Origin of the sequence: Janthinobacterium sp. P210006, assembly GCF_036231885.1 — a bacterium.
Classification (GTDB): domain Bacteria; phylum Pseudomonadota; class Gammaproteobacteria; order Burkholderiales; family Burkholderiaceae_D; genus Janthinobacterium; species Janthinobacterium violaceinigrum.
The window spans coordinates 55,736-168,522 of the sequence record NZ_JAZARD010000006.1; the positions used below are offsets into that span (position 1 = coordinate 55,736).

At 63.2% G+C, this 112,787-nt stretch carries 107 protein-coding genes and 1 riboswitch (1 of these 108 cut by a window edge); of the genes, 63 read left to right on the forward strand and 44 right to left on the reverse strand.

Annotation, left to right across the window (positions count from 1 at the left end; genetic code table 11):
- Positions 1-147 precede the first annotated feature (147 nt).
- Positions 148-2,622 carry a hypothetical protein gene (locus VPH41_RS25675; protein ID WP_328571955.1) on the forward strand — a complete coding sequence of 825 codons (2,475 nt, stop codon included), beginning with the start codon at positions 148-150 and terminating at the stop codon, positions 2,620-2,622.
- Positions 2,623-2,737: 115 nt separating this feature from the next.
- Here the strand turns inward: VPH41_RS25675 and fmt are convergent, their stop codons facing one another.
- Positions 2,738-3,694 carry a methionyl-tRNA formyltransferase gene (fmt, locus tag VPH41_RS25680; RefSeq protein WP_152283898.1) on the reverse strand — a complete coding sequence of 319 codons (957 nt, stop codon included), beginning with the start codon at positions 3,692-3,694 and terminating at the stop codon, positions 2,738-2,740.
- A gap of 94 nt (positions 3,695-3,788) precedes the next feature.
- A complete protein-coding gene (gene def / locus VPH41_RS25685; protein WP_152283897.1) occupies positions 3,789-4,331 on the reverse strand; it encodes a peptide deformylase in 543 nt (180 codons plus the stop codon).
- Between the two features lie 312 nt (positions 4,332-4,643).
- On the opposite strand from def, the gene dprA reads away from it, so the two are divergent.
- The 3 genes from dprA (at position 4,644) to VPH41_RS25700 (ending at position 9,272) form a co-directional block, all read left to right on the forward strand.
- The gene (dprA, locus tag VPH41_RS25690) at positions 4,644-5,750 is read left to right on the forward strand and encodes a DNA-processing protein DprA (protein ID WP_328571956.1); all 1,107 of its coding nucleotides are present in this window, start codon (positions 4,644-4,646) and stop codon (positions 5,748-5,750) included.
- 94 nt (positions 5,751-5,844) lie between these two features.
- The gene (locus tag VPH41_RS25695) at positions 5,845-6,309 is read left to right on the forward strand and encodes a DUF494 family protein (protein ID WP_034749287.1); all 465 of its coding nucleotides are present in this window, start codon (positions 5,845-5,847) and stop codon (positions 6,307-6,309) included.
- 293 nt (positions 6,310-6,602) lie between these two features.
- Positions 6,603-9,272, forward strand: a complete 2,670-nt coding sequence (locus tag VPH41_RS25700) for a DNA topoisomerase III (RefSeq protein WP_328571957.1) — start codon at positions 6,603-6,605, stop codon at positions 9,270-9,272.
- 81 nt (positions 9,273-9,353) lie between these two features.
- Here VPH41_RS25700 and pcaC read toward each other — a convergent pair whose 3' ends face one another.
- The 5 genes from pcaC to VPH41_RS25725 all read right to left on the reverse strand — a co-directional run bounded on the left by pcaC (position 9,354) and on the right by VPH41_RS25725 (position 14,325).
- Positions 9,354-9,752 (reverse strand): 4-carboxymuconolactone decarboxylase, encoded by a 399-nt coding sequence (gene pcaC / locus VPH41_RS25705; RefSeq protein WP_152256175.1) that lies wholly within the window; start codon positions 9,750-9,752, stop codon positions 9,354-9,356.
- A 78-nt stretch (positions 9,753-9,830) separates the two neighbouring features.
- Positions 9,831-10,559, reverse strand: coding sequence for a hypothetical protein (locus tag VPH41_RS25710; protein ID WP_328571958.1), 729 nt, complete (start codon positions 10,557-10,559; stop codon positions 9,831-9,833).
- Positions 10,560-10,634: 75 nt separating this feature from the next.
- A complete protein-coding gene (locus VPH41_RS25715; RefSeq protein ID WP_405002829.1) occupies positions 10,635-12,020 on the reverse strand; it encodes an alkaline phosphatase in 1,386 nt (461 codons plus the stop codon).
- A gap of 68 nt (positions 12,021-12,088) precedes the next feature.
- Positions 12,089-13,489 (reverse strand): alkaline phosphatase, encoded by a 1,401-nt coding sequence (locus VPH41_RS25720; RefSeq protein WP_328572066.1) that lies wholly within the window; start codon positions 13,487-13,489, stop codon positions 12,089-12,091.
- Between the two features lie 164 nt (positions 13,490-13,653).
- Entirely contained in the window at positions 13,654-14,325 is a 672-nt protein-coding gene (locus VPH41_RS25725) for a hypothetical protein (RefSeq protein WP_328571959.1), read from the reverse strand.
- A 99-nt stretch (positions 14,326-14,424) separates the two neighbouring features.
- Here VPH41_RS25725 and VPH41_RS25730 point away from each other — a divergent pair, with 99 nt between their 5' ends.
- The 5 genes from VPH41_RS25730 (at position 14,425) to VPH41_RS25750 (ending at position 19,166) form a co-directional block, all read left to right on the forward strand.
- Positions 14,425-15,354: a LysR family transcriptional regulator gene (locus tag VPH41_RS25730; RefSeq protein WP_328571960.1), complete on the forward strand. Its 930-nt coding sequence runs from the start codon at positions 14,425-14,427 to the stop codon at positions 15,352-15,354.
- Positions 15,355-15,442: 88 nt separating this feature from the next.
- Positions 15,443-16,312 (forward strand): MBL fold metallo-hydrolase, encoded by an 870-nt coding sequence (locus VPH41_RS25735; protein WP_328571961.1) that lies wholly within the window; start codon positions 15,443-15,445, stop codon positions 16,310-16,312.
- Positions 16,313-16,394: 82 nt separating this feature from the next.
- Complete coding sequence (locus VPH41_RS25740) at positions 16,395-17,057, forward strand: DsbA family protein (RefSeq protein WP_328571962.1); 663 nt, start codon at positions 16,395-16,397, stop codon at positions 17,055-17,057.
- A 93-nt stretch (positions 17,058-17,150) separates the two neighbouring features.
- Entirely contained in the window at positions 17,151-18,614 is a 1,464-nt protein-coding gene (locus VPH41_RS25745; RefSeq protein WP_328571963.1) for a catalase, read from the forward strand.
- Positions 18,615-18,782: 168 nt separating this feature from the next.
- Positions 18,783-19,166, forward strand: coding sequence for a hypothetical protein (locus tag VPH41_RS25750; protein ID WP_152284299.1), 384 nt, complete (start codon positions 18,783-18,785; stop codon positions 19,164-19,166).
- 57 nt (positions 19,167-19,223) lie between these two features.
- Here VPH41_RS25750 and VPH41_RS25755 read toward each other — a convergent pair whose 3' ends face one another.
- The 4 genes from VPH41_RS25755 to VPH41_RS25770 all read right to left on the reverse strand — a co-directional run bounded on the left by VPH41_RS25755 (position 19,224) and on the right by VPH41_RS25770 (position 25,889).
- The gene (locus tag VPH41_RS25755; protein WP_328571964.1) at positions 19,224-22,802 is read right to left on the reverse strand and encodes an ABC transporter permease/M1 family aminopeptidase; all 3,579 of its coding nucleotides are present in this window, start codon (positions 22,800-22,802) and stop codon (positions 19,224-19,226) included.
- Positions 22,803-22,812: 10 nt separating this feature from the next.
- A complete protein-coding gene (locus VPH41_RS25760) occupies positions 22,813-23,706 on the reverse strand; it encodes an ABC transporter ATP-binding protein (RefSeq protein WP_152256184.1) in 894 nt (297 codons plus the stop codon).
- Between the two features lie 203 nt (positions 23,707-23,909).
- Positions 23,910-25,106, reverse strand: coding sequence for an ABC transporter permease (locus VPH41_RS25765; RefSeq protein ID WP_328571965.1), 1,197 nt, complete (start codon positions 25,104-25,106; stop codon positions 23,910-23,912).
- A gap of 3 nt (positions 25,107-25,109) precedes the next feature.
- Positions 25,110-25,889, reverse strand: coding sequence for an ABC transporter ATP-binding protein (locus VPH41_RS25770; protein WP_152284302.1), 780 nt, complete (start codon positions 25,887-25,889; stop codon positions 25,110-25,112).
- A 147-nt stretch (positions 25,890-26,036) separates the two neighbouring features.
- On the opposite strand from VPH41_RS25770, the gene VPH41_RS25775 reads away from it, so the two are divergent.
- On the forward strand, positions 26,037-26,468 hold the full coding sequence (locus tag VPH41_RS25775) for a hypothetical protein (protein ID WP_287776815.1): 432 nt from the start codon (positions 26,037-26,039) through the stop codon (positions 26,466-26,468).
- Positions 26,469-26,553: 85 nt separating this feature from the next.
- On the forward strand, positions 26,554-27,198 hold the full coding sequence (gene coq7, locus VPH41_RS25780) for a 2-polyprenyl-3-methyl-6-methoxy-1,4-benzoquinone monooxygenase (RefSeq protein ID WP_328571967.1): 645 nt from the start codon (positions 26,554-26,556) through the stop codon (positions 27,196-27,198).
- Positions 27,199-27,358: 160 nt separating this feature from the next.
- Here the strand turns inward: coq7 and VPH41_RS25785 are convergent, their stop codons facing one another.
- Positions 27,359-27,787 (reverse strand): OsmC family protein, encoded by a 429-nt coding sequence (locus tag VPH41_RS25785; RefSeq protein ID WP_328571968.1) that lies wholly within the window; start codon positions 27,785-27,787, stop codon positions 27,359-27,361.
- 225 nt (positions 27,788-28,012) lie between these two features.
- On the opposite strand from VPH41_RS25785, the gene rplM reads away from it, so the two are divergent.
- From rplM to erpA, 5 genes are all read left to right on the forward strand, one after another.
- Positions 28,013-28,441, forward strand: a complete 429-nt coding sequence (gene rplM / locus VPH41_RS25790) for a 50S ribosomal protein L13 (RefSeq protein WP_010393282.1) — start codon at positions 28,013-28,015, stop codon at positions 28,439-28,441.
- A gap of 9 nt (positions 28,442-28,450) precedes the next feature.
- Positions 28,451-28,843: a 30S ribosomal protein S9 gene (gene rpsI / locus VPH41_RS25795; protein ID WP_010393285.1), complete on the forward strand. Its 393-nt coding sequence runs from the start codon at positions 28,451-28,453 to the stop codon at positions 28,841-28,843.
- Positions 28,844-29,011: 168 nt separating this feature from the next.
- Positions 29,012-30,049 (forward strand): N-acetyl-gamma-glutamyl-phosphate reductase, encoded by a 1,038-nt coding sequence (argC, locus tag VPH41_RS25800; protein WP_328571969.1) that lies wholly within the window; start codon positions 29,012-29,014, stop codon positions 30,047-30,049.
- A gap of 90 nt (positions 30,050-30,139) precedes the next feature.
- On the forward strand, positions 30,140-30,529 hold the full coding sequence (locus tag VPH41_RS25805) for a bactofilin family protein (RefSeq protein WP_131376556.1): 390 nt from the start codon (positions 30,140-30,142) through the stop codon (positions 30,527-30,529).
- A 94-nt stretch (positions 30,530-30,623) separates the two neighbouring features.
- Positions 30,624-30,986 (forward strand): iron-sulfur cluster insertion protein ErpA, encoded by a 363-nt coding sequence (erpA, locus tag VPH41_RS25810; RefSeq protein WP_029496047.1) that lies wholly within the window; start codon positions 30,624-30,626, stop codon positions 30,984-30,986.
- 65 nt (positions 30,987-31,051) lie between these two features.
- On the opposite strand, the gene VPH41_RS25815 is transcribed toward erpA, so the two are convergent.
- Both VPH41_RS25815 and VPH41_RS25820 read right to left on the reverse strand, forming a co-directional pair.
- The gene (locus tag VPH41_RS25815; protein ID WP_328571970.1) at positions 31,052-32,143 is read right to left on the reverse strand and encodes an anhydro-N-acetylmuramic acid kinase; all 1,092 of its coding nucleotides are present in this window, start codon (positions 32,141-32,143) and stop codon (positions 31,052-31,054) included.
- Positions 32,144-32,300: 157 nt separating this feature from the next.
- The gene (locus VPH41_RS25820; RefSeq protein ID WP_152284307.1) at positions 32,301-33,668 is read right to left on the reverse strand and encodes a M23 family metallopeptidase; all 1,368 of its coding nucleotides are present in this window, start codon (positions 33,666-33,668) and stop codon (positions 32,301-32,303) included.
- 154 nt (positions 33,669-33,822) lie between these two features.
- On the opposite strand from VPH41_RS25820, the gene tyrS reads away from it, so the two are divergent.
- The 11 genes from tyrS (at position 33,823) to VPH41_RS25875 (ending at position 43,062) form a co-directional block, all read left to right on the forward strand.
- The gene (gene tyrS, locus VPH41_RS25825) at positions 33,823-35,088 is read left to right on the forward strand and encodes a tyrosine--tRNA ligase (RefSeq protein ID WP_152284308.1); all 1,266 of its coding nucleotides are present in this window, start codon (positions 33,823-33,825) and stop codon (positions 35,086-35,088) included.
- Positions 35,085-35,531: a D-aminoacyl-tRNA deacylase gene (gene dtd, locus VPH41_RS25830; RefSeq protein ID WP_152256193.1), complete on the forward strand. Its 447-nt coding sequence runs from the start codon at positions 35,085-35,087 to the stop codon at positions 35,529-35,531. Before tyrS ends, dtd begins: the two co-directional genes overlap by 4 nt.
- 44 nt (positions 35,532-35,575) lie before the next feature.
- Positions 35,576-36,238 (forward strand): YbhB/YbcL family Raf kinase inhibitor-like protein, encoded by a 663-nt coding sequence (locus tag VPH41_RS25835; RefSeq protein WP_328571971.1) that lies wholly within the window; start codon positions 35,576-35,578, stop codon positions 36,236-36,238.
- Between the two features lie 3 nt (positions 36,239-36,241).
- Positions 36,242-36,886 carry a histidine phosphatase family protein gene (locus VPH41_RS25840; protein ID WP_328571972.1) on the forward strand — a complete coding sequence of 215 codons (645 nt, stop codon included), beginning with the start codon at positions 36,242-36,244 and terminating at the stop codon, positions 36,884-36,886.
- 162 nt (positions 36,887-37,048) lie between these two features.
- Entirely contained in the window at positions 37,049-38,101 is a 1,053-nt protein-coding gene (gene dusB / locus VPH41_RS25845; protein WP_152284312.1) for a tRNA dihydrouridine synthase DusB, read from the forward strand.
- 179 nt (positions 38,102-38,280) lie between these two features.
- A complete protein-coding gene (locus tag VPH41_RS25850) occupies positions 38,281-38,514 on the forward strand; it encodes a helix-turn-helix domain-containing protein (protein ID WP_008445162.1) in 234 nt (77 codons plus the stop codon).
- A 95-nt stretch (positions 38,515-38,609) separates the two neighbouring features.
- Positions 38,610-40,196 (forward strand): bifunctional phosphoribosylaminoimidazolecarboxamide formyltransferase/IMP cyclohydrolase, encoded by a 1,587-nt coding sequence (gene purH / locus VPH41_RS25855; RefSeq protein ID WP_328571973.1) that lies wholly within the window; start codon positions 38,610-38,612, stop codon positions 40,194-40,196.
- A gap of 133 nt (positions 40,197-40,329) precedes the next feature.
- Positions 40,330-40,869 carry a crossover junction endodeoxyribonuclease RuvC gene (ruvC, locus tag VPH41_RS25860; protein ID WP_152256198.1) on the forward strand — a complete coding sequence of 180 codons (540 nt, stop codon included), beginning with the start codon at positions 40,330-40,332 and terminating at the stop codon, positions 40,867-40,869.
- 61 nt (positions 40,870-40,930) lie between these two features.
- On the forward strand, positions 40,931-41,509 hold the full coding sequence (gene ruvA / locus VPH41_RS25865; RefSeq protein ID WP_070222695.1) for a Holliday junction branch migration protein RuvA: 579 nt from the start codon (positions 40,931-40,933) through the stop codon (positions 41,507-41,509).
- A gap of 6 nt (positions 41,510-41,515) precedes the next feature.
- Positions 41,516-42,571, forward strand: coding sequence for a Holliday junction branch migration DNA helicase RuvB (gene ruvB, locus VPH41_RS25870; protein ID WP_071325394.1), 1,056 nt, complete (start codon positions 41,516-41,518; stop codon positions 42,569-42,571).
- Between the two features lie 32 nt (positions 42,572-42,603).
- Positions 42,604-43,062, forward strand: coding sequence for a YaiI/YqxD family protein (locus VPH41_RS25875; protein ID WP_152284342.1), 459 nt, complete (start codon positions 42,604-42,606; stop codon positions 43,060-43,062).
- A 55-nt stretch (positions 43,063-43,117) separates the two neighbouring features.
- Here VPH41_RS25875 and VPH41_RS25880 read toward each other — a convergent pair whose 3' ends face one another.
- The 4 genes from VPH41_RS25880 to VPH41_RS25895 all read right to left on the reverse strand — a co-directional run bounded on the left by VPH41_RS25880 (position 43,118) and on the right by VPH41_RS25895 (position 49,695).
- On the reverse strand, positions 43,118-44,257 hold the full coding sequence (locus VPH41_RS25880; RefSeq protein ID WP_328571974.1) for an OmpA family protein: 1,140 nt from the start codon (positions 44,255-44,257) through the stop codon (positions 43,118-43,120).
- Positions 44,258-44,269: 12 nt separating this feature from the next.
- A complete protein-coding gene (locus VPH41_RS25885; protein WP_328571975.1) occupies positions 44,270-46,042 on the reverse strand; it encodes an ice-binding family protein in 1,773 nt (590 codons plus the stop codon).
- 274 nt (positions 46,043-46,316) lie between these two features.
- Positions 46,317-46,772 (reverse strand): DUF2147 domain-containing protein, encoded by a 456-nt coding sequence (locus VPH41_RS25890; protein ID WP_152256200.1) that lies wholly within the window; start codon positions 46,770-46,772, stop codon positions 46,317-46,319.
- A gap of 115 nt (positions 46,773-46,887) precedes the next feature.
- Positions 46,888-49,695 (reverse strand): valine--tRNA ligase, encoded by a 2,808-nt coding sequence (locus tag VPH41_RS25895; protein ID WP_328571976.1) that lies wholly within the window; start codon positions 49,693-49,695, stop codon positions 46,888-46,890.
- A gap of 493 nt (positions 49,696-50,188) precedes the next feature.
- On the opposite strand from VPH41_RS25895, the gene VPH41_RS25900 reads away from it, so the two are divergent.
- A complete protein-coding gene (locus tag VPH41_RS25900; protein WP_328571977.1) occupies positions 50,189-51,220 on the forward strand; it encodes a porin in 1,032 nt (343 codons plus the stop codon).
- Here the strand turns inward: VPH41_RS25900 and VPH41_RS25905 are convergent.
- The gene (locus VPH41_RS25905; RefSeq protein ID WP_328571978.1) at positions 51,217-53,298 is read right to left on the reverse strand and encodes a putative bifunctional diguanylate cyclase/phosphodiesterase; all 2,082 of its coding nucleotides are present in this window, start codon (positions 53,296-53,298) and stop codon (positions 51,217-51,219) included. The genes VPH41_RS25900 and VPH41_RS25905 overlap by 4 nt on opposite strands.
- Before the next feature lie 243 nt (positions 53,299-53,541).
- Between VPH41_RS25905 and VPH41_RS25910 the strand changes: the two genes are divergently transcribed.
- From VPH41_RS25910 to VPH41_RS25965, 12 genes are all read left to right on the forward strand, one after another.
- Positions 53,542-54,282: a Crp/Fnr family transcriptional regulator gene (locus VPH41_RS25910; protein WP_328571979.1), complete on the forward strand. Its 741-nt coding sequence runs from the start codon at positions 53,542-53,544 to the stop codon at positions 54,280-54,282.
- 45 nt (positions 54,283-54,327) lie between these two features.
- Positions 54,328-56,232, forward strand: a complete 1,905-nt coding sequence (locus tag VPH41_RS25915; RefSeq protein ID WP_328571980.1) for a PAS domain-containing hybrid sensor histidine kinase/response regulator — start codon at positions 54,328-54,330, stop codon at positions 56,230-56,232.
- A gap of 28 nt (positions 56,233-56,260) precedes the next feature.
- Positions 56,261-57,067: a response regulator gene (locus tag VPH41_RS25920; protein WP_152284321.1), complete on the forward strand. Its 807-nt coding sequence runs from the start codon at positions 56,261-56,263 to the stop codon at positions 57,065-57,067.
- Between the two features lie 47 nt (positions 57,068-57,114).
- Positions 57,115-57,369 (forward strand): hypothetical protein, encoded by a 255-nt coding sequence (locus tag VPH41_RS25925; RefSeq protein ID WP_077399591.1) that lies wholly within the window; start codon positions 57,115-57,117, stop codon positions 57,367-57,369.
- A gap of 108 nt (positions 57,370-57,477) precedes the next feature.
- A riboswitch (TPP riboswitch) is annotated at positions 57,478-57,593 on the forward strand.
- 79 nt (positions 57,594-57,672) lie between these two features.
- Positions 57,673-59,586 (forward strand): phosphomethylpyrimidine synthase ThiC, encoded by a 1,914-nt coding sequence (gene thiC / locus VPH41_RS25930; protein WP_152256204.1) that lies wholly within the window; start codon positions 57,673-57,675, stop codon positions 59,584-59,586.
- Positions 59,587-59,606: 20 nt separating this feature from the next.
- Positions 59,607-59,810, forward strand: coding sequence for a sulfur carrier protein ThiS (gene thiS / locus VPH41_RS25935; protein WP_152284344.1), 204 nt, complete (start codon positions 59,607-59,609; stop codon positions 59,808-59,810).
- Between the two features lie 25 nt (positions 59,811-59,835).
- Entirely contained in the window at positions 59,836-60,630 is a 795-nt protein-coding gene (locus VPH41_RS25940; protein ID WP_287775654.1) for a thiazole synthase, read from the forward strand.
- Positions 60,630-61,394 (forward strand): bifunctional hydroxymethylpyrimidine kinase/phosphomethylpyrimidine kinase, encoded by a 765-nt coding sequence (gene thiD / locus VPH41_RS25945; RefSeq protein ID WP_328571981.1) that lies wholly within the window; start codon positions 60,630-60,632, stop codon positions 61,392-61,394. Before VPH41_RS25940 ends, thiD begins: the two co-directional genes overlap by 1 nt.
- Before the next feature lie 10 nt (positions 61,395-61,404).
- Entirely contained in the window at positions 61,405-62,073 is a 669-nt protein-coding gene (gene thiE / locus VPH41_RS25950) for a thiamine phosphate synthase (RefSeq protein ID WP_328571982.1), read from the forward strand.
- Between the two features lie 35 nt (positions 62,074-62,108).
- Positions 62,109-62,741, forward strand: coding sequence for an ANTAR domain-containing response regulator (locus VPH41_RS25955; RefSeq protein ID WP_152256208.1), 633 nt, complete (start codon positions 62,109-62,111; stop codon positions 62,739-62,741).
- A gap of 111 nt (positions 62,742-62,852) precedes the next feature.
- Positions 62,853-63,959: an S-(hydroxymethyl)glutathione dehydrogenase/class III alcohol dehydrogenase gene (locus tag VPH41_RS25960; RefSeq protein WP_328571983.1), complete on the forward strand. Its 1,107-nt coding sequence runs from the start codon at positions 62,853-62,855 to the stop codon at positions 63,957-63,959.
- A 198-nt stretch (positions 63,960-64,157) separates the two neighbouring features.
- On the forward strand, positions 64,158-65,003 hold the full coding sequence (locus VPH41_RS25965) for a hypothetical protein (RefSeq protein ID WP_152284326.1): 846 nt from the start codon (positions 64,158-64,160) through the stop codon (positions 65,001-65,003).
- A gap of 4 nt (positions 65,004-65,007) precedes the next feature.
- Here VPH41_RS25965 and VPH41_RS25970 read toward each other — a convergent pair whose 3' ends face one another.
- Positions 65,008-65,529 (reverse strand): GNAT family N-acetyltransferase, encoded by a 522-nt coding sequence (locus VPH41_RS25970; RefSeq protein WP_328571984.1) that lies wholly within the window; start codon positions 65,527-65,529, stop codon positions 65,008-65,010.
- On the reverse strand, positions 65,526-65,801 hold the full coding sequence (locus tag VPH41_RS25975; protein WP_328571985.1) for a hypothetical protein: 276 nt from the start codon (positions 65,799-65,801) through the stop codon (positions 65,526-65,528). Before VPH41_RS25975 ends, VPH41_RS25970 begins: the two co-directional genes overlap by 4 nt.
- Before the next feature lie 112 nt (positions 65,802-65,913).
- Here VPH41_RS25975 and VPH41_RS25980 point away from each other — a divergent pair, with 112 nt between their 5' ends.
- Positions 65,914-68,223: a UvrD-helicase domain-containing protein gene (locus VPH41_RS25980; protein WP_287775647.1), complete on the forward strand. Its 2,310-nt coding sequence runs from the start codon at positions 65,914-65,916 to the stop codon at positions 68,221-68,223.
- 64 nt (positions 68,224-68,287) lie between these two features.
- Here the strand turns inward: VPH41_RS25980 and VPH41_RS25985 are convergent, their stop codons facing one another.
- The 3 genes from VPH41_RS25985 to VPH41_RS25995 all read right to left on the reverse strand — a co-directional run bounded on the left by VPH41_RS25985 (position 68,288) and on the right by VPH41_RS25995 (position 70,517).
- A complete protein-coding gene (locus VPH41_RS25985) occupies positions 68,288-69,043 on the reverse strand; it encodes a BPSS1780 family membrane protein (RefSeq protein WP_442906326.1) in 756 nt (251 codons plus the stop codon).
- Positions 69,044-69,081: 38 nt separating this feature from the next.
- Positions 69,082-70,038 (reverse strand): homoserine kinase, encoded by a 957-nt coding sequence (locus tag VPH41_RS25990; RefSeq protein WP_152284331.1) that lies wholly within the window; start codon positions 70,036-70,038, stop codon positions 69,082-69,084.
- Positions 70,039-70,121: 83 nt separating this feature from the next.
- Positions 70,122-70,517: a hypothetical protein gene (locus VPH41_RS25995; protein ID WP_328571987.1), complete on the reverse strand. Its 396-nt coding sequence runs from the start codon at positions 70,515-70,517 to the stop codon at positions 70,122-70,124.
- 302 nt (positions 70,518-70,819) lie between these two features.
- Here VPH41_RS25995 and polA point away from each other — a divergent pair, with 302 nt between their 5' ends.
- On the forward strand, positions 70,820-73,585 hold the full coding sequence (gene polA / locus VPH41_RS26000) for a DNA polymerase I (protein ID WP_328571988.1): 2,766 nt from the start codon (positions 70,820-70,822) through the stop codon (positions 73,583-73,585).
- A 125-nt stretch (positions 73,586-73,710) separates the two neighbouring features.
- Positions 73,711-74,595, forward strand: coding sequence for a dienelactone hydrolase family protein (locus VPH41_RS26005; RefSeq protein ID WP_328571989.1), 885 nt, complete (start codon positions 73,711-73,713; stop codon positions 74,593-74,595).
- Between the two features lie 77 nt (positions 74,596-74,672).
- On the opposite strand, the gene VPH41_RS26010 is transcribed toward VPH41_RS26005, so the two are convergent.
- Positions 74,673-74,930 carry a hypothetical protein gene (locus tag VPH41_RS26010; RefSeq protein WP_193317011.1) on the reverse strand — a complete coding sequence of 86 codons (258 nt, stop codon included), beginning with the start codon at positions 74,928-74,930 and terminating at the stop codon, positions 74,673-74,675.
- Between VPH41_RS26010 and VPH41_RS26015 the strand changes: the two genes are divergently transcribed.
- Both VPH41_RS26015 and VPH41_RS26020 read left to right on the forward strand, forming a co-directional pair.
- Complete coding sequence (locus VPH41_RS26015) at positions 74,842-75,600, forward strand: ZIP family metal transporter (RefSeq protein WP_052140365.1); 759 nt, start codon at positions 74,842-74,844, stop codon at positions 75,598-75,600. The two genes, VPH41_RS26010 and VPH41_RS26015, sit on opposite strands and share 89 nt — an antisense overlap.
- A 273-nt stretch (positions 75,601-75,873) precedes the next feature.
- Positions 75,874-77,616 carry an ABC-F family ATP-binding cassette domain-containing protein gene (locus VPH41_RS26020; RefSeq protein WP_328571990.1) on the forward strand — a complete coding sequence of 581 codons (1,743 nt, stop codon included), beginning with the start codon at positions 75,874-75,876 and terminating at the stop codon, positions 77,614-77,616.
- Here the strand turns inward: VPH41_RS26020 and VPH41_RS26025 are convergent.
- Genes VPH41_RS26025 through VPH41_RS26045 form a run of 5 tightly spaced genes read right to left on the reverse strand, consistent with a single transcriptional unit; the run spans position 77,613 to position 82,283 of the window.
- On the reverse strand, positions 77,613-77,747 hold the full coding sequence (locus VPH41_RS26025) for a hypothetical protein (protein ID WP_328571991.1): 135 nt from the start codon (positions 77,745-77,747) through the stop codon (positions 77,613-77,615). The two genes, VPH41_RS26020 and VPH41_RS26025, sit on opposite strands and share 4 nt — an antisense overlap.
- A gap of 12 nt (positions 77,748-77,759) precedes the next feature.
- Positions 77,760-79,280, reverse strand: a complete 1,521-nt coding sequence (locus VPH41_RS26030) for a hypothetical protein (protein WP_328571992.1) — start codon at positions 79,278-79,280, stop codon at positions 77,760-77,762.
- Positions 79,281-79,332: 52 nt separating this feature from the next.
- Positions 79,333-80,187: a sulfurtransferase gene (locus VPH41_RS26035; protein ID WP_328572067.1), complete on the reverse strand. Its 855-nt coding sequence runs from the start codon at positions 80,185-80,187 to the stop codon at positions 79,333-79,335.
- A gap of 12 nt (positions 80,188-80,199) precedes the next feature.
- Complete coding sequence (locus tag VPH41_RS26040; protein WP_287775641.1) at positions 80,200-81,123, reverse strand: DMT family transporter; 924 nt, start codon at positions 81,121-81,123, stop codon at positions 80,200-80,202.
- Positions 81,124-81,182: 59 nt separating this feature from the next.
- Positions 81,183-82,283 (reverse strand): aromatic ring-hydroxylating oxygenase subunit alpha, encoded by a 1,101-nt coding sequence (locus VPH41_RS26045; protein WP_152284338.1) that lies wholly within the window; start codon positions 82,281-82,283, stop codon positions 81,183-81,185.
- 406 nt (positions 82,284-82,689) lie between these two features.
- Here VPH41_RS26045 and VPH41_RS26050 point away from each other — a divergent pair, with 406 nt between their 5' ends.
- From VPH41_RS26050 to VPH41_RS26090, 9 genes are all read left to right on the forward strand, one after another.
- Positions 82,690-82,941, forward strand: a complete 252-nt coding sequence (locus tag VPH41_RS26050) for an exodeoxyribonuclease VII small subunit (protein WP_046683420.1) — start codon at positions 82,690-82,692, stop codon at positions 82,939-82,941.
- A gap of 41 nt (positions 82,942-82,982) precedes the next feature.
- Positions 82,983-83,849 (forward strand): polyprenyl synthetase family protein, encoded by an 867-nt coding sequence (locus tag VPH41_RS26055; protein WP_328572068.1) that lies wholly within the window; start codon positions 82,983-82,985, stop codon positions 83,847-83,849.
- Complete coding sequence (gene dxs / locus VPH41_RS26060; protein ID WP_152284340.1) at positions 83,850-85,721, forward strand: 1-deoxy-D-xylulose-5-phosphate synthase; 1,872 nt, start codon at positions 83,850-83,852, stop codon at positions 85,719-85,721.
- A gap of 158 nt (positions 85,722-85,879) precedes the next feature.
- The gene (locus VPH41_RS26065; RefSeq protein ID WP_328571993.1) at positions 85,880-87,982 is read left to right on the forward strand and encodes an FUSC family protein; all 2,103 of its coding nucleotides are present in this window, start codon (positions 85,880-85,882) and stop codon (positions 87,980-87,982) included.
- Positions 87,983-88,190: 208 nt separating this feature from the next.
- Positions 88,191-90,743: a hypothetical protein gene (locus tag VPH41_RS26070; protein ID WP_328571994.1), complete on the forward strand. Its 2,553-nt coding sequence runs from the start codon at positions 88,191-88,193 to the stop codon at positions 90,741-90,743.
- Positions 90,744-90,768: 25 nt separating this feature from the next.
- Positions 90,769-91,917, forward strand: coding sequence for a cytochrome-c peroxidase (locus tag VPH41_RS26075; protein WP_328571995.1), 1,149 nt, complete (start codon positions 90,769-90,771; stop codon positions 91,915-91,917).
- A gap of 277 nt (positions 91,918-92,194) precedes the next feature.
- Positions 92,195-92,392, forward strand: coding sequence for a hypothetical protein (locus tag VPH41_RS26080; protein ID WP_152285130.1), 198 nt, complete (start codon positions 92,195-92,197; stop codon positions 92,390-92,392).
- A gap of 81 nt (positions 92,393-92,473) precedes the next feature.
- Positions 92,474-92,839, forward strand: coding sequence for a glutaredoxin family protein (locus VPH41_RS26085; RefSeq protein WP_226941597.1), 366 nt, complete (start codon positions 92,474-92,476; stop codon positions 92,837-92,839).
- A gap of 30 nt (positions 92,840-92,869) precedes the next feature.
- The gene (locus VPH41_RS26090) at positions 92,870-93,049 is read left to right on the forward strand and encodes a hypothetical protein (protein WP_152256226.1); all 180 of its coding nucleotides are present in this window, start codon (positions 92,870-92,872) and stop codon (positions 93,047-93,049) included.
- Here VPH41_RS26090 and VPH41_RS26095 read toward each other — a convergent pair.
- Together VPH41_RS26095 and VPH41_RS26100 are read right to left on the reverse strand one after the other, a co-directional pair.
- A complete protein-coding gene (locus tag VPH41_RS26095) occupies positions 93,046-93,468 on the reverse strand; it encodes a hypothetical protein (RefSeq protein ID WP_328571996.1) in 423 nt (140 codons plus the stop codon). The two genes, VPH41_RS26090 and VPH41_RS26095, sit on opposite strands and share 4 nt — an antisense overlap.
- A gap of 169 nt (positions 93,469-93,637) precedes the next feature.
- On the reverse strand, positions 93,638-94,192 hold the full coding sequence (locus tag VPH41_RS26100; RefSeq protein ID WP_287775634.1) for a cob(I)yrinic acid a,c-diamide adenosyltransferase: 555 nt from the start codon (positions 94,190-94,192) through the stop codon (positions 93,638-93,640).
- A 150-nt stretch (positions 94,193-94,342) separates the two neighbouring features.
- On the opposite strand from VPH41_RS26100, the gene VPH41_RS26105 reads away from it, so the two are divergent.
- Genes VPH41_RS26105 through glcF form a run of 3 tightly spaced genes read left to right on the forward strand, consistent with a single transcriptional unit; the run spans position 94,343 to position 98,156 of the window.
- Positions 94,343-95,833, forward strand: coding sequence for an FAD-linked oxidase C-terminal domain-containing protein (locus VPH41_RS26105; RefSeq protein WP_328571997.1), 1,491 nt, complete (start codon positions 94,343-94,345; stop codon positions 95,831-95,833).
- Positions 95,834-95,849: 16 nt separating this feature from the next.
- Positions 95,850-96,920 carry a glycolate oxidase subunit GlcE gene (gene glcE / locus VPH41_RS26110; RefSeq protein WP_328571998.1) on the forward strand — a complete coding sequence of 357 codons (1,071 nt, stop codon included), beginning with the start codon at positions 95,850-95,852 and terminating at the stop codon, positions 96,918-96,920.
- A 6-nt stretch (positions 96,921-96,926) separates the two neighbouring features.
- On the forward strand, positions 96,927-98,156 hold the full coding sequence (gene glcF, locus VPH41_RS26115; protein ID WP_328571999.1) for a glycolate oxidase subunit GlcF: 1,230 nt from the start codon (positions 96,927-96,929) through the stop codon (positions 98,154-98,156).
- Here the strand turns inward: glcF and VPH41_RS26120 are convergent.
- The 4 genes from VPH41_RS26120 to VPH41_RS26135 all read right to left on the reverse strand — a co-directional run bounded on the left by VPH41_RS26120 (position 98,149) and on the right by VPH41_RS26135 (position 103,120).
- Complete coding sequence (locus VPH41_RS26120) at positions 98,149-100,260, reverse strand: putative bifunctional diguanylate cyclase/phosphodiesterase (protein WP_328572000.1); 2,112 nt, start codon at positions 100,258-100,260, stop codon at positions 98,149-98,151. The genes glcF and VPH41_RS26120 overlap by 8 nt on opposite strands.
- 185 nt (positions 100,261-100,445) lie before the next feature.
- Positions 100,446-100,931: a glutathione peroxidase gene (locus VPH41_RS26125; RefSeq protein WP_152285123.1), complete on the reverse strand. Its 486-nt coding sequence runs from the start codon at positions 100,929-100,931 to the stop codon at positions 100,446-100,448.
- Between the two features lies 1 nt (position 100,932).
- Complete coding sequence (locus VPH41_RS26130; protein ID WP_328572001.1) at positions 100,933-102,072, reverse strand: PilT/PilU family type 4a pilus ATPase; 1,140 nt, start codon at positions 102,070-102,072, stop codon at positions 100,933-100,935.
- A 4-nt stretch (positions 102,073-102,076) separates the two neighbouring features.
- Positions 102,077-103,120, reverse strand: a complete 1,044-nt coding sequence (locus VPH41_RS26135) for a type IV pilus twitching motility protein PilT (RefSeq protein ID WP_035824693.1) — start codon at positions 103,118-103,120, stop codon at positions 102,077-102,079.
- A 70-nt stretch (positions 103,121-103,190) separates the two neighbouring features.
- Between VPH41_RS26135 and VPH41_RS26140 the strand changes: the two genes are divergently transcribed.
- Both VPH41_RS26140 and proC read left to right on the forward strand, forming a co-directional pair.
- On the forward strand, positions 103,191-103,892 hold the full coding sequence (locus tag VPH41_RS26140) for a YggS family pyridoxal phosphate-dependent enzyme (protein WP_328572002.1): 702 nt from the start codon (positions 103,191-103,193) through the stop codon (positions 103,890-103,892).
- 22 nt (positions 103,893-103,914) lie between these two features.
- Positions 103,915-104,745 (forward strand): pyrroline-5-carboxylate reductase, encoded by an 831-nt coding sequence (gene proC, locus VPH41_RS26145; protein WP_328572003.1) that lies wholly within the window; start codon positions 103,915-103,917, stop codon positions 104,743-104,745.
- 7 nt (positions 104,746-104,752) lie between these two features.
- Here the strand turns inward: proC and VPH41_RS26150 are convergent, their stop codons facing one another.
- From VPH41_RS26150 to VPH41_RS26185, 8 genes are all read right to left on the reverse strand, one after another.
- Entirely contained in the window at positions 104,753-105,472 is a 720-nt protein-coding gene (locus tag VPH41_RS26150) for an anti-sigma factor (protein ID WP_328572004.1), read from the reverse strand.
- A complete protein-coding gene (locus tag VPH41_RS26155; protein ID WP_328572005.1) occupies positions 105,469-106,026 on the reverse strand; it encodes a sigma-70 family RNA polymerase sigma factor in 558 nt (185 codons plus the stop codon). The genes VPH41_RS26150 and VPH41_RS26155 overlap by 4 nt, the downstream gene beginning before the upstream one ends.
- A gap of 92 nt (positions 106,027-106,118) precedes the next feature.
- A complete protein-coding gene (locus VPH41_RS26160) occupies positions 106,119-106,676 on the reverse strand; it encodes a DUF3455 domain-containing protein (protein ID WP_328572006.1) in 558 nt (185 codons plus the stop codon).
- Positions 106,677-106,766: 90 nt separating this feature from the next.
- Positions 106,767-107,114: a hypothetical protein gene (locus VPH41_RS26165; RefSeq protein WP_328572007.1), complete on the reverse strand. Its 348-nt coding sequence runs from the start codon at positions 107,112-107,114 to the stop codon at positions 106,767-106,769.
- Positions 107,111-107,497 (reverse strand): phage holin family protein, encoded by a 387-nt coding sequence (locus tag VPH41_RS26170; RefSeq protein WP_328572008.1) that lies wholly within the window; start codon positions 107,495-107,497, stop codon positions 107,111-107,113. Before VPH41_RS26170 ends, VPH41_RS26165 begins: the two co-directional genes overlap by 4 nt.
- Positions 107,498-107,542: 45 nt before the next feature.
- Positions 107,543-107,896, reverse strand: a complete 354-nt coding sequence (locus VPH41_RS26175) for a DUF883 family protein (RefSeq protein WP_152256243.1) — start codon at positions 107,894-107,896, stop codon at positions 107,543-107,545.
- A 108-nt stretch (positions 107,897-108,004) separates the two neighbouring features.
- Positions 108,005-108,859 carry a 4-hydroxybenzoate octaprenyltransferase gene (ubiA, locus tag VPH41_RS26180; protein WP_328572009.1) on the reverse strand — a complete coding sequence of 285 codons (855 nt, stop codon included), beginning with the start codon at positions 108,857-108,859 and terminating at the stop codon, positions 108,005-108,007.
- A gap of 77 nt (positions 108,860-108,936) precedes the next feature.
- Positions 108,937-109,875, reverse strand: a complete 939-nt coding sequence (locus tag VPH41_RS26185) for a hydrogen peroxide-inducible genes activator (protein ID WP_152256245.1) — start codon at positions 109,873-109,875, stop codon at positions 108,937-108,939.
- A 134-nt stretch (positions 109,876-110,009) separates the two neighbouring features.
- On the opposite strand from VPH41_RS26185, the gene VPH41_RS26190 reads away from it, so the two are divergent.
- The 4 genes from VPH41_RS26190 to VPH41_RS26205 all read left to right on the forward strand — a co-directional run.
- Complete coding sequence (locus tag VPH41_RS26190) at positions 110,010-110,264, forward strand: DUF3717 domain-containing protein (protein WP_328572010.1); 255 nt, start codon at positions 110,010-110,012, stop codon at positions 110,262-110,264.
- 40 nt (positions 110,265-110,304) lie between these two features.
- The gene (gene rfaE2, locus VPH41_RS26195; RefSeq protein WP_152285113.1) at positions 110,305-110,781 is read left to right on the forward strand and encodes a D-glycero-beta-D-manno-heptose 1-phosphate adenylyltransferase; all 477 of its coding nucleotides are present in this window, start codon (positions 110,305-110,307) and stop codon (positions 110,779-110,781) included.
- 160 nt (positions 110,782-110,941) lie between these two features.
- Entirely contained in the window at positions 110,942-112,408 is a 1,467-nt protein-coding gene (locus tag VPH41_RS26200; RefSeq protein WP_328572011.1) for a hypothetical protein, read from the forward strand.
- A protein-coding gene (locus VPH41_RS26205; RefSeq protein WP_328572012.1) for a hypothetical protein crosses the window boundary here: on the forward strand, positions 112,405-112,787 show its start. Its footprint extends 1,087 nt past the window's final position; the window shows 383 of its 1,470 coding nt (coding positions 1-383); it begins with the start codon at positions 112,405-112,407; its stop codon lies off the right edge, out of view. Before VPH41_RS26200 ends, VPH41_RS26205 begins: the two co-directional genes overlap by 4 nt.

Consider the following 112,787-nt stretch of genomic DNA (forward strand, 5'->3'; position numbering starts at 1 on the left):
ATCAAAAGCATTAATAGTTGTCTTCGGGAATCGAATTAACCGATAATATTGGTTCCTTGAAATTAAATTCTCACCAAAAGTCACCGATATGTCACATTTCTCTCGTGTCCTCCCCGGCATCGCGCTGCATCAACATGGTTGCCAGCCATGAAAAACCATCTGCTTGTTGCATTGTTTGTCGTGCTGGGCCTGTCTGCGTGCGGTGGTGGCGGAGGCGGTGGCGATACGGTGGTAGCGGCCACCTCCGGTGATACGGTCCTGACGCCTTCCGTATCGGCCGTCTCGGCGGCGAATGTCGCCGTTGGCGGCAGCCTGGTGCTCACGGGCAAGAATCTGAGCCGCGCCACCGCCTTCCAGGTGGGCGGCGTGACGGTGGCCACCAGCGCTACCAGCGACAGCAGCGTTACCCTGGTCATGCCGGGCGTGCCCGTCCAGGGCGCCTTGAGCCTGGTCAGCGCCGGCGGCACGGCGGCCACCAGCTATAACGTGAATGTGTACCTGCCCTTGAGCGTCAGCAGTGTCGCGGCCTTGACGGGCGGCGTCGGTTCCAGCGTCACGCTCGCGGGCGGCGGCATGGGTGCCGTGACGACCGTGCAGTTTGGCAATGGCGCAGCGGCGACGCCGCAAAGCCAGACGGCCAGCAGCGTGACCGTGGTGGTGCCCTTGGGCGCGGCAACGGGGCCGCTGACGGTGCGCGGTCCATATAACGATGTGATCAGCAGCGATACGTACACGGTCCTGGCCAGCGTGGCGGTGACGTCGATCACCTCGGCCGTCAATGGCGCGACCTTGTCGGTGACGGTGCAGGGCAGCAATCTCGACCAGGTCAGCTCGGCGTCGGTCGGCAGTACGCCAGCCACCATCGTCAGCGCCAGCGGCAGCCAGCTGCTGCTGTCGGCGCCAGCCTCGGCAACGGGCAACGTGATGCTGTCGGCCGCTGCGCGCGTCGCCGTCAATGCCGGCACGGTATCGGCCTTTACCCTGGGCAGCATCGATTTCGCGCAAGTACTGAACTTGAACGCCAGCGATACGGCCTTGCGCTTGACGCGCGGCAAGCCGGCCGCCGTGCGCGTGGCCGTGCTGGCCGCGCAGGCGGGTCAGGCCAGTCCGGCCGTCATCCTGAACGCGACCGCCGCCAATGGCAGCAACCTGGGCAGCATCACCATGACGGGGCCGGCACTCTTGCCGACGACGAAGAGCAATGACAGTTTCAGCGGCAATTTCAGTGCCGTCCTGCCGTCCGGCTGGATCTTGCCCGGCGTGCGCGTGCGCGTGACGGCCGTGGGCAATGATGGCGTGCAAGTGAGCCAGGAAGCGGCGCCCACGGTGGCCAGCCTGGCCAAGATTCGCCTGGTGCTGGTACCGCTGAGCACCGATGATGGCGTGGCGCAACTGCCTGACGCCGAGCTGATCCGTGCTGCGCTGCTGCGCGTGTATCCGTATGCGACGGAAAACATCAGCATCACCACGCGCGCTGCGCTGAGCATGCCTGGCAGCAGCACGGCCGACAGCTGGTGGAGCGATAGTCTGGGCAAGCTGGAAAGCAAGCGCGCGCTGGAAGACAGCGGCGCCTACTATTATGGTTTCGTGCCGAAAATGTCTTCCACGCGCGCCGCCGGCCTGGCCTACATCAACGGGCGCAGCAGCGGCAGCGATTTCACGTCGGCCATCGGCCTGGACGCCCGGTTCAACAGCATTGCCTCCGTCGATCCGTTCGGCAATAGCTGGCCTGAATGGCTGACCACGCTCGTGCATGAGCTGGGCCACAACCACTCGCTGCAGCACGTCGCCTGCGGCGGCCCGGCTGGCGCAGCCACCGACTATCCGTATGCGAATGGCGACCTGGGTCCGCAACCGCTGTACAACAGCAGCTATGCGGGTAGCATCGGCCAGCTGAGCAAGGCTGTGTATGGCAGCACGCCGATGAAGGACGTGATGAGCTATTGCAGCGGCGCGTGGTTTTCCGACTACAGCTATGCGCGGGTGCAGCAATTCCTGGAAAAACGCAGCACGCAGCCTGCGGGCAGCAATGTGCTGGCCGCCAGCATGTCCGTGGCCGAGAATGGCTACCTGACCATTTCCGGCCGCATCACGCCGGGCGGCGTGGCCTTGCGCCCGGCCGTTGCCTCGTCGGCGCGCATCGGCACCGCTGCCAGCGGCAGCGGCCATGCGTACACCCTGCGGATTCTGACGGCGTCCGGAGCGACTATCGACTTGCCCTTCGATGGCGTCTCCGTGGCCGACCATGGCGGCAACGCCATGAGCCACTTCCGCGTCAGCTTCGCCAACCCGGGCGAAATCAGCGATGTGCAAGTATTGTCAAATGGCAAGGCTTTAGCCAAGCTGGAGCGCCTTGCGCGCCGCAGCAAGGCCGCCGCCAACGATGCCACGTTTGATGCGACGCAAAGCGGCGGCAAGCTGGCGCTGGTCTGGAATGCCGAGGCGGAACCGTATGCGGCCGTGCTGCACGTGGCGGCCGATGGCCGCAAGACGGTGGTCGCCAGCGATTTGACGGGTGGCAAAGCCAATGTCGACGTGAGCGCCGTGCCGGCCGGCGGGCGTTTCGAAGTCAGCCTGTCGTCGTCCGTGGGCGGACGCCTGATGAAGGTGCAGCGCCGCTAAGCGCTGCGGCTGGATGTAAAAAGGCTTGCCGCGGCAAGCCTTTTTTTATGTGCGCAATATGCACAGATGCTGTGTGCGCCAGGTACTGCCCTTGCCGCGGGCAGCGATGGGCAGCTTAAACGAAGCGCTTGCCTTCGAGGGGGAAACCCTTGATGAATTCGGCTGCGGGCAGGCGCTTGCCGCCCGGTTTTTGCAGTTCCGTCAGGCGCAGGGAGCCGTTGCCGCAAGCGACGACGATGCCGTGCTGGGCGTCGGCCGCCAGTACCTGGCCCGGCGCTTCCTTGCTGTCCGCCTCGAGCACGTCGGCGGCCCAGATCTTGATGGTGATGCCATCGACCTGGCCGCAGGCGCCGGGAAACGGATTGAAGGCGCGGATTTTCAAGCCCAGCTCCAGCGCCGGCAGGCTGAAATCGAGCGCTGCCTCTTCCTTGGCGATTTTGGCCGCGTAGGTCACGCCCGCTTCCGGCTGGGGCACGGCTTCCAGCGGCTGCTGCTGCATCTTGCGCAGGGTCTCGACGATCATCTTGCCGCCCAGTCTGGCCAGCTTGTCGTGCAGGCTGGCCGTGGAATCGCCCGCCTCGATGGGCGTGCGCTCGATGGCCAGCATGGGGCCCGTATCGAGACCTTCTTCCATCTGCATGATGGTCACGCCCGTTTCATCGTCACCGGCCTCGATGGCGCGGTGGATGGGCGCGGCGCCGCGCCAGCGCGGCAGCAAGGAACCGTGGATATTGATGCAGGGTTTGATGTCGAGCGTGCTGCGCGGCAAGATCAAGCCGTAGGCGGCCACGACCATCACGTCGTAGTCGGTGGCCAGCAGGCGCTCGTGGGCTGCCTTTGCTTCCGCGGCGCGCTGGGGATCCTTGCTGTCCATGCGCAAGGACAGCGGCTGCAGCACTTCGATGCCATGCTGCTGCGCGTATTGCTTGACGGCCGAGGCGTGCATCTGCATGCCCCGTCCGGCAGGGCGGTCGGGCTGGGTCAGCACCAGCGGAATCTCGAAGCCCGCTTCGTGCAAGTCTTTCAGGGCCGTGGCGGCAAATTCAGGCGTGCCTGCGAAGATCACTTTCATATGGTTCCTTGACGTGAGGTGCGCAGGCCCGCGCCGGAGGCGCCAGGCTGGCAGGGTGTTACGGTCAGTCTATCAGCACAGCGGAAAAAGCGGATTAGAAGCGGCGATTCTGCGCGCGCAGGCTCGCTTCGCGTTCGAGACCACGGATTTCCTTGATCATCTTGGTCTTGATGCGGTTGCGCTTGAGCGGCGACAGGTATTCGACGAATACCTTGCCCAGCAAATGATCCATCTCATGCTGGATGCAGACGGCCAGCAAGCCATCGGCTTCCAGTTCGAACTGCTTGCCGTGGCGGTCCAGCGCGCGCACCTTGATGCGGGCCGGGCGCTCGACGCCATCGTAGACGCCGGGCACGGACAAACAGCCTTCGTCGTAGACCTGCTTTTCTTCGCTGGCCCAGGTGATTTCCGGGTTGATGAACACTTGCAGCTGGTTTTTCTCTTCGGTGATGTCGATCACCATCATCTGGATATGCTCGTCCACCTGCGACGCGGCCAGGCCGACGCCAGGGGCGTCGTACATGGTTTCGGCCATGTCGTCGATCAGGGTTTGCAGGCGCTCGTCAAATTCCGCGACGGGCTTGGCGACCGTGTGCAGGCGAGGATCGGGGTAACGCAGGATATTTAATATGGACATACGGATTCGACTGGTTAAGGTGGGCGCCGGTGCGCCGGATAATTCATGCCTGGGCCATGCGCGCGATGGCATGGCGGATTGTTATTGAGTGTGCGTACGCTACGGTTGGGTGCGTGTGGCGCAACGGCGCGGCAGATGCGTTTGCCAGTGCGTCGATTTGTCTGCTGCAAAGGGAAATTTTATCACAGACGCCCATGGCCCTGTGGATGCGGGGCCGTTTTGCCCCGCCATGGCACGCATCCTTGCGCGCGTCGGCATCGCGCGCGCGCCATGGCGCTAGCATGGGGGAGCACAGTACATAGCGAGGTTGTCATGCATGCAATTGCAACGCCGGCAGACACGGCCACGGAGCTGGCGGGCTGGCTGCGCCTGCAGCATGTGCCCGGCGTGGGGCCCGTGGCGGCGCGCGCCTTGCTGGCCCGCTTCGGCTTGCCGCCGCACATCTTCTCCGCCCCGTTCGACGCCTTGCGCGAGGTGGTGCCGGCCAGCGTGGCGCGCCTGATCGCGCAGCCGCCCAGGCCCGTCGCCAACAGCCAGCTGGAACTCACCCTGCAGTGGCTGCAGCGGCCCGGCAATGCCGTGCTGACCCTGGCCGATGCCGCCTATCCGCCCCTGCTGCTGGAAATTGCCGATCCGCCGCTCTTGTTATATGTGCGGGGGCGGGCCGAACTGCTGTCGCGGCCCGGCGTGGCCATCGTCGGCAGCCGCAATGCCAGCGTGCAAGGCATGCAGAATGCGGCCGCGTTCGCGCACGCCCTCAGCGGGGCAGGCGTGACCATCATTTCCGGGCTGGCGCTGGGCATCGACACGCACGCGCACGAGGGCGGCTTGCGGGGCGCGGGCGGCACCGTGGCCGTGATCGGCACGGGCGCCGACTTGGTGTATCCACGACGAAATCTTGATCTGGCGCAAAGAATTGCCGAACAAGGCTGCATCGTCAGCGAGTACGCGCTGGGCTTGCCCGCCATGCCCGCTAACTTTCCGCGTCGCAACCGCCTGATCAGCGGCCTGGCGCGCGGCGTGCTGGTGATCGAGGCGGCCGCGCAATCGGGCTCGCTGATCACGGCGCGCCTGGCAGGCGAGCAGGGCCGCGACGTGTACGCCTTGCCCGGTTCCATCCATGCCACCCTGGCCAAGGGTTGCCATGCGCTCATCAAGCAGGGCGCCAAGCTGGTCGAGTCGGCCGACGACGTGCTGCAGGAATTGTCCTGGCTGGGCATGCCGGCGGCACGGCCCGACGACGCGGCGCCCGTGGACACGCCGCTGCTGGCCTTGCTGGGCCACGATCCCCACGATGCCGATACGCTGGCCGCGCGCAGCGGCCTGGCCATGGGTGTGCTGATGGGCGAATTGCTGGCGCTGGAGCTGGCGGGCCGGGTGGAACGCTTGCCGGGAGGACTGTTTCAACGCTGCAAATGACAGCTTGTCACTTGTGTGGCGGCCTTGCCGCACGGGGCCGCTTTGTCGGCGCACACCCTTGTGCCGCAGCGAACTTAGCTGATAGAGTAGAGCCATGTTCGATATCCTGGTGTACCTCTACGAGACTTACTATCGCCCCGATGCCTGCCCCGAGCCGGCAGTGCTGGCGCGCAAACTGTCGGCCGTCGGTTTCGACGACGTGGAGATTTCCGAAGCCCTCGTGTGGCTGACGGACTTGAACGCCATGGCCGGCGTCGAACAGACCCTGACAGCCAGTTCCACGGGCACGCGCTTTTACGTGCAGCAGGAAAGCGACGTGCTGGGCACGGCCGCCATCGGTTTCATCCAGTTCCTGGAAAGCGCCAAGGTGCTGTCGCCGCTGCAGCGCGAAATCGTCATCGAGCGGGCGCTGGCCCTCGACGAGGCGCCCGTTTCGCTGGGCAAGCTGAAAGTCATCGTGCTGATGCTGCTGTGGAGCCAGGGCAAGGAACCGGATGCCCTGATGTTCGACGACCTGTTTGTCGACGATGAAGACCTCCCGCCGCGCTTATTGCACTAATATATAGACGTCGCTGGCGGCCGCTGCCGCTGCCTGCCCGACCCTGGCGCCGCCGCCTAGCCATCCCCTTTACTATGTGCTGTACCGGCGCGCCCGCCCGGCCATTGGGTTTGCGCCTGCGCATTCTTGCTTGCAGATAACTTGCCGAATTCTTCAATAGGCGCTTATCATTGGCCGCTTGACAAGACCACAAGTCACAAGGCCTTGCGCAGACAAAAGCGTCGGCGCTTGGCAATGCACTGTATGATGCGCATGCTGAAACTATCCTAGAGCATTTTTCGAGACTAAAAAATATGACAAAAACCCTCATCATCGCCGAGAAGCCTTCTGTCGCGAACGATATCGCGAAGACGCTTGGCGGCTTTACCAAGCACGATGAGTACTTTGAATCGGATGAATACGTCCTGTCGTCGGCGGTCGGCCACTTGCTGGAGATCGCCGTGCCGGAAGAATTCGACGTGAAGCGCGGCAAATGGAGTTTCGCGCACTTGCCGATGATTCCACCGTATTTCGCGCTGAACCCGATCGCCAAGACGGAAGCGCGCCTCAAAGTATTAAACAAGCTGATCAAACGTAAAGACGTTACCACCCTCATCAACGCATGCGATGCGGGGCGCGAAGGCGAGCTGATTTTCCGCCTGATCGCGCAAAACGCCAAGGCCAAGCAGCCGGTCAAGCGCCTGTGGCTTCAGTCGATGACGCCGGGCGCCATCCGCGACGGTTTCTCGCACCTGCGCAGCGACGAAGAAATGCTGCCACTGGCCGATGCGGCCCGCTGCCGTTCGGAAGCCGATTGGTTGATCGGTATCAATGGCACGCGCGCCATGACGGCGTTTAATTCGAAAGAAGGCGGCTTCTATCTGACCACCGTGGGCCGCGTGCAGACGCCGACCCTGTCCATCGTGGTCGAACGCGAAGACAAGATCAAGAAATTCGTGCCGCGCGACTTCTGGGAAGTGCGCGCCGAATTCGTCTGCGCAGCCGGCATCTATGAAGGCCGCTGGCTGGACACGAAGTTCAAGAAGGACGAGAACGATCCCGAGAAGCGTGCCGAGCGCCTGTGGAGCAAGACGGCTGCCGACTCGATCGCCACCGCCTGCCGCGGCCGCCAAGGCATCGTCACGGAAGAGTCGAAGCCGACCACCTCGATGGCGCCGGGCCTGTTCGACCTGACCAGCCTGCAGCGCGAAGCGAACTCGCGTTTCGGTTTCTCGGCCAAGAACACGCTGGGCCTGGCCCAGGCGCTGTATGAAAAGCACAAGGTCTTGACGTATCCGCGTACCGATTCGCGCCACCTGCCGGAAGACTACATGCCGACCGTGCTGCAGGCGCTGGAAACGGTCAAGGAAAACAGCAACTACCACCAGTTCGCCAAGCAGATCATCGACAAGGGCTGGGTCAAGCCGAACAAACGCATCTTCGACAACACGAAGATCTCGGATCACTTCGCCATCATCCCGACGACGATTGCACCGAAAAACCTGTCCGAGCCGGAACAGAAGCTGTACGACCTGGTCACGCGCCGCTTCATGGCCGTGTTCTTCCCGCCTGCGGAATTCCAGGTCACCACGCGCTACACGGAAGTGTCCGGCCATCAGTTCAAGACTGAAGGCAAGGTCATGACCAATCCGGGCTGGCTGGCCATCTACGGCAAGGAAGCATCGACGGATGCGGACAAGGAAAGCAATGGCAACGGCAACCTGGTGCCCGTGGCCAAGGGCGAGAAAGTGCAGACGGAAAGCGTCAGCGCCAACGGCCTGGTGACGAAACCGCCCGCGCGCTTCACGGAGGCGACCTTGCTGTCGGCCATGGAAGGCGCCGGCAAGCTGATCGACGACGACGAGCTGCGCGATGCGATGGCCGGCAAGGGCCTGGGCACGCCAGCCACGCGCGCGGCCACCATCGAGGGCTTGCTGACGGAGCGTTACCTGATCCGCGAAGGCCGTGAACTGATTCCGACGGCCAAGGCATCGCAGCTGATGACCTTGCTCAAAGGCCTGGGCGTCAATGAATTGACGGCGCCGGAGCTGACGGGCGAGTGGGAATACAAGCTGTCGCAGATGGAAAAAGGCAAGATTTCGCGCGAAGAATTCATGCGTGAAATCGCGCAGATGACGCAAATCATCGTCAAGCGGGCCAAGGAATACGACAACGACACGATTCCCGGTGATTACGCGACCCTGGAAACGCCATGCCCGAATTGCGGCGGCGTGGTGAAGGAAAACTACCGCCGTTTCGCCTGCACCAAGTGCGAATTCTCGATGAGCAAGACGCCGGGTTCGCGCCAGTTCGAAATCGCGGAAGTGGAGCAATTGCTGAAGGACCGCACCATCGGCCCGCTGCAAGGCTTCCGCTCGAAGATGGGCCGTCCGTTCGCCGCCATCCTGCGCATCGTGCGCGATGAAGAGATCAAGAACTTCAAGCTGGAATTCGATTTCGGCCAGAACGACGAGAGCGAAGATGGCGAAGGCGTCGATTTCACGGGCCAGACGCCCGTGGGTCCTTGCCCCAAGTGCAACGCCGGCGTGTACGAAATGGGCCTGGCCTATGTGTGCGAACACAGCGTAGCCAAGCCGAAGACGTGCGATTTCCGCAGCGGCCGCATTATCTTGCAGCAGGAAATCTTGCCGGAACAAATGGCAAAACTGCTCAACGATGGCAAGACGGACCTGTTGCCGGGCTTTGTTTCGCAGCGTACGCGCCGTCCGTTCAAGGCCTTCCTCGTGCGCGGCAAGGATGGCAAGGTGAGCTTCGAGTTTGAAGAGCGCAAGGCCAAGCCGGGCGCGAAGACGAAAGCGGCAGCGGCCGAGGCGGAAGGCGAAGAAGGCGCGGCGCCAGCGAAGAAGACGGCCGTCAAGAAAGCGGCAGCCGTCAAGAAAGCGCCGGCCAAGAAGGCTGCGGCCGTGAAAAAAACGGCGGCCAAGAAGGCGCCGGCGAAGAAGGCGGCAGCAGCGGCGGAGTAATCGGCTGCGGCATCAGCCAGCGTCAAAAAGCCAGGGATCGCTCCCTGGCTTTTTTTACGTCCCGATTTGATGGATGAATAGTCAGCCTGGCGGCGGGGCCGGCTCCACCAGCCCCATTTCCCGCAGCACTTCATGCGCGGAACGGAAGGCGTCGATGGCCAGCGGCATGCCGCAATACACGGCCGCGTGCAGCAGCACTTCCTGGATTTCCTGCATCGATGCGCCATTGTTGACCGCGCCGCGCACATGGCCGCGCAGCTCCTGGGCGCGGCCCAGGGCCGTCAGCATGGCGATCGTCGCCAGGCTGCGCGTTTTCAGGTCCAGGCCATCGCGGCACCAGGTCGTGCCCCAGGCGTTGCGCGTGACGAAGTCCTGCAAGGGCGCCGTGAAGGCGTCGACCTGGGCAAACGCGCGTTCGACAAAGGCGTCGCCCATCACCTGTTTGCGCATGCGCAAACCGTTCTCGAATTGTTCATCCATGCCGCGCTCCCTTTGCTGTACGCTTTCGATACTAGCGAGCGGGCAAAGTGCGGTCAAGCGCGGCGTGGCGCCTTGCGCTCAGTCCAGGTAGTCCGAGTATTCGCGCTGCGCGTAGTTCTGCAGGTTTGCCCATGGCTGCGCCTTGCTCACGCCTGGCTGCAGCTTGACGTCGACCCGGCGGTAGAACGTGTTCGCGCGGTCGCCGCTTTCGATGATCAAGGGAATCTGCTTTTGCTCATCCCACAGGATGCGCTGGAACACGCCATTTTTTTCCACTTCGCGCCAGCGCGCGCCCGTCACGTTCGATGCCTGTTTCGACAGCGGCATGGCGGCCACCAGTTTCGGGTCCAGCAGATAAAAACTGTTTTCCCAGGAACCGTCGAAATTGACGTTCTCGTACTCGGCTTTCGGGATGGAGACGACGATCTTGTCGTGCGCATCGATGTATTCCACGCGCACCGTGTTCTTTTCCAGCATCACGTGGCGGGGAATCAGCACGGGATTGAAGTGCTTGTGCTCATGCTGCGTGGCCGCGGTCGACGTTTTCAGCGCCATTTTCCTGTTCTCGCCATGGCTGTGCCCGGCATGCGCGTCGGTGGCCGGCGCCAGTACGCGCTCGACCCACACGTGGCCGGGGCGGCGGAGCATTTTTTCTTCGTAGCGGCTTTCGCGCGTCACGCCTTCCGGCGTCAGTACGCGGCTGTAATAGGTGATGCCCAGGTCCAGGTCGGCAGGGGCGGCGGGCGCGGCCTGGGCGCTGGCGGCAAAGCCGGCGGCCAGGAGGACGGCGATCAGGGTCGGTTTCATGGTGTTGCCTTTACGTGCAAAGGGGGCGGAGGGCATACGCCATCCGCCCCGGTGGGGTTACCGTGTTGATGCAGATCAGAAGCCGAAGGCTGCCTTCAGCAAGTCAAACACCTTGGTGTTGTCCAGCGTGCCCTTGAAGGTCTTGGCGCCGGCACCCGTGGCCAGCAGCTTGACGTCGCCGCCGCCGTGGGTTTCGCTGGCCAGGCGCACGCCTGTTTCTTGCAGGTAGTTGTCTTTCAGGGCCGTGGCGCTGTCGACATTGCTGCGCAGATCAGGGCGGTTCGGGCCATTGCCGAACACCAGGGTGGTGTAGGTATTGCCGTCCGCATCCTTGCTTGGCTGGTTATCCTTGTAGCCGCGGTTGATGTCGAGGATAGGGTTGCCGCGCTTGCCGTAGCCGTTGAACGCCAGGGTGTGGTCATGGTCGGCCGTGACGACGATCAGGGTGTTGGCCAGCGTCGGATCGGTTTCCTTGACCTTGGCGATGGCTGCCTTGATGGCGTCGTCGAAAGCGATGGTGTCCGTCAGCGCGCGCTTGGCGTTGATGCCGTGCAAGGCGTGGTCGATGCGGCCGCCTTCGACCATCAGGAAGTAGCCGTTGCTGTTTTTCGACAGCAAGTCCATGGCTTTCAGCGTCATTTCCGACAGGCTAGGCTGGGTCGCGCCTTCGCCCAGCGGCGGCGTGGCGGTGCGGTCCAGCTCATATTCCAGGTGGCTGCGGGTGCTGTACAGGCCGATGAATTTCTTGCCGCTTGGTGCTGCCGCCATTTCCGCTTTCGTCGCGGCCACGGTGTAGCCCTTGGCGGCAAATTCCGTCAGCAGGTTGCGGCCGTCGGCGCGGCCATACTTGTTGCTGGCCGACCAAGGCGTGAAGTGGTTGCGGCCACCGCCCATCAGCACATCGACGCCGTCGCCCAGGGCGGCGTTGTAGCCTGCGCCGCCCGGCACCGTTTGCGCGGCAATCGCGTATTGCGCATTGCGGTTGCAGATGTGCGAGAAGGTCGTTGCCGGCGTGGCGTGCGTCAGTTCCGTGGTGGTGATGGCGCCCACGGCCTTGCCCTTGGCTTTTGCCAGTTCCAGGATGGTCGGCACGGTCTTGCCGCCGGCCGGGCAGTTGTCCACGCCCAGGTTGCCGTTGGCATCGCGGCTGGGCTCTTTGGCGATCGTGTCCTGCGCCATCGAGATGACTTCATTGTTCATCTTGACGCCGGTCATGTAGGCGGCCATCGATGGCGCGCTGTCCGTCGTTTGCGCATCGTTCGAGAACGTCTTGATGCGCGCCGTGCGTTCCAGCGTGTCCATCGTCAGGCTGCCGTCTTCCTTGTACTGGTAGATGCGCGCGGCCGTCACGACGGACGGGCCCATGCCGTCGCCGAGGAAGAAGATGACGTTCTTGGCGTCGGCGGCGTAGGCGCTGGCGACGCTGGCGGCCACGAGCGTGGTCAGCAAGGAGAGTTTCAGGGCCGATTTCAGTGCGGCGGGTTTCAATGCGCTTTTCATGTGCTTGTCCAATTCTTGTCTCTTGGGGATTACAGACCGCCGGCGGTCTTGACCAGGCCGAATACTTTGGTGTTGTCGATGGTGCCCAGGAAGGTTTCCGAACCCTTGCCGATGGCACCCAGGAAGACGTCCGTGCCGCCGTGGGTTTCATTGCCGGCCGTGGTGCGGATTACCGCTTCCTGGTGGTAGGTGTTGGCGCTGGTGACGGTTTCATCGAGGCTGGCCATGGCGGCGCGGCTCGATTGCGTGCGGTTTTCGCCATTGCCGAAGCCGATGATCGAATACGGTGCGCCGTCCAGGTCTTTCTCGATGGCGCCCGTCACGTAGTTCTTCACCACGCCCAGGACGCCAGGGTTGCCGGCAGCCGTCTTGCCCGTGCGCTTGGCGTAGCCGTTCAGCACCAGGGTGTGGTCATGGTCGGCCGTGACGACGATCAGGGTATTGGCCAGGGTAGGGTCGCTGACCTTGGCTTTTTCGATGGCGGCCTTGATGGCGTTGTCGAATGCGACGGTGTCTTGCAGCGCTTTCTTGGCGGTGGTTTCGTGCAGCGCATGGTCGATGCGGCCGCCTTCGACCATCAGGAAATAACCTTTCTTGTTCTTGGCCAGCACGTCCATGGCCTTGGTGGTCATTTCCGCCAGGCTAGGTTCTTTCGCTGCATCGCGGTCAAGGTCGTAGCTCATGTGGCTGGACGTGAACACGCCGAACAAACGGTCCGTCTTGGCCGCATCGACGGCCTTGAAGTCGGTGGCGTTGTTGGCGATGGTGTAGTTCTTCGCTTTCAGTTCGGCAACCAGGTCGCGGCCGTCGGAACGCTTGCCGCCATCCTTGAACGGCTTGAAGAATTGCGCGCCGCCGCCGAGAACCACTTCCAGGCCGGAAGCGCCCAGCGCGTAGTTGTAGCCCGTGCCGCTAGGCACCAGGGCTGCGGCGATATCGTTTTCCAGGTCGCGGTGGCAGATGTGCGAGTACGTCGCGGCCGGCGTGGCGTGCGTCACGCGCGCCGTGCTGACGACGCCGGCGGCAAAGCCCTTGGCCTTGGCCAGTTCCAGCAGGGTGGTGGCAGGCGTGCCGTTGCTGGTGCCGCAGTTGTTGACCAGCTTGTTGCCGTTCGCATCCGTGCCCGGATCGATGGCGACCGTGTTGGCGGACATGGAGATGACTTCATTGTTCATCTTGACGCCGGTCATGTAGGCAGCCATCGATGGCGCGCTGTCCGTCACTTGCGCATCGTTCGAGAAGGTCTTGACGAAGGCCGTTTCCGGCAGGGTGTCCATGGTCAGCGAACCGTCTTCGCCCACCGAATAGATGCGCGCGGCCGTCATGGTGGTCAGGCCCATGCCATCGCCGAGGAAGAAGATGACGTTTTTCGGTGGCGTATCTGGCGCCACGTCGTCTTTTTTGGCGTCGCTGCCGCAGGCGGCCAGCATCAGGGTGATGGCGACGCTGCAGCCAGCGACGGAAATTTTTCTGCGTGTCATGTGGTTCATCCGGCTAGGTTTGAAAGAGCTAGCAAGATAACAATCCAATGTGACACCATCATGACGGTGTGACACGTTTTGTGACGGCGCCACGCCATCGCCGGTGTGCTGCTTTAGCGTACGTCCTCTGTAGAAAAATACACCGTACCGCGCAGGCGGGCCGCTTGTCCCAGCTGCGTGCGCAGGGCGCCGGCGGGGGTTTCCCGCACGCCCGACCTGGCCACCACGATGTCGGCGTGCGGCGCCCCGGCAGGGCTGGTCCAGGCCACGATATGCTCGAAATCGGGCCGGCTGTCGATGCGCTTGACGAGGAAGCGCTGCGTGCCGTCGCCCACCTGCAGGTAGCGCGCGCTGGCATTGACGGCAGGCGCGGGCGACAGCTGGCGCATCAGCAGCACGCGCTCGACGACGATGGCGGCCGCGCCGTAGCCGGGCTCGGCTTTGCCATCCTTCTCGAAATGCCCGCGCACCACCGCCGCCCGGAACTGGCGCAGCGGCTGCGGCGCGGCGGGCAGCAAGCGCGCCAGCTCGAAGCGTTCCGGCGCCAGGGTCCACAGGGCCGTCCTGCCGTCGAGCTGCCGGCGCAGCCGCGCATCGAGGGCGGGGTCGGCCAGCCGCAGCTGCAGCACCACCTGGTAGTCGTGCGGGGCATGGAACATGGGCAGGTGCGAAGCATAGAGCCCCTGCTTGCCGCCAAACAGCACCATGCCGTGCACGCCCCAGGTCGGCGGCGTGGCGTGGGCGAGGCTGGACGTGAGGAGGAAGAGGGCGAGGAAACGCAGCATGGGGAAAATGGCAGAGTGACGATGCCACGATGATAGAGCCGGTATCATGGCCGGTACAGCAACCATTTTTCATATTATGTGTCCCATTGGGAAACTATCATGCCCCTGAACCTTGCCGACCTGCGCGTGTTCTGCAGCGCCGCGCGCCAGCCCACCCTGGGCGCGGCGGCGCTGGAATTGCATTTGACGCCATCGGCCGTCTCGAAAGCCTTGCGCCGCCTGGAGGGCGACATGGGCGCGCCCCTGTTCGACCGTAGCGGCAAGCAATTGCTGCTCAACGATAGCGGCCGCCTGCTGCTGGCGCGGGCGCGCGCCCTGCTGGCGCTGGCCGAACAGGCGCGCCTGGACGTGATGGGCGAGCGGGGCGCCATCGCCTGCCGCATCGCCGGTCCGGCCCTGCTGCTGTGGCGCCATGCGGACGCGCTGGCGGCGGCGCTCGATGCGTATCCGCAGGCCAGCGTGCACCTGCAGCCCGCTTTCGAGGATGCGGCGCTGGCGGCCCTGGCGCGCGGCGACTGCCACGCGGCGCTGGTGACGCAGGAAGCCGTCGCCCAGCGCGGCGCCGACTGGCCGGCTTCCTGGCAATGCACGGCGCTGGGCAGCATGCGCATGTTGCTGGCGGCCGGGCGTGCGCATGCGCTGGCGCGCGGCGTGCCGGCCGCGTCCGCATCCGTGCCTTGCCGCCTGCAGGACGTTTTGCCGCATGCGTTTGCCAGTCCCACGCATTCGCTGCTGTGCGGCGAAGAGCGGGGCCGCCATGCCGATGGCTGGCGCGGCGCGGCCGGGCGGACCATCCGTTACTGGAGCGACGATGCGCAGTTGCTGCTCGGCTATGTGCAATCGGGACGGGCACTGGCCTACCTGCCCGACTTCGCCGTGCGCGCGCACGGTCTGCTGCAGCTCGAACTGGCCGGCAGCGTCGATTGCAGCGAGCAGGTGCTGCTCGTGTGGGATGGCGCGCTGGCGGGGCAATGGCTGCGCGAAATGGCGCGGCAGTTGCCGCTTGCTTCGACGATTGCATCGAATTAAGAAACAAACTATTGCGGTTTATCGGGTTTTTCTGCCGGATTAAGCAACGTAAGATGCATGCATCCCAATCATCTTGTGAAGGCACATCATGTTCTCCAAATCCATTGCCAGCATTCTTGTTTCCACCGTGTTTGCCGCCGGCGCCGCCTCGGCTGCCGCCAGCGCTCCCCTGACCCTGGAAGTCTTCAACCCGGGTGAAGCGGCCATCTTCCCCGTCGCTTCCGTGCTGGTCGCGGGCAAGCATGACGCCGTGCTGATCGATGCGCAATTCTCGCGCGCCGAAGCGCAGAAACTGGTGGAAAAGATCCGCGCCAGCGGCAAGAAGCTGACGACCGTGTACATCAGCCACAGCGATCCCGATTTTTACTTTGGCCTCGACGTGATCAAGGCAGCGTTCCCACAGGCAAAAATCGTCGCCACGCCGGAAACCGTGGCCGAGATCCGCCGCAAGGCCGACGCCAAGGTCGCCTACTGGGGCCCCATCCTGAAAGACAATGCGCCGCACGGCATCGTCATTCCGGACGCGTTGAAGGGCAAGCGCATCAGCCTGGAAGGCCAGTCGCTGGACATCGCCGGCCCGACGCCATCGCGCACCTATGTGTGGATTCCGTCGATCAAGGCCGTCGTCGGTGGCGTGGTGCTGTTTGGTAACTTGCACGTGTGGACGGCCGATACGCAAAGCCTGCAATCGCGTCAGGACTGGCTCAAGACGCTGGACGGCATCGCCGCCCTGAAGCCTGTCACCGTCGTGCCCGGCCACTTCAAGGTGGGTTCCAGCATGACGCCCGACAGCATCGGCTTTACCCGCGACTACCTGGTGACGTTCGAAGGGGAAACGGCGAAGGCGGCCAATTCCGCCGCCCTGATCGAGGCCATGAAGCAGCACTACCCGAACCTGGGCCTCGATGGCGCGCTGGAAACGAGCGCGAAAGTGGCCAAGGGCGAGATGAAGTGGTAAATCCGTAGTAAAGACTGCGGCGCGGCGCCTGCACGGGCCGCGCCGCCTGGACTGAAACGCATTCAAGCATCAAGGAGCCAGCATGGCGTATCCTACACTGCATTACATTTTCGATCCCCTGTGCGGCTGGTGCTACGGCGCCGCGCCGCTGGTCGAGGCGGCGCGCGCCGTGCCCGGACTGACGGTGGCCTTCCACGGCGGCGGCATGATGACGGGCAGCAATCGCCGCCAGATCACGCCCGCCTGGCGCGGCTATGTGCTGCCGCATGACCGGCGCATCGAGCAATTGTCCGGCCAGCCGTTCGGCGACGCCTATGTCAACGGCTTGCTCAACGACACCACGGCCATGATGGATTCGGAACCGCCGATCACGGCCATCCTGGCGGCGGAAGTGCTGTCCGGCAAGGGCCTGGACATGCTGCAGCGCGTGCAGCGCGCCCATTACGTGGATGGCTTGCGCATTGCCGACCTGCCCGTGCTGGTGACCTTGGCGCAAGAACTGGGCATGGACGGCGCCGCATTCGAGGCCGCGTATGCGCGGCAGGCGGGCGCCGCCACGCAACGGCACATCGATGCCAGCCGCGCCTTGCTGGCGCGCGTGGGCGGCCAGGGCTTTCCCACCTTCGTGCTCGACGATGGCAGCGGCAAGCTGTCCGTAATCGATATCGGGGAATTCCTGGGCCAGCCGGCGAAGCTGCAGGCGCAGCTGGGCGGTGTGTGCGACGCCCATGGCTGTGCATTGTAAATATCTATCGATCCGATAAAATCAATTAGCTTTTCCTTTGTTGTTGCACTCGTTACACTGTTTGCATCAGTCAACAACGAAGGAAAAGCAGCCATGAGCCAACAGCCGCCATTCAGCACCGCGTCGGGCATCCCCGTCGCCGACAACCAGAATTCCATCAGCGCCGGTCCCCGCGGCCCCCTGCTGCTGCAAGACTTCCACCTGATCGAAAAGCTCCAGCATTTCAACCGCGAGCGCATTCCCGAGCGCGTGGTGCACGCCAAGGGTTCGGGGGCCTACGGCACCTTTACCGTCACGCACGATATCTCGCGCCATACCAAGGCCAAGCTGTTCAGTGAAGTGGGCAAGCAGACGGCCACTTTTGCCCGCTTTTCCACCGTCGGTGGCGAGCGCGGCAGTGCCGACACGGAACGCGACCCGCGCGGCTTTGCCGTGCGCTTCTATACGGAAGAGGGCAATTGGGATTTGGTGGGCAACAACACGCCCATGTTCTTCATCAAGGACCCGATCAAGTTCCCCGACTTTGTCCACACGCAAAAGCGTGATCCGCACAGCAATTTGAAATCGGCGGAAATGATGTTCGACTTCTGGAGCCATGCACCGGAAAGCCTGCACCAGGTCACCATGCTGTTTTCGGACCGCGGCACGCCGGACGGCTACCGCCACATGGATGGCTTCGGCAGCCACACGTATAGCCTGATCAACGCGGACGGCCAGCGCGTGTACGTGAAGTGGCACTTCAAGACGCGCCAGGGCATCAAGAACCTGTCCGCGGCGGAAGCGGGCCGCCTGGCCGGCGCCGACCCCGACTACGCCCAGCGCGACCTGTTCGGCGCCATCGAACGCGGCGATTTTCCCCAGTGGGAAGTCAAGCTGCAGGTGGCGACCGAAGAGCAACTGGCGCAGTGGGAACAGCGCACGGGCTGGAACCCGTTCGACCTGACGAAAGTGTGGCCGCACGCAGACTTCCCGCTGCTGCCCGTGGGGATTTTCGAGCTGAACCGCAACCCGGACAATTACCACGCGGAAGTCGAGCAGGCGGCCTTTTCGCCCGCCAACGCCGTGCCCGGCATGGGGTACTCGCCGGACAAGATGCTGCAAGGCCGGCTGTTCGCCTACCACGATGCCCAGCTGTACCGCGTCGGCACGAACCACCAGCACTTGCCCGTGAACGCGGCCCGCTGCCCTTTCCATAACCAGCAGCGCGACGGCAGCATGGCCATTAATAATGGCGGCGCGGCACAGAACTATGCGAACGTGGCGGCAGCAGGCACGCAGCCGCAAGGGCTCGGTCATGGCGAAGGGGCGCTGGCGCTGGCGGGCGGCGCGGCGCGCTACGATGGCCGCGGCACGGAAGACGACTACACGCAGGCCGGCAATCTGTTCCGTCTGATGTCCGCCCAGGCAAAGCAGAACCTGTTCGACAACCTGGCAGGACCGTTGAGCCAGGTGCGGCCGGAAACCTTGCAGCGTCAGCTGGGCCACTTCGACCGGGCCGATGCCGCGTATGGCGCCGGCGTGCGGGCCGCCCTGCAGGCGCGTGGCGTGGCACTGTAATGGAGTGTTGCAGGCGGAACAGTCCTGTTCCGCCTGTTTGATACAGCACAAATTAGAAGGGGATACCAAATATTGCCGTATGGACATATTTGCCTTCCATGCGTAGACTTGTCGATCTGATGATCGCGCCGTCTTCCTGGCGGCGTCCTGACTAGAAAGTCTTGCAATATGAATATGGCGAAGCTGTCGGTGCATGGGGACGACCCCACGCTCAAATCCATCCTCGAAGTCTTGCCCACCGATCCGGAGCGGCAATGGCGCAAGGGCGAGGCGAAGGGCGCGGGCCGCGTGCATCTCGATTCCGGCTTCGACGTGCTGATCGCGCAGGCCTCCAAATCGCAGGTGTTGCCTTCGCGCATACGCAGCTACCTGGCCGAATGCCGCTCGCGCGGCGTCACGTTCACCATGCCGCGCATCGTGGCCGAACTGCAGCTGGAATTGAATGGCGACGACACCGTCGATGCGCCGCTGGACCTGAGCCTGGCCGACATGCAGCACCTGACGGAAATGGGCATCAGCCTGAGCCTGGTGACGCGCAGCGCCGCAGCCTGATTCCCGTGTGACATTGAAAAATGGCCGTCCAACAATGCGTTGGGCGGCCATTTTGCGTTACGGCTCTTCGAGCTCGACGGTGACCATATTGTCGTCCGGCTTGCGGTCGATCAGCTTGTTGTCGGGATCGATGCCCGCCTTGCCGGGCCGGCTGCCGACGATGACGGTATAGCTCGCTTCGCGCGCCGTCATGCGCAGGCGTTCGCGTAGCAGCGGATGGCCGTTCGCGTCGTCGACGCCGATCTCTATCCAGTCGTGCAAGGGCGCGTCGTGCTCCTCTCCCTGTTCGCCGGCCGTCAACTTGCTCGCCTGCACCTTGAGGGTGACGGCGTACTTGCCATCGCTGCGCTTGACGGCCGTGGCCGACAGGGCGCGGTTATCGAACAGCACGATTTTCTCGAACAAATCGTCGATCAGGTAAGCCTGCTCGGGCGGCGTGACCTGGCGCAAGCCGGTAATCAGGGCCGTCACGCTGGCATACGGCGGGCCTTTCTGGCCATAGGTCTTGAGCAAGTCGTGCAGCACGCCGTTGACCTTGTCTTCGCCGATCACGTCTTGCAGCAAGTACATGGCCAGGCTGCCCTTGTGGTAGTGGATGTAGGGCTGGTTTTCATTGTCGGCCAGCGGCAATTCCTTCTTGCGCTCTTCGCTGCGGCCCATCAGGTATTGATTCAGGTCATAGCGCAGGAAGCGGCGCATCTTGGCCGGCCCCACGGTTTTCTTCATCACCATCAGGGCCGAGTATTCGGCCAGGGTTTCGCTGAGCACGGTGGCACCCCGCGTGTTGCCACCGACCAATTGATGCGCCCACCACTGGTGTGCCACTTCGTGCGCCGTGATGTAGAACGGATAGTCGAGGTCTTTCGGATTCTTGTCGTCCACCTTGGCGATGAAGCCCAGGCCTTCCGAATACGGAATGGTGTTCGGGAACGATTGCGCATACGTGGCGTAGCGGGGGAACTCGACGATGCGCAGCACCTTGTGCTGGTAGGGGCCGAAGTTTTTCGTGTAGTACTCGAGCGCTTCCTTGCTGCCGCGCACGAAGCGTTCGAGATTGTATTCATGCCCGGGCTGGTAATACACGTCGATGGACACGTCTTGCCAGCGCTCGTGCTTGACGGCGTAGCGGGCCGACTGGAACGAGTAGAAGTTCAGGATCGGCTGTTCCATCGTGTAATGGAAGTAGTGGCGGCCCTTGGCGATCCAGTCGTTGTCCAGCATGCCTGGCGCGATGGCCGTCTGGCCGTCGACGGTGCTGACGGTGGCGTCGAAGTTGATGCGGTCGGCATCAATGCTGACGTAATTGTCGGCCAGCCCCCGCGCATCGTCGCGCGGCAAGGCCCGCTCGCGCGCGGGCAAGCCGTGTTTCTTGCGGTCGCGCGGGTCCGTCAACTCCATCTGCGGCTGGTAACCGATGTGCGGCAGCACGGCATTCGTGAAGAAGGTGCCGTTGGCCACCACGGGCGTGTCCTGGCCCAGGCCGAAGATGCCGCGGGGGGCGTAGGAAATGTCGAAATCGAGGCCCAGGCTGGCGCCCGGCGCCAGCGGCGCGGCCAGGCGGTAGCTGTAAAAGCCCAGCTTGCCGTCATCGAGGCCCGGATGCACGCGCGCATCGAAGCGCAGGCGCATGGTGGCGGTGGGATCTTGCTGCACAAAAATGTGGCTGATCGGAAGGCTGGTCTTGTTTTGCAGCACATAGCGGCCCGTGACGGCCAGGGTGCGCTGCGCCGGATAGATGGCCACGTCGAGTTTTACGTCGGTGATTTTCGGCTGCGGCGTGGCGGCAAACTTGCGGTACTGGCGCTCGGCACTGGCGCGATCCGCATCGCGGGCGAATTCGGACTTGTAATCGTTGGCCACGTGGAAGACGTAGAACAGCACGGCGCCCGCGCCCACGAAGACCACGGCGCCGCCGGCAAAGCTGGCCAGCACGCCTTGCGTCAGGCCGTGGCGCGCCAGGCGCAGGCGGATGCGCCAGCTGTCCTGCGCGCCGCGGGGCCAGAACAGCAGCGACAGCACGGTCAGCATGACGGCCGCGCCGCTCCAGTACAGCAAGTACCAGCGCTCGCGCAGCAGGTAGTGGCCGGCGCCGTTCATGGCCGAATACACGAAGTCCGGCGTGTTGCCATACAGCAGCAGCGGGTCGCCCAGGCCCAGCGAGGAAAAGCTGATGCTGGCGATGTGGTACAGAATCATGGCGAAATACGCCAGGTATTTGTGATTGATCACTACCTGCAGGAAGATGGCCAGCACGGCGATCAGCGCGTAGGACGGCAGGTGCGACAGGAACAGCGATTCCAGGTACAAGCCGGGGTCGAGGCGGTAATAGCCCTTGAAGACCTGGATCGACATGCCGCACAGCATGATGACCAGGCTCAGCAGTGCTTGCAGGCCGATCAGCGCAAACAGCTTCGACAGCAGGGGCAGCCAGTTCGGCACGGGCAGGGCGTCGAGCATCAGGTGCGTGCCCGCCTCGCGTTCGCGCCACACCAGCTCGCCCGCATAGAAGGTGGTAATGATCAGCATGAACAGGGCGAACGAGGCGCTGACCATTTCCAGCACCTTTTCCGTGACCGGATAGGTATTCGTGCCGTAGATGGAGCCCATGTCGAGCGCGCCGCCATACATGGTCAGCACGCCGGCCAGCACGATGACGACAAAATAGATGTTCTTGATGGTTTCGCGCAGGTTCAGCCAGCTCATCTTGAGAAGCAGGGCGGCCAGGCTGCGCTGCGCGAAGTCGGGCGCTTCCTGCGTGGACAGCGAGGCGTTCGACAGGCGCAGCGGCACGTCGCCGTCGCTGCGGCGCTTGCTGGCGCCCGCGTCCGTTGTGGCGTGGAACTGGAAGCGCCAGTAGCCGAGCAGCAAGGCCACGAGGGCGAAGCCCGACCAGATGGCGCGGTTCAGCAGGTACACGCCTTCCAGGCTCACCAGACGGGTGTTGCGCTCCGCATTCGGCCAGTATTCCGTCAGGCGTATCAGCGCCGTGGTGCCGAAGGGGTCGATCAGGGCGGCCAGGGTCTTGTAGTCGAGGTCGCGCGCCAGCGACGGGGCCACCAGGTAGCCGATCAGCATCACCACGGAACTGATGTAGACGGGCAGCATGCGCCGCGTCAGGGCCGCGATGACGAAGAAGATGGCGCCGAAGATGAACAGATTGGGCAGCAGGGTGAACACATACGGCATCAGGTAGGCCAGCGCGCGTTGCGGCCCCAGCCGTTCCGGATCGATGCCGGGCAGCCAGGCCCCCAGCCAGGCGCCCAGCACGATGCTGGAAAACACCACCGCCAGCACCAGGTAGGCGCCCAGGAAGCGGCCGAAAACATACTGGTATTTCCGGATCGGCGCACTGAAGAAGAAATGCTGCATGCCGTATTCGAAATCCTGCTGCACCGAGCGGCCCATCATGGCGGCCACCACGACGGCGCCGAAGCAGCCCAGCAGGCTGCAGGTAAACGCCAGCGAGCGGGGTGCGTTGATCAGGAACTTGCCGCCGAAACTGATGCTCGCTTCCTTGAAGACGCCGCCGGCAGCGGCCATCCACAGCATGGCCAGCGCCAGGAACATGACGAAATACACCCAGGTGGACAGCAGCTTGAGCCGCTGTCGCGCTTCAAAGCGGGCGATGGCAAACATGGCGCGCCCCTCAGTCGCACTGCGGGGCGACGCGGTGGCGCCCGGCAATGGTGGCGAAATACAGGTCTTCCAGGTCGCCGATGGCTTCCTCGAAGCCGTCGCCCGGGTCCGTGTCGCTGTAGACGTGGATCAGGGTGCGGCCCGACAGCAAACGCGTGGAAATGACGGCGTGGCGCTGCTGGAAGCTGGCCAGCTCCTTCTTCTCGACAAAGCGCGCCCAGATCTTGCAGCTGACTTCGTCGATCAGTTCCTGGGTCTTGCCGCACAGCAGTAAATGGCCCTTGTTGATGATGGCCATGTTGGCGCACAGGTCGGCCACGTCGGACACGATGTGGGTCGACAGGATCACCGTCTTGTCTTCGCCGATGTCGGACAGCAGGTTGTGGAAGCGCACGCGCTCCTGCGGGTCCAGGCCGGCCGTCGGTTCGTCGACGATGATCAGTTTCGGGTCGCCCAGCAGGGCTTGCGCGATGCCGAAGCGCTGGCGCATGCCGCCGGAAAAGCTGCCCAGGCGCTGGTGGCGCACGTCGAACAGATTGGTTTGCTGCAGCAGACCGTCGACGACTTCGCGCCGGCGCGCCCGCTGCGACAGGCCTTTCAAGGTGGCAAAGTGGTCGAGCAGCTCGTAGGCCGTCACTTTCGGGTACAGGCCGAAGTCTTGCGGCAGGTAGCCCAGCATGCGGCGGATCTCGTCCTTGTCGTCGAGCACGTCATAGTCGCCGAAGAAGATGGAGCCGGAATCGCACTCCTGCAAGGTGGCCAGGGTGCGCATCAGGGTCGACTTGCCGGCGCCATTCGGGCCCAGCAAGCCAAACATCCCGGGCGGTATCGTCAGCGACACGTTATCCAGCGCCACCACGCCATTCGCGTAGGTCTTCGACAATTTGCGAATCTGCAATTCCATACAACTCCTAACTCATGCGTTGCAGCCCGATGGTGCAGGGCTTCTCTATGCTGGCATTGTATTGAATTTAAGACGTACTGGGCAGTTGCATGCGATACACGGCATTTTCGCGTGCCCAGAGTGCAATTGGACGGGGTGGGCGGCGCGCCCGTCCGGGCCGTGCATGGGGACCTGTTTCGCCCCGCCGGCGCGCCGCGTGACCATCAGTTACGAAACAGCACCGATTCCCGGTTGAACCACCAGCGGCACAGCATCAGCAGCGCGCCCGCGATCACCGTGGTCGACGCCAGAATCACGCCAAACATGCGGTAATCCATGGTGCCCTTGACCAATTCCTTCATGGCCAGCGACACGTTCGTCAGCGGCACCATGGCCCACATCCAGTTCAGCTCGACGCCGGGCAGCATGGCCGCCACGGTGGGCAGGATGACGAACAGCATCAGCGGCGTGATCATGCCGGCCGCTTCCTTGTAGCTTTTCGCGTAGATCGAGATCGACAGCAGCAGCGAGGCGAAGATGGCCGCCGTCGGCACCAGCATCAGGGTCACCATGGCCAGGTCGGGCAAGCCGATGCTGCGCACCATGACGGCCATATGGCCTTCCAGCGAACTGCCGAAGATGGCCAGCAGGGCGCCCATGCTGCCCACCATCAGCACGGCCGAGGTCATGCCGACGGTAAACAGCACGAGGAACTTGGCCAGCACGATGGCGCTGCGCGGCACGGGCGCCAGCAGCAGGGTTTCCAGGGTGCCCCGCTCCTTTTCGCCCGCGCCCAGGTCGATGGCCGGATACATGGCCGCCGTCAGGCACACCATCAGCAGCAGATAGGGCAGCATGCCGCCGACGATGGCGCCCATCTGCTCGCGCTCGTTGGCCGTCGATTGCTTGTCGAGCACGATGGGATGCAGGGCAAAGGCCAGCTGGGCCGGACTCAGGTTCAGGGCCGACAGCGCCCCTTCGCGCAGGCTGGCGTTGTAGGCGTCGACGATTTCGCGCACCCGCTGCTGGGTCACATCGACCGTGCTGGCGCTGTTGTAGTGCAAGGTCACCTTGGCTTGTTGATGTTGCTGCAATGCATCTTCAAAATGGGGCGGAATGACGACGGCAAACTTGATGGTGTCGTCGCCGATGGCGCGGCGGATCTCCGCCTCGCTGGCCAGCGGCACTTCGCGCAAGTTGTGCTGCTGCGCAAAACGCGCGCTCAAGCCCGGCGAATGGTCCTTGCCGAACAAGGTGTAGCGCATTTCCGCCGTCTTGGCGTTCTTGAACATATTGCTCGATACATAAGCGAAGCCGCCAAAGATCAGCGGCATGGCAAAGATGGGGATCAGGATGGTGAAAATCAGCGTCTTGCGGTCGCGCGTGAGTTCCAGCAACTCTTTCAGATAAATGGTCCACATGGCTCAGGCTCCCTGGTTGATGACGCTGACAAAGGCGTCGTACAAGTCCGCGCTGCCGCCCAGGTGGCGCAGTTCGTTGACCGTGCCGTTGAAGGCGGTGGTGCCGCGGTTGATGATGCAGACGCGGTCGCACAGCTTTTCCACCTCGTGCAGGTGGTGCGTGGAAAAGATCAGCGGCACGCGCAGCGCCTTGTAGCTGGCGATGAAGTCGAGCAGGATCTTGGCCGACATCACGTCGAGGCCCGTCGTCGGTTCGTCGAGGATCACCACCTGCGGCTCATGCACGACGGTGCGGGCGATCGCGCACTTTTGCTTCATGCCCGTCGACAACTGGTCGGCCCGCTTGCCGCCATATTCCTCCATTTGCAGCAGGGCAAACAGCTCGTCGCAGCGGCGCTTCAGCTTGTCGGCCGGCATGCCGTGCAGGCGGCCGAAGTATTCCACGTTTTCGCGCGCCGTCAGACGGCCATACAGCCCCGTCGAGCCGGACAGGAAGCCGATGCTCTGGCGCGCCACCAATGGCTGCTGCAGCACGTCGACGCCGTTGACGAGGGCGCTGCCCGCGTCCGCCTGCAGGGCCGTCGACAGCAGGCGCAGGGTGGTGGTCTTGCCGGCGCCGTTCGGCCCCAGCAGGCCCAGCACTTCGCCGGGGGCGCAGCTGAAACTGACGTCGCGCACGGCGTGAAACCAGCCGTCGTGTTCGCGCGGATCGCTGACGTGCACGGCCTTGCCCTTGTGGGGCGGCATGCGGAATCGTTTTGCCAGATGCTTGACTTCAATCATGTGTTTGATCCAATCGTAAGGAAGAATCAGAGTAGCATGTAAAAAATGTAACTTGCAAGATGGAAATATCGTTTGGTCTATTGAAAAAAACAGCATCTTCATGCAAGCTGGCCCGGTGGGCGCCGGCGGACGGCGCGGGAGAGCGCAATGCAAACGATCGATCAGGCAATGCAGGACAAGGTACTGGCCGTGGCGCGTGCCGGCATGACCAGCGCCGAAGCCATCGGTTTCTTCCGCGTCAGCCTGGGTCTGTACTACCTGGCGGGCCTGATGACGGAAGAAACGCTCGATTTCAAGGAGATCGACGCCCGCTATAACCGCTTCATCTACCATTCGCTAGGCGGCGGGCACAGCATCGCCAGCGTGCTGCAATTTATGAGCGGGGAAAAAGTCTTGCGCGTGCTGCAATCGCCGCGTTTTCTCGCCGCGTTTGCCGAACACTGCCCGGACATTCCCGTCGACAGCATTTCCTTCCTGATTTCACTGAACCTGGGCGTGGCGAAAAGCCTGTCCGGCCTGGACGCCGTCGGCCCCGTGGTGGACTGGATCGAGCAGGAAAAAGCGCGCACAAGTCAATAAAGCCCCGTTCACCCTGCGCGCGGCGTGGGTACGGCTGGCCCCGATCGTCCTATAATTCATGTTTTCCCCTACATGAATAGCCACGATGACCGCGCACCGCTACTTTGATCCCCTGGACCGTTTGATTGTTGTCGCCGACAAGGCCCTGCGCGTCATGGCGGGCGTGGCTTCCGCTTCGCGCCCGTCGCCGGCCGCGCACGCACCCGATGCGGAGCTGAGCGCGGCCGAGCAGCGCCATAGCGCCGGCTTGATGCGCGTCAACCATGTGGGCGAAGTGTGCGCGCAAGCCCTGTACAACTCGCAGGCGCGTTATGCGCACAGCCCCGCCATCCGCGCCCAGTTCGATGAAGCGGGACGCGAAGAGGAAGACCACCTGGCCTGGACGGCCCAGCGCCTGACGGAGCTGGGCTCGCGTCTGAGCCTGCTCAATCCCCTGTGGTATGCGGGTTCGTTTGCGTTGGGCACCATCGCCGCGCGCATGGGCGACGGCCGCAGCCTGGGGTTTGTGGTGGAAACGGAGCGCCAGGTGGAAGCGCATCTGGCCAGCCACCTGGAAGAATTGCCGCCGCAGGACGCGAAATCGCGCGCCATCGTCAAGCAGATGGCCATCGACGAAGTGGAACACGGCGCCGCCGCCCAGCGACTGGGCGCCATCGATACCCCGGCGCCCGTGAAGGCGCTGATGGGCATCATGGGGAAAGTGATGACGAAAACGGCGTATTACATTTAAAACAAAGGCGCTCTGAAGAGCGCCTTTTTTATGCATGCCTGAGCCGTGAAACGCCTGACAAAACCGTAGCGAGCGGAAGGGAGAGGTGGTCGAGAAGCGCAACCGTGCTGGAGCACGGTGAGCATCGCAGGCCGCCTATACCGACGCGCAGTAGGTTTGGTCAGGCGATTTCTTCGATGATCTCGAAGGAATGGGTAATCTCCGCTGTCTTGGCCAGCATGATGGACGCCGAGCAATATTTGTCATGCGACAAGGCCACGGCCCGTTCCACGGCCGTCGGTTTCAGGGCCTTGCCCCGCACGGTGAAGTGGAAGTGGATCTTGGTGAACACTTTCGGGTCGGTCTCGGCGCGGTCGGCCTTCAGGGTCACTTCGCAGCCGCTCACGGCTTCGCGGCCCCGTTTCAGGATCAGTACCACGTCATAGGCGGTGCAGCCGCCCGTGCCCAGCAAGACCATTTCCATGGGGCGTGGCGCCAGGTTGTGGCCGCCGCCATCGGGCGCGCCATCCATGGTCACCAGGTGGCCGGAACCCGTTTCTGCCCGAAAACTCATGCCCGACGGGCCATTCCAGCTGACTTTGCATTCCATCGTACTCTCCGAAAATTGTAAGCGTTTTGTATTGTAATAGAGGAATGCCTGTCCATGTGCCGCCCGCGGGGCCGCAGCCGGCCTGCATTGCGGCTTGACGCGGCACGGCAAAGCCGCTTATACTTGTCGGCTTTCCGTTCGCTCAGGAAAAGTAAATAAGGCAGAGTCCGCACAGCAACATCGGCGGAACCACCATTTGAGCGTGTAATCTATTAGGAAGTCAACATGAAAACATTTTCCGCTAAAGGACATGAAGTCCAGCGCGATTGGTTCGTGGTTGACGCGACGGACAAAGTCCTCGGACGTGTTGCCAGCGAAGTGGCACTCCGACTGCGCGGCAAACACAAACCAGAATTTACTCCTCACGTCGATACCGGCGACTTCATCGTCGTCATCAACGCAGGCAAACTGCGTGTGACCGGTACCAAAGCTACTGAGAAAATTTACTACCGTCACTCTGGCTATCCAGGCGGCATCTACGAAACCAACTTCCAGAAAATGCAACAGCGTTTTCCAGGTCGCGCGCTTGAGAAAGCGGTCAAAGGCATGCTGCCTAAAGGCCCACTCGGCTACGCAATGATCAAGAAGCTGAAAGTGTACGCGGAAGGTTCCCATCCGCACGCTGCTCAGCAACCTAAAGCACTTGTTCTCTAAGGAACTGACATGATCGGTAATTACAATTATGGAACCGGCCGTCGCAAAAGTGCAGTGGCTCGGGTTTTTATCAAAGTTGGCACAGGCTTGATCGTTGTTAACGGCAAACCAGCAAACGAATACTTTTCGCGCGAAACGGGTCTGATGGTCATCCGTCAACCACTGGAACTGACCGGCAATGTCGAGCGTTTCGACATCAAAGTCAACGTCCATGGCGGCGGTGAGTCGGGCCAGGCTGGTGCAGTTCGTCACGGCATCACCCGCGCTCTGATCGACTACGATGCAGCGTTGAAACCGGAACTGGCGAAAGCCGGCTTCGTGACCCGCGATGCACGTGAAGTCGAGCGTAAAAAAGTTGGTCTGCGCAAAGCACGTCGCGCAAAGCAATTCTCGAAGCGTTAATTCTTACGCTGCAGCACCTTCCGGGTGCTGGTCGAAAAGCCGCTGGACTTCGGTCCCGCGGCTTTTTTGCATTTCAGCGGCTTGCGCCGTTGCGCTGTAAAATACGCGGAAAACCCCCATGGGGGCGTTTCCCTTCATCTTTATGCAATCTATATACAAGGAAAGAACATGATCAAAGTTGGCATCGTCGGCGGTACTGGATACACGGGCGTGGAATTGCTGCGCTTGCTTGCTACCCATCCAGATGTCGAATTGACGGCGATTACCTCGCGCAAGGAAGATGGCTTGCCCGTTGCTGACATGTATCCTTCCCTGCGTGGTCATGTGAAACTGGCGTTTTCCTCGCCGGACAAGGCGAATCTGGAACAGTGCGACGTGGTCTTCTTTGCCACCCCGCATGGTGTTGCGATGGCGCAAGCCCCAGCCTTGCTGGCCGCCGGCGTAAAAGTCATCGACCTGGCCGCCGACTTCCGCCTGAAAGATCAGGCCAAGTTCGAACAATGGTACAAGATTCCCCACACGGCGCCCGAGCTGATAGCCCAGGCCGTGTATGGCTTGCCGGAACTGAACCGCGAAGATATCAAGCAGGCCAAGCTGATCGCCAATCCCGGCTGCTACCCGACTACCATGCAGCTGGGCTTTTACCCGCTGCTCAAGGCGGGCCTCGTCAATGCGGGCGGCTTGATCGCCGACTGCAAGTCGGGCGTGTCTGGCGCCGGCCGCAAGGCGGAGATCGGCATCCTGTTCTCGGAGGCAAGCGACAGCTTCAAGGCCTACGGCGTGGCCGGTCACCGCCACCTGCCGGAAACGACGGCGCAATTGCAGCGTTTCACGGACGAGAAAGTGGCGCTGACCTTCACGCCGCACCTGGTGCCGATGATCCGCGGCATGCATTCGACCCTGTACGCGCAACTGAACAAGGATGTCAGCAATGAAGAATTGCAATCCTTGTTTGAAGAGCAATACAAGGATGAGCCTTTCGTCGACGTGATGCCATTCGGCTCGCATCCGGAAACGCGCTCCACGCGCGGCTCGAACATGCTGCGCCTGGCCTTGCACCGTCCCGAAGGCAGCAACACCGTCATCGTGCTGGTGGTGCAGGACAACCTGGTCAAGGGCGCATCGGGCCAGGCCGTGCAGTGCATGAACTTGATGTTTGGCTTGAAAGAAACGGCCGGTTTGCAACACATCGCCCTGCTGCCGTAAATTTAGGCACGGGGGCTTGCGCAGGTCCGGCGCCTTTTTGCCGGACCTGTGATAAATTGGACTGCCACGTACACCGACAGGATGACGTTCATGTTCGAGCGCAATGCGAAAAACCCCATCGACACCTTGATCGGCGCTTCCACGCGGATCGAAGGCGACTTGCTGTTTTGCGGCGGCTTGCGCATCGATGGCCATGTGCGCGGCAACGTCACGGGCGAGCCGGGCGACCCCACCTATGTGGTGCTGGGCGAGGCAGGGCGCATCGATGGCGAAGTGCGCTGCTCGAGCCTGGTTGTCAGCGGCGAGATCAATGGCCCCGTGTATGTGTCCGAAATGCTTGAAATCCAGCCGAAAGCCCGCATTGTAGGAGAGGTCTACTACAAGGTGCTGGAAATGCACAGCGGCGCCCTGGTGCAAGGCAAGCTCAGCCGGCACGACAGCGCCGACCCCGTGCTGCATCTGGCCGTCTCGGAAATGTGAGCAGGAACAACACCAGCCAGCCGCGCCAGCGGCCGCCGCAGCGAGAGTTGTGCCAACAGTCTATAATGAGGCTATGTTTTCTGAGGAGTCTGAAATGAATGCAGTCGCTGAAATGCAAGATGTGATCCCATCGCCTATCATCTTTACCGATAGCGCCGCCGAAAAAGTCGCGCAGCTGATCGAGGAAGAAGGTAATCCCGACCTGAAATTGCGCGTGTTCGTGCAGGGTGGCGGCTGTTCCGGCTTCCAGTATGGCTTCACCTTCGATGAAATCGTCAACGAAGATGACACCACCATGGTCAAGAACGGCGTCCAGCTGTTGATCGATTCCATGAGCTACCAGTACCTGGTCGGCGCGGAAATCGACTACAAGGATGACCTGGAAGGCGCGCAGTTCGTCATTAAAAACCCTACCGCGACGTCTACCTGCGGTTGCGGTTCGTCTTTCTCCGTTTAAGCACTAAACTGGGCAAGCAAGAAAATAGCGGATCGATGATCCGCTATTTGTGTTTCTACGCCGGCTCAGCGCGGGTACAGCGCGCCCAGCACCCGTAATCCCTGCGCACCCGTCACGGCCGGCAAGTTGCCCGGCTTGCGCTGCGTAAAGCGCCAGGCCAGCCAGGCAAACGCCAGCGCCTCGACCTGGCTGGGCGCCACGCCCAGCGCTTGCGTGGATTCCACCGTCATGCCCGGCAATTCAGCGGCCAGCGCCGCCATCAGGCTGGCGTTCTGCGCGCCGCCGCCGCATACATATACCGTCTCCGCCTGCGCCCCGTCGCGCACGATGGCTTGCGCCAGGCTGGCGGCCGTCAGCCGGGTCAATGTCGCCTGCACGTCGGCCGGCCTGGCATGGGGATGGCTGGCCAGCTTGCTGTTCAGCCAGTCGGCGTGGAACAGGTCGCGGCCCGTGCTTTTCGGCGCCGGCAAGGCAAAGTAGGGTTCGTTCAGCAGCTCGGCCAGCAGGGCAGGGATGAGCTGGCCCGTGGCGGCCCAGGCGCCGTTGGCGTCGTAGGGCTGGCCCAGGTGCTGCAAGGCCCAGCCGTCCATCAGCGCGTTGCCGGGCCCCGTATCGTAGCCCGTCACCGTGCCATCCGCATGCAGCACGCTGATGTTGCCGATGCCGCCGATATTGGCCAGCACGCGCGTGTGGCCGGGCAGGTTGAAAATGGCCTGGTGGAAGGCGGGCACCAGCGGTGCACCCTGGCCACCGGCCGCCACGTCGCGGCTGCGCAGGTCGGCGATGACGTCGATGCCCGTCAGCTCGGCCAGCAGGGCCGGGTTGTTCAGCTGGCGCGTAAAGCCCAGTTCCGGGCGGTGGCGGATGGTCTGGCCATGGGCGCCGATGGCGGCGATGGCGTCCGGGCCGATGCCTGCATTGCTGAGGAGCATGGCAACGCAATCGGCGTAATGGCGCACGAGCTGGTTTGCCGCCAGCGCTTCGCGTTCGATTTCATTCTGGCCGGCACTTTGCAAGGCCATCAGGTCGGCGCGCAAGCTGGCGGGAAAGGCAATATACGCGTCGCCCAGGCTGCGCGTGCCCTCGTCGGAAAAGTCGACCAGCGCGCCGTCGACGCCATCGAGGCTGGTGCCCGACATTAAACCGATATACAGCATGGTGTTTCCTTGAATGCGTCAGTGATGATATGCATTGTGCCGCATTTGTGCCGGGCGCAAAAGCGCGCAGGAAAAAACAAAAGCGCGCTGGAAAAAACAAAGGCACCGGCCATCTGCATGGGCGGTGCCTTTGTTTGTTGCCCGAAGGCAGTGTCGATTAACGCGCAGCCAGTGCCGTGTCGTTCGGACGCAGCAGGGTGAAGCGGTGCATCATGTCGGCCGACACCATGCGGAAGCGGCTCAGCTCGGCAGCCGTCAATGGCGCCTGGGCTTGTACGTTCAGCTTGCTTGGGTCCTGTGCCACGCCAGCGACGCGGAATTCATAGTGCAAGTGGGCGCCCGTGGACCAGCCCGTGGTGCCGACGTAGCCGATCACATCGCCCTGGCTCACTTTTTGACCTTTTTTCAGGCCGGAAGCAAAGCGGCTCATGTGTGCATAGGCGGTCGTGTAGTTGGCCCAGTGTTTCAGGACAACAACATTGCCGTAGCCATTTTGCATGCCGACGGAATCGACCACGCCGTCGCCCGACGCGCGGATAGGCGTACCGGTGGCTGCAGCGAAATCGATGCCCTTGTGCGCTTTCCAGTTGCCGGAAATCGGGTGCACGCGCATGGAGAAGCCGGACGAGATGCGGGAAAATTCGAGGGGGGATTTCAGGAAGGCTTTTTTGAGGGACTTGCCGTCGAAACTGTAGTAACCGCCGCCTTGCTTGCTGGCTGGGTCTTCGAACCAAACGGACTGGTAAGTCGTGCCGCGGTTGGTGAATTCACCGGCCAGGATGCGGCCCGCTCGGACGAATTCGCCATCTTGCCAGAACGTTTCGTAGACCACGTTGAACGAGTCGCCGCGTTTCAGGTCGGAGCGGAAGTCGATATTGGTGGAAAACATTTCCACGATTTGCGCGGAAATCGAGTCTGGCAGGCGGGTGCCGTCCAGGCTGGAGTCGGTGGCGGCGAACAGGGTGGAAGTAATCTTGCGCGCGTGCATTTCAACGCGGCGTTCCAGCTGGGCTGCCACTTCCGTGGCCACGAACTTGTCGCCCTTGCGGGTGATCAGGATGTTCTTGACCGATTTGTCCGTACCGTCGACGAGCGTGGCGCGCATCCAGTTGAGGTCGCCGTTTTCGGTCGTTTGCGCTTGTACGCGCTTGCCCGATTTCAGCAACATCACGCCGCGCGCGATCTTGTCGGTTTTAATGAAATTGGCGGCCGCCGCATCATCCACGCCGAGACGGGTCAGCAAGGTGGCGAGGGTATCGCCGGCGCGGACTTTTTCTTCGTGGGTGAAGTTCTGGTCTACCTGTTCCATCGCGGAAATTTGCGAGGCGAGATCCGGCATTTCCAGGTTCTGGGCGATGGACGTGACCGGCAAGTCGGAAGCGTCGGGCGCCATGGGCGACACAGCGACCGCGCCGAAGGCGGCCACGGCGAGCAGCACTGCGGAGGCACCGATAATGCGCGCCTTGCGTGTCGTCGTCAGCTGTGTGTACAAGCGTGAGCCTGTGATTTTATGTATAGGGTTCATGCAATCAGTTAAAATTTGCCCTTGAACGATTCGTGAACTAGTGCTCTTTGTTATTGTTATTTTGGTTCGTTTTCATACGGCAAGATTGATGGGATCGAGCATTATAGCAAACTCCGCAAACCTACTACCATTTTGAGATCTACAGTCAAATTTTATGGAAATCAACACCACCGCATCGCCTACAAAGGCTAACGCCGCTCAGACCGCGCTTCCGCTGTCGGACAGAGTACAAGAAGCCCTCGCGATTACCAAGCGTGGCGTCGACGAACTCTTGATCGAAAGCGAATTTGCGCAAAAATTAGCACGCTCCGAGAAAACCGGTGTTCCACTGCGCATCAAACTGGGCCTGGACCCGACTGCACCCGACTTGCATCTGGGCCATACTGTCGTGCTGAACAAGATGCGCCAGCTGCAAAACCTGGGCCATCAAGTCATTTTCCTCATCGGCGACTTCACGTCCATGATCGGCGACCCTTCGGGCCGCAACGTCACGCGTCCGCCCCTGACCAAGGAACAGATCGAGATTAACGCGATGACGTATTTCGCGCAAGCATCTTTAGTGTTGGATGCCAGCAAGACCGAAATCCGCTATAACTCCGAGTGGTGCGATCCGCTGGGCGCGCGCGGCATCATCCAGCTCGCTTCCCACTACACGGTGGCGCGCATGATCGAGCGCGACGATTTCACCAAGCGCTTCCAGGGCGGCATTCCTATTTCCGTACATGAATTCCTGTACCCGCTGATGCAGGGCTACGACTCGGTGGCCCTGAAATCGGACCTGGAACTGGGCGGCACGGACCAGAAGTTCAACCTGCTGGTGGGCCGCGAACTGCAAAAGCAGTACGGACAGGAGCAGCAGTGTATTTTGACCATGCCTCTGCTGGAAGGTTTGGACGGCGTGGAAAAAATGTCCAAGTCGAAGAATAACTACATCGGCATCACCGAGCCGGGCAACACCATGTTCGCCAAGCTGATGAGCATTTCCGACGTCATGATGTGGCGCTACTACGAGCTGCTGTCGTGGCGCTCGATCGCCGAACTGGCGCAGCTGAAGCGCGAAGTCGAGGAAGGCCGCAATCCGCGCGATGCCAAGGTTGCGCTGGCGCAAGAAATCGTCGCCCGTTTCCACTCGCAGCAGGCGGCGGAAGAGGCGCTGGCCGACTTCGTCAACCGCTCGAAGGGCGGCATCCCCGACGATATCCCGGAAGTGGCCTTGGCCGGCGCGCCGCTGGGCATCCCGCAATTGCTCAAGCAGGCGGGCCTGTGCCCATCGACGTCGGAAGCCATGCGCAAGATCGACCAGGGCGGCGTGCGCATCGACGGCACCGTCATCAGCGACAAGGCTCTGCAAGTGGCGGCCGGCCAGTTCGTGTTGCAAGTTGGCAAGCGCAGTTTCGCGCGCGTCACCTTGACGGCATGATCGCGCTGCTGCAGCGCGTCACGCAGGCGAAAGTCGATGTGGCGGGCGCCACCATCGGCGCCATCGACGCGGGACTGATGGTGCTCGTGTGCGCCGAACGGGGCGATACGGAGAAGGAAGCGGACGCCTTGCTGGCCAAGCTGCTCGGCTATCGCGTGTTTGCCGACGAGGCGGGCAAGATGAACCGCAGCGTGACGGACGTGGCCGGCGGCTTGCTGCTGGTGCCCCAGTTCACCCTGGCAGCGGACACCAAATCCGGCACGCGCCCGTCGTTTACGCCGGCGGCCGCGCCGCAGGATGGCTTGCGCCTGTTCACGCATTTCGTGGAGCAGGCGCGCAGCCGTCACGCATGCGTGCAGACGGGGCAGTTCGGCGCCGACATGCAAGTGTCGCTGACGAATGACGGCCCTGTCACTTTCTGGCTGCAAGTGAATGCCAAATAAGCGCCAAGTGAGCGCAAAGCAAAAATTATAAAGAGGAGCAAGCGATGAGATTGTGGAGCGAGACGTTTCGTGATGGCGGCCTGATGCCGGCCGACCATGCCTTTGCCGAGATCGATCCGGCCAGCCGCGTGCGCCTCGCCGGCAACCGCAATCCCCATCTGGCCTGGGACGAGGTGCCGAACGGCACCGAGTCGCTGGCCCTGTTCTGCATCGACCCCGATGCGCCGCAAGACGCCAGCCTGGCCAATGTTGAAGACCAGGCACTGCCGCTGACGGCGCCGCGCGGCGATTTTTATCACTGGAGCTTGCTCGATTTGCCGACTGCCATGCGCTCGATTGCCGCAGGGCAGTTTTCCAGCGGCATCACGGCGCGTGGCAAGCAAGCTCCCACCGTGTCCTGGCCGGACAGCAGCGGCGCGTATGCGTTGCGCCAAGGCATTAACGATTACACGGCCTGGTTTGCCGGCGATGCGGGCATGGGCGGCGATTACTATGGTTACGACGGCCCGTGCCCGCCATGGAATGACGAGCGCATCCATCACTACATTTTCCGCCTGTATGCGCTCGACGTGCCGCACCTGGCATTACCCGAGCGGTTTACAGGGCAGCAAGCCCACGCCGCCCTCTATGGACACATCCTCGACGAAGCCCAGCTCGTCGTCGCCTACTCGCTCAACCCCGAGCTGGCACTTACCCTGAAGAAATAACGCATGAGCACCACGATTTTACTGATACGCCATGGCGAGACGGCCTGGAATGCGGGCCGCCGCCTGCAGGGCCATATCGACATCGCCCTGAACGAGGCGGGCCTGGCGCAAGCGGGGGCGCTGGGGCAGGCGCTGGCGGACGAACCGCTGGCCGCCATCATCGCCAGCGATCTGCAGCGCGCGCAGCAGACGGCGCAAGCCGTGGCCGACGTGAAAGGCTTGCCCGTGCAGACGGACCCCTTGCTGCGCGAGCGCTGCTATGGCGCCTTCGAAGGCTTGCTGTACGCGGACATCGCCGCACGCTATCCGCACGAGTATGCGCAATGGCAATCGCGCCAGATCGACGCCGTGATGCCGTCGGGCGAGCGCCAGGCCGAAAGTTTCCGCCAGTTCTATGCGCGGGCAAATGGCGCCATCGCCCGCTGGGCCGGGCAATATGACGGCCAGACGATCGCCATCGTGGCGCACGGCGGCGTGCTCGAGTGCGCTTACCGCGAGGCGGTCGGCATGACGCTCGACAGTCCACGCGACTTCCAGGTGAAAAATGCCAGCGTCAACCGCTTTTCGTATGCGGATGGCAAGCTGCATTTAGTGCACTGGGGAAATATCGAACACCTGAGCGCGCCCGCGATGGACGAGCTGGGCTAAGAGCCGGGCGAGCCGCCGGACGGGCTCGCCGATCCCCTGTTTTGCTGTGCTGCACAAGCGGGACGGGTTTCCAGGCGCACTGAAGTACAAAAAATAGTGCTTATTAAATAGGCAGGGAATCGGTTAAAATAGCAGGTTCCTCCGTCCATTCCAGGTTCCTCAGTGCAAATCGGCCCTCACATTCTGCGCAACAACGTTTTCGTCGCTCCCATGGCGGGCGTGACGGATCGGCCTTTCCGCCAGTTGTGCAAGCAGCTGGGTGCCGGCTATGCCGTGTCGGAGATGGCGGCGTCGAATCCGCGCCTGTGGGCCACGGAAAAAAGCTCGCGCCGCACGGACCACGAAGGCGAAATGGAGCCGAAGGCCGTGCAGATCGCCGGTGCCGATCCGCAGGACCTGGCCGACTGCGCCAAGTTCAACGTGGACCGGGGCGCGCAGATCATCGACATCAACATGGGTTGCCCCGTGAAGAAGGTGTGCAACAGCTGGTGCGGTTCGGCCCTGTTGCAAGATGAAAGCCTGGTCGAGAAGATCTTGCACGCCGTCGTCAATGCCGTCGACGTGCCCGTCACCCTGAAATTCCGCACGGGCTGGAACCGTTCCAACAAGAATGCCCTGACCATTGCCCGCATCGCGGAACAAGCGGGCATCCAGATGCTGACCTTGCACGGCCGTACGCGTGCCGACGGCTACAAGGGTGATGCCGAATATGAAACCATTGCCGCTGTGAAAGCATCGGTGGGTATCCCCGTGGTAGCCAATGGCGACATTACCAGCCCGGAAAAAGCCCGCTTTGTGCTGGATCAAACAGGCGCCGATGCCGTCATGATCGGCCGCGCGGCGCAGGGCCGGCCGTGGATTTGCCGCGAGATCGATCATTTCCTGCGCACGGGCACCTTGCTGCCGGCGCCGTACGTGGATGAAGTGCGTACCCTGATGGATGAGCATTTGCGCGCCCATTACGCGTTTTATGGCGAATTCCTCGGCGTGCGCACGGCGCGCAAGCACATCGGCTGGTACGTGAAAGACCTGGAAGGCGGCGAAGCGTTCCGTCAGCAAATGAACTTGCTGGAGTCGACGGATGCGCAATTGCTGGCCGTCGATCAATTTTTTGAGTCGCAATGGAAATTTGGCGAACGGTTACAATACCGCCTCGCCGAATCCAGTGAAAGTGGCCTGATCGATGTGATCAAACCGATGGCCACGGCAGCATGAGCAGATAGCAAGAAAGTTACGTATAAGTTACGCAGTAAGTGAAAAGCAATACAAGGGCGAGCGCCTATACAGAGCGTCATGCAATATTAATTACAACACCGAGACAAGACGGCAGCAGGCGGCCCGCATGAGCGACGCGGCAGCGGATTGTCAGGTGTTCAGCCGGTTGAAGCATACAAATGAGCAAAGAAAGCATTCAGGAAGTCGTACAGAAAAGTCTAGAAGATTACTTCAATGACCTGGGCGAACAGCAAGCATCGAATATCTATGACATGGTCGTGCTGACCGTGGAAAAGCCCATCCTGGAAGTCGTGATGACACGCGCCGATGGCAACCAGTCGCACGCCGCGCAGATGCTGGGCATCAACCGCAATACCCTGCGCAAGAAATTGCAGGAGCACGGTTTGCTGTAATGCCGGCATGCAAGTGACGCCAAGATTTGAATCCGCCGCAGCCCCGCACGGGCCTGCGCCATTCGCCAAGAACACTTAACCACCTAGCCACAGCCATGATCAAACAAGCTCTCCTCTCCGTTTCCGACAAGACCGGCGTTCTCGAATTCGCCCGCGCCCTGTCCGCCCTCGGCGTCAACCTCCTGTCCACGGGCGGCACTGCCAAATTGCTGGCAGACAACGGTGTTCCCGTGACGGAAGTTGCCGATTACACGGGTTTCCCGGAGATGCTCGATGGCCGTGTGAAGACCCTGCACCCGAAAGTGCATGGCGGTATCCTGGCGCGTCGCGATTTCCCTGAGCATATGTCGAAACTGGTCGAGCACGACATGCCGACCATCGACATGGTGGTGGTCAACCTGTACCCGTTCCAGGGCACGGTGGCCAAGGCCGATTGCACCCTGGAAGACGCGATTGAAAACATCGATATCGGCGGCCCGACCATGCTGCGCTCGGCGGCCAAGAACCACAAGGACGTGGTCGTCATCTGCGACCCGACCGACTACGACGCCGTGCTGGCGGAAATGCGCTCGGCCGACGGCAAGGCCGGCGACGTGAGCTACGACACCAAATTCATGCTGGCGAAAAAAGTCTTTGCGCACACGGCGCAATACGATGGCGCCATCACCAACTACCTGACCAGCCTGGGCCCGACGAAAGTGCACGCCGAGCGCGGCGCCTATCCGCAAATCCTGAACGTGGCATTTGAGAAAGTGCAAGACATGCGTTACGGTGAAAACCCGCACCAGAGCGCCGCTTTCTACCGCGACCTGGTCACCACCGATGGCGCGCTGGCCAACTACCGCCAGCTGCAAGGCAAGGAATTGTCGTACAACAACATCGCCGACGCCGATGCGGCCTGGGAATGCGTGAAGAGCCTGGGCGGCTTCGAGCAAAGCGCTGCCTGCGTGATCGTCAAGCACGCGAACCCGTGCGGCGTTGCCCTGGGCAAGAATGCGGCCGAAGCGTACGCGCGCGCCCTGCAGACGGACCCGACCTCGGCATTCGGCGGCATCATCGCTTTCAATACGGAACTCGATGGCGCCACCGCTGGCGAAATCGCCAAGCTGTTCGTGGAAGTGCTGATCGCGCCGTCGTTCTCCGCCGAAGCAAAACAAATTCTGTCGAGCAAGCAAAACGTGCGCATGCTGGAAATCCCGCTGGGTGCAGGCGTCAACGCCATGGACTTCAAGCGCGTCGGTGGCGGCTTGCTGGTGCAATCGCCGGACGCGAAAAACGTGGGCATCGGCGACTTGCGCGTGGTTAGCAAGCTGCAGCCAACGCCGCAGCAATTGTCGGACCTGATGTTCGCCTGGAAAGTGGCGAAATTCGTCAAGTCGAACGCCATCGTCTTCTGCGGCAATAACATGACCCTGGGCGTGGGCGCTGGCCAGATGAGCCGTATCGACTCGGCCCGCATCGCTTCGATCAAGGCACAGAACGCAGGCCTGAGCCTGACAGGTTCCGTGGTGGCGTCGGACGCCTTCTTCCCGTTCCGCGACGGCCTCGACGTCGTCGTCGACGCGGGCGCGACCTGCGTGATCCACCCGGGCGGCTCCATGCGCGACCAGGAAGTGATCGATGCGGCGGACGAGCGCGGCGTCGTGATGCTCTATACAGGCACGCGTCACTTCCGTCACTAATTTAGCCCAACGGCAAATGCCGGGGTCAGACCCGCCGGGTCTGACCCCAGATGTTGCTTGTGGGGTGAAGATGTACAAACGGCAGGCACCGGTTATTCACCGGTGCCTGCCGTATTCATTATAGAATCTGGCGATGATTATTCTTGGCATCGATCCTGGCCTGCGCACGACCGGCTTTGGGGTCATTGAAAAACACGGCAACAAGCTGCGCTATATCGCGTCGGGTACCGTCAAGACGGGTTCCGAAGGGGAATTGCCGCCGCGCCTGAAGATCATCCTGCAGGGCGTGAGCGAAATCGTGGGCACTTACCGGCCCGACTGCGCAGCCATCGAAAAAGTGTTTGTCAACGTCAACCCCCAATCGACCCTGCTGCTGGGCCAGGCGCGCGGCGCTGCCATTTGCGCGCTGGTCAATTCCGACCTGTCGGTGGCCGAGTACACGGCGCTGCAGGTGAAGCAGGCCGTCACGGGCCATGGCAAGGCGGCCAAGGAACAGGTGCAGGAAATGGTGTCGCGCCTGCTGTCCTTGCCCGGCTTGCCCGGCACGGATGCGGCCGATGCCCTGGGCGTGGCCATTTGCCACGCCAACAGCGTCGATGCGCTGGCCATGCTCGGCGCACTGGCGCCCCAGCTGCAGGGCTTGCGCATGAAGCGCGGCCGCCTGGTGGGCTAGGTTGCCAACTTGGCCCTCACATATCAATAGAAACAACGATACACAACATTAGGAACACGCGATGATAGGCCGTCTCTCCGGTATTTTGCTTGAAAAGAATCCGCCACAATTGCTGGTCGATTGCCAGGGCGTCGGCTATGAAGTCGACGTGCCGATGAGCACCTTTTACAACCTGCCCCACGTGGGCGAAAAAGTCGTGCTGTTTACGCACCAGGCCATCCGCGAAGATGCGCATCTGCTGTTTGGCTTCGGCAATGCGGCCGAGCGGGCCGTGTTCCGCCAGTTGATCAAGATCACGGGCGTGGGCGCGCGCATGGCGCTGTCGATTCTCTCGGGCATGACGATTGCCGACCTGGCGCAAGCGATCACCCTGCAGGATTCGGGCCGCCTGGTGAAAGTACCGGGCATCGGCAAGAAGACGGCGGAACGCCTGCTGCTGGAATTGAAGGGCAAGCTGGGCGCCGATATCGGTGCCGGCGGCGCGCACGCGGCGCCCGATGCGCAATCGGATATCCTCAACGCGCTGGTCGCGCTCGGCTATTCGGACAAGGAAGCGCTGGCGGCCGTAAAAAACGTGCCGGCCGGCAGCGGCGTGTCCGATGGCATCAAACTGGCGCTGAAAGCGCTGTCGAAAGGCTGATAAGGCATGAGCATCCAGACCGACAGCTTCACGGAACAGCGCATCATCGACGCGGCGCCCATCTCGCACAACGAAGAGGCGATCGAACGGGCACTGCGCCCCAAGCAGCTCGACGAGTATGTGGGCCAGGAAAAGATCCGCGACCAGCTCGAGATCTTCATCACGGCTGCGCGCCAGCGCAAGGAAGCGCTCGACCACACCTTGCTGTTCGGCCCGCCTGGCCTGGGCAAGACGACCCTGGCGCACATCATTGCGCGCGAAATGGGCGTCAATTTGCGCCAGACGTCCGGTCCCGTGCTCGAGCGTCCGGGCGACCTGGCGGCGATCCTGACGAACCTGGAAGCGAACGACGTCCTGTTCATCGATGAAATCCACCGCCTGTCGCCCGTCGTCGAAGAGATCCTGTATCCGGCGCTTGAGGATTATCAAATCGATATCATGATCGGCGAAGGCCCGGCCGCCCGTTCCGTGAAACTCGACCTGCAGCCGTTTACATTGGTGGGCGCCACCACGCGCGCCGGCATGCTGACCAATCCGCTGCGCGACCGCTTCGGCATCGTGGCCCGCCTCGAGTTCTACAACACGGGCGAGCTGACGAAGATCGTCACGCGCAGCGCCGCCTTGCTGAAGGCGCCGATCGACCCGGAAGGCGCGCATGAGATCGCCCAGCGCGCGCGCGGCACGCCCCGCATCGCCAACCGCCTGCTGCGCCGCGTGCGCGACTTCGCGGAAGTCAAAAGCAATGGCGAGATCACCAAGGTGGTGGCCGACCGCGCGCTGGCCATGCTCGACGTCGATTCCGTGGGCTTCGACGTGATGGACCGCAAGTTGCTCGAAGCCGTGCTGTTCAAGTTCGGCGGCGGCCCCGTGGGTATCGGCAACCTGGCGGCGGCCATCGGCGAAGCGGCCGATACCATCGAAGACGTGCTGGAACCGTATCTGATCCAGCAAGGCTTCTTGCAGCGCACGCCGCGCGGCAGGGTCGCCACGCCGGCCGCGTATCTGCACTTCGGCGTCAGCGCGCCGCGCATGGGCCCCAGCGGCGAAGCGTGGGAATTGTGATGGCGGAAGGAAGCCAGCAGACCGCGCCGGGGATGCAGATCTGGATCGACGCCGATGCCTGTCCCGTCGTCATCAAGGAAATCCTGTACCGCGTGGCAGACCGCCTGGAGCTGCCGCTCACGCTGGTGGCCAACCAGGGCTTGCGCGTGCCGCCCTCGCGTTTCATCCGCACCGTGCAAGTGCCGTCCGGCGCCGACGTGGCGGACCAGGAAATCGTGCGCCTGCTTAATCCGGGCGACCTGGTCATCACGGGCGACATCCCGCTGGCTTCCGACGTGTTGAAGAAGGGCGGCTTTGCCCTGAACCCGCGCGGCGAGTTCTATACGCAGGACAATATCGCCCAGCAACTGACGATGCGCGCCTTCATGGAAGAATTGCGCAGCGGCGGCGTGGATACGGGCGGCCCGGCCGCCTTCAGCCAGTCGGACCGGCAACAGTTTGCCAACAGCCTGGACCGGCATTTGAGCAAGCATCACCGCAAGCCGGCGTAAAGCGGCAGGCGAAAAAAAACCGGCGCAAGCCGGTTTTTTTACAGGTGCGTACAAGTTAGCGTGAGACTTTTCTCGTGCCCACCACTTCCACCGTCACGCGGCGGTTCTTGGCGCGGCCGGCGGCGCTCGCGTTGTCGGCCACGGGCTGCGTTTCTCCCTTGCCTTCCGTGTAGACGCGGTTCGTTTCCACGCCTTGCGCCACCAGGTAAGCCTTGACGGCTTCGGCGCGGCGCTGCGACAGTTTCTGGTTGTAGGCGTCGGAGCCGATGGCATCCGTATGGCCGACCGTGACGATCACTTCCAGGTCCATGCCGTTCAACTGGCCCAGCAGCTGGTCCAGCGCCGCCTTGCCTTGCGGCTTCAGCGTCGATTGATCGAAATCAAACAATGCTTCCGAGGCAAACGACACTTTTTCCGCGACAGGCACTGGCGCCGGTGCGGCGACGGTGACGGGAGCCGGCATGGCGACGACGGGAGCGGCTTCGGGCGCCGGCTGGTAGGCGGGCGTGGCGCTGGCGGGACGGCCCAGTTTATACACGAGGCTGACGGAATACAGGTCCGCATCGCCGCGGTTGCCCACGGCGTCGTTCAGGCGGTAGCGCTCCACTTCGCCGCGCAAGGCCAGCGCTTCGCTGAACTTGTATTCGAGGCCCAGGCCCAGCTTGGCGTTGAGCTTGCGCTCGCTGGCATGCGTGTTGGCCGAACCCAGCAGGCGGTTGCCGCTGAACTCCGTATTTGTCTTGGTGTAGTGCATGCCGACCCGGCCCAGCAAGGACAGCCGTTGCGACAGCGGCAGCTGGCCCAGCAAGTCCAGGTTCACGCCGCGAAAGGCCGCTTGTCCGTTCAGCACGCCATTGCCGCTGGTGGTCGAGCGGAAGTCGAACTTGCCCAGGTCAAAGTAGCCTGCTTCCACGGCGAAATACTGGTTCAGTTGTCGGCCGACAAACAATTTGTAGCCCGTGTCGCGCTGGTCCTTGTTGAACGCGGTGACGGTTTCGCCATTCGCGGCCAGGCTGGCGCGCAGGCGCGGTTCGTCGATGGTGGCGCGCGACTGGCCTACGCCCGCGCCGAGGTACCAGGCGCTGTTGGCCCAGTCCGGGTTGATGAAGCTGTTGTCCTGCGCCTGCGCCGCCTGGCTTGCCAGCAAGGCGCCGGCCATCACGCTCAGGGCGCCCAGTGTGTGTGCGATAGTCATGGTCATGTCCTGTTATTTGGTGATCTGGTTGTTGCGCAGGGTAACGGCAGCTGCCGTCAGCACGCGGCCGTTGAGCAGGGTCGTGTTGTCGCCCACCGTGATGGCGGCCGACTGGCCCAGGATGTTGCCCTTGAAGACGCTGTTGGCGCCCAGGGTGGTGGGGCCGACGGGCAGCCAGCTGACGTTGTCGGCCGTGGCGCCATTGTTCAGGGCCACCACCGAATTGACGGTCGAATCGAGCGTCAATGCCGTGCGGAAGATGTACACGCCGGGACCGTTCAGGGTCAGGGTGCCCGTGATGCTGATGGCGCCCGCATAGCAATACACGCCGGGGCCGAAGGTCTGGCCGCCCAGGTCGATGCCGCCGGCAAAGCTGACGTCGCAGGTCCGGCTATTGCCATCCGTGATCGCCGCTTGCAAATCCGTCATGGCGCCGGCCAGGATGGCGCCTGATTTGTAATTGCTAAAGCCGGCCGCCTGGGTCGGATCGACCGTTTGCGATGGCGCGCCCACGTCGCCCGTGATCAGGGTGGTGCCGCCCGAATTGTTCGTGATGGACGTGCCGGCCAGCACGCCGAATGGCGCCGCGCGGCCCAGAATGATCGGGTTCAGGACGGGCGGGATGAGCACTGCCGTGACGGTCAGCAGCGCGCTGCCCGACTGGCCGCCAGCCGTGGCGGTGATGTTGCTGGTGCCGGCGATCCCCGTGGCGACGCCCGTGTTCAGCACCGTGGCATTGGCGACCGTAGCCGACGTCCAGGCGGCGCTGTTGGTGACGATGGCGTTCGAGCTGTCCGAGTACGTTGCCGTGGCAATGAATTGCTGCTGTGCACCGACAGCGACGCTGGCCGTGGCGGGCGTGACGGCGATGCTGACCAGGGTGAGGGCAGGCACGGTGACGGTGGTGCTGGCCGTCTTGCCGTTGAAGCTGGCATTCATGACGCTGCTGCCAAAGGCAACGCCGGTGACCAGGCCGCCGCTGGCGACGGTGGCGAAAGCGGGCGTGGCGGCAACAAAGCTGCTGCCGGTCGTGACGTCGACGGTGCTGCCATCCGAATACGTGGCCAGGACGGCCAGCTGGCGCGTGGCGGCGACGGCAATGACGGGGTTTTGCGGCGTGACGGCGATGGACAGCAAGGTTGCCGGCGTGACGGTCAATACCGTGCTGGCCGTGAGCGTGCCCGTGGTGGCCGTGACCTGCGTGTTGCCGGCAACCTTGCCCAGGGCCAGGCCGGTGGCGGCGATGCTGGCCGTGGCGGGGCTGGCGGAGGCAAAGGCCGACATGGCCGTGACGTCGCGCGTGGCGCCGTCGCTGAAGCTGCCGCTGACCGTGAATTGCTGCGTTGCGCCGATGGCGATGGATGGCGTGAGCGGCGTGATGGCAATCGCCGTCAGCGTGGCGGGCGAGACGGTCAACTGGACCGCCGCGCTCTTGCCGCCGAACGCGGCAGCGATGGTCGAGGTGCCGGCAGCAATGCCGGTGCTCAGGCCGGTGGCGGCATTGACGGTCGCGCTGGCCGGCGTGGCCGACGTCCAGGCCGCCTTGGCGCTGACGTCTTGCGCGGAGCCGTCGCTATACGTGGCGATGGCCGTGAATTGCTGGCCGGCACCGATGGCGACCGTTGCCGTGGCGGGCGTGACGGCCAGGCTGGACAAGGTGGCAGCCGGCACGCCGAGGATGGGATCGCGTCCCTGGTCGCCGCCGCCGCAACCGGCCAGGGCGGCCATGGCCAGCAAACCTGCCGAGACGAGCAGCGGGTTCAGATATCGCTTGAAGAGATTCATATGGTTCCTTTGTGCATGGCAATCATTGCCGGGCATCCGCGGATGAGGTCATCCGGCAGAGCCATGCCGCCCTTCGCTACAGGGCGATGGCGTCACAGGCATGCACTATTTCATTTAGGAAACTTCAAGTATGTTCGGTGGCGCGCATAGCTTGCCTTGGCGTGGAAATAGGCGGAAAGGAGAGGCGTTCGGCCTCGATAACAACAGGTTTGCCGCTTGGGAGACGTAAAAAAGCCGGCGCAGGGCCGGCTTCGGTGGGCAGGGCGTGTGCTGCCTATTCTTCGCGCACCCACGTCTGCGAGCGGCCGAACATCGGCACGCCCACATAGCCGCGCACTTGCAGCTTGGTGCCGCCTTCGATCAGTTCGGCCTTGCTCTTGTAGACCTTGCCGCTGGCCGGGTCCGTGATTTCGCCGCCCGTCCATTCCTTGCCGTCATATTTCAGGCCGGACAGGATCACCAAGCCGATGATGGGCTGGTCCTTGTTGGCGCCCGTGCACTTGTCGCACTTGGGATTCTGGTCTTCAGTAGGGCCGCGGAACAGCTTTTCGATCTTGCCTTGCAAGACGCCGTTGTTTTCCGTGATGACGACGAGGGATTTTGGCTTGCCGCTGGCATCGTCGATGGTTTTCCACGTGCCGACAGGGGTGTAGTTGCCGTCGCGCGCGGCGGCGCTGCCGGCGATGGCCAGGGCGGCCACCAATACGCTTGCTTTGAATATTGTATGCATCGCTAGTCTCCAATGGTTTTTTTTGATCGGGGCACGAACAGTGTATATACCAAGGCAAGACCAGCAGTGCTGCGCGGCGTCACGGATGACGCCGCGCAATTCTTCCAAACTTGCCTTATGCGCTGGCTAGTTTAGCAAACTGTTCGCGCAGTTTTTCAATTGTCGCCGAAAAACTGAGCAAACGCTCGTTTTCTTGCGCAACGATGGCGGCCGGGGCGCGCGCGACGAAGCTTTCATTGCCCAATTTGCTGTTGACCTTGGCAATTTCCGCTTCGATGCGGGCGATTTCCTTGCCCAGGCGCTCGCGTTCGGCAGCCACGTCGATTTCCACTTTCAGCATCAGCTTGGTGGTGCCGACGATGGCGACGGCCGCTGGCGAGTCCGGCAACGCATCGACGATCTGCACCTCGGCCAGCTTGCCCAGCGACTGGATGTACGGTGCGTACGAGGCCAGCGCTGCTTTCTCGCTGGCATTGCCCGCTTCGACGATCAGCGGCACGCGCACGGATGGCGAGATCTGCATTTCGCCACGCAGGTTGCGCGTGGCGTCCGTCAAGGCTTTCAGCTGCTGCATCCACGCTTCGGCCGACTCGTCGATCTTGTCGGTGTTGGCGATCGGATACGGCTGCATCATGATCGAATCACCCTCGGCCTTGAGTGTCTTGCCGGCCAATGGCGCCACCGTCTGCCACAGCGCTTCCGTGACGAACGGGATGATCGGGTGGGCCAGGCGCAGCACCACTTCCAGCACGCGCAGCAGGGTGTGGCGGGTGGCGCGCTGCTGGCCTTCCGTGCCCTGTTGCACTTGCACCTTGGCTACTTCCAGGTACCAGTCGCAATACTCGTCCCACACGAATTTGTAGATGGTGGCGGCGATATTGTCGAAACGGAAGTCTTCAAAGCCCTTGGCCACGTCCAGTTCCGCTTTTTGCAACAAGGAAATGATCCACTTGTCGGCCTGCGACAGGTCGGCGTCGTTTGGCGTGCAATCCTTGCCTTCCGTATTCATCATGACGAAACGGGTGGCGTTCCACATCTTGTTGCAGAAGTTGCGGTAGCCTTCGCAGCGGCCCAGGTCGAAATTGATGTTGCGGCCCAGCGACGCATAGCTGGCCATGGTGAAGCGCACGGCGTCCGTGCCGTAGGCGGAAATGCCTTCCGGGAATTCCTTGCGCGTCGCCTTGGTGATCTTTTCCGCGTCGCGCGGGTTCATCAGGCCCGTCGTGCGCTTGACGATCAAGCCTTCCAGGTCGATGCCATCGATCAGGTCGATCGGGTCCAGGGTGTTGCCTTTGGACTTGGACATCTTCTGTCCCGTCGAATCGCGCACGAGGCCGTGCACGTAGACGGTTTCAAACGGTACCTTGCCCGTGAAGTGCGCCGTCATCATGACCATGCGCGCGACCCAGAAGAAGATGATGTCGAAACCCGTCACCAGCACGGACGAGGGCAGGAAGGCCTTCATGTCCGGCGTTTCTTCAGGCCAACCCATGGTCGAGAACGGCACCAGCGCCGACGAGAACCACGTGTCGAGCACGTCGTCGTCGCGCTTCAGCGGACCCGTGCTGCCGGCAGCCAGGGCTTTCGCTTCCGCTTCGGCTTGCGTCTTAGCAACAAAGATATTGCCCTTGTCGTCGTACCAGGCGGGGATTTGATGGCCCCACCACAGCTGGCGCGAGATGCACCAGTCCTGGATGTTGTTGAGCCACTGGTTGTAGGTGGTGCTCCAGTTTTCCGGCACGAACTTGATTTCGCCGCTGGCGACCTTGTCCAGCGCCGTTTCGGCGATCGACTTGCCTGGGAAGAAAGTGCCTTCCGGGGCCGGCTTGCTCATGGCGACAAACCATTGGTCCGTCAGCATCGGCTCGATGACGACGCCCGTGCGGTCGCCGCGCGGCACCATCAGTTTGTGGGGCTTGACTTGCTCGAGCAAGCCTTGCGCGTCCAGGTCGGCCACGATCTGCTTGCGCGCGGCGAAGCGGTCCATGCCGCGGTAGGCCTCGGGCGCATCGTCCGTGATCTTCGCGTCCAGGGTCAGGATGACGATCTGCGCCAGTTTGTGGCGCTGGCCCACGGCGTAATCGTTCATGTCATGCGCTGGGGTGATCTTGACGCAGCCCGTGCCGAATTCCTTGTCGACGTATTCGTCGGCGATGATGGGGATTTCGCGGTCCGTCAGCGGCAGTTTCAGCATCTTGCCCACCAGCGGCAGGTAGCGTTCGTCCGTCGGATCGACGGCCACGGCCACGTCGCCCAGCATGGTTTCAGGACGGGTGGTGGCCACCGTCAGGAAGCCGCTGCCGTCGGCCAGCGGGTACTTGATGTACCACATGGAACCGTCTTCTTCCTCGGACACCACTTCCAGGTCGGACACGGCCGTGCCCAGCACGGGGTCCCAGTTGACGAGGCGCTTGCCGCGGTAGATCAAGCCCTGTTCGAACAGGCGCACGAAGACGTCGGTGACGACTTTCGAGCGTGGCTCGTCCATCGTGAAGTATTCGCGCTGCCAGTCGGCCGAGGCGCCCAGGCGGCGCATCTGGCCGGTGATGATGGAACCGGATTTTTCTTTCCATTCCCACACTTTTTCCACGAATTTCTCGCGGCCCAGGTCATGGCGCGAAATCTTTTGCGCGTCCAGTTGGCGTTGCACGACGATTTGCGTGGCGATGCCCGCGTGGTCGGTGCCGGGAATCCAGGCCGTGTTGTGGCCCAGCATGCGATGGTAGCGGGTCAGGCCATCCATGATGGTCTGGTTGAACGCATGGCCCATGTGCAGGGTGCCGGTGACGTTCGGCGGCGGCAACTGGATGCTGAAGGAAGGTTTTCCCGCATCGAGGGTGGCGGTAAAGTAACCGCGCTGTTCCCACTCGGTGCGCCAGAATTGTTCAATGTCGGCGGGCTCGAAAGACTTGGCTAATTCCATGATTTGGCGTGTGATTGGCAAAAGGAACCATTATAGATGACGCGGCATCGCCTGCACCGTGGCAACAGCCATTTTTCAGTGTTTTGGCGGCTTGCAGGGCCATCGCCGGGCAAGGGAACGGGGGTAAAACAGCTGACGATGTTATAATGTCGGCCTCGGCGCCTCCTGCCTCATCTTCGCGGACGGCGCCAGCGGACGCAGTTTTATCCAACTCCCGTCTGCGTCACAAGGCCAGCGCATCTGCGATGCCAGCCATTTCAGTGCGTCCCCTGCGGGCCGGGCGCCTGAGCCACGCGCACCGCCAGCGGTGCACCATTCACGGCGGACTCGCGCGCGCCATCGTTCACCGGCCGCGCCGCCACAGCTTAGCCAGGAATGTTGTTATCTGGCCAGTCGTCTTTCGATACGGCATTGATCCACGGCGCGCCCTGCCGCCTGTGGCTATGCCATGGCCGCACGCTTTCCCGGTTTTGCCTGCATAAGGAAAACCATCATGAAAAAAATCTGTCTCGCATTCGCCACCCTGGGCGCCTTGCCCGCCGTCCACGCCCAGTCGTCCGTCGATATGTATGGTTTGATGGACGCGGCCCTGGTGCAGGAACGCGGCATCAGCAAGCTCACCAGTGGCGTATCGGCCGGCTCGCGCCTGGGCTTGCGCGGCACGGAGTCGCTGGGCGATGGCTGGCAAGCCGTGTTCACCCTGGAAGCGGGCGTGCAGGGCGATACGGGCCGCTCGGACCAGGCCGGCCAATTGTTCGGCCGCCAGGCCTTTGTCGGCCTCAATAGCCCGCTGGGCATGCTGACCGTGGGCCGCCAGTACAATCTGCAAAGCCAGGCGCTGACGGACGTGGCCGACCCCTTCGAGGGCGGCATGGCGGGCGCCTCGACCAACCTGGCTGGCTATTCGGCCACGCGCATCGACAATACCGTGCGCTACACGTCGCCCGAGCTGCGCGGCGTCACGGCCACCGTCATGTACGGTTTTGGCGAACACACGGGCGTTGCGGCAGATCAGCGTTCGCTGGGCCTGGCCCTCGGCTATGTCAACGGTCCGCTGACCCTGCGCCTGGCGCGCCAGAGCCGTGGCGGCGACGTCGGCAAGGCCGACGTCAACAACACCATTCTGGCCGGTAACTACAACTTCGGCGTGGCCACGGCGTTTGCCGGCTATGGCCGCAACACGGGCGACGGCAGTACCATGTTCTTTGCCGAAAATCCGTATGGCGCGGCGCAGGCGCCGGCCCAGTCCACCGACAGCCGCGACGCCATCGTTGGCGTGTCCGTGCCGCTGGGCGCGACGACCTTGCTGGCTTCGTTCATCCACAAGGATGACCGCAATGCGGCCAACCGCGACGCGCAGCAGCTGGCCATCGGCGCCACGTATGCCTTGTCCAAGCGCAGCAAGCTGTATGTTGCCTACGCGCATATCCGCAACCGCAACGACGCCGCCTACATGGTGGGCAACGCCACGGAAGTGGGCACGGGCAACCGCGCGCTGAACATCGGCTTGCGCCACGCCTTCTAAGCCGGCAGCAGTTTTCTCTCCAGCAGCAGTTCTTCGAAGGCGGCGGCGGTCAGGGGGCGGCTGAACAGGTAGCCCTGCATCTGGTCGCAGCCGTGCTCGCGCAGGAAGGCCAGCTGCTGCGCCGTTTCCACGCCTTCCGCAATCACTTTCAGGCGCAGGCTGTGCGCCAGCGAAATGATGGCGCGCACGATGGCTGCGTCGTCGCCGTGCGCGATGTCGCTGACGAAAGACTTGTCGATTTTCAGCACGTCGATGGGGAAATGCCGCAGGTAGGCCAGGCTGGAATAGCCGGTGCCGAAGTCGTCGATCGACAGTTGCACGCCCAGCGCCTTGAGGTTGGCCATGATGGATGTGGCTTGCTCCACGTCATGCATGACCATGCTTTCAGTCAATTCCAATTCCAGATGGACGGCAGCGAGCCCCGTTGCGGCCAGCGCCTGCGCCACCGCGTGCAGCAGGTTCTTTTGCTTGAATTGCCGCGCCGACAGATTGACAGCCAGGCGCAGCGGGCCATGGCCCGCCAGTTGCCAGGCGCGCGCCTGGCCGCATGCCGTGTGCAGGGCCCAGTCGCCGATGGGGATGATCAAGCCCATTTCCTCGGCCAGGCCGATGAAGCTGGCCGGCGGAATCCGTCCCAGCTGCGGGTGGGTCCAGCGCAGCAGCGCTTCCATGCCCACCACTGCGCCGCTGGCCAGATCCAGCTGGGGCTGGTATTCGAGGTGGAACTGCCCCCGTTCCAGGGCGTGGCGCAGCTCGCTTTCCAGTCCCAGCCGCTCCAGGGTGCCCGCATTCATGCTTGCGGCATAGAATTGCCAGTGGCCCCGTCCCTGTTCCTTGGCGCGGTACATGGCGATGTCGGCATGCTTGATCAAGGTGTCGGCATCCTGGCCATCGTCGGGATACACGGCCACGCCCATGCAGCAACTGAGGATGAATTCGTACTCGCCCAGCTGCAGCGGCTGGGCCACGGCGTCGAGGATGCGCTGCAGGGTGGCCGCGCCCGGTTCGCCGCCGCCATGCTGGGGCAGCAGCAGCACGAATTCGTCGCCGCCCAGGCGCGCCACCGTGTCGACTTCGCGCGTGGCGTCGCGCAGCCGTTCGGCCACGTTTTTCAGCACGCTGTCGCCCGCATCGTGTCCCAGGGTATCGTTGACGAATTTAAAGCGGTCGAGGTCGATGAAGACCACCCACAGGGGCAGGCCGCTGCGCCGCGTCACGGCCATCGCCTGGTCCAGCCGTTCGCGCAGCAGGGCCCGGTTAGCCAGGCCTGTGAGGATATCGTGCCTGGCCTGGAATTCCATCTCCTGTTCGAAGCGCATGACGGTGCTGATGTCGTATTGCGCCACGACAAAGTGGCTGACGGGGCCATTGCCATCGTCGCGCACGGGCGCGACGAACAGCTCGCTCCAGTAGCAGCTGCCATCCTTGCGGAAATTGCGCACGATGGCCTTGCCTTCGCGCTGCTCGCGCAGGGCCGCCGCAATGGCGTGCATGTCTTGCCGGCCTTGCTCCGGTCCCTGCAAGTCTTCCAGGCGCTGGCCGATCACTTCGCCGGCCGCATAGCCGGTGATGCGCTCGAAGGCGGGATTGACGTACTCGATCAGGTAGCCGGGCGCATCGGCGCTGCACAGGATGATGGCATTGGCCGACACTTCGATGATGCGTTCGCGCAAGCGCAGCGATTTTTCATTGTGCATGCGCGCGGCGATGTCTTCGGACAGGCGCAGATTGGCAAATTGCAGCGCCGCCGTGCGTTCGCCCGTGATGCGGGCAATTACGCTGTTGCGTGACACCAGCTGATACACATACGCGGCCGCCAGCAGGCTAGACAGGATTCCGCCCAGCAGCACGTACAGCGAGCCGCGGCGGTTGGCATCCAGGCCCATGCCGTTGGCGGGCAGCAGGGCGGCGCCCAAGGTGTGCCCGCTGGCGTGGTATTGCAGCAGCAGCCGCGTGCTTTCCGCTTCGATCTGGCGTGCCGAGGCGTAGCACAGGGCCGTCAGGCACAGCCCGAACGCCAGGGTGAGCAGGGCCGAGGTGGAAACGGAAATGGAGATGCGTTTGAAGAATGATTGCATGATGGCGTCCGGTGGCAGCGCCCGCGCCGATCCGTGATCCGTGATCCGGCAGCCCTGGCAGTGATGGACTGTAGGGCGCGGGGCAAAGCAGCGTCCGTTCGCTACCGAACGGACGGCCATGCCAGCAGGAAATATAGTCGCGGCATTGTACAGCGCTGTGTTACGCTGCTGCACATGGCGGCCCTCGTTCGGACGTCTCCCATCTATCCCCTAGCTGACGACTGGAAACCAGGAATCCTGCCCATGTCGAGTCCGCATGCCCAGCTGCACAACCCGAATCAAAACCATTTGCTCGCCGCCATGCTCGACGCCGATTTCGCGCGCCTGGCCCCGTACCTGGAGCAAGTCTCCATGCTGCTCGGCGACGTGATCTACGATTCGGGCGACAAGCTGCAGCATGTGTATTTCCCCACCACGGCCATCGTTTCCCTGCATTACCTGCTGGAAAACGGCGGCTCGTCCGAGATCGCCGGCGTGGGCAATGAAGGCGTGGTGGGCGTGTCGCTGTTTATGGGCGGCAATTCGACTCCCAGCCGCGCCGTCGTGCAGACGGGCGGCGTCGGCTACCGCCTGAAGGCCCACCTGCTGATGGAGGAATTCGACCGCGCCGGTCCCGTCATGCGTTTGCTGCTGCGCTATACGCAAGCGCTGATCACGCAAATGTCGCAGACGGCCGTGTGCAACCGCCACCATACGGTAGAGCAGCAGCTGTGCCGCTGGCTGCTGCTGACCATGGACCGTTTGCCGAACCGCGAACTGACCATGACGCAGGAACTGATCGCCAATATGCTGGGCGTGCGCCGCGAAGGCGTGACGGAAGCGGCCGGGCGCTTGCAGCAGCGGGGCTTCATCAGCTACCGGCGCGGCCATATCTCCGTGCTGGACCGCGCGGGCCTCGAAGGCCATGTGTGCGAATGCTATGGCGTGGTCAAGAAGGAATTCGCGCGCCTGCTGTCGGACGTGCGCCAGCGCCAAACGTCCTGAACACCGCACCTTCCCCTATTCCGTCCTTACCGCCCAGGCTAGCTCATGCAATCTGTCGAAAAAAATCCCTCCCGCGCCCCGTCGCGCTGGCCCATGGCGCTGGCGTTTTCGTTCAGCGCCATCGTGCTGCTGGCCGTGGGCTTGCTGGCCTGGCGCGCGCCGTTCGAAACGGCGTGCGTCATCGACACGCTGGTATTCTTGCTGCTGATGCTGCTGGTGGCGCTGTACCGGCGCACGGTGGCGGCCAGCCTGCCGCGCCAGCTGCTCAAGGCGGGCGCCTTGCAGGATGCGATTTTCAACAGCGCCAATTTCTCCTGCATCGCCACCGATGCGCAAGGCGTGATCCAGATTTTCAATGTGGGCGCCGAACGCATGCTCGGCTATGCCGCCAGCGACGTGGTCGACAAGCTGACGCCGGCCGGCATTTCTGACGCGCAAGAAATCATCGCGCGCGCGGCCGCCCTCAGCGCTGAACTCGACACCGTCATCACGCCCGGCGTGGAAGCGCTCGTGTTCAAGGCCACGCGCGGCATCGAAGACATCTACGAATTGACCTACATCCGCAAGGATGGCAGCCGCTTCCCCGCCATCGTCTCCGTGACGGCCTTGCGCGACGCGCAGAACAAGGTCATCGGCTACCTGCTGATCGGCACGGACAATACGGCGCGCAAGCAGGTCGAGGCGGAACAGGCGCTGCTGGACCAGCGCCTGCAGGAACAGCAGGCGTACACGCGCTCGCTTGTCGAGACCAACAATGCCGAGCTGAAAAAGGCGCGCCAGGTGGCGGAAAAGGCCAACCGCGCCAAGTCCGAATTCCTGTCGAGCATGAGCCATGAATTGCGCACGCCCTTGAACGCCGTGCTGGGCTTTGCCCAGCTGATGGCGTCCGACGTGCCGCCGCCCAGCCCGCCGCAGCAGCGCTCGATCGAGCAAATTCTCAAGGGCGGCTGGTATCTCTTGCGTTTGATCAATGAAATCCTCGACCTGGCCATGATCGAGTCGGGCAAGGTGACCCTGTCGCAGGAAGCGATGTCCTTGCTCGACGTACTGCAGGATTGCCAGGCGATGATCGCGCCGCAGGCGGAAAAGCGGGGCATCTCCATGCAGTTTCCCCGCTGCGGCCAGGCTTTCTATGTGCATGCGGACCGCACGCGCGTGAAGCAGGTGATGGTCAACCTGCTGTCGAACGCCATCAAGTACAACCAGGGCGGCGGCACCGTCACCGTCGAATGCAGCCGGCACGGCGACAGGGTGCGGGTCAGCGTGCGCGACAGCGGCGCCGGCCTGAATGCCGAACAGATGAGTCAATTGTTCCAGCCTTTCAACCGCCTGGGACAGGAAAACAGCACGGAAGAGGGCACCGGTATCGGCCTCGTCGTCACCAAGCAGCTGGTCGAACTGATGGGCGGCGCCATCGGCGTCGACAGCACGGTGGGCGTGGGCACGACCTTCTGGTTCGAGCTGGCCGCCAGCAATGCACCGTCGCTGGTGCTGGGCGAGGGCAATGCCTTGCCGCAGGTGCAAGAGCCGCAGGAAAGCCAGCGCACCTTGCTGTACGTGGAAGACAATCCCGCCAACCTGGCGCTGGTGGAACAATTGATCGCCCGCCGCAGCGACCTGAAACTGCTGACGGCCATCGATGCGCACCTGGGCATCGACCTGGCGCGCACGTATCAACCGGACGTGATCTTGATGGATATCAACCTGCCCGGCATCAGCGGCTACGGCGCCCTGCATATCCTGCACGACGATCCGCTGACCCGCCACATTCCCGTGATGGCCCTGTCGGCCAACGCCGTGCCGCGCGACATCGAGAAAGGCCTGGAGGCGGGCTTCTTCCGCTATCTGACCAAGCCCATCAAGGTCGTCGAATTCATGGATGCGCTCGACGTGGCCCTGCACCATGCGGCCGCGCACGGCCTGGCCGACGACAATCATGCAGTACGCTAATTCAGCACTCAATTTTAGGAATACCGCCATGCTTCAAGCCACCGAGATCCTGAACGCCAGCATCCTCATCGTCGATGACCAGGAGGCCAACGTCATGCTGCTCGAACAGGTGCTGCGCAATGCCGGCTATACGCGCATCACGTCCACCATGGACCCGCAAGCCGTGCGCGCGCTGCACCAGGAGCACCGCTACGACCTGATCCTGCTCGACTTGCAGATGCCGGAAATGGACGGCTTTGAAGTCATGGAAGGCTTGCGCGACATCGAGGCGGGCAGCTACCTGCCCGTGCTGGTGATCACGGCCCAGCCCGGCCACAAGCTGCGCGCGCTGCAGGCGGGCGCCAAGGATTTCGTCAGCAAGCCCTTCGACCTGGTGGAAGTCAAAACGCGCATCCACAACATGCTGGAAGTGCGATTGCTGTACCGCAAGCTGGCCGAGTACAACAAGTCGCTGGAACAGATGGTGGAAGAGCGCACGGCGGAGTTGCGCGAAAGCGAAGCGCGTTTCCAGCGCTTCACGGAACTGTCGTCCGACTGGTACTGGGAACAGGATGCGCAGGGCAATCTGACGCGTTTTTCCGGCCCCGTGGCCGAGATGCTGGGCATCGGCAGCGAGGAAGAACCGCAGCGCTGGAACGCCACCGAACGCGCGCTGCTCGACGCCAAGATTGCCGCGCGCGAACCGTTTCTCGACTTCATCTACAGCCGCGCCAACCTGGACGGCAGCACGCAATATCTGCAGGTCAGCGGCGAACCGATGTTCGACAATGGCAGCCGCTTCATCGGCTACCGGGGCATCGGTCTCGACGTCACGGAGCGCTTGCGCGCTGTTTGATTTCGCATGATTTATACTGGGTGCATCGATACTGACCAGGAAAAATCATGACTGACAAATCTCCCTCCTACTGGTTCCCCGCCAAGACCTATGGCTGGGGCTGGGGCTTGCCCATCACCTGGCAGGGCTGGCTGGTGTTCCTGGCCGCGCTGGCGCTGTTTGCCTGCGGCGCCTTCCTGTTTCCGCCTCAAACCATGCTGGTCGGCTACATCGTCTATGAAGTGGCCATCGTTGCCGTGCTCATTTTCATCTGCCAGCTGAAGGGCGAACCGACCAGCTGGCGCTGGGGCAAGAAGAAATAAACGCGATGGCATCTGTTGCATTGCAGCAGATGCGCAAAGACGACACCTGCAAGAAATCATCTGGCCACGCGGCGTGAACCGCGTATAATTGGCTCGCTGCCGCAAGGCGGCAAACGCTAGGGGTCCTGCCTTTCGCTGTGGAAACACGGTGCAAGCGCGGGTGAGAAATACCCTCCGAACCTGATCTGGATAATGCCAGCGAAGGGAAGCTTTAGGATGACTGCACCCCGCTTTTCCGCGTGCATAATTCCGAACCTCCTTAGCTGGCTCCAGGCTTAAAAATAGTCTAGCCAAGGAGCCAAAATGAACGCCAATCCGAAATTCCTCTCCGCCACCGCCACGGTCGACGAAGCCGCCATCGCGCCGCTGCCCAATTCGCGCAAGATCTACGTGCAAGGCAGCCGTCCCGACATCCGCGTGCCCATGCGCGAGATCAGCCAGTCCGACACGGAAGCGTCGTTCGGCGGCGAAAAGAATCCCCCCATTTACGTCTACGATACCTCCGGCCCGTACACGGACCCGGACGTGCAGATCGACATCCGCTCAGGTCTCGATACGCCGCGCCTGCCATGGATCGCCGAGCGTGCCGACACGGAGGAACTGGCCGGCCCCACGTCCGACTACGGCATCGCCCGCCTGGCGGACCCCAAGCTGGCCGAGCTGCGCTTTAATCTGCACCGCAAGCCGCGCCGCGCCATCGCCGGCAAGAACGTGACGCAAATGCATTACGCGCGCCAAGGCATCATCACGCCGGAAATGGAATTCGTCGCCATCCGCGAAAACATGCGCCGCCAGGAGTATTTGCGCGAACTCAAGGCTTCCGGCCCCATGGGCGAGCGCCTGGCCGAGCTGATGGGCCGCCAGCACCCGGGCCAGTCCTTCGGCGCCAGCATTCCGGCCGAAATCACGCCTGAATTCGTGCGCGAGGAAATCGCCCGCGGCCGCGCCATCATTCCCGCCAACATCAACCACCCGGAAGTGGAACCGATGATTATCGGCCGCAATTTCTTGGTGAAAATCAACGCGAATATCGGCAATTCGGCCGTGACGTCTTCCATCGGCGAGGAAGTGGAAAAGATGACCTGGGCCATCCGCTGGGGCGGCGACAATGTGATGGACTTGTCTACCGGCAAGCATATCCATGAAACGCGCGAATGGATCATCCGCAACAGCCCCGTGCCCATCGGCACCGTGCCCATCTACCAGGCGCTGGAAAAGGTCAATGGCAAGGCCGAAGATTTAACTTGGGAAATTTTCCGCGACACCCTGATTGAGCAGGCCGAGCAGGGCGTCGACTACTTCACCATCCATGCGGGCGTGCTGCTGCGCTATGTGCCGATGACGGCCAAGCGCCTGACGGGCATCGTGTCGCGCGGCGGCTCCATCATGGCGAAATGGTGTCTGGCGCACCACCAGGAGTCGTTCCTCTACACGCATTTCGAAGAGATCTGCGAAATCATGAAGGCGTATGACGTGTCGTTCTCGCTGGGCGACGGCCTGCGCCCCGGCTCCATCTACGATGCCAACGACGAGGCGCAGCTGGGCGAACTGAAGACCCTGGGCGAGCTGACGCAAATCGCCTGGAAGCACGACGTGCAAGTGATGATCGAAGGCCCGGGCCACGTGCCCATGCAGCTGATCAAGGAAAACATGGACTTGCAGCTGGAACAGTGCGGCGAAGCGCCGTTCTATACCTTGGGGCCGCTGACGACGGATATCGCGCCCGGCTACGACCACATCACGTCGGGCATCGGCGCGGCCATGATCGGCTGGTATGGCACGGCCATGCTGTGCTACGTGACGCCGAAGGAACACCTGGGCTTGCCCAACAAGGCGGACGTGAAGGACGGCATCATCACGTACAAGATCGCGGCGCATGCGGCCGACCTGGCCAAGGGCCATCCGGGCGCGCAAATCCGCGACAACGCCCTGTCGAAGGCGCGTTTCGAATTCCGCTGGGACGACCAGTTCAACATCGGCCTGGATCCGGACAAGGCGCGCGAATTCCACGATGAAACCCTGCCCAAGGATTCGGCCAAGGTGGCGCATTTCTGCTCCATGTGCGGCCCCCATTTCTGTTCGATGAAGATCACGCAGGAAGTGCGCGAATACGCGGCCGGCATGGGCATCGCGGAAGACAAGGCGCTCAAGCAGGGCATGGAAATCAAGGCCATCGAGTTCATCAAGAACGGCGCCGAGCTGTACCGCAAGGTCTGAAGGAGGGCGTGATGACGGCATTGATCAATATCACGCTCAACGGCGCGCCGCACCAGGTGCCGCCGGGACAGACACTCGACCAGCTGATCGCCGCGCTGTCGCTGGAAAACCAGGCGCTGGCGCTGGCCGTCAACCGCAACGTCGTGCCGCGCAAGGCGTGGCCGGAGCAGGTCTTGCAGACGCAGGACCAAGTGGAAATTGTCCGCGCCATCGGCGGCGGTTAAGTTGAGAAAAGACAAGGAACAGAACATGCATACCGCAACAAACAACGACCTGCTGACCATCGCGGGAAAACAGTATCAATCGCGCCTGCTGGTGGGCAGCGGCAAGTACAAGGATTTGCCGCAGACGCGCGAAGCGACGGACGCGGCCGAGGCGCAGATCATCACGGTGGCGATCCGCAGGGTGAATATTGGACAAGATCCGAACGCGCCCAGCCTGCTCGATGTCGTGCCGCCGGACCAGTACACGATCTTGCCGAACACGGCTGGCTGCTACAACGCCAAGGATGCCGTGTACACCCTGCAACTGGCGCGCGAACTGCTGGGCGGGCGCAATCTGGTGAAGCTGGAAGTGCTGGGCGATGAAAAGACCCTGTTCCCGCACATGCCGGAAACCCTGGTCGCGGCCGAGGCGCTGGTCAAGGATGGCTTCGATGTGATGGTCTATTGCAGCGACGACCCCATCCAGGCGAAGATTCTGGAAGACATCGGCTGCGTGGCTGTCATGCCGCTGGCGTCCCTGATCGGTTCGGGCATGGGCATCTTGAATCCGTGGAATTTGTCCTTGATCATCGATCAGGCAAAAGTGCCCGTGCTCGTCGATGCGGGCGTGGGCACGGCGTCGGATGCGGCCATCGCCATGGAATTGGGTTGCGATGGCGTGCTGATGAATACGGCCATTGCGGGCGCGCGCGACCCCGTGCGCATGGCGCGCGCCATGAAGCTGGCCGTGCGGGCCGGGCGCGAAGCGTTTCTGGCGGGGCGCATGCCCCGTAAATTCGCCGCGTCGCCGTCGTCGCCGATGGCGGGCCGGCTGGCGTGATGGCGCGGCGGCGCCCCACCGTGCTTGTGTTTGCGGGCCTGGACCCCTCGGGCGGCGCCGGCCTGGCCGCCGACATCGTGGCCATAGCGGCGCAGGGCGCGCATGCCTTGCCCGTCATCACGGCCTTGACGGTGCAGGACAACGACCGCGTGTTTGCTGTCGAGCCTGTGGCACCGGAATTGCTGCGCCGGCAGGCACAGGCGCTGATCGCCAAGATCGCCATCGATGCCGTGAAAATCGGCATCCCCGGCAGCGCCGCGAATGCGGCCGTCATCGCGCAGCTGATCGCGCAATTGCGGCTGGCCCGCCCAAGCTTGCCCGTGGTGCTCGATCCCGTGCTGGCCAGCGGCCATGGCGATGTGCTCAGCCGGGACGACGCCGTGCTGGCGCTGGCGCCTTTGCTGCCGGTCACGACCGTGATCGTGCCGAACGGACCGGAAGCGCAAGCCCTGGGCGGCGCAGAAAGCCTGCGCGCGCAAGGCTGCCAGCACGTGCTGGTGACGGGCGGGCATGGCGATGGCGAGGACGTGATCAACCGCTGGATTGACGGTGCCGGCGGGGAGCGTGCGTGGCGCTGGCCGCGCCTGCCTGGCGAATTTCACGGCAGCGGCTGCACCTTGGCGTCCGCCATTGCGGGGCGGCTGGCCCAAGGCGAGCCGATGCACGATGCGCTCGATGGCGCGCAAGCCTATTGCCATGCGGCCCTGGCCGGCGCGTATGCGGTTGCGCCAGGTCAATTGATGCCGCAACGATTGTATGAATAAGGAAAACATCATGCGTGGACTGTATCTCGTTACCCCGAACTGGGACGACACCGACCGCCTGCTCGACGTAAGCGAGCAGGCTTTGCAGGAAGGCGTGGCCCTGCTGCAATACCGCCACAAGAGCGCCGAGGCGGACCAGCGGCGCGAGCAGGCGGGCGCCTTGCTGGCCCTGGCCCGCAAATATGGCGTGCCTTTCATCATCAACGATTTTCTCGAGCTGTGCGAAGAGCTGGACGCGGATGGCGTGCATGTGGGGGGCACGGATGCGTCCGTTGCGCAGGTGCGCGCGCGCCTGGGCGCGGACAAGATCGTGGGCGCCTCGTGCTATGGCGACATGGCCCTGGCCCGGACAGCCGAGGCGGGCGGCGCCAGCTATGTGGCCTTCGGCGGCTTCTATCCCTCGCTGGTCAAAAAATACCCGGTGACGACGCCCCTCGATATCGTGCTGCAAGCCAAGTGCGAGATCCGCTTGCCGTGCGTGGTGATCGGCGGCATGACGCCGGAGAACGCGGCGCCGCTGGTCGCGCGCGGCGCCGACATGGTGGCGGCCATCAGCAGCGTATTTGGCAACGGACACCAGGCGGATGCTGTGGATATTGCAGTGCAGCAATTCAATCTGCTGTTTGCGCAGGCGGGGGGGCGCGTGAGGGGGCGGATTTCGCGAATAATCGGCATATAATAAGGGCATCATTCATTACCGAGGTCCCTTTACCCATGAGTCAGCCAGCCGCCGCGAAACGCCTTATCCTGATCGTTGACGATGACCAGCTCCTGTTGGAATTCCTCGGCGAAGTCCTTCGCCATGCCGGTTACGAGACGGCCCTGGCTAATTCGGCCGAAGTGGCGCTGCAGCTGATCGCCCAGCGCGAGCCGGACCTGGCCCTGCTCGACATCCACATGCCGGGCATGTCCGGCCTGGAACTGGCCAAGCGCCTGCACGGCGAGACGGCCGTGCCGTTCATGTTCCTGTCCGGCAGCGGCGACAGCGAATCGGGCAAGCAGGCGGCCGCCTACGGCGCCGTCGGCTACGTGGTGAAACCCGTCGACGAAGGCCGTTTGATGCCCGCGTTCGAAGCGGGCCTGGCGCGCGCCGACGAGATCCGCCAGCTGCGCCGCACCGAGCTGAACCTGAACGCCGCGCTGGCCGCCGGCCGCGAAACGAGCCTGGCCGTGGGCTTGCTGATGGGCAAATTCCAGACGGACCGCAACACGGCCTTCGAAGTGCTGCGCGACCATGCCCGTTCCAGCCGCCGCAAGATCAATGAAATCGCCAGCCAGCTGCTGCTGGCCGAAGAAACCCTGAACGGCTTGCACGGCGCCTTCCTCAACCGGGCAAAAAGCAAGTAAGGCAGGGAAGCCGGATAGGCATCTTCCAGGCGCCTGCTTTTCGCCCTGGCTTGTTATGATGTGAGGATACGGCGCGTTCGCGCGCCCGGTTCAACTATTGACAGGACACACATGAAAACCAAAGCAGCGATTGCATGGAAGGCGGGCGCCCCGCTAACGATCGAAGAAGTCGACCTGGCCGGCCCGCGCGAGGGCGAGGTACTGGTCGAGATCAAGGCCACGGGAATCTGCCACACCGATTGCTACACCCTGTCGGGCGCCGATCCGGAAGGCATCTTCCCATCGATCCTGGGCCATGAAGGCGCCGGCATCGTCGTCGACGTGGGTCCGGGCGTGAAAAGCCTGAAGAAGGATGACCACGTCATCCCCCTGTACACGCCTGAATGCCGCCAGTGCAAGTTCTGCCTGTCGCAAAAGACCAACCTGTGCCAGTCGATCCGCTCCACGCAGGGCCGCGGCCTGATGCCGGACGCGACGTCGCGCTTTTCCATCGACGGCAAGCCCATCTTCCACTACATGGGCACGTCCACGTTCTCGAACTACATCGTCGTGCCGGAAATCGCGCTGGCGAAAATCCGCGAAGACGCGCCGTTCGACAAGGTGTGCTACATCGGTTGCGGCGTGACGACGGGCGTGGGCGCCGTGCTGTTCACGGCCAAGGTGGAAGCGGGCGCCAACGTGGTCGTGTTCGGCCTGGGCGGCATCGGCCTGAACGTGATCCAGGCGGCGAAGATGGTCGGCGCGGATAAAATCATCGGCGTGGACATCAATCCTGCGCGCCAGGAAATTGCCCGCAAGTTCGGCATGACGCACTTCGTCAACGCCAACGAGGTGGAAAACGTTGTGGATACCATCGTGCAGCTGACGGACGGCGGCGCCGATTACAGTTTCGAATGCATCGGCAATACCACCACCATGCGCCAGTCGCTCGAGTGCTGCCACAAGGGATGGGGCCAGTCCATCATCATCGGCGTGGCCGCGGCCGGCCAGGAAATTTCCACGCGTCCGTTCCAGCTGGTGACGGGGCGCGTATGGAAGGGTTCCGCTTTCGGCGGCGCGCGCGGACGCACTGACGTGCCGAAGATCGTCGACTGGTATATGGAAGGCAAGCTCAATATCGACGATTTGATCACGCACCGCTTGAAGCTCGATGATATCAATCAAGGTTTCGACTTGATGAAGAGCGGGGAGTCGATCCGTTCCGTCGTGCTGTATTGATCTGCCGTACAGATTGAAATACGCCGTACCACGGCGTTTTTGCGGAGGCTTCGGCCTCCGTTTTTTTTGCCCGTGCTTTGCCGCCCGTCGCGCAAGCCTGCCGTCCAGGCCAGCATTTGTGCAGCCTGTCGCACGGCGCTGGAGCCGCCCGCCGCGCCTGGCTAGAGTGGACGCTCCAACCATATATGCGAGGCAGCCATGTCCACTTCCCACCGTTTGATCCTCAGCCTGGCCGGCATCCTGCTTGGCGGCAGCGCGCTGGCCGTGCAGCCGCCCCAGCCGCCAGCGCCACCGGCTCCGCCTGCCGCGCCCAGCAAGCAGATCAGTATTACCGTGGAAAGCAGCGACGGCTATGCCCTCGTCGATAGCCGCAAGGACAGCGTCACCATGAGCGGCAGCGATGTCGACAACCAGCAGATCAAGCAGTTGAAGCAATCCATCAAGGGGCAATTCCTGTGGTTCCGCGACCAGGGCAAGAGTTATGTGGTGCAAGATCCCGTGTTGCTGGCCCGCATCAACGAAGCCTGGAAGCCATCCCAGCTGTTGGGTGAACAGATGACTGGCCTGGGTACGCAGATGAGTGCGCATGGCAAGGCGATGGGCGAATTGGGCAGCAAGATGGGGGCGCGCCAGGGCAAGGTCGGTACGCGCGAATCGGAGGAGCTGCGTCTCCTGGGCCGCCAGCAGCAGGAACTGGGCCGCAAGCTGGGTGAGGCATCGCGCCGCCAGGCGCTGGCGACGAGCGATGCGGCACGCCGTACGGCCGAGCGCGATGTGGAGCGCTTGCAGCAGCAGATGGAAGATGCCCAGGAAAAAATGGAAGAGGCCAACGACCGCATCGCCGCCATACACGAGAGCGAAGCCCAGCAGACCGAAGCGATTTCGCGCCAGATGGAACAGCGCAGCAAGCCCATGGAAACGCTGGGCAAGCAAATGAGCGACCTTGGCCGCCAGCAAGAGAAAGCGGCCAAGGCGGCGGACAAGACCACGCGGCAGGCGATTGCGCAATCGCTGAGCGAAGGCAAGGCAAAGCTGGTGCGCTAAGCGCTCAGGCCAGCAGCTTGCGCATCAGGCAGCGCTGCGCCGGATCGTGCCCGTCCTGCGTCTCGCGCGCCAGCTTGCGCGCATGGCCCGCGCCCAGCGCCGCTGCGCCGATTTCGCTGAAACCGTGGCGCGCATAGTAGGGAGCGTTCCACGGCAGGTGGCGATACGTGCTCAGGGTCAGGCAGGCGCAGCCCAGCGCCTGCGCGTGGGCCGCCGCCGCGTCCAGCAGGCGCGCGCCCAGCCCCTGTCGTTGCTGCGGCAGGGCAACGGACAATTCCACGATAAACAGCTGGCCGTCGAGCGCTTCGGTGGCCAGGAAACCCACCGGCGCCGCATGCCCGGCGGCAGCGATCCACACGCCGCCCTGCCGCTGCAGGGTTTGCAAGGTGCTCAATGGCAAGGGTTCTCCCTGCGCCAGCCACGCCAGGTCGGGGCCGGCCTGGGCAAACAGGGCGGCGGCGCTGCGCTCGACCTGGCCCAGCAGGGGCAGGTCGGCGCCGCTGGCCGCGCGGATGGCGTAGCTCATCGCGTGTTCCACACGGCGGCCACGGCGCGGTATTGCGCCGGCAAATGTGCCTTGGCTTCGTCTACGCTGTCGTGGAGTGCATCCTGCACAGTGTTCCACTGCGCATCGCAGCTGAAGCGGTAGATGCGCGCCTCGCCTGCGTACTGGCACAGGGCCAGGCCGTGGATGGCGAGCGGGGCCGCGCCATCTTCTGCGGCGACGTGGCCGAAAGGCAGGTCGGACCAGGCCCACGCCAGTACGCGGGCGCCGTCGATGTGGCTGGGAGGTGTCATGGAGGCGATTTCTGCAGTAATGGCGTGACGTCGATTGTAGCGCGCACGGCGAAACTGGCGCGACCGCTGGACAAATGCACAGTATTTTTAGCCATGCCGGTATAATCACGGCATGCAAAATCTTCTTCACAACCTCAATCCCGAACAATTGGCTGCCGTCACCTTGCCGGCGCAGCATGCGCTGATCCTGGCGGGCGCCGGCTCGGGCAAGACCCGCGTGCTGACCACCCGCATCGCGTGGCTGATCCAGACCCAGCAGGTATCGCCGCCCGGCATCCTGGCCGTGACGTTTACCAACAAAGCCGCCAAGGAAATGCTCACGCGCCTGTCGGCCATGCTGCCGATCAATACGCGCGGCATGTGGATCGGCACCTTCCACGGCCTGTGCAACCGCTTGCTGCGCACGCACTACCGCGATGCGGCCTTGCCGCAGACGTTCCAGATCCTCGATTCGCAGGATCAGTTGTCGGTGATCAAGCGCTTGTTGAAGGCGAACAATATTGACGATGAAAAATTCCCGCCGAAGACGGTGATGTATTTCATCAACAATGCCAAGGACCAGGGTTTGCGCGCCACGGACGTGGAAGCGTACGACGCGCACGAGCGCAAGATGGTCGAGCTGTACCAGATGTACGACGACCAGTGCCAGCGCGAAGGCGTCGTGGATTTTGCCGAACTGCTGCTGCGCACGTACGAATTGCTGAGCCGCAACCAGCCCCTGCGCGAACATTACCAGGCGCGCTTCCGCCATATCCTGGTGGACGAGTTCCAGGATACGAATAACCTGCAATACAACTGGTTGAAATTGCTGGCCGGCCACGGCAGCCGCGATGGCGGCGCCCTGTTTGCCGTGGGCGACGATGACCAGAGCATCTACGCGTTCCGCGGCGCCAACGTGGGCAATATGAGCGCCTTCGAGCACGAGTTCCAGGTGAAGAACTTGATCAAGCTGGAGCAGAACTACCGTTCGCACGGCCACATCCTCGACAGCGCCAACGTATTGATCGCGAACAATAGCAAGCGCCTGGGCAAGAATCTGCGCACGGACGCGGGCCATGGCGAGCAGGTGCGCGTGTACGAAGCCAGTTCCGACCTGCAGGAAGCGCAGTGGATCATCGAAGAGGCGAAAAGCCTGATCGCCGATGGTGCCTCGCGCAGCGAAATCGCCATCTTGTACCGCTCGAATGCGCAGTCGCGCGTGATCGAACATGCGCTGTTTTCGGCCGCGATTCCATATCACGTGTATGGCGGCCAGCGCTACTTCCAGCGCGCCGAGGTCAAGCACGCGATTGCTTATTTGCAATTGATGGACAATCCCCACAATGATTCCGCCTTCTTGCGCGTGGTCAATTTCCCCACGCGGGGCATCGGCATGCGCTCGATCGAGCAATTGCAGGCCGCGTCGGAGCAGTACGGCATTTCGCTGTACGCGGCCGTGCCGTATGTGGCGGGCAAGGCGGGCAGCGTGCTGGCCGGCTTCGTCAAGCTGGTCGAAGGCGTGCGCTTTGAAACGCAGCAATTGTCGCTGCCGGAAATGGTGCGCGTGGTGCTGGAAGCGAGTACCTTGCTGCAGCATTACCAGAATGAAAAGGAAGGCGCCGACCGCATCGAGAACCTGGAGCAGATGGTCAGCGCGGCCAGCCAGTTCATTTCCGAGGAAGGTTTTGGCCAGGGCGCGCCCGCCCACCTGGGACCAAGCGCCCAGGCGCAGTCCGGTGCGCCCGTGGTGAACCAGGACGGTATCGAAATCCTCGATGCGGATGCGCCGCTGCCGGCCGTGATGTCGCCGCTCTCCGCGTTTTTATCGCACGCCTCGCTGGAAGCGGGCGACAACCAGGCGCAGGCGGGCCAGGATGCGCTGCAGATGATGACGGTGCACTCGGCCAAGGGCCTGGAATTCGACAACGTCTTTATTACCGGCCTGGAAGAGGGCCTGTTCCCGCACGAAAGCAGCTCGAAGGAAGACAACGGCGTGGAAGAGGAACGCCGGCTGATGTACGTGGCCATCACGCGCGCGCGCAAGCGGCTGTACATGAGTTTTTCGCAGACGCGCATGCTGCATGGCCAGACGCGCTACAACATGAAGTCGCGCTTCTTCGACGAATTGCCGGAAGAATCCTTGAAATGGCTGTCGCCGAAAGTACAGGCGAACTGGTTCGGCAACCGCAAATCGGCCTGGGACGAGGCGCCCAAGGTGGCCAGCCTGGGTTCGGACAATGCGATTGCGCAAAAGATCGCGCAAAAAGCCACGGGCGGCGGCTGGCGCATCGGCGAATCGGTGGCGCACGCCAAGTTCGGCGAAGGCGTGATCGTCAATATCGAAGGCGGCGGCGGCAATGCGCGCGCGCAGATCAACTTCGGCCAGCACGGCATGAAGGTGCTCGACCTGGGCATCGCCAAGCTGGAGCGATTGGGGCGTTGAGACACGAGCGGCCATAAAAAAGGGCAGCCTGCGCAGGCTGCCCTTTTTGCATGCGGCGTGAAAATCAGTCGTTCGGCTTGTCCAGCGACACGGTCTTGCTCTCATCGACAGGCACGCCGAAGATCTGGCGGTAGGCCGCGTAGAACGAGCAATGCATGATGATGGTGAGTATCATCGACAGCGGCATCATCAGCTGCATCATCAGTGGCGTGCGGCCAAAGATGACGGCCAGCAACTGGCTGGTGACGATGCTGATGGCGAACCACGTGGCGGCAAAGACGATGAAAGCCGACAGCGAGCGCCAGACGGCGAAAAAGCTGAAGAACAGCGACTTGCCCAGGCCGGTTTTTTGCCAGTAGATCAGCGGTGCCGCAAAGCAGAACGCCATGGCGGCCGGCACGTACAGCACGATGGCCAGCAGGATGCCGAGGCCCAGGCGCGATTCGGGGATGGCGGCGCGCGCCGCTTCTTCCGTCAGTTGTCCCGTGACCAGCTGCCACAGCAAGCCGTCGTCCACCAGGGTGGACGCGCCGATGGCAAGGATGGCCATCAGGATGTACAGCACTCCCAGGCCGAACAGCGCGGGAAACGCCGGTTTGCGGAAGCCCGAGATCAGCAGGCTGGGCAAGACGCGCTTGCCCTGGTCGATATTCAGGCAGCCTTGCACGAAGGCCACGGAAAACACGGGGACGAGGATGACGGGCAGCATCTGGCCGAGTACGGGCACGATGCTGACGGCCAGCATGCAGAACATATAGCCGAGAAACAGCATCGACATGCCGCCAGGTTGCTTGCGAAACAGGCCAAATCCTTGTTTCACCCAAAGCCAGCCTGTACTTGCAGGTAATTTTTCCATGTTTAAAACAGTTCCGGTGCAGGTGTGGCAATACGTTCGCGCAGAATGCGTTCGAAATGCGAGGGATCGTGCGGGGTCAGCATTTCCGCTTCGCGCGGCTGGTAATAATCGTACAGGCGCGACAGCCAGAAGCGCAGCGCGGCGGCACGCAGCATCGGCTGCCATGCCGTCTGTTCTTCATGCGTGAACGGACGCACGGCCTGGTAGGCGTCCAGCAGGGCGCGCACGCGCACCGTGTCGAGCACGCCCGTGGCCAGGTCCACGCACCAGTCGTTGACGGTGACGGCCACGTCGAACAGCCAGGTGTCGCAGCCGGCAAAGTAAAAGTCGAAAAAGCCTGTCAGCTGTTCGCCGTCAAACATGACGTTGTTGCGGAACAAGTCGGCATGCACGGGACCGCGCGGGATGGCTTTATAGGTATCGCAGGCAGCAAAGGCATCCTGGAAATGGATTTCCGCGCGCAGCAAATGGGCCTTGGCATCGTCGAGGTGGGGCAAGACCAGCGGCGTGGTGGTGTTCCACCAGTCCAGTCCCCGCAAATTCGGCTGCTGCAGGGGGAAATCCTGCGCTGCCAGGTGCATCTTCGCCAGCATGGCGCCCACGGCCGCGCAATGCACGGCTTGCGGCGCCATCTGCGAGCTGCCGTCGAGCTTGCTGACGATGGCGGCCGGCTTGCCTTGCAGGGCCGTTACCAGTTCGCCATCGGCATTGGCGATGGGGGCGGGCACCAGTACGCCCCGGTCCGCCAAATGGCGCATCAGCTGCAGATAGAACGGCAATTGCTCGAAGCTGAGGTTTTCAAAGATCGTCAGCACATACTCGCCGCGCTCCGTGCTCAGGAAGAAATTGCTGTTTTCAATGCCGGATGCGATGCCCTTGAGCGCCAGAGGTTTGCCGAGTGGAAATTGCGTGATCCACTGGCCGATATCGTCCAGGTGTAGCGCGGTAAATACTGCCATGGGAAAGAGGGGAATGGTCTAAAAGGTCAAAAAAAGCCGGCTGCCCCGCAAATGGCCGGGGCAGGGCAGAAGAGAGTGGCTGCTTACTTCGTTGCTGCGGGCGGTGCTGGCGCGTCCGCGGCCTCTTCATCGCGTTGTTTCTGTTTCTTCTTGCCCAGGTCGAATTCCAGTACTTTCCATTGGGGGCCGCGCAGGGCGCCGCCGTTGGCCTGGTCGGCGCCCGTGGCCGGCTTCATGTAATAGGTGCTGCCGCCCGTGGTGACTTTCACTTCGGACGTCACACCCGCTTCGCGTTTCTCGGTGATCTGTTGCTTGGCTGCAGCCGGCGCCACGGTGATGGGCGCTTCGCCCATTTCCTCGATACGTTCGAGCTGTGGCGGCGCGTCGCTCGGTTTGGCCGGCGTCTGGGCGCTGGCGAGGGCCGAACATGCCAGCAGGGGCAGGGCGAGGAATGTCCAGAGTGTCGATGTACGCATCATGATGGGTTCGCTTCCATGTGTGGGACTGCAGCGCGTGCAGTGGTGTAATGCCGTCAATTTATCTATAAGGCATTGTAACAAACTGGTAGGCAATGCTGTTTAATACGGCTGATTAATGTGCCGAAATGGCTGGCGGCGCCAGCCCGCGCGCGCACACGGGGCCGCCAGGGTGGTCAAAACGCCGGGAACGGCACGCATTGCGGCCGGTGGCGCGGCCCCAAACTCTGCGATAATTGGGCGATATTCCGCCCGCCCGCCGCGCTTTCCCCGGCGGACGCGGCTCACCTTATTTTATTGGCATTATGCAAAACACCCTGCTGTTAGTCGACGGTTCCAGTTACCTTTATCGTGCCTTCCATGCGCTGCCCGACCTGCGCAGCCCGGATGGCTATCCCACGGGCGCCATGCACGGCATGGTCAACATGCTGCGCCGCCTGCGCGCCGACTACCCGGCCGCCTACATCGCCTGCGTCTTCGATGCCAAAGGTAAAACTTTCCGCGACGACATGTATCCCGAATACAAGGCCACGCGCGCCTCGATGCCGGACGACCTGCGCCTGCAGATCGAACCGATCCACGAAGCCGTGCGGGCCATGGGCTGGCCCATCCTGATGGTCGACGGCGTGGAAGCGGACGACGTGATCGGTACCCTGGCCGTGCAAGCGGCCGCCGCTGGCATGGACGTGGTGGTGTCGACGGGCGACAAGGACCTGGCGCAGCTGGTCAACAGCCAGGTGACCCTGATCAATACCATGAGCAATGAAAAGCTCGATGAAGCGGCCGTGCTGGCCAAGTTCGGCGTGCCGCCCAACCGCATCATCGATTATCTGTCGCTGATCGGCGATACGGTCGACAATGTGCCGGGCGTCTCGAAATGCGGCCCGAAAACGGCCGTCAAATGGCTGACCTTGTACGACAGCCTGGAAGGCGTGATGGAAAACGCGGCCAATGTGGGCGGCGCCGTGGGCGAAAACCTGCGCACGGCCCTGCCTTGGCTGCCGCAGGCGCGCGCCTTGATCACCGTCAAGACCGATTGCGATCTGTCGCAGCACATGACGACGATCGCCGACTCGCTGGTGGCAAGACACGAAGACAAGGAAGCGCTGCTGGCCTTCTTCCAGCGCTACGGCTTCAAGGCCCTGCTGCGCGAACTGGGCGCCATGCCGCCGCCGATGTCGCCTGTCGGCGCACCGGCAGCCGGCGCCGGTGCTTCCACCGCCAACACGACGGGCGACATGTTTGCCGACGCTGCCCCGGCCGTGGAAGCCGTGTATGAAACCGTGCTGACGGACGAGCAACTGGATAAATGGATCGCCCTGATCGATGCGGCGGCCTTGACGGCCGTCGACACGGAAACCACGTCGCTGGAACCGATGACGGCGCAGATGGTCGGCATTTCCCTGTCCGTGGCCGAGCACGCGGCCTGCTACATTCCGCTGGCCCACGACTATGCGGGTGCGCCGGAACAGTTGACGCGCGAACACGTGCTGGCGAAGTTGCGTCCGTGGCTGGAAGATGAAAACAAGCCCAAGCTGGGGCAGAACCTGAAATACGACAGCCACATCTTCGCCAACCATGGCGTGGCGTTGCGCGGCATCGCCCACGATACCTTGCTCGAATCGTATGTGTTCGAATCGCACAAGAAGCACGACATGGACAGCCTGGCCCTGCGCCACCTGAACTACACGACGATTCCGTTCGAAGATGTGTGCGGCAAGGGCGCCAAGCAGATCACGTTCAACCAGGTGGAAGTGGAACAGGCGGCGAAGTACGCGGCCGAGGATGCGGACGTCACCTTGCGTTTGCACAATGCCATGTGGGGCAATGTGGCGAACGATGAGAAGCTGACTTTCATCTATGAAAAGATCGAGATGCCGACGGCCGTGGTCTTGCAAAAGATCGAGCGCAACGGCGTGCTGATCGACGACGAGCTGCTCAACATCCAGTCGGCCGAGCTGGCCGTCAAAATCCTCGAACTGGAAAAGAAGGCGTACGAACTGGCCGAGCAGCCATTCAACCTGGGTTCGCCAAAGCAGATCGGCGAAATCTTCTTTGAAAAATTGAAACTGCCGGTGGTCAAGAAGACGCCGACGGGCGCGCCATCGACGGATGAGGAAGTGCTGCAAAAGCTGGCCGAGGATTATCCGCTGCCCAAAGTGCTGCTCGAATACCGGGGCATGGCCAAGCTGAAGTCGACGTACACGGACAAATTGCCGAAGATGATCAACGTCACCACGGGCAGGGTGCACACGAACTATGCGCAAGCCGTGGCCGTCACGGGCCGCCTGGCGTCGAACGACCCGAACCTGCAGAATATTCCCATCCGCAGCGCGGAAGGCCGCCGCATCCGCGAAGCCTTCATTGCGCCGCCGGGCAGCCACATCGTTTCAGCCGACTATTCGCAGATCGAATTGCGCATCATGGCGCACATCTCGGGCGATGAAGCCATGCTGCGCGCGTTTGCCGACGGCATCGACATTCACCGCGCTACGGCCGCCGAAATCTTTGGCGTGCCGGCCGCGGAAGTGCAGAGCGAACAGCGCCGTTACGCCAAGGTCATCAACTTCGGTTTGATCTATGGCATGAGCGCGTTTGGCCTGGCCGGTAACCTGGGCGTGGACCGCACGGCCGCGCAAAGCTATATCGACCGTTACTTTGCCCGTTTCTCGGGTGTGAAACAATATATGGAAGACACGCGCCAGCAAGCGAAGGCGCGCGGCTACGTGGAAACCGTGTTCGGCCGCCGTTTGTGGTTGCCGGAAATTAATTCGCCGAACGGCCCACGCCGCCAGGGCGCCGAACGGGCGGCCATCAACGCGCCCATGCAGGGCACGGCTGCCGACCTGATCAAGCTGGCCATGATTGCCGTGCAAGGCTGGCTGGAAACGGATGGCTTGCAGACGAAGATGATCATGCAGGTGCACGATGAACTGGTGCTGGAAGTGCCGGACGCCGAGCTGGAACTGGTCAAGCGCAAGCTGCCGGAACTGATGGCCGGCGTGGCCGCGTTGAAAGTGCCGCTGACGGCCGAGGTGGGCGTCGGCAGGAACTGGGACGAAGCGCATTGATGCTGCGTCGGCTTACGCGGGGCATGCCCCGCCAAGCCGACCTACATGTTTACTTGAGCAATGACCGGTCGGCTTAGCGCAGCGTAAGCCGACATTTCCAAACGCAATATCTTCAGGAGAAACGCATGAGCGACATGATCACCGATTGTGAAAGTTTGCTGGGCCAGAGCAGCTTGTCCGGGCCCGATGGCCGGCGTGGTTTCCTGAAGGTGGCGCTGGGTACGGGCTTTGCCGTGGCCGTGCTGCCCGTGGCGGCGCAAAACGTCATCAAGACGGATTCCGCCGGGCTCGTCACTGCCACCATATCCGTGATGGTCGATGGTCAGGCCGTGCCCGTGTATGCGGCGCAGCCGGAAGGCAACACGGGCTTGCCCGTGGTGCTGGTCATTTCGGAAATCTTTGGCGTGCATGAACATATCGCCGACATGGCGCGCCGCTTCGCCAAACAGGGCTATCTGGCGCTGGCGCCCGACCTGTTCGTGCGCCAGGGCGACCCCACCAAGGTGGCCAGCGTTGCCGATTTGATGAAGGGCATTATCGCCAAGACGCCGGACGCGCAAGTGATGACGGACCTCGATGCCGTGGTCGCATGGGCCAAGCAGAATGGCGGCGACACAAGCCGCCTGGGCATCACGGGTTTCTGCTGGGGTGGCCGCATCACGTGGCTGTACGCGGCGCACAATCCCGCCGTCAAGGCAGGCGTGGCCTGGTATGGCCGCCTGGTGGGCGAACCGACTCCTTTGCAGCCTAGCAACCCCATCGATATTGCCGCTAGCCTGAAAGTCCCCGTGCTGGGCTTGTATGGCGGCAAGGATACGGGCATCAGCCAGGAATCGATCGGCAAGATGAAGGACGCGCTGGCCAAGGGCGGCAACAAGTCGGAATTCGTCGTCTACCCCGATGCGGGTCACGCCTTCAACGCCGATTACCGTCCCAGCTATGTGGCGGCCGATGCGAAAGACGGCTATGCGCGTTGCCTGGCCTGGTTCAAACGCCACGGCGTAGCGTGATCTGCAACAGAAAAATAGCAAATTTTTCCATCAGTTGACGCGAAAGGCGCACCGGGCTGTAAAATGCCCGGTTCGCGTCAATGCAGTACAATTGCATCTTCACTGCGCCACGCTGCCGCCAAGCGCGCACAAGATTGAATAATAAGCAACACTATGCAGATCAAGCCAGACGCCAGCATTGCGGGCGCCCGTAGGCCGGCGCCATTTTGAGGTAAGAAAATCATCGATCCCGTCCTTATATCCATTTTGCTCGCGACCACGATCGCGGGCGTATTCAGCATTACCGCGGCGGCGATCTTTTCGTTTGCATTCTTGTCCAAAGTGGTCGAGCGCATGGTCAGCTTGTCCGTCGGTATCATGTTGTCGACGTCCCTGCTGCACGCCTTGCCCGAAGCGTTCGAATCGCAGGCGGACCCGCGCAGCCTGTTCGCCACCCTGCTGGCGGGCTTGCTGGCCTTTTTCATGCTGGAAAAATTCGCGATTTTGCGCCATTCGCACCACCACGAAGGCGATGGCCACCACCACGCGCATGGCCACGACAAGCACGAAGCGGGCAAGGCCGGCTGGATGATCCTCGTGGGCGACGGCATGCACAACTTTACGGACGGCATTTTGATCGCCGCCGCCTTCCTGGCCGACCCGAAGCTGGGCCTGGTGACGGGCCTGGCCATCATCGCGCATGAAATCCCGCAGGAAATCGGCGACTTCATCGTGCTGCTCAATGCCGGCTTCTCGCGCCTGCGCGCGTATATCTTCAATCTGCTGTGCAGCCTGATGGCGGTGGCGGGCGGCCTGCTCGGCTATTTCACCCTGGACCGTGCCAGCAATCTGATTCCTTACGTACTCGTGTTCGCCTCGTCCGGCTTCATCTACATTGCCCTGTCGGACCTGATGCCGCAGATGCAGCGCCGCGCCACCTTGCGCGAAACCATCCCGCAAGTGCTGCTGATCGCGCTGGGCGTGTGCATCGTGCTGTTCCTGACGCATAAACGCCACGGCGGTTGACGCGCGGCGGTGCCGCAGTGTCACTTGTGCTATATTGCCTTTCTGACTAACTTGCACAGAAAGGAGGAAAATATCATGGAAGAAAACTTGTTGCTCGCCTTATGGCGCGCACGCTCTTTAAGCGCATTTGCCCGCTCTTGCCCACGTTCTATCGCGCTGCGATAACCTGGCCAGAGCAAAGTTACCCTCCTATACGAGTCCTTTCCTGGTACTCCGTTGTCGTTAGCGCTCCTGTTAACGCGGATGCTTGCATCCCGAACAAAGACAAGAGCCATGACTACCCTGATCTCGACACAAGCTTTACAACTGGATACCCACGACGGTTTCCTGTTCCATGAACTCGCCTTTACCTTGCGCCAGGGCGACCGCATCGGCCTGATCGGCCACAACGGCTGCGGCAAATCCACCTTGCTGGGATTGCTCAGCGGCACGCGCGAAGCGACATCCGGCACCATCCACTATTCTCGTGCCTGCCGCTTGCAGTACGTGGAGCAGCACTTGCCCGCGGAACTTGCCGGCCTCAGCCTGTACGACGCCTTGCTGGCGCCCGTGCTGGAACAGCCCGAGCTGCATTGGCGGGTCGACAGCCTGCTGGCCGAACTGGGCTTCGACCTGGATACGGCGCAAGTGCCCGTGCACTCGCTGTCCGGCGGCCAGCACACGCGACTGCTGCTGGGGCGTGCCCTGCTGCAGGAGCCGAACGTGCTGCTGCTCGATGAACCGAGCAATCACCTGGACTTGCCATCCTTGCTGTGGCTGGAGCAATTCCTGCTGGCGTGGCGCGGCGCCTTCATTCTCGTCTCGCACGACCAGCGCCTGCTCGACAACGTGGCCACGCGCAGCTGGATCTTGCGCGACCGCCGGCTCTACGATTTCGACTTGCCGTGCGGCCCTGCGCTGGCGGCGCTGGCCGAGGCCGATATTGCCGCCGCCGCCCGCCATGCGGCCGAACAGAAGGAAATCGACCGCTTGTCTGCCAGCAGCGCCCGCCTGGCCCTGTGGGGCCGCACCTATGACAATGAAGACCTGGCGCGCAAGGCCAAGACCATGCAGCGGCGCATCGACAAGTTGAAGGATGAGCAATCGTTCGTCAGCGATGGCGCGCCCTGGCGCTTGAGTCTGCGCGGCAAGGCGCTGGCGGCCGACCAGCTGCTGGCGCTGGACGGGCTGGACGTGCGCGCCGTGCCCGCGTCTCCCGTGCTGTTCCAGGTCGGCCAGCTGTGGCTGAAACCGGGCGACCGCGTCGCCTTGCTGGGTGCCAACGGCAGCGGCAAGTCCTCGTTGCTGCGCTTGTGCTGGCAAGCGATCCAGGCGCAGGAAGAGCGGACGGACTTGCGCTACCACAAGGCGGCAAACATCGGCTATTACGACCAGTCGCTCAAGCAACTGGCCGATACGGCCGACCTGTCCGACGCCCTGTATCCGTTTGCCGTGCAGAACGAAGCTGCGCGCAGCCAGGTGGCGCGCAAGCAGGCGCTGATTGCGGCCGGTTTCCCGTATGCGCGCCATGGCCAGACGGTGGCCACCCTGAGCGGCGGCGAGCGGGCGCGGCTGCTGTTCCTGGGGCTATCGCTGGCCAGCTACCACTTGCTGCTGCTGGACGAGCCCAGCAACCACTTGGACATGCAGGGCAAGGGGGAGCTGGGGCAAGCGTTGCAGGGATTTGCGGGCGGCTGCCTGCTGGTATCGCATGACCGCGACCTGATCGAGACGGCCTGCAACCGCTTTTGGGTGGTGGCCGATGGCGGGCTGGAAGAGTGGCTTGATGCGGCCAGCGCGTATGCGCGGCTCAGTCTTGAGGATGGGCAAGCGCCAGCGTCCGCGCCGCGCGTGGAAACGGCTGCGCTTGCGCCAGCGCAAACCGACGTCGACGTGCAGCTGGAGCGCTTGTGCGAACTGGAGCAGTTGCTGGCGCAAGACCAGGCGAGAAAACCGCGCCACCAGAAGCTGGCCAGCCAGCAGGCGTGGCAGGACGAGATCGCGCAGTTGAATCGCATTTTGGGCATCACGGCCTAGATGGCGCTGTCCGGGCGATGGTCGCCGTCGCCCATGGACGCTTGCTGGCGATGGCGTCCGCAAGCGGCGGCAGCGCCTTGCGCGTGGTACATGTCGTCGGCCAGAGCCGCCTTCCTCTTGATGAAACGCAAGGTCGGCAGGTATCAGGACGGCGTTTGCGTCAGCCGTTGCAGTTCAAACAGTGCGTTGCCGTATTCGGCATACATCACCATGCCGGTGGCAACCGTCTTTTCAAAATACTCCCTGGCTTTGCGCCGGTCCTGTTTCAGCAGATAGTATTGGCCGATATTAAAATACGCTTCGCATAAGGACAGCAGGCGCTCGTCGCCCTGCATTGTGTCGGCCGCCGCCAGCACCTGTTCCGGCGTCGAGATGCCGGTGAACAGCCCGTAGGCGGGACGCGGCCAGGCGCCGCTGGCGTCGGCATTCAATTCCTGCCTGAGCGCGTCCGGCAAGGCTAGCCCGGCAGGTCCCAGCGTCCACAGATACCACAGCCTGGCATACGGCTGTGCCTCCATGTTTGCCGCCGAGATGGTCAGCGGTTCCAGGTCGTCGAGCGCGCGCCGGTATTGGCCCATCTGGTAATAAGTCTGGCCGCGTTGGTAGGCGACTTCATAGGCATCGTAGCCCAGCAGCCGCGCCTGTTCCAGCTGCTCGATGGCGGCCTGGAACTGTCCGCGCCGGACCTGGATCGATGCCAGCGTCATATGGTAGACAGCCGTCGATGGTTGCAGCGCCAGCGCCTGCGTCAGGTCGGCCCATGCCAGCTCGGCTTGCTGCAGATCCGCATGGGCCGAGCCGCGCAACCAGTAGGCCTGGGCCAGTTCCTGCTTGTCTTCCGGCTTGCGTGCGATGGTCGCGCTGTGCTCGGCGATGTCTTTTTCCAGGCTGCTGCGCATGCGCTGGCCCGGCGTATTGGCCGCCGTGCCCGGTTTGTTGCTGTTGATCCACATTTCCGGGACACTGAAGGAGCCGCCCATCATCTGGCTGATGTGTTGCAGTTGCGCGAGGAATTTGTCGAGCTCGCCTACCGGCACCGAATCGGCCCGGAAAGAGAGTTCCAGCGTGATCCGCGCCACATTCCCGCGAAATTGCTGGGACTGTTTGTAGGTGAAGAAATCGCCGTCGTAGCGCGTGGTGGTGGGGTCGAGCAAGCCGCTGACGTTGTCAGGCAGGTTGATCTGGAAGGTATAGCTCAGTGTCTTGCCGGTGCCCGGCAAGACTAATGGGACGCCGCGTGCGGCCTCGTCCTTGATACGCGTCGCTTGAATGAAATTCACCGGCATGAATGCGAAGATCCAGCCTTTGCCCAAGGCGCTCGCGGCGTGTTCGATCATGTAGCGGTCGACCATCGTGATGTGTGCGCCAGGCCTGTAGTCGGCCAGTTCCGCGACCCCAAGGCGTTGCGCGCCCGGATAGCGCGCCTGGGTCATGGCCTGGTCCGCCTGCGCATAGCCGGCCATGCGCGTCGCTGCGCCTTCCTGTACTTTGTCCGCCAGCAGGCCATCGTAGCTGGTGCGTTTTTCAAGCAGTACCGGCTGGTCGAACGCCCTGACGGTCATGATTTCCTTCAAGTCATACGCGGCGGGTGGTTTTTGCGCGGCGGCAGGCAGGCTGAATGCCAGGCACAAGCCTGCCAGTACGCTCAAGAGGGATCGTTGCATCGGTAATTCCTGATAATGACAAAGGTCGGCGACGGGACGCCGTGCCAGCTGCTTATGCTGTCCCGGTTGCCACGGGCCTTGCCGGGTCGGCGCACCATTCGCTCCACGAGCCCGGGTACAGTGCCGCGCCAGGCAAGCCGGCCACTTCCAGGGCCAGCAGGTTGTGGCAAGCCGTCACGCCGGAGCCGCATTGCATGATGGCTGCTTGCGGTGCGTCAAACAGCGCGCTGAAGTCGCGCCGCAGTTCGTCGGCGCCTTTGAAGCGGCCGTCCGCCTGCAGGTTATCCTTGAAGAAACGGTTTTTCGCGTCGGGAATATGGCCGCCCACGGGGTCGATGGTTTCGTTTTCGCCCCGGTAGCGGTCGGGCGCGCGCGCGTCGATCACGGTCAGCGCCTGTGTTTCCAGGTTGGCGATGACGTCCTGCACGCTGGCCGTGCGCGTCAGGCTGGCTTTTTCCGTGAGCTTGCCGGCAGGGCGGGGCGCCACGGGCGTGACCAGGGGCAAGCCTTGCGCCTGCCAGGCGGCCAGGCCGCCGTCGAGCACGGCGACGGCCCCGTGGCCCACCCAGCGCAGCAGCCACCACAGGCGGGCGGCGAACATGCCGCCCTGGCCGTCATAGGCCACCACTTGCGTGTCGTCATGGATGCCCCAGCCGCGCAAGGTGGCCAGCAGGGTATTGCGGTCGGGCAGGGGATGGCGTCCCGTAAAGTCCGGGCCGCGCGCCGTCTTGGGGCCGGACAGGGCCGTGTCGATGTCGGCGAACTGCGCGTTCTGGATGTGGCCGGCGGCAAAGGCGTCGCTGCCGGCCGTGGGGTTGAGCAAGTCGTGGCGGCAATCGAGGATGACCCAGTTGCTGTCATTCACGTGGTCGGCCAAATCATTGCTGTTGATCAAGGTCGTATACAAGGTCATGACTCCTTACACTTCGCTGGCGATGGGATCCGTGCGCGCGATGGCGGCGCCACGGGCCGTGTTGCGGGTATTGTAATAGGTTGCCGCGATGCCGGAAGCGAGAATGATGCCGATGCCGGCCCAGCCGTGCCAGTCGAACAGGTCGCCAAAGATCACCACGCCCCAGAAGCTGGAAAAGACGATGCCCGTGTACTGCAGATTCGCCACCACGAGGGTCTTGCCCAGGCGATACGCGCGCGTCATGGCCATCTGCGCCATGGTGGCGCACAGGCCGATGGCGGCCAGCAAGCCGATGCCGTAGCCGCTCGTGTGCGCGTGCCAGACGACGGGGCCGCCGCCGGCGCTGGCCACGTGGCCGATCACGCCGGCGAGGAAATTGACGACCGAGAAATAGAACACGACCCGGTACTCGGGTTCGCCCAGCAAGCCCAGCTTGCGTACTTGCAGGTAGGCGAGGGCCGACAGCATGCCGGAGATCAAGGCCGTGATGGCGCCAGCCGCCTGGTCCGTCTCGAACACGGGTTGCAGCAGCAGGGTCACGCCGACAAAGCTCATGGCGATGGCCGCCACCAGCGGCCACTCGACCTGTTTCATGCCTTTCCACCAACCGCCCGCCAGCAGGATCACGGCGATCCAGATGGGCGCCATGTAATTGAGCGTCATGGCCGTGGCCAGCGGCAGGATGGCGATCGCGTAAAACCACAGCCACAGGGCGATCACGCCCACCACGCCGCGCCACAGATGCTGGCCCGGCATCGTGGTTTTAAAGCTGCCGCCCTGGTAGAGGATGGTGCAGCTCATGACGGTCATGCCGATGATGCCGCGGTACATGACGATTTCGGACGTCGAATACATGTCCGACGCCAGCTTGACGCACACGCCCATGATGGCGAACATAAAACTGGCAAACAGCATCCACAACGATTGCATTGGATTCCTGGGTAATGAGAGGATAAAAAAAGGGCCGCGTCATGCGGCCCTTCTGCGAATTACAGTTCGATATTGCTGCGGTACCACTCGTGGAAGTGCTGCATGCCATCTTCCATCGGCGACTGGTAAGGACCCACTTCGCTCACGCCGCGCGCCATCAGGGCCTTGCGGCCCGCATCCATGCGCTGGGCGATTTCATCGTCCTCGACGCAGGTTTCCATGTAGGCAGCCCGTTCGGCTTCGACGAAGTCGCGCTCGAACAGCACGATTTCCTCTGGGTAATAGAACTCCACCACGTTGCGCGTCTTTTGCGGGCCATCGGGCCACAGGGTCGAGACGATCAGCACGTGCGGATACCATTCGACCATGATGTTCGGATACAGGGTCAGCCAGATGGCGCCATACGGCGGCGCTTCGCCGCCGCGGAATTGCAGCACCTGCTCCTGCCATTTCTTGTAGGCAGGCGACCCCGCTTGCTGCAAGCCCCGGTGCACGCCCACCGTTTGCACGCTGTAATCCTTGCCGAATTCCCAGCGCAGGTCGTCGCAGCTGACGAAGCTGCCCAGGCCCGGGTGGAACGGTTCCACGTGATAGTCTTCCAGATAGACTTCGATGAAGGTTTTCCAGTTGTAGTCGCACTCGTGGATTTCCACGTGGTCGAACATGTAGCCGGAAAAATCGAGGTCTTTCGAGACGGACAAATCTTTCAATTTTTCCATCACGTTGTAGCCGTTCTGCTCGAACAGCAAGCCATTCCAGCTTTGCAGCGGCGTTTTCGACAGGTTCAGGCACGGCGTCTCGGGGAAATGCGGCGCGCCGATCAATTCACCCTTGAGGTCGTAGGTCCAGCGGTGCAGCGGGCATACGATATTGTTGGCATTGCCGCGGCCGTTGAACATCAGCGCCTGCCGGTGGCGGCAGACGTTGGACAGCACTTCGATGCCATTGGCGTTGCGCACGAGCATGCGCCCTTCGTTCTCAGACGCCAGGGTCGCAAAATCGCCGGTTTCCGGCACCATCAGCTCATGCCCGACATAGCGCGGGCCGGCTTGGAACAATTGTTGCATTTCACGCTGCAACAGCGTTTCGTCAAAATAGACGTGGACCGGAAGTTGCGCGTTTGAGCGCGCCAGCTTGGCGTGAGTAGCCAGATCGGACATCCCAACCCCCCATAAATGTACAACGGTCAGCAGTGCCCCAGGCCATTCCCTGGGCAACCGCTACAGAGAGAAAGAATCCGCAAAGACCTGAATTCAAATTTGTTGAAACGGTATTTCGGACAGAACCGGCGATTATAGCGCGTATCGGCCTCGGCATTGCCAAAACCCCCGGCAATTCCGGCACTTTAATGAGAAACGTTGTCATTTACCGTGCAATTTCGGGCCGATGGGGGCGATTGCGCTAAAATTCACTGCCAAGCTGGCAACGTCTTCCCCTTTGAGCACGCCGATTGCGCTTTAGTTTTCACTTAATAGTGTGGTTTGTTCTAAAATAACGCTTCTATGCTGGCCGGGAGTCCCCGGCGTCTCCCTACAAGCCCCTCGTGCCACGAAGAGATCTGAGTCTATGTCGAAGAAATTAACTGCCGCTGCCGCAGCGCCGGCCTCGTTTGAAGAGGCAATGGCGGAACTGGCGCAGCTGGTAACGCAAATGGAAGCGGGCCAGTTGCCGCTGGAAGCATCGGTCGCGGCCTATCAGCGCGGCTCGGAACTGGTCAAGTATTGCGCAACCCAGCTCGACAGTGTCGAAGCGCAGGTGAAAGTACTGGAAGGCGACATGTTGAAACCGTTCGTGGATGCCGGCGAGGCCGCTCAATGATGGCCAGCGTGCAACAAGACAGCGTGACCTTCGGCGACTGGATGCAAAGCACCCAGTCCGGCGTGGAAAGCCGGCTCGACCAGTTCCTGCCGGCGGCGGACGCCGTGCCACACAAGCTGCACGCAGCCATGCGCTATGCGCTGCTGGGCGGCGGCAAGCGCGTGCGCCCGCTGCTGGTGATGGCGGCCGGCGAATTGTTCGATGCCGACCAGGACACCCTGGCGCGCGCCGCTTGCGCACTGGAAATGATTCACGTGTATTCACTCGTGCATGACGACATGCCGTGCATGGATGACGATGCCTTGCGCCGCGGCAAACCCACCGTGCACATCGCCTACGATGAAGCGACGGCCCTGCTGGTGGGCGACGCGCTGCAATCGCAGGCGTTCATGCTGCTGGCCGACGGCGCGGCGATTCCTCCCGCGCGGCAAATGGCCATGATCAAGCTGCTGGCGCACGCCTCCGGTTCGGCCGGCATGTGCGGCGGCCAGGCGATCGATCTCGACAGTGTGGGCCTGGCCTTGAGCCTGCCGCAACTGGAACAGATGCATCAGCTGAAAACGGGCGCCTTGCTGCGCGCGGCCGTGATCCTCGGCGCGCTGGCGGGCAAGGAGCTGACGCCGGACGACATGACGGCGCTGAACGCGTATGCGCGCGCCGTCGGGCTGGCGTTCCAGGTGGTCGACGACGTGCTCGACGCGACGGCCGATTCGGCCACCCTGGGCAAGACGGCGGGCAAGGATGCGGCCGCCAACAAGCCCACCTACGTATCGATACTGGGGCTGGAACCATCGAAAGCCCTGGCAGAACAATTGCGGTGCGACGCCCATGCGGCGCTGGCGCCATTCGGGGACAAGGCACGCCGTCTGCGCGAGCTGGCAGACCTGGTCGTGCAGCGGAAGGCATAAATGAAACTGTTAGAAACCATCAATGAACCAGCGCAAGTGCGCAAGCTGGCCCGCTCGCAACTGGTGCCGCTGGCGCAGGAATTGCGCAGCTTCCTGCTCGACTCCGTTTCCAAGACGGGCGGCCACCTGTCGTCCAACCTGGGCACGGTCGAGCTGACCGTCGCGCTGCACTATGTGTTCAACACGCCGCACGACCGCATCGTGTGGGACGTGGGCCACCAGACCTATACGCACAAGATCCTCACGGGCCGCCGCGAGCGCATGCACACCTTGCGCCAGAAGGACGGCATTTCCGGCTTCCCCAAGCGCGACGAGAGCGAATACGACACGTTCGGCACGGCCCACTCGTCGACGTCCATTTCCGCCGCGCTGGGCATGGCGCAGGCCGCCAAGATCAAGGGCGACCCGCTGCACGCGATCGCCGTGATCGGCGACGGTTCGATGACGGCCGGCATGGCTTTCGAGGCGATGAACAATGCGGGCGTGCAGGAAGACGTCAACCTGCTGGTGATCCTGAACGATAACGACATGTCGATCTCGCCGCCCGTTGGCGCGCTGAACCGCCACCTGGCGCGACTGATGTCGGGCCAGTTCTATGCGGCCGCGAAAAACGTGGGCAAGTCCGTCTTGCCCGGCCCCGTGCTGGAATTGGCGAAGCGCTTTGAAGAGCACGCCAAAGGCATGGTCGTGCCCGCCACCATGTTCGAGGAATTCGGTTTCAATTACATCGGCCCCATTGACGGCCACGACCTCGATTCGCTGATCCCGACCTTGCAAAACATCAAGCAATTGAAGGGTCCGCAATTCCTGCATGTGGTCACGAAGAAGGGGCAGGGCTACAAGCTGGCCGAAGCGGAACCGATTTTGTACCACGGCACGGGCAAGTTCAACCCGGCCGAAGGCATCAAGCCGGCCACGGCGCCCGCCAAGATGACTTACACGGAAGTGTTCGGCAACTGGCTGTGCGACATGGCCGCGCACGACAAGCGCCTGGTGGGCATCACGCCCGCCATGCGCGAAGGCTCGGGCATGGTCAAGTTCGAACAGAAGTTCCCGGCCCGCTATTTTGACGTGGGCATTGCCGAACAGCATTCCGTGACCTTTGGCGCTGGCCTGGCCTGCGAAGGCTTGAAACCCGTCGTGGCCATCTACTCCACCTTCCTGCAGCGCGCCTACGATCAGCTGATCCACGACGTGGCCCTGCAAAACCTGGACGTGACCTTCGCGCTGGACCGCGCTGGCCTGGTGGGCGCCGATGGCGCCACGCACGCGGGCAACTACGACATGGCGTTTTTGCGCTGCATCCCGAACATGGTCATCATGGCCGCGTCCGACGAAAACGAATGCCGGCAGATGCTGACGACGGGTTACCACTACCCGGGTCCGGCTGCCATCCGCTATCCGCGCGGCGCCGGTGCCGGCGTGGCCATCGTGCCGGAACTGACCAGCATCGAGATCGGCAAGGGCGAACTCAAGCGCCAAGGCAAGCGCATCGCCATCCTGGCCTTCGGTTCCATGGTGGCGCCGAGCGTGGCGGCCGGCGACAAGCTGGACGCGACGGTGGCCAACATGCGCTTCGTCAAGCCGCTCGACGTGGCGCTGGTGAAACAGCTTGCCGCTGAGCATGACTACCTGGTGACGGTGGAAGAGGGCTGCATCATGGGCGGCGCCGGTTCGGCCGTGGCCGAGGCCCTGGCGGCCGAAGGCATCGTCAAGCCGATTTTGATGCTGGGCTTGCCCGACACCTTCATCGACCATGGCGACCCCGTGCAGCTGCTGAAAGGCGTGGGCCTGGACGCTGCCGGCATCGCCGCCTCGATCGAGCAGCGCTTTGGCGGCACGCAGCCGCCGCGCCTGGCAGCTGTCAGCTAAGCTGGCTTGCATACGGAAAAGCGACACCGCGGTGTCGCTTTTTTTTCGCCCTCGTGGATTTTACGCTGCACTGCAACATTTTTTGCCCGGGAATGCTACGATGACGCTTTGATACCTTCTCAAAGTCCACCTTGCACTTCAGGAAACTTCACCGCCGTGTGCGCGCACTGGCCGGCCGCTGGCTGGCGGGCATGCACGCCTACACCGATACCCTGGCGCAGCGCCGCCCCCTGTGGATGGTCACCCTGGCCATCGATGAAACGAACCTGTCCGAAGGCTTGCGGGCCGCCTGCGCCTCGAGCGCCATGCTGCTGCTGGGCTTGCTGTTTGACCACCCCGATTTTTCCTGGGCCGCCATCGGCGCCTTCTGGACTTGCTTGGCCGACGCGGCGGGCACGCGGCGCATGCGTTTCGTCTCGATGGTGGGCTTCGGCTTGCTGTCCACCGTGGCCGGCGGCCTGACGGCGCTGGCGGCCGGCCACGGCGTAGCGGCGGCCGCCATTGCCGTGCTGCTGTTTTCCTGGGCCGGCGCGCTGGCGCGCATCTGGGGTGCGGCCACGGCGCAAGTGGCCATCCTGGCGGCCACGGCCTGCGTGGTGATGGTCACGCATCCGCTGGCATCGATGACGCAGACGGCGCCTTTCCTGGGCCTCTACATGTTCGGCTGCCTGTTTGCCACCGTGCTCAGTTTTACCGTCTGGCGCATCCACCCGTTCGGCCCCAGCCGGCGCGCCATCCGCGCCGCGTATTCGCGCCTGGCCGGTATCGCGCGCGACAATGCGCGCTTCCTGGAACAGGGCCCGGCATTGCCGGACGCGGCGGCGCATGGCGCCAGCTACCGTTCGCAGGCGCGCGCCGCACTGGAAGCGGCGCGCGTGGCGCTGGCCGCCGTGCCGCCCGCGCGCGCGGGCCGCAGCGCCCTGTACGACAATCTGTTGCTGGCGCTCAGCGACGCCGAGCGCATCTTTGCCTATCTGATTGCCGTCACGCATACATGCGAGCGCGAGCAGCAGCGCCTGCGCCGGGACCCGCGCGCGCGGCGCAGCCTGGAAGTGATGGCCGTGCTGCTGCGCCGCCTGGGGCAAGCCGTGCAGCGCCAGCCGGAAACGCCGCCCCTGCTGCTGCAGCGGCGCCTGGCCGCCTGCGGACGGCGCCTGGAAGCGGCGCTGGGCGCCTTGCTGCCGCTGCGCCTGAACGTGGAATTCATGGAGCTGGGCTTGCCGCGCGCAACGCAGCTGCCGTGGCGCGAGGCGGCTTTCCTGGCGCTGGGGCAGGCGTGGCAAACGGCGAAAGTCAATGCCACGCCGCAGTCGCTGAGCTGGCGCCATGCGGCGCGCGTATCGCTGGCGACGACGGCCGGCTTCCTGCTGGTCGAAGCCTTGCACATTCCCTTCGGCTACTGGGCCACCATGGCGACCTTGCTGATCCTGCAGCCGTCCGTGTCGACTACCTGGCCGCGCGGCATCGAGCGGGTGGCGGGCAGCGTGCTGGGCGCCGTGCTGGCCGTGCTGATCGGCCTGGCCGTCCACACCCCGCTGGCGATCTCGCTCGTGGTGTTTCCCCTGATCGTCGCCACCATGGCTTTGCGCCGCGTCAGCTACAGCCTGCACGTGCTGTTCATGACGCCCGCCTTCGTGCTGGTGGCCGACTATGCGGCGCCGGCCAGCGAGATGGTGTATGCCGCTAGCCGCCTGGGCAACAATGTGCTGGGCTGCGTGCTGGCCCTGCTGGCCACGTTTTTCCTGTGGCCGGACCGCGAGGCGGACGACCTGGACCAGCGCCTGGCCAAGGCCGTGTCGGCCAACCTGAAATACCTGCTGGCCGTGCTGGCGGCGGGCGGACGGTGGGATAGCGCGATTGCCCGTCTGCGCCGCGAGGCGGGACTGGCCAGCAATAATGCGGAACAGGTGCTGCAGCGCCTGCGCATCGAACGCCGCCTGGACCGCAGCAGCGGCGTGGGCCTGGCGGCGCTGCGCACCTTGCCGCTGCTGCGCCGCGTGGCGGGCAGCACGGCGCGCATCAGCCTCAGCCCCCAGGCGGAACCGGCCACGCCCCAGCTGCAGCAGTGGATTGCCGAAGTCAGCGGGGAAATCGACGCGCTGCTGCGCGGCGCGGCGGACGTTCCGGCGCCCGGCCCCTGCGCGGCCGACGGCTTGACCGTCCTGCAAGCGGACGCGGTGGCGCAGGTCCAGCTGCTGCGCGGCTTGCTGCGCGACCATGTGCAGGCGCAGCCGCAGCCGGATACACTGGCGCCGGCGTAAGGCAGCAGCGTGGCGCAGATGCAACAGCTCGCCGCGAAATTTTTACGCACGTCAAAAAAACAGCATTGACTTGATTTTCAAACATTGCAACCGTAAATGGTAATAGTTATCATTTGCAATTGGCGGCATGAGAAGACGACACTCGGTGATCAAGTGAAGGGCGGCATCATGAGACTGCCCCTTTCCCACCCGCAGTAGCAAGGTTTTCATGTCTTCCATTCTTACCCTGCGCCAGTCCGTACTGGCCATCGGCCTGGCCTTTGGCGCCAGCGCCGCCACCCCATCTGTCTTTGCCGCCGAAGCCGACACGGAGGAGCCCGCACCGCAAGTGCTGCCCGAAGTACGCCTGCAGGCCGAGCGGGAGTCCGTGGGCGAACAGCGCCTGGACAAGCGCCAGATCGAGGCCATGAATGGCATCGACGGCAATATCACCAGCTTGCTGCGCATCAATCCCAGCGTGCAGTTCGATAACAAACAGCAAGCGTCCGCCACCCAGGGCGAGCTGGCGCCGGCCGACATCAGCATCAACGGCGCCAAGTTCTACGACAATCTGTACCAGATGGACGGCATGTCGCTCAACAACGATATCGGCCCGAACAGCAGCAACCCTGCCAGCAATACCACGCCGCCGTCGGCCAGCCAGGGCTTTGCCGTCGACACCAGCCTGCTGTGCGACGTGACGGTGCTCGATTCGAACATCGGCGCCGAATATGGGCGCTTCAAGGGCGGCGTCGTCAAGGCCAATACCTGCGCGCCCACGCGCAAGCTGGCCGGCCAGGTGTCCGTGGAAAGCACGCGCTCGTCGTGGATGCAATACAAGCTCAGCGACAGCCAGCGCGAAAGCGCGGCCAATTCGGCCACGGCCGATCTGCAGCCCGCGTTCGAGAAATGGACGTACCGCGCCGCGCTGCAGGGCAAGGTGACGGAGAATTTCAGCCTGATCGGCAGCTTCATCCGCAAGACGTCGGAGATTCCCCTGAACGGCTACGGCAATGGCTTGCAGAGCGCAAGCGACGCCAACCGCAAGGTGCAAAAGCGCGGCAGCGACAACGCCTTCGTGCGTGGCTTCTGGACCATCACGCCCGGCGTGCTGGCCGATTTTTCCCTCATGCATGCGCCATCGAGCGGCGACTATTTCATTGCCAATACCCGGAACAGCAGCTATCACCTGAAGAGCGGCGGCAATGGCATCAACCTGGGCCTGACGCACCCCGTGGGGTGGCTGGGCAATGCCACGGCGGAGCACCGCTTGAGCTGGAACAGGATGGACAGTTCGCGCGACGCCGATGCCACCGTGTGGAAGGCGTGGCGCTACTCGAGCGACAAGAACTGGGGCGTCAAGACGGGCACGGGTGCGACGGGCTGGGCCAGCAACGAGGGCGGCTACGGCGACATCGACCAGGAACAGGAAAGCGCGCAATACCAGGGCAAGCTGAAGTGGGAGCCGCTCGAGTTGCTGGGCATGTCGCATACTTTCCAGGCGGGCCTGGAACTGGGCACGCAGCATTCGCGTTACCAGCGCAACACCACGTATGAGCAATACACGGCATCGGCCAACACCGCCACTTGCAATATGCTGGGCGGCGGGGTCGATACGCAGTACTGCTCGCTGGCAACGCCATGGAATGCGGCCTCGAGCGTGCGCGGCCAGTACCTGGCCTCGCGCATCATTTTTTACGCGGGCGGCTATGAACTGAGCAACAAGACGCGCGGCGCCTTCCTGCAGGATGACGTCAAGGCGGGCGATGTGCGCGTGCGCCTGGGCATGCGCTACGATACGGACGACCTGTCGCCGAAGTCCAGTATCGCGCCCCGCCTGTCCGCGTTCTGGGACGTGGCGGGCAAGGGCACGACGCAGGTCGAGCTGGGCGCCAACCGCTACTATGGCCGCAATTTCTTCAATTTCTATGCCCAGTCGAAACGCCTGGCACTGCAGACCTCGCCGCAAACGCGTACCTTGTCGGGCGGCTTGCTGAAGGACTGGGCCGCGCCCGTGATGGCCAGCAACTGGAGCTGGCTCAAGCTGGGCGACATGAAGGTGCCGTACACGGATGAAAAACTGCTGGGCATCAGCCAGCAATGGGGCGGCGTGAAGTGGAGCGCCAAGCGCGTGCTGCGCGAAGGCCGCGACGAGATGGTGTATCACGTGGTGTCGGCCGCCAATTTCTACTGGGATAACGTGGGCCGCAGCAACAGCAAGGTGTGGACCCTGTCCGCCGAGACCATGCGCCCGCTGCGCTGGGGCGGCAGCGCCACGCAGGTGCAGTTCGGCTATGACCGCACGCGCACCACCAGCACGCACGCCACCTACGACGATTCGCTGAGCGACCTGACGAACGAACTGGATAAATTCATCTATTACCAGGGCAAGTTCGTGCGCTGGGCGGACCGCCCGGCCGACAATTACAACCGTCCGTGGACGGCCCGCCTGCTGCTGTCGACCGATGTGCCCGCGTACCGCCTGAAGGTGGACAATTTCTTCCGCATGCGGGGGCCGGAAACGAATATGATCGCCACGGGAGAGGCGCTGCCGTTCGACGGCGACGTGGCGAAGGTCTACCAGGACGTTTCGACCAGCAAGTCCTTCACCTGGGACATGCGCGTGCAGTACGCGCTGCCGAAGACGGGATGGGGCGCAGGCTTCGTCAACCTGGGCATCGAGAACGTCAGCAACCGCAGCAATCCCCTGTTTGATGCCGGCAACGGGGTGGTGTTTGAAAAAGGCCGCCAGTTCACGCTGGAACTCGGCTACCGCTTCTAATGACTACGACCATGACGGCAGGCGCATGAATATCGCATCCCACCTGAAAAAAACCACCTTTGCCGTGGCCGCCTTGCTGGCGGGCGGCGCGGGCCTGATGACGAGCATGGAGGGCCGCGCCAGCGATGCCGTTCCCGCCAGCATTGCCTGCGCGGCGGACAAGGGCTGGGACATGGCCTGTCTGCGCCAGAGGTATGCGCAGCCCATCGCCAGCTGGCCCCGTCCGCAGGTGGCCGACGGCGTCGCGCCGCAGGAAATGGCGCCCGTCTCGGCCCTGCCGCCGGCGCAGGTGGCGCCGCAGGTGGCGGCGCTGGGACAGCGGCTGTTTAACGACCCCCGCTTGTCGCGTTCGAACGCGGTGGCCTGCATCAGCTGCCACAGTCCCGCCCACAGTTTTGCCGACAGCAAGCGCACCTCCGTCGGCCACGAAGGGCGGCTGGGCCAGCGCAATGCGCCGGGCTTGCTGGGCGTGGGCCAGCTCAAGCCGCTGTTCTGGGATGGCCGCGCGAATACCCTGGAAGAGCAGGCGCTGGGGCCCTTGCAGCATCCGGACGAAATGGCCATGGACGTGCCGGTCCTGGCGGCCAAGCTGGCCGCCCTCGATGACTATCCGGCGCAATTCGACGCGGCCTTCGGCCCGGGTGCCGGTGTGACCCTGCCGCGCATCCTGACGGCGCTGGCCGATTACCAGCGCACGGTGCTGCCGCCCGTCACGCGCTTCGATACGTTCCTGGAAGGCGAGCGCGCCGACTTGAACGACCGCGAGCTGCTGGGCCTGCACCTGTTCCGCACCAAGGCGCGCTGCATGACGTGCCACAGCGGCGCCTTGCTGACGGACCAGCAATTCCATAACCTGGGATTGACGTATTACGGGCGCAAGAAATATGAAGACCTGGGGCGCTACGTGGTGACGGGCAAGAATGAGGACGTGGGCAAGTTCCGCACGCCCGGTTTGCGGGGCGTGGCGCAATCGGGGCCGTGGATGCACAACGGCCTGTTCCCGCAGATGGTGGGTTTGCTGAACATGTATAACGCGGGCATGTCGCGCCCCGTGCCGCAGAATGCGCAGCAGGCGGCCGATCCGAAATTCCCCGTCACGTCGCCCCTGTTGCAGCGCTTGCAGCTGACGTCCGACGAAATCATCGCGCTGAAGAGTTTTCTCGAAGTGCTATAGCCTGCTATGGCCGCTCGGCCGGCTGCGCCCGCAGCCGGCCTTTTCCTGCTTGCGGCGCCGATATTGTATAGACGTTTGGCGCCTCCCAATCTCTCCAAATTCCACATTCGATGGGCTTTTCCCATATATTTTCCAAAGTGGAAATTTATCGGAAGGAAACGTTGACTCTAAAATAAGTGCGGTCTATATTCGATTTTGTAGGATGTAAATTCTATAAGGTAATAAGCATTGAATTGCAAGTGGCATCCCTTTTTCCATGTCAATCGAAAGGTAGAAAATGTTTAAAAAGATCGCACTTTTCCTGTTTGCCGTCGGTGTCAGTGCGTCCTATTCGGTGGGGGCGGCCGGCAATGGCTTGAGCGACTGCCAGCGCGAGTGCTACGGCGCCTTTACCGATTGCCTGGATTCCGGCCAAACCAGCAACGAATGCAAGGCGATGTTGAATGCATGCAAGGTTGAATGCGCCTTGAATTAAGCAAACCAGGTTTGCCGGGATGACACAATCGTCCCGGCTTGAAGGCAACGACGTCAAGGTAGCTTCACGATGCAAAAGAAAATGAAAACCATCGCCATGTATGGCGTGATATTGGCCGCCGGCCTGGGCAGCGGTTATGGCCTGTCCTTATTGCCTGGTTTATTCAAGTCGACCTACACGGAAGGCAATTACGCCGCGTATTTCCCGAATGCCCAGACGAAGGTGGTGTTGTATGGGACGGACTGGTGCGCCTATTGCGCCAAGACGCGCGCGTATTTCAAGGAAAATAAGATCGAATTCGTCGATCTCGATATCGAGAAATCGCCGGAAGCAAGAAAAGCCCATGAAGAACTCGGCGGCGGCGGCGTGCCCGTGGTGTTGATCGGCAACCGCAAGATCCAGGGCTTCAATGCGGGCGCGCTGGAAGCGGCGCTGAAGAAAATCTGACGTCTCCGTTATTCACTTGAAAGGTCGACCATGTTCAAAAAGATTGCCGCTTTTCTGTTTGCCGCCGGTGCGGCCCTGTCTTTCAGCGTGCATGCGGGCAGTCCCGATTGCACCTTTGTCTGCGAGCGCAACATGCTCGATTGCGTGGAGTTCGAACAGCCCGCATGCATGCAGGCATACAAGGAATGCCTGAATCAGTGCCTGCGCTAGCCAGGTGCTGCCGGTGTAGTGCGCTGCCAGGTCATCCTGGCTGATTTTTCCTGATTGTTAATTTGATTGGACTGGCAATGAATAAAAAACTGGCTATTTTCCTGTTTTCCATCGGCCTGGGCATCACGGGCGCGGCGATGGCGGCACCGGTGGACTGCAAAGCCGAATGCCGCGTCGGCATGAGCGAATGCCTCGATGTTTCCGGTGGCCTCAGCCATTTGTGCTTCGTCAATTTCGACATTTGCGTCAACGAGTGCCGCGCGCGCTAACTCCTGTCTTCCGGCGGGCTGGAACAGCCTGCCGTCCTTGTGAAGTTTCTCTTTTTGCGAAGGAATACTTATGATGAAGAAATTGGGTTTCTTTTTGTTTGCCATGGGTGTCAGCGCATCGTATGCCATGGCCAGTAGTACCGCCGACATCACGGAATGCCAGTCCGAGTGCTATATGGCGCTCGATGCCTGCGTCATGGAGTTCAGTGTCCCTTCATGCGTCCGCGCCAATAAAGCGTGTCTGCAGCGCTGCGGCTAGTCAGCACCAGTAGGATAAGACACGGCGATGCTGTTTCACAGGCATCGCCGTTTTTTTATCTCATCCCCGCGTGCGGTCATGCCGCCACAGCACGTCGCTGCCGCCGGCAAAGCGGTTCAGCACGCGCGACAGCACGAACAGCAGGTCCGACAGGCGGTTCACGTACTGGCGCGGATGTTCGTGGATGGCTTCCGCATTGGCCAGCGCGACGATGCTGCGCTCGGCGCGGCGGCACACGGTGCGGCACACATGCGCCTGCGAGGCGGCGCGCGAGCCGGCCGGCAAAATGAATTCGCTCAAGGCGGGCAAGTCCGCATTGTATTTCGCCAATAGCGCATCGAGGCGCAGCACGTGTTCTTCCTTGATCAGCTGGTAGCCGGGGATGCAGATTTCGCCGCCCAGGTCGAACAGGTCGTGCTGGATGGCCACCAGCTCGCCGCGCAGATCGTCGGGCATGGCTTCGCACAGCAGCAAGCCCAGATGCGAATTGAGTTCGTCCACGTCGCCCATGGCGTGGATGCGCGCGCTGTCCTTGCTGGTGCGGCTGCCGTCGCCCAGGCCGGTGCTGCCATTGTCGCCCGTGCGCGTGGCGATTTTCGAAAGTCGGTTGCCCATGATGTCGGTCCTGTAAAGAAGAATGGGGGCAGCATACGACACCGTGCGCCGCCTGGCCCCGGATTTGCCCGCAAATCGGACAAAAAATGCGACGCATGTCCCTTTTGTGCTTACAATCGTTGCACGCCCATGCACTTTTGTCCCCATCTTATGCTCAATGCTGCCCCCGAACCCGGATTGACCGCCGCGCGCCAGCAAGCCGTTGTCACGGCCCTGCTGGCCGTGCTGCCGGCCCGCTGCGTGCTGTCCGACGCGGAAGATACGCGCCCGTACGAATGCGACGGCCTGGCCGCCTACCGCCAGCTGCCGATGGTGGTGACGTTGCCGGACACGGAAGAACAGGTCATCGCCATACTCGGCGTCTGCCGCGCATTGAAGGTGCCGATCGTGCCGCGCGGCGCGGGCACGGGCCTGTCGGGCGGCGCCTTGCCCATCGCCGACGGCGTGGTGCTGTCGACGGCGCGCCTGAACCGCATCGTGCGCCTCGATGCATATGCGCGCACGGCCGTGGTGCAGCCGGGCGTGCGCAACCTGGCCATTTCCGAGGCGGCCGCGCCCCACGCGCTGTACTACGCGCCCGACCCGTCTTCGCAGATCGCCTGCAGCATCGGCGGCAACGTGGCGGAAAACTCGGGCGGCGTGCATTGCCTCAAATACGGCCTGACCGTGCACAATGTGCTGCGCGTGCGCGTCGTCACCATCGATGGCGACGTGCTGGAACTGGGCGGCGAATGCCTGGACGCTCCTGGCCTGGACCTGCTGGCCGTCTTCATCGGTTCCGAAGGCATGCTGGGCATCGTCACGGAAGTGACGGTGAAGCTGATCCCGAAACCGGCCACGGCGAGGGTCATCATGGCTTCGTTCGGCGACGTCGTCACGGGCGGCAATGCGGTGGCCAATGTGATCGCCGCCGGCATCATCCCGGCCGGACTGGAAATGATGGACCAGACGTCTTCGCGCATGGTCGAACCGTTCGTCAAGGCCGGCTACGACATCGACGCGGCCGCCATTTTGCTGTGCGAAGCGGACGGCACGCACGAGGAAGTGGAAGAGGAGATCGCCCGCATGACGGCCGTGCTGGAAGGGGCGGGCGCCAGCGCCATCGCCGTTTCGCAGTCGGAAGCGGAGCGCATGAAGTTCTGGTCCGGCCGCAAGAACGCGTTTCCCGCCGCGGGACGCATCTCGCCCGACTACTACTGCATGGACGGCACCATCCCCCGCAAGCGCCTGGCCGAAGTCCTGACGGGCATCGCCGCCATGGAAACGACGCATGGCCTGCGCTGCGCCAACGTGTTTCACGCGGGCGACGGCAATCTGCATCCCTTGATCCTGTTCGACGCCAACATGCCCGGCGAATTCGAGCGCGCCGAAGCGTTTGGCGCGGACATCCTGGCCCTGTGCGTGGCCGTGGGCGGCACCATCACGGGCGAGCATGGCGTGGGCATGGAAAAGATCAATTCCATGTGCGTGCAGTTTACGCGCGCCGAACTCGATGCCTTCTTTGCCGTCAAGCGCGCCTTCGATCCCCACGCCTTGCTGAACCCGGACAAGGCGATACCCACCTTGAACCGCTGTGCCGAATTCGGCAAGATGCATGTGACGGCGGGGCGCCTGCCGTTCGCCAACCTGCCTCGTTTTTAATTTTCCGGAGACTCTTTTGCAAGCGATAGCGGAACAATTCAGGCAGCAGATCCTGGCAGCGAGCGCGGCGGGTCTTCCTTTGCGCCTGCGCGGCGGGGGCACGAAAGACTGGTATGGCCAGCAGCTGGCAGGCGAGGTGCTCGACACGCGCGCATATGCGGGCATCGTCGACTATGAGCCGACGGAGCTGGTGATCACGGCCCGCTGCGGCACGCCGCTGGCGGACATTGAAGCGGCGCTGGCCGCGCGCAACCAGATGCTGGCTTTCGAGCCGCCCCATTTCGGCCCTGGCGCCACGGTGGGCGGCGTCGTCGCCAGCGCGCTGTCCGGCCCGCGCCGCGCCAGCGCGGGCGCGCTGCGTGATTTCGTGCTGGGCGCCGTGCTGCTGGACGGCCATGGCGAACGGCTGGCCTTCGGCGGGCAGGTGATGAAAAACGTGGCCGGCTACGATGTCTCGCGCCTGCTGGCGGGTTCCTTGGGCACCCTGGGCCTGATCCTGGAAGTGTCGCTGAAGGTGCTGCCCTTGCCGCTGCGCGAAGCGACCTTGCGCGTGGCGTGCGCGGAAATCGCCGCCTTGCGTATGCTCAATGAGTGGGCGGGCAAGCCGCTGCCGATATCGGCCACCTGCTGGCATGACGGCGTCCTGAGCGTGCGCCTGTCGGGTGCGGAGGCGGCCGTGTCGGCGGCGCTGCACACGCTGGGCGGCGAGGTGCTGGCGCCGCAGGAGGCTGCCGCGTTCTGGCTGTCCGTGCGCGAACAGACGCACGATTTCTTTGCGGGCGCGGGCAGCCTGTGGCGCTTGTCCTTGCCGCCGCACGCCAGCGCCGTAATATTAAAGGGGCGCCAGCTGATCGAGTGGGGCGGGGCGCAGCGCTGGCTCAAGCTCGACGGCGATGCCGACGCGGCAGGCAGCCAGCACATCCGCCAGGCCGTCGCTGCCGCCGGTGGCCACGCCACCTTGTTCCGCGGCGGCGACAAGGCCGTGGGCGTGTTCCACCCGCTGGCGCCGGCCGTTGAAAAAATCCACCAGCGTTTGCGGCAGGCTTTCGACCCGGCCGGCATCTTCAACCCGCACAGAATGTATTGAGCGCGCATGCAAACCAATCTCGCCGATTTCATCAAGAACACGCCGGCAGGCGACGAAGCGGAAGCCATCCTGCGCGCCTGCGTGCATTGCGGCTTTTGCACGGCCACCTGTCCCACCTACCAGCTGCTGGGCGACGAACTCGATGGCCCGCGCGGACGCATCTACCTGATCAAGCAGGTACTGGAAGGCGCGCCCGTCACGGCCAAGACGCAGACGCACCTGGACCGCTGCCTGACCTGCCGCAACTGCGAATCGACCTGTCCCTCGGGCGTGCAGTACGGGCGCCTGGTCGACATCGGCCGCAACGTCGTCGAGCAGCGCGTGCAGCGCCCCTTGCGCGAGCGTGCCCTGCGCTTCGCCCTGAAGGAAGCCTTGCCGCGCCGCTGGCTGTTTACGCCCGCGTACAAGGCGGGGCAGGCGCTGCGGCCCCTGCTGTCGAAAAGCCTGCAGGACAAGCTGCGTCCCGGAGAAAAGGCCGGGGCGTGGCCCGCGCGCCGGCACGCGCGCACCATGCTGCTGCTCGACGGCTGCGTGCAGCCGGCCATGTCGCCGAACATCAACGCGGCCACGGCGCGCGTGCTCGACGCGCTGGGCGTGCAATTGATCGTCGCGCCCAGGGCGGGCTGCTGCGGCGCGCTGCGCCATCACCTGAACGACCAGGACGCGGCGCTGGACGACATGCGCCGCAATATCGACGCCTGGTGGCCATACGTCGACAGCGCCGAAGCCATCGTCATGACGGCTTCCGGCTGCGGCGCCACGGTCAAGGAATATGGCCACCTGCTGGCGCACGACGCGCAGTATGCGGACAAGGCGCGGCGCATCGCGGCATTGACGCGCGACTTGTCCGAGATCATGCCCGCGTTCGAGGCGGAGCTGGTGGCGCTGCTGCAGGGGCGCATCGGCAAAAAAGTGGCGTATCACCCGCCATGCACCCTGCAGCACGGCCAGCAGATCCGAGGCAAGGTGGAGCAGGTGCTGCGCGCCGTCGGCGTCGACGTGCGCCTGTGTGCCGACAGCCATTTGTGCTGCGGTTCGGCGGGCACGTATTCGATCCTGCAGCCGGACCTGTCGCAGCAGCTGCGCGACAACAAGGTGGCGAATCTGGAAGCGTGCGAGCCGGACATGATCGTGTCGGCGAATATCGGCTGCCTCACGCATTTGCAGTCGGGCACCGAGACGCCCGTGCGGCACTGGATCGAGTTGATCGACGCGGCCTTGTCACCCGTCAGATAGGCACTTCGCTGTACTGAGCGATGCGCCATTGCGGCGCCGGGATGAAATTGTTTGCCCATTCCAGCACGGCGTCGGCCGGCATGGGGCGGGCGATGCCGTAGCCTTGCGCCAGGTCGCAGCCCAGCTGGATCAGGCGCGCGCCATGCTCGACGCTTTCCACGCCTTCGGCGATCACCGTCAGGGAAAAGGAGCGGGCCAGGCCGATGACGGCGCGCACCAGGTGCAGGTCGTCGCGGTCGTTGAGCATATTGCGCACGAAGCTCTGGTCGATCTTGACGATATTGGCCGGCAGGCGTTTCAGGTAGGACATCGACGAGTAGCCGGTGCCGAAATCGTCGAGGGCAAACGTGATGCCCAGCGCCTGGCAGGCGCGGATGATGCGGCGCACGTCTTCGATGTCGTGCAGGGCCGACGATTCGAGGATTTCCAGTTCCAGCATGCTGGCGCACACGCCGGGAAATTCGCCGAGGATGGTTTCCAGGCGCGACACGAAATCGGGCTGCTGGAAGTGGCGCGCCGCGATATTCACGCTGACCACCCAGTGCTTGCCGGCGGCGCTCCAGCGCTGCATCTGCCGCAGGGCCTGGCGCAGCACCCATTCGCCGATATCGATGATCAGGTCCGTCTGCTCCACCAGCGGCAGGAATTGCGCGGGCGCCAGCACGCCGCGGCGCGCATGCTGCCAGCGCAGCAGCGCTTCCATGCCCACCACCGTGCCGGCGCGCATGTTCACCTTGGGCTGGTAGTACAGCCGCAGTTCCCCATTGATCAGGGCCTGGCGCACTTCCGTGCGCTGGTTGTGGTGGGTACGCACTTCTTCATCGAGGTTGGTGTCGAAGAAGTGGTACTGGTTGCGCCCCGTCAGTTTGGCCTGGTAGACGGCGTGGTCGGCGTGGCGCAGCAGGCTTTCCGTATTCAGGTCCTTGCCCGCGTAGACGGCGATGCCGGCGCTGGCCGTCATGTGCAGCGCCTGCTGGTCGCACTGGTAGGGGCGGCTCAGCTCTTTCATCAGTTGCGTGATGTTCTGTTCGATGCTGGCGATGCTGGCCTGGCCGCACAGCAGCATGACGAATTCATCGCCGCCCAGGCGCGCCGCGTAGTGGACCTGGCCCGTAAAGCCGTGCAGGCGGCCCGCCACCTGCTTGAGGATTTCATCGCCCGCCTCGGCGCCGTAGCGGTCGTTGATGGCCTGGAAGTGGTCGAGGTCGAACAGGCAGACGGCCAGCAGGCGCTGGCGTTCGCGCGCGAGGAACAGTTCCTGCTCGAAGCGGGCGGCCAGCGCGGCCCGGTTGGGCAAGCCCGTCAGCACATCGTTGTAGTTTTGCCACGACAGCTTTTGCAGTGCCTGCTGCATGTGCACGGTTTCGTTCAGCTGTTCGCCCAGTTGCCGCTGGCTCGTCTTCAGCGAGGAAAACAGTTCTTCGACATCGCCGGCCATGCTGTTGAACGATTGCGACACGGCTTGCGCTTCAGGCGTGGCACCCGCCGCCAGGCGCACGGCGAAATTGCCTTCGCGGAAGCGGTCGGTCGCCTGCACGAGCCGCGCCAGCAGCCTGCGGTGGGCGGCCAGGATCAAGCCCAGCAGGAGGAAGACCAGCACGATATTGACGGCGCTGAGGACGGCTTGCCCGCGCACCTTGTGCCACACCTGCGCCAGGGGCAGGCCGGGCGTGTAATGGAGGTCGAGGACGCCGTCGCCGCCGTCCGGCAGCGCCACCGTCAGGCGGCTGCGGATGGCCGTGATGCCGGCCAGGCGCGCGAACCATTGCGGCACCGTGGCCGCCATGGCGCCGGCCAGCGGCGTGTCGGCCAGCACTTCGACATGCTCGTCAGCCGTATCCCAGCGCGCGGCGGCGAGGTTGCGGTTCAGCGGCAAGGCGCTGCGCAGCACCTGCCGCACGCTGTCGTGCATGGCTTGCCGGTCCGTGTGCACGGCCAGCGGCAGCACGCTGTTGGCCAGGAACAGGTCCAGTTGCCGGGCATCGCTCTGGTAGCGCGCATTGGCCAGCGCGCTTTCCGTACCGAGCAGGGCGTGATAGCGAACGGCGGAAACGGCGAGTATCAGGAAGAAAATAGGAATGAATAGGCGGGAATAAATGCCCATCCGCATCCATGAAGATAATATTTTCCCAAAGACTGGCATCGTTTTTTGATCGATATCTACGAATAATTATGTAAACATTATCACCGAAATTTGCTATTGGAAACACAATATTGATATCAAGCATGAAATAAATATCGAATAATTGATTTCCGCGATTGTTGCCTTTAATCAAAGCGTAGAGTCTTTTATTCTTGTAGCAATTGCCGTATGTCGGCCGCCAGGCTGGCCGGTTTGCTGGCCGTGGCGTAGCGGCGAAACACGCTGCCATCCTTGCGCACCAAAAACTTGGTGAAATTCCATTTGATGGCTTGCGTGCCCAATATGCCGGGCGCCGCCTGCTTCAATTGGGCAAACAAGGGATGGGTGTGGCTGCCATTCACGTCGATCTTGGCAAACAGGGGAAAGGTGACGCCGAAGTTTTTTTCGCAAAAGGCGCCAATTTCCGCATTCGATCCCGGTTCCTGCTGGCGGAATTGATTGCAGGGAAATCCCAGCACTTCCAGGCCTTGCGCGTGAAATTCGCGGTACAGCGCTTCCAGGCCCTGGTATTGCGGCGTGAAGCCGCAGGCGCTGGCCGTGTTGACGATGAGCAGTACCTTGCCCTTGTAGCGCGCCAGGTCGACGGGCGTGCCGTCCAGCGCTTCAGCCTGGAAATCGTGGATGCTGGCCATGTCAGAGCAGTCCCAGTTTGGTGGCGCCCGCTTGCGGGGCCGGTTCCGGCGCCGTTGCGCCCTTGAGTTTGATCGCCAGGCGCAGGTCGTTGACGGAGTCCGCATTGCGCAGCGCGTCTTCATAGCTGACGGCGCCCGCCTCGTGCAGGTCGAACAGGGCCTGGTCGAAGGTCTGCATACCCAGTTCGCGCGATTTTTTCATCAATTCCTTGATCTCGTGCACCTGGCCCTTGAAGATCAGTTCGCTCATCAGCGGCGAATTGAGCAGGATTTCCAGCGCCGCCTGGCGTCCGCCGCCGTCCTTGTTGGGAATCAGGCGCTGCGAAATCATGCCTTTCAGATTGAGCGACAGGTCCATCAGCAGCTGCTGGCGCCGCTCCTCGGGGAAGAAGTTGATGATGCGGTCCAGCGCCTGGTTGGCATTGTTCGCGTGCAAGGTGGCCAGGCACAGGTGGCCCGTCTCGGCAAACGCGATGGCGTGGTCCATGGTGTCGCGGTCGCGGATCTCGCCGATCTGGATCACGTCGGGCGCCTGGCGCAAGGTGTTTTTCAGGGCCGTGGCCCAGTCGTCCGTATCGACGCCCACTTCGCGCTGGGTGACGATGCAGTTGCCGTGCGGATGGATGAATTCCACGGGGTCTTCGATGGTGATGATGTGGCCATGGCTGTGCGCGTTGCGGTGGCCCACCATGGCGGCCAGGGTGGTCGACTTGCCGCAGCCCGTGGCGCCCACCATGATGACGAGGCCCCGCTTGCTCATCACCACGTCTTGCAGGATGGCGGGTAAACCCAGCCCATCCAGGGTGGGAATGGCGGTATTGATCAACCGCAAGACCATGCCTGCCTGGCCCATCTGCACGAAGGCGGACACGCGGAAGCGCCCCAGGCCGTCCGGGCTGATGGCGAAGTTGGCTTCGCGGCTGGCCTCGAATTCGGCTGCCTGGCGTGCATTCATGACGGCGCACACATAGCCGGCCGCCTGCTGCGGGGCCAGCGGGCCGCCCGCCAGCGGCGTCAGCTTGCCGTCCAGCTTGATGGCGGCAGGAAAGCCGGCCGTGATGAACAGGTCGGAACCGCCCCGGTCGCGCATCTGCGCCAGCAGCGCGTGCATGGCGCCATAGTGTTCGTGCGTCGTCTGCATGCGCTTATCCGGGGAAGTTTTCAGGGGCCTTGGCGGCCGAGCGGGCCGTCTCCGCCGAGATCGTGCCGCGCCGCACGAGGTCCGAGAGGCACTGGTCCAGCGTCTGCATGCCCACGTTGCTGCCCGTCTGGATGGCTGAATACATCTGCGCCACTTTTGCTTCACGGATCAGGTTGCGCACGGCCGGCGTGGCCAGCATGATTTCATGCGCGGCCACGCGGCCCGCGCCGTCCTTGGTCTTGAGCAAATTCTGCGAAATGACGGCCTGCAAGGATTCGGACAGCATGGCGCGCACCATTTCCTTTTCCTCGGCGGGGAAGACGTCGATGATGCGGTCGATCGATTTTGCCGCCGACGAGGTATGCAGGGTGCCGAACACCAGGTGGCCCGTCTCGGCCGCCGTCAGGGCCAGGCGGATGGTTTCCAGGTCGCGCAATTCGCCCACCAAAATGACGTCCGGGTCTTCGCGCAGGGCCGAGCGCAGCGCATTGCTGAACGAATGCGTGTGCGAACCCACTTCGCGCTGGTTGATCAGGCATTTCTTCGGCTCATGCACGAATTCGATCGGGTCTTCGATGGTCAGGATGTGGTGGTTCAGGCGCTCGTTGACGTGGTTCACCATGGCCGCCAGGGTGGTCGACTTGCCGGAACCCGTCGGGCCCGTCACCAGCACGAGGCCCCGCGGGCGCATGGCCAGCTCGCCGAAGATGCGGGGGGCGTTCAATTCTTCCAGGGTCAGCACTTTCGACGGAATCGTGCGCAGCACGGCCGAGGCACCGCGTTCCTGGTTGTAGGCATTCACGCGGAAGCGGGCCAGGCCGGGGATCTCGAACGAGAAATCGCATTCCAGCGCTTCTTCATACGCCTTGCGCTGGCTGTCGTTCATGATGTCGTAGATCATGCTGTGCACTTCCTTGTGCTCGAGCGGGGCCACGTTCAGGCGGCGCACGTCGCCGTTGACCCGTATCATCGGCGGCAGGCCGGAAGACAGGTGCAGGTCGGAAGCCTTGTTGCTGACGGAGAAAGCGAGTAGTTCGGAGATGTCCATTTATAATCCCTGTGCCTGCATTGATGGGCTGGCGCACCGTGCCGCCGCCCCTATACACTAGAAAATGATTATGTCCACAATCGAACAGAACTTGCAAGCCGTGCGCGACAGTATTACGCAGGCCGCCTCTGACGCGCAGCGCGCGCCGGCCGACGTGACCCTGCTGGCCGTCTCGAAGACCTTCGGCGCGGATGCCGTGCTGGCGGCAGCGCGCGCGGGCCAGGCGGCGTTTGGCGAAAATTATCTGCAGGAAGCGCTCGACAAGATGGCCGCCGTCAAGCTGGCCTTGCCGCAAGGCGGCCTGGCATGGCATTTCATCGGCCCCATCCAGAGCAACAAGACGCGCCCCATCGCCGAGCATTTCGACTGGGTACACACGGTGGAGCGGGAAAAGATCGCCGTCCGCCTGTCCGAACAGCGCCCGGCCGGCTTGCCGGACTTGAATATCTGCCTGCAAGTGAACATCAGCGGCGAAGCGAGCAAGAGCGGCATTGCTCCGGCCGAACTGCCGGCGCTGGCGCATGCCGTGGCGCAATTGCCCCGTTTGCGCTTGCGGGGCCTGATGGCGATTCCCGAACCGGAAACGGATGTCAACCTCCAGCGCCGCGCGTTTGCGCAATTGCGCGCGCTGTACGAACAATTGAAAGCTGACGGCCTGGCGCTCGATACCTTGTCGATGGGCATGTCGGCCGACTTGCGCGCCGCCGTGCTCGAGGGCGCCACCATCGTGCGCGTGGGCAGCGCCATCTTCGGTTCCCGCCATTACTCTTAACTGATAGATAGAAAGCATCACCATGACGACAGAATTGAATATCGCCTTTGTAGGCGGCGGCAATATGGCGGCGGCCCTGATCGCCGGCCTGGCAGGCAAGCTGACCCTGGGCGGCAACATCCACGTGATCGACCCGCATGCGCCCGCGCTGGAAAAACTGCAGGCGCAGTTCGGCGTCACGACGGCTACTGCCGCCAGCGACGCGCTGCGCGCCGTGGACGTGATCGTGCTGGCCGTGAAACCGCAAAGCATGCGCGAAGTGGCAGCGCAATTGCTGCCTTTCCTCGACGGGGAGCGGGTGCCCTTGATCCTGTCGATCGCGGCCGGCATCCGCGCGGCCGACCTGTCGCGCTGGCTCGGCGATTATTCAGCCATCGTGCGCTGCATGCCGAACACGCCGGCCCTGATCGGCATGGGCATCACGGGCATGGTGGCCAGCAGCGGCGTCAGCGGGGAACAACAGAAAACGGCGGACGCCATCCTGCGCGCCGTCGGCCAGACCGTCTGGCTCGATGACGAGGGCAAGATCGATCCTGTCACGGCCGTGTCCGGCAGCGGTCCCGCCTATGTGTTTTACTTTATCGAAGCCATGCAGCAGGCGGCGGCCGAGCTGGGCCTCACGCCCGAGCAGGGCACGCAGCTGGCGATCGCCACGTTTACGGGCGCGGCGCAGCTGGCGGCCAATTCCAGCGAACCGGTGTCCTTGCTGCGCGAGCGGGTCACCTCGAAAGGCGGCACGACGTATGCGGCATTGACCAGCATGGAAGAGAGCGGCGTGAAGGCGGCCATCGTCAAGGGCATCAAGGCGGCTGCGCAGCGGGGGCGCGAAATGGGAGACGAGCTGGGCAAGTAAGTTCGGTCTACATCACCTTGACGGCGCGGCCAATGTAGAGCACAGGCCCCGTCGGCCGGCCCGTGGGCGAACCCGTTGCCGGCTCCAAGGTGATTTCAAACAGCTGTTCCGGCTGCAAGGGCGGCAGCTTGTCCAGTGTCAGTTTGAGGCTCTGGCCCGGCTTGACCAGGCCCAGCGAGACGGGCGCGCCCCAGTCCTTGCCCTTGGTCCAGAATTGCAGGGCTTTTTGCTGCGGCACGGCGGTCGGACCCAGCGGGATCAGGCTCAGGTCGCGGTTCTTGCCGCCCCGTCCGCCCGCCTGCACGATCCAGCCCGGCGACTTGTCTTGCGGCGCCACCAGCACCACCAGGTAGCCGGGGCCGCTCGGTGCTTGCAGCTGCACGCTGACGAACACGGCCAGCGCGGCCGTGGCCGCCAAGCCGCCGCCCGCCAGTATTCTCCAGAACGCGAGGCTGTTCCACCATGCCTGCCAGCCGCCCGCCTGCCGCACGGCCGACGGCGTGAACAGGCTGGCGCTGATGCGCGGCCACAGTTGCGCGGACGGCGTTTCGGGCGGCGCCAGCGTGGTCAAGGGCAGCAAACGCTGTTCCCAGGCTTCAACGGCGTCGCGCAAGGCGGCGTCGCGCGGCAAGCGCTGTTCCACTTCCGTGCGTTCGGCCAGCTCCAGGGTGCCCAGCACGTATTCGCTGGCCAGCCGCTGCAGTTCATCTTCGTCGCGGCTGCTCATCCCATGCACTCCCGCAAGGCGGCCAGGCCCCGCTTGACCCAGGCTTTCACGGTGCCCAGCGGCGCTTGCAGGCGCTGCGCGATTTCGCTGTGGGAACAGCCGTCGACGTAGGCGTACAGGATGCTGTTGCGCTTGGCGTCGTCCAGGTGGCCGAGGCAATCGTGCAGCTTGCCCAGGTTCGCCTGGTCGGCATAGGCCTCGCCCGTATCGTGGCTTTGGCGTTCGTGCAGCAGGGTTTCCACGGTATCCTCGTCGGCCGATACTTCATGGGCGCGGGCGCGCGCCACGTTCAGCGCCTGGTGCCGCACCACCACATAGATCCAGCCCTTGCCGCTGCCGCGCGTGGCGTCGAAACTGCCGGCGCGGCGCCAGATATTCAGGAAGGCGTCGTGCAGCACGTCTTCGGCCAGCGCCCGCTGGCGCACGATGCGCAGGGCCACGCCCAGCAGATAGCGGCTTTCCTGCTGGTACAGGCCGTGCAATGCCTGCTGCTCGCCCCGGGCGCAGGCGCGCAGGGCGGCATCGTAATCGTAGGGGGCGGCTTGGGCTGGCAAGGTTGGCGCAATCGTCAGGAGTGAACGGTTAGCAAGTTTTCAAGACCGAGTATAGGCCAGAAACCCGCTTGCCAACCGTCGCTTTCACTGATTTAGGCGGCCTTCCAGAAAATGTAGTCGGCCTGGTAGGGCACCCATTGTTTGACGCCGATGCTTTCCATGCCGCAGGGGCTGCTGGGCGCCACGCCGCCGCGGGTGGCCACGCGCTGGATGTAGCTGACGCCCTGCATGGCGCCGCTGCCCGTGGCGGGATTGGCTTTCACCAGCTGGTAGGGGATATTGCCCGCGCCGGCAGGCGCCACGGCCACTTGCGTCGCTGTCACTTTCGAGCCGTCCAGATTGGCCCAGGTGGCCGGCGGTCCCACATACGTGCCCACTTGCATGCCGTTGCGGTCGTTCAAGGCCGCATCCGGGCCCACGAAGACCCATTCATGGCCCGTCATGTCTTTTTTCGCCTTGCATTCGTAGGCGATCTTGCCCACGCCCACGGTTTGCATGGCCACCTGGTGGCCATCGGGTACTTTGACGGCGCCCGGCAATTGTTCCTGCGAATAGCGCGCGCCCATGGGGGCGCAGGCGCTCAGCAGCAGGGCGGCGCCCAGCAAAGTCAGGGCGGGAACGGCGTGGCGTGGGGCGGTGATGGCAAGCATGGCGAACTCCTGGTAGTTGGCTCAGCCGGCTGGCTGATACTGGTACTACCCGGCAGCGCCCCATTTGGATGCAGCAGCGGCAAATTATTTTTACGGCGGCGTTTCCGGCTTGCTGAAGCGCCTGGCCAGCGCCAGCGCGATGGGCATGGCGGTGGTGGCGTGCTTGAGCAGCGCGCCGCTGGCCCGCAGCAGGGGCAGGACGCGGCGCGGGCGCACCAGCGCCAGGCCCAGCACGGCGCCGCCCAGCATCAGGGGAATTCTGAAACGCGTGGCCAGGGTGTGGCGCAGATTGCCGCCCGTCAGCGGTTCCAGCAGTTGCCGCGTCTGCACGCCCAGGGCCAGGCGCTGCAGCGCGCATTCGGCCAGCAGCGCATCGCGCCGCTGCGCCAGGCTGGCGGCCGTGTGGACGCTGGACAATTTGGTGGGATGCGTGGTCATGGCCGCTCCGCTCCCCGGCGCGCCAGCAGTTGCAGCTCGTCCAGGTCTTTGTTCAGTTCGGAAAGTGTGAAGGACAGCAGTTTCGGCTTGCTGCGGAAACTGGCGCGTACGCCCAGCAGGGTGGCGAGGGCGGCAGCGATGAAGACGGCGGCCGTGACGGCGATGGCGGCGATGCGGTGCGTATCCCAGAACAGCACGATGACGAGGAACACGATCAAGACCAGGCCGACGAACAGGCACAGCAGTGCCAGCATGGCCAGCGCCAGATAGGACAGGAAGCGCAGCGACTCTTCTTCCATTTCCACGGCCGCCAGGGCCAGACGGGTCTGGACGATGGCGGCGAGGGTCGCTGCGACTTGGGCGACATGGTGCATGATAGCCATATGCTGCCTTTCGCGTCAGGAGACGGCCAACGCCGTCGAGGCTGTCTAGCGGCGTGAGGAGAGCAGCAGGCCGAACAGCACGCCCACGACGGCGCCCGCGCCCACGGCTTTCCAGGGATTGTCCTGCACGTACTCGTCGGTGGCCTTGGCCGCCTTCTTGGTGCGTTCGAGCAAGTCTTCTTCCAGCTTGATCAAGTCCTTCTTGGCCGTTTCCAGGGTGGCGATGAACTTGTCCTTGACGGCTTTGACATTCTCGCCCGTCTGATCCTTGGCGCCATCGAGCCAGCCTTCCGCTTCATTGATGACGTTTTTCAGGTCGCCGACCAGTTTGTCGCGTGCCTTGTCGGCGTCGGCGAGGATGGTGTCGCTGCTGGATTTGCCGGTATGTGTCGAGCTCATGTATTACCTCATGGAAGTGAAACTGCACAGTGAAATACCAGTGTAGGCAGCTGCGGCCAGGCTAGTCTTGCGCCGCCTCAAGGGCTGCCGCGGCGCATGGAACATTGATTAACGGAAAGCAAAGTCCAGTACCACGCCTGCAAACACCGCCGCTCCTAGCCAGTTATTATGCCGGAATGCCGCAAAACACGGCATACGCTCGCGTGCGCGGATCAGGGTGTAGTGGTAAACGGCGCAGCCGGCAGCCACCAGCAAGCCTGCCACATACCAGTAGCGCAAGCCCAGGTACCAGCCGCACGCCAGCCACAGCAGCAGGAAAGCGGCATAGCACAGCATGACGATGGCCACGTCGTAGCGGCCGAAGGTGATGGCCGACGTCTTGATGCCGATCTTCAGGTCGTCGTCGCGGTCGACCATCGCGTATTCCGTATCGTAGGCCACGGCCCAGAAGACGTTGCCCAGCAACAGCAGCCAGGCGACGGCGGGCACGCCATCCGTGATGGCGGCAAAGCCCATGGGGATGCCGAAGCCGAAGGCGATGCCGAGATACGCTTGCGGAATGGCAAAGAAGCGCTTGAAGTAGGGATAGGTGCCGGCGATGATGACGGCGGCCACGGACAGCTGCTTGGTCAGCGCATTCAGGGGCAGGATCAGGCAGAAGGCCAGCACGGTCAGCACGCCGGCCACGGCCAGCGCTTCCTTGCCGCTGATGCGTCCGCTGGTGATGGGACGCTCGGCCGTGCGCTTGACGAATTTGTCGATGTCCTGGTCGGCGTAGTCGTTGATGGCGCAGCCTGCCGAGCGCATCAGGAAAGTGCCGAAGGTGAAGATCAGCAGCAGCCGCCAGTCCGGCACGCCCTGCTGCGCCAGCCACAGCGCGCACAGGGTAGGCCACAGCAGCAATACGGTACCGATAGGCTTGTCCAGCCGTATCAGGCGGAAATACAGCGCCAGCTTGTTCATGGAAGACTCGATCTTGTTGAAGAGAAAGGTCGATTATCGCAAATAGTATGTAAATGTACTATTTTGCGGCTGGGGCGCTAGTCTTCGTCGTCGCACAAGGGGGTAATGCCGGGCAAGTTGCAGCTGGCGATGGCTGCGCACAGGGCGTCGATGGCGGCCTTGCGGGTAAAACTCTTGCGCCACAGCATGACCACGCGGCGCGAGGGCACGGGGGCGGCAAACGGCCGGTACTCGAGCATGCCGTCGGTGGCGTGCATATTGGCGACGGAGGCGCGCGGCAAGACGGTCAGGCCGATGCCGCTGGCCACCATGTGGCGGATGGTTTCCAGTGAGGAGCCTTCAAACGTGCGCTGCATGCCGTTGCCGGGCGAGGAAAAACGCGCCATTTCGGGGCACACTTCCAGCACCTGGTCGCGGAAGCAGTGGCCATTGCCCAGCAGCAGCATGGTTTCCGATTTCAAGTCTTGCGCGGCGATCTTTTCACGCGCCGTCCACGGATGCTGGCGCGGCATGGCCACGACGAACGGTTCGTCATACAGTTCCTGGATGGCCATGCCGTGTTCGGGCAGGGGCAGGGCCATGATGGCCACGTCCAGTTCGCCCTGGCGCAGCAATTCGAGCAGGCGAACCGTGAAGTTTTCCTGCAAGATCAAGGGCATCTGCGGCACCTGGTCTATCATGGCCTTGACCAGGGGCGGCAGCAGGTAGGGGCCGATCGTGTAGATCACGCCCAGGCGCAGGGGGCCGGCCAGCGGGTCCTTGTTTTGCTTGGCGAGTTCCTTGATGGCGGCCGTCTGTTCCAGCACGCGCTCGGCTTGCGCAATGATTTGCGCGCCCAGGGGCGTGACGGAGATTTCCGCGCCGCCCCGTTCGAACAGGACCACGCCCAGTTCGTCTTCGAGTTTCTTGATGGCCACTGACAGGGTGGGCTGCGCAACGAAGCAGGCTTCGGCGGCATGGCCGAAGTGTTTCGCTCGCGCGACTGCAACGATGTATTTCAGTTCAGTCAGTGTCATAAGGTGATTGAAACACACGAAGTGCTTACTTGCAATGAATGAAAGGTGGCGCAAACGTGAAACTGTGGCGCCGATGGCGTATTGTAGCGGATCGCCCCCTATAATGCGGGACCAGGCAGCGGAGGGAGATGGCGATGGAACTGCACATGCAGGCGCTGGAAGCGGCGATCAATTACTGGCGTGCCAGGCAACCGGCGCGCGGCAATGAATATGCGCTGTCGCCGCCCGTCAGCAGCCTGGCCGGCGTGTACGCGCTGATGATTTACTACCGGCAAGATCGCATCGCCGAAGCGCGCCTGGATCCGGCCATCCTGGCCTTGATCGATGCCTGGCGCCGGGATGCCGGTGGCATCCAAGGCGATAGCCACGTGTCATCGGCCGCGCCATGACGGCCGTCTTATTAATCTACAACCCCGACAAGAGAATCCCATGCCTGACTTTGAAAACAAACTATGCAGCCGCGACGACTTGCGCGCCCGCGCCGCGGCTCTGCCGAAACCGGTGGTGGTGACGAATGGCGTGTTCGACATCCTGCACCGCGGCCACGTGACGTACCTGGCGCAGGCGCGCGCGCTGGGCGCCTCGCTGGTGGTGGCCGTAAATACCGATGCCTCGGTGAAACGCCTGGGCAAGGGCGATGACCGCCCCCTGAACAACTGCGAAGACCGCATGGCCGTGCTGGCCGCGTTGGAAGCGGTGAGCCTGGTGGTGCCGTTTTCGGAAGACAGCGCGCTGGAAGTGGTGCAGGAAGTCCGGCCGGAAATCTATGCCAAGGGCGGCGACTACGACATGGCGGCCATTCCCGAAGGCAAGGCCGTGCTGGCGTACGGCGGCCAGGCCGTGGCCATCGATTTCGAGCATGACCGCTCGACCACCAAGCTGTTGACGAAAGTGCGGGCGCAGTAGCGGCAAGCTGCGTCAATGTTTCCATACAGATAAAAAGACGTTACTATGAGAACTGCTAGGGCTGCGACCTCGTTTCGTCAGCCCCAGCGCGTCATACCGTCTGATATGCATTGCTTGTCATAGATAATAAATGGATCTTAAAACTTCTGGGGATTGGGCAGTGCCCTCCGGCGTCTGGTACGTGGATGACGATGGCGCGTGGACCATGCAGCGCAGCGCGGAGGGCCAGGACGTCTCGCCCTTGCTGAGTCATGCCGATATCGGCAAGCTGATGCATGCGCGGCGCCTGCCCGCGGCCGCCGGTGCGCCCGTACGCCAGTTTCCGCCCGAATTTGCGTTCGACCCCGCCACGGGAGCGGCCTTGCAAGTGCCGCCCGACACGGCCGCCACGCCACCTTGGGTGCCGCCCTACGGCGCGCAGCCCGTCAGCGACGTGCCGCCGGCCGGCGCGGCCGGCTTGCGCCAGGCCAGCGTACCGCTGAAACTGGCCGACCAGCGTGCGCGCGAAGAGCATGCGCAGGCCGATGCCTCGCTGCCCATGCCGCCGCCCGGCGAATACGAATTCTTTTCCGCCCAGTTCGGCACCAGCGCCGCCGCGCTGCTGGCGCTCGACCCGCGCAAGGCCGTCTTGCACGCCTGGCTGCCCGCCTCGAAACGCTGGCTGGCGCTGGATCCCGAGTATGGGGGCTTGCTGGCCGAATCGGACCTGGCCCACGGCGCCTGGCGCGCCGAGCTGGTGCCGGAGTTCAATAGCGTGCTGGTCTTGCCGACCAGCCATGGCCTGGCCTGCATCCGTCCCGACGTGCCTTCGCTGAGCTACGTGGTCGAGCATGTGGGCGGCGCGCCGTGCGCGGCCGCGCCCGTCTGGTTCCAGAACCGCCTGTGGGCGCCCCTGCGCGACGACGATGGCCGCATCCGCTTCGTCAACCTCGATGCGGCGCAAAAGCCGGGCAGCGACGTGCTGCTCGACGGCGCCGTCGAGCTGGGCCGCGTCGGCGCTCCTGTGGCCTACAACCGCATGGCCGTGTGGCCTTGCGCCAACGGCCAGTTGCGCCTGCAGCTGCAGCCCGATGGCAATGTGGCCGCCTCGTTTACGCCCTGGCCCGAAGGGCTGGTGCCGCACTTCGAATTCGGCAGCCCCTATCTGTCGCGCGACGGCGGCCTGTGGCAGCTGTGCTTTGAAAGCCGCCGCGGCACCTATGTGTACGTGAAGCTGGGCGTCCAGGCCGAGAAGGCCGACGCGCTGGCGCCGCGCCTGTGTTCGGGCAGCTTCAATTACCGCTTCGCCACCAAGCTGAAAACGGCGCCATGGGAAGAACCGGAACACGGCGACGATGGCGGCAAGAACCAGGCCGTCATGCCGCTGCTCGAATCGGGTGCCGAGTCCGGTGTAAGCAGCAGCGTTTTCGGCGTGAAATTTGCCACCAGCGCCGGCCTGTCGAGCGTGCTGCGCTCGAACGAACGCCTGGCGGCGCAGCTGGTGCAGGACGATGAATTGCGCGAAACCGTGTTTCACACCTTTGCCGTCAGCGAACCGTGGCGGCTGCGCCTGTTTGTCCATGAAGGCACGCTGTGGGCCTACCACCCGCTGCTGTCGCGCATCGATGGCTGGGCCTTGCAGGCATGAAGGCGCGCGTACTGATCGCGGCCTGTGCCGCTTTTCTCGCCACGGCAGCCGCGCAGGCAGAGGGCATCCAGCAAGCGTTTCTCGTGCAAAACTCGGGCTGGATGGAGCCGTTTTACACGGATGAGCATTCGCAGCTGAAGGCGCTGGTGGGCGCCGTGGCGCAGGCCGCCACGAACCCGTCCGATAAAGTCTACACGCTGGCCTTCAGCCAGAGCAGCGGCGCGCACGTGTCGCCGTCGCTGCTGGGGCAGGGCCAGGGCGGCGCCGGCGTGGCGGGCCAGCTGGCCAGCCTGGGCCTGGCGCGCAAGAGCGCCGGCGGTGCGCTGGCCGACACGGATTTCCAGGAAGCCGTCACCAAGACCATCACGGGCCCGTTCCA

What these genes read in the sequence shown, in the direction of transcription:
- VPH41_RS25695 (WP_034749287.1), top strand. Translation starts at nt 5,845, where the DNA reads ATGTTCGATATCCTGGTGTACCTCTACGAGACTTACTATCGCCCCGAT.
- thiD (WP_328571981.1), top strand. Translation starts at nt 60,630, where the DNA reads ATGGCGCGGCGGCGCCCCACCGTGCTTGTGTTTGCGGGCCTGGACCCC.
- VPH41_RS25895 (WP_328571976.1), bottom strand. Translation starts at nt 49,695, where the DNA reads ATGGAATTAGCCAAGTCTTTCGAGCCCGCCGACATTGAACAATTCTGG.
- polA (WP_328571988.1), top strand. Translation starts at nt 70,820, where the DNA reads ATGCAAAACACCCTGCTGTTAGTCGACGGTTCCAGTTACCTTTATCGT.
- VPH41_RS25990 (WP_152284331.1), bottom strand. Translation starts at nt 70,038, where the DNA reads ATGGCAGTATTTACCGCGCTACACCTGGACGATATCGGCCAGTGGATC.
- rfaE2 (WP_152285113.1), top strand. Translation starts at nt 110,305, where the DNA reads ATGCCTGACTTTGAAAACAAACTATGCAGCCGCGACGACTTGCGCGCC.
- VPH41_RS26005 (WP_328571989.1), top strand. Translation starts at nt 73,711, where the DNA reads ATGAGCGACATGATCACCGATTGTGAAAGTTTGCTGGGCCAGAGCAGC.
- VPH41_RS25760 (WP_152256184.1), bottom strand. Translation starts at nt 23,706, where the DNA reads ATGGAATTGCAGATTCGCAAATTGTCGAAGACCTACGCGAATGGCGTG.
- VPH41_RS25915 (WP_328571980.1), top strand. Translation starts at nt 54,328, where the DNA reads ATGCAATCTGTCGAAAAAAATCCCTCCCGCGCCCCGTCGCGCTGGCCC.
- tyrS (WP_152284308.1), top strand. Translation starts at nt 33,823, where the DNA reads ATGGAAATCAACACCACCGCATCGCCTACAAAGGCTAACGCCGCTCAG.
- VPH41_RS26095 (WP_328571996.1), bottom strand. Translation starts at nt 93,468, where the DNA reads ATGTCGGCGGTACTACTGGCCATGGCATACGATGCGCTGACACCCATG.
- VPH41_RS25730 (WP_328571960.1), top strand. Translation starts at nt 14,425, where the DNA reads ATGCCCCTGAACCTTGCCGACCTGCGCGTGTTCTGCAGCGCCGCGCGC.
- VPH41_RS25770 (WP_152284302.1), bottom strand. Translation starts at nt 25,889, where the DNA reads ATGATTGAAGTCAAGCATCTGGCAAAACGATTCCGCATGCCGCCCCAC.
- VPH41_RS26080 (WP_152285130.1), top strand. Translation starts at nt 92,195, where the DNA reads ATGTTTAAAAAGATCGCACTTTTCCTGTTTGCCGTCGGTGTCAGTGCG.
- VPH41_RS25740 (WP_328571962.1), top strand. Translation starts at nt 16,395, where the DNA reads ATGGCGTATCCTACACTGCATTACATTTTCGATCCCCTGTGCGGCTGG.
- VPH41_RS25925 (WP_077399591.1), top strand. Translation starts at nt 57,115, where the DNA reads ATGACTGACAAATCTCCCTCCTACTGGTTCCCCGCCAAGACCTATGGC.
- VPH41_RS25735 (WP_328571961.1), top strand. Translation starts at nt 15,443, where the DNA reads ATGTTCTCCAAATCCATTGCCAGCATTCTTGTTTCCACCGTGTTTGCC.
- VPH41_RS25940 (WP_287775654.1), top strand. Translation starts at nt 59,836, where the DNA reads ATGCATACCGCAACAAACAACGACCTGCTGACCATCGCGGGAAAACAG.
- VPH41_RS26045 (WP_152284338.1), bottom strand. Translation starts at nt 82,283, where the DNA reads ATGTCCGATCTGGCTACTCACGCCAAGCTGGCGCGCTCAAACGCGCAA.
- VPH41_RS26090 (WP_152256226.1), top strand. Translation starts at nt 92,870, where the DNA reads ATGTTCAAAAAGATTGCCGCTTTTCTGTTTGCCGCCGGTGCGGCCCTG.
- VPH41_RS25920 (WP_152284321.1), top strand. Translation starts at nt 56,261, where the DNA reads ATGCTTCAAGCCACCGAGATCCTGAACGCCAGCATCCTCATCGTCGAT.
- def (WP_152283897.1), bottom strand. Translation starts at nt 4,331, where the DNA reads ATGTCCATATTAAATATCCTGCGTTACCCCGATCCTCGCCTGCACACG.
- VPH41_RS26120 (WP_328572000.1), bottom strand. Translation starts at nt 100,260, where the DNA reads ATGGGCATTTATTCCCGCCTATTCATTCCTATTTTCTTCCTGATACTC.
- VPH41_RS25820 (WP_152284307.1), bottom strand. Translation starts at nt 33,668, where the DNA reads ATGAACCCTATACATAAAATCACAGGCTCACGCTTGTACACACAGCTG.
- VPH41_RS25775 (WP_287776815.1), top strand. Translation starts at nt 26,037, where the DNA reads ATGCAAACGATCGATCAGGCAATGCAGGACAAGGTACTGGCCGTGGCG.
- VPH41_RS25965 (WP_152284326.1), top strand. Translation starts at nt 64,158, where the DNA reads ATGTCCACTTCCCACCGTTTGATCCTCAGCCTGGCCGGCATCCTGCTT.
- ruvA (WP_070222695.1), top strand. Translation starts at nt 40,931, where the DNA reads ATGATAGGCCGTCTCTCCGGTATTTTGCTTGAAAAGAATCCGCCACAA.
- VPH41_RS25785 (WP_328571968.1), bottom strand. Translation starts at nt 27,787, where the DNA reads ATGGAATGCAAAGTCAGCTGGAATGGCCCGTCGGGCATGAGTTTTCGG.
- ruvB (WP_071325394.1), top strand. Translation starts at nt 41,516, where the DNA reads ATGAGCATCCAGACCGACAGCTTCACGGAACAGCGCATCATCGACGCG.
- VPH41_RS25675 (WP_328571955.1), top strand. Translation starts at nt 148, where the DNA reads ATGAAAAACCATCTGCTTGTTGCATTGTTTGTCGTGCTGGGCCTGTCT.
- VPH41_RS25880 (WP_328571974.1), bottom strand. Translation starts at nt 44,257, where the DNA reads ATGACTATCGCACACACACTGGGCGCCCTGAGCGTGATGGCCGGCGCC.
- VPH41_RS26185 (WP_152256245.1), bottom strand. Translation starts at nt 109,875, where the DNA reads ATGACACTGACTGAACTGAAATACATCGTTGCAGTCGCGCGAGCGAAA.
- rplM (WP_010393282.1), top strand. Translation starts at nt 28,013, where the DNA reads ATGAAAACATTTTCCGCTAAAGGACATGAAGTCCAGCGCGATTGGTTC.
- VPH41_RS26160 (WP_328572006.1), bottom strand. Translation starts at nt 106,676, where the DNA reads ATGCTTGCCATCACCGCCCCACGCCACGCCGTTCCCGCCCTGACTTTG.
- VPH41_RS25955 (WP_152256208.1), top strand. Translation starts at nt 62,109, where the DNA reads ATGAGTCAGCCAGCCGCCGCGAAACGCCTTATCCTGATCGTTGACGAT.
- VPH41_RS26130 (WP_328572001.1), bottom strand. Translation starts at nt 102,072, where the DNA reads ATGCAGACGACGCACGAACACTATGGCGCCATGCACGCGCTGCTGGCG.
- pcaC (WP_152256175.1), bottom strand. Translation starts at nt 9,752, where the DNA reads ATGGATGAACAATTCGAGAACGGTTTGCGCATGCGCAAACAGGTGATG.
- VPH41_RS25970 (WP_328571984.1), bottom strand. Translation starts at nt 65,529, where the DNA reads ATGAGCTACGCCATCCGCGCGGCCAGCGGCGCCGACCTGCCCCTGCTG.
- VPH41_RS25980 (WP_287775647.1), top strand. Translation starts at nt 65,914, where the DNA reads ATGCAAAATCTTCTTCACAACCTCAATCCCGAACAATTGGCTGCCGTC.
- erpA (WP_029496047.1), top strand. Translation starts at nt 30,624, where the DNA reads ATGAATGCAGTCGCTGAAATGCAAGATGTGATCCCATCGCCTATCATC.
- VPH41_RS25745 (WP_328571963.1), top strand. Translation starts at nt 17,151, where the DNA reads ATGAGCCAACAGCCGCCATTCAGCACCGCGTCGGGCATCCCCGTCGCC.
- VPH41_RS25750 (WP_152284299.1), top strand. Translation starts at nt 18,783, where the DNA reads ATGAATATGGCGAAGCTGTCGGTGCATGGGGACGACCCCACGCTCAAA.
- VPH41_RS26100 (WP_287775634.1), bottom strand. Translation starts at nt 94,192, where the DNA reads ATGGGCAACCGACTTTCGAAAATCGCCACGCGCACGGGCGACAATGGC.
- VPH41_RS25975 (WP_328571985.1), bottom strand. Translation starts at nt 65,801, where the DNA reads ATGACACCTCCCAGCCACATCGACGGCGCCCGCGTACTGGCGTGGGCC.
- VPH41_RS25765 (WP_328571965.1), bottom strand. Translation starts at nt 25,106, where the DNA reads ATGTGGACCATTTATCTGAAAGAGTTGCTGGAACTCACGCGCGACCGC.
- VPH41_RS26170 (WP_328572008.1), bottom strand. Translation starts at nt 107,497, where the DNA reads ATGGCTATCATGCACCATGTCGCCCAAGTCGCAGCGACCCTCGCCGCC.
- VPH41_RS25725 (WP_328571959.1), bottom strand. Translation starts at nt 14,325, where the DNA reads ATGCTGCGTTTCCTCGCCCTCTTCCTCCTCACGTCCAGCCTCGCCCAC.
- VPH41_RS25890 (WP_152256200.1), bottom strand. Translation starts at nt 46,772, where the DNA reads ATGCATACAATATTCAAAGCAAGCGTATTGGTGGCCGCCCTGGCCATC.
- VPH41_RS26105 (WP_328571997.1), top strand. Translation starts at nt 94,343, where the DNA reads ATGCTCAATGCTGCCCCCGAACCCGGATTGACCGCCGCGCGCCAGCAA.
- VPH41_RS25720 (WP_328572066.1), bottom strand. Translation starts at nt 13,489, where the DNA reads ATGCTGGCCGCCTGCGGCAGCGACGCCAAAAAAGACGACGTGGCGCCA.
- VPH41_RS25710 (WP_328571958.1), bottom strand. Translation starts at nt 10,559, where the DNA reads ATGAAACCGACCCTGATCGCCGTCCTCCTGGCCGCCGGCTTTGCCGCC.
- coq7 (WP_328571967.1), top strand. Translation starts at nt 26,554, where the DNA reads ATGACCGCGCACCGCTACTTTGATCCCCTGGACCGTTTGATTGTTGTC.
- purH (WP_328571973.1), top strand. Translation starts at nt 38,610, where the DNA reads ATGATCAAACAAGCTCTCCTCTCCGTTTCCGACAAGACCGGCGTTCTC.
- fmt (WP_152283898.1), bottom strand. Translation starts at nt 3,694, where the DNA reads ATGAAAGTGATCTTCGCAGGCACGCCTGAATTTGCCGCCACGGCCCTG.
- VPH41_RS25905 (WP_328571978.1), bottom strand. Translation starts at nt 53,298, where the DNA reads ATGCAATCATTCTTCAAACGCATCTCCATTTCCGTTTCCACCTCGGCC.
- VPH41_RS26125 (WP_152285123.1), bottom strand. Translation starts at nt 100,931, where the DNA reads ATGGCCAGCATCCACGATTTCCAGGCTGAAGCGCTGGACGGCACGCCC.
- argC (WP_328571969.1), top strand. Translation starts at nt 29,012, where the DNA reads ATGATCAAAGTTGGCATCGTCGGCGGTACTGGATACACGGGCGTGGAA.
- rpsI (WP_010393285.1), top strand. Translation starts at nt 28,451, where the DNA reads ATGATCGGTAATTACAATTATGGAACCGGCCGTCGCAAAAGTGCAGTG.
- VPH41_RS26030 (WP_328571992.1), bottom strand. Translation starts at nt 79,280, where the DNA reads ATGCAACGATCCCTCTTGAGCGTACTGGCAGGCTTGTGCCTGGCATTC.
- VPH41_RS25900 (WP_328571977.1), top strand. Translation starts at nt 50,189, where the DNA reads ATGAAAAAAATCTGTCTCGCATTCGCCACCCTGGGCGCCTTGCCCGCC.
- VPH41_RS25910 (WP_328571979.1), top strand. Translation starts at nt 53,542, where the DNA reads ATGTCGAGTCCGCATGCCCAGCTGCACAACCCGAATCAAAACCATTTG.
- VPH41_RS26020 (WP_328571990.1), top strand. Translation starts at nt 75,874, where the DNA reads ATGACTACCCTGATCTCGACACAAGCTTTACAACTGGATACCCACGAC.
- dprA (WP_328571956.1), top strand. Translation starts at nt 4,644, where the DNA reads ATGCATGCAATTGCAACGCCGGCAGACACGGCCACGGAGCTGGCGGGC.
- VPH41_RS26040 (WP_287775641.1), bottom strand. Translation starts at nt 81,123, where the DNA reads ATGCAATCGTTGTGGATGCTGTTTGCCAGTTTTATGTTCGCCATCATG.
- VPH41_RS25700 (WP_328571957.1), top strand. Translation starts at nt 6,603, where the DNA reads ATGACAAAAACCCTCATCATCGCCGAGAAGCCTTCTGTCGCGAACGAT.
- VPH41_RS26075 (WP_328571995.1), top strand. Translation starts at nt 90,769, where the DNA reads ATGAATATCGCATCCCACCTGAAAAAAACCACCTTTGCCGTGGCCGCC.
- VPH41_RS25805 (WP_131376556.1), top strand. Translation starts at nt 30,140, where the DNA reads ATGTTCGAGCGCAATGCGAAAAACCCCATCGACACCTTGATCGGCGCT.
- dtd (WP_152256193.1), top strand. Translation starts at nt 35,085, where the DNA reads ATGATCGCGCTGCTGCAGCGCGTCACGCAGGCGAAAGTCGATGTGGCG.
- VPH41_RS25815 (WP_328571970.1), bottom strand. Translation starts at nt 32,143, where the DNA reads ATGCTGTATATCGGTTTAATGTCGGGCACCAGCCTCGATGGCGTCGAC.
- VPH41_RS26050 (WP_046683420.1), top strand. Translation starts at nt 82,690, where the DNA reads ATGTCGAAGAAATTAACTGCCGCTGCCGCAGCGCCGGCCTCGTTTGAA.
- VPH41_RS25960 (WP_328571983.1), top strand. Translation starts at nt 62,853, where the DNA reads ATGAAAACCAAAGCAGCGATTGCATGGAAGGCGGGCGCCCCGCTAACG.
- dxs (WP_152284340.1), top strand. Translation starts at nt 83,850, where the DNA reads ATGAAACTGTTAGAAACCATCAATGAACCAGCGCAAGTGCGCAAGCTG.
- ubiA (WP_328572009.1), bottom strand. Translation starts at nt 108,859, where the DNA reads ATGAACAAGCTGGCGCTGTATTTCCGCCTGATACGGCTGGACAAGCCT.
- glcF (WP_328571999.1), top strand. Translation starts at nt 96,927, where the DNA reads ATGCAAACCAATCTCGCCGATTTCATCAAGAACACGCCGGCAGGCGAC.
- VPH41_RS26055 (WP_328572068.1), top strand. Translation starts at nt 82,983, where the DNA reads ATGCAAAGCACCCAGTCCGGCGTGGAAAGCCGGCTCGACCAGTTCCTG.
- VPH41_RS25840 (WP_328571972.1), top strand. Translation starts at nt 36,242, where the DNA reads ATGAGCACCACGATTTTACTGATACGCCATGGCGAGACGGCCTGGAAT.
- VPH41_RS26010 (WP_193317011.1), bottom strand. Translation starts at nt 74,930, where the DNA reads ATGCGCTCGACCACTTTGGACAAGAATGCAAACGAAAAGATCGCCGCC.
- VPH41_RS26175 (WP_152256243.1), bottom strand. Translation starts at nt 107,896, where the DNA reads ATGAGCTCGACACATACCGGCAAATCCAGCAGCGACACCATCCTCGCC.
- VPH41_RS25875 (WP_152284342.1), top strand. Translation starts at nt 42,604, where the DNA reads ATGCAGATCTGGATCGACGCCGATGCCTGTCCCGTCGTCATCAAGGAA.
- VPH41_RS26070 (WP_328571994.1), top strand. Translation starts at nt 88,191, where the DNA reads ATGTCTTCCATTCTTACCCTGCGCCAGTCCGTACTGGCCATCGGCCTG.
- VPH41_RS26165 (WP_328572007.1), bottom strand. Translation starts at nt 107,114, where the DNA reads ATGACCACGCATCCCACCAAATTGTCCAGCGTCCACACGGCCGCCAGC.
- thiE (WP_328571982.1), top strand. Translation starts at nt 61,405, where the DNA reads ATGCGTGGACTGTATCTCGTTACCCCGAACTGGGACGACACCGACCGC.
- ruvC (WP_152256198.1), top strand. Translation starts at nt 40,330, where the DNA reads ATGATTATTCTTGGCATCGATCCTGGCCTGCGCACGACCGGCTTTGGG.
- VPH41_RS26140 (WP_328572002.1), top strand. Translation starts at nt 103,191, where the DNA reads ATGTCCACAATCGAACAGAACTTGCAAGCCGTGCGCGACAGTATTACG.
- VPH41_RS26190 (WP_328572010.1), top strand. Translation starts at nt 110,010, where the DNA reads ATGGAACTGCACATGCAGGCGCTGGAAGCGGCGATCAATTACTGGCGT.
- VPH41_RS26085 (WP_226941597.1), top strand. Translation starts at nt 92,474, where the DNA reads ATGAAAACCATCGCCATGTATGGCGTGATATTGGCCGCCGGCCTGGGC.
- thiC (WP_152256204.1), top strand. Translation starts at nt 57,673, where the DNA reads ATGAACGCCAATCCGAAATTCCTCTCCGCCACCGCCACGGTCGACGAA.
- VPH41_RS25995 (WP_328571987.1), bottom strand. Translation starts at nt 70,517, where the DNA reads ATGATGCGTACATCGACACTCTGGACATTCCTCGCCCTGCCCCTGCTG.
- VPH41_RS25885 (WP_328571975.1), bottom strand. Translation starts at nt 46,042, where the DNA reads ATGAATCTCTTCAAGCGATATCTGAACCCGCTGCTCGTCTCGGCAGGT.
- VPH41_RS25755 (WP_328571964.1), bottom strand. Translation starts at nt 22,802, where the DNA reads ATGTTTGCCATCGCCCGCTTTGAAGCGCGACAGCGGCTCAAGCTGCTG.
- VPH41_RS26150 (WP_328572004.1), bottom strand. Translation starts at nt 105,472, where the DNA reads ATGAGCAGCCGCGACGAAGATGAACTGCAGCGGCTGGCCAGCGAATAC.
- VPH41_RS26135 (WP_035824693.1), bottom strand. Translation starts at nt 103,120, where the DNA reads ATGGACATCTCCGAACTACTCGCTTTCTCCGTCAGCAACAAGGCTTCC.
- proC (WP_328572003.1), top strand. Translation starts at nt 103,915, where the DNA reads ATGACGACAGAATTGAATATCGCCTTTGTAGGCGGCGGCAATATGGCG.
- VPH41_RS25850 (WP_008445162.1), top strand. Translation starts at nt 38,281, where the DNA reads ATGAGCAAAGAAAGCATTCAGGAAGTCGTACAGAAAAGTCTAGAAGAT.
- VPH41_RS25835 (WP_328571971.1), top strand. Translation starts at nt 35,576, where the DNA reads ATGAGATTGTGGAGCGAGACGTTTCGTGATGGCGGCCTGATGCCGGCC.